The following is a 115,343-nucleotide window of genomic DNA, read 5'->3' as shown; positions in this document are numbered from 1 at the left end:
TCTTAGGCCTGTCGATAAAGTATTTCGTAGTAATATTAGCGATAACTCTGGTGTCTACTACAATCGTAATGGTAATTGACAGTGGTTTTGACCAAATTGGTCTGATACTCCTGTCGTCCCTTCTAGGGTCCCTAACTATAATTATGTTACTACACAGGTTTTTCGTCTACCCTGAAACTGAGATAAGTATTTTCGATACTGATACGGAGATAGAGGAGAAGCTATTTGAGTTAATTAAAGACCCGGCTTACTGTGTTTGCGTAATAGATAACTCGGGGAACGAGTACTGTGGTAACTTAGAGGGCATCTCGTACGGGGTTTCTATAAAGCAGGGTGACGGGACTACGGTTAACGTCCCTTACGAGTCGGTCTCTAGGGCAAAAAGCTGTCCTAAATCCCGTAATACCTCCTCCATTCCTCAACCTTATCAATGATTTTACTCTTTACGGTATATTGCGGGTACTTAGAGTAGACATAAGCGAGGATGTAAGTTAAAGGCGCATCCTTGAACTTGTTTACGACAGCCCTTATTTTCTCTAGGTCGTCTTTACTTATCCCTTCCTTTAATTTTTCGAGTTTTTCTTTCCCTTTCTGGGTCAGGACATAGTGTACGACACCGTCATCGTCTACTTCATACCTCAACAATTTCTCTTTATTGAGTTCTTTGACCGCGTCGGCTAACTCCTTTGAAAAGGGGCCGAAGTCCATCGGTTCGAACTTGACGCCGAATTTGGTCAACTCGTTGACTACAAACGCCGTCTTCTGGAACCTCGTCTCAGATGTGAGGTTACCGCCAGCTAGACCTATTACCAGGATGGCTAACTCCTTAGCTTTTTCACTTACCATACGGAAACCTTCTACTCAAGAAATAAAAACTTACTCACATATTACCAGTATAAGTGTACCCACTCCTCGGTTGGGGGCCGAAACACCCTTGACCGGGTCGGTATAACTTTCTACAATGACTAAACGCGCGTTAAGCGCCCTATTCGGTTAGGTAGCGGTTATCCTACTTGGTAATACGAAATACCTCGTAATTTTTGACTTTATTATATACGATATCTATATAAAATTCACCGGGACAAAAACAAGAAGACCTTGTCTCCCCTTCACTTCTATCGTAATTATCGGGGCCTTCACTCTCTCTATAGCGTCTGAAAGTGCTCGTGGGCTTAACCCCTTAGACTCTAGGACCTCAGCGTGCTCCCCTAACCTCCTTGAAGCGTGAGTAGTCACCTCACAGTCTGGAACACTACCCAAGAGGCTATCACACACGGGCTACCGCTTTGGTCCCTCAAGTCGGGAAAAACGGTTATGTTAGTCACCTCCAAGGTAGCCCCAATCACTCTGTCGCCCACCCTGATTTCCAGCTTTGGTTTCCTCACGACTTCGACTGACTCCGGGGGACGCCGTTATGGCCCGTCGTCTTTTGAGGGGAGCAGACCTCCCCGAACCTGGGCTTGTCCGTATCGACTGCCGTTACCGCGGTCACTTGGACGCTGAACTTCCCGTCACTCTCAAAGACGTGCAACGGGACCAAGAATACCCTTATACTCAGGCTTTCTCCATTAACTTTAGACTTTATAACACCGGGAGAGACCGATACTACCTCGTACTCACTTAGGAGCCTCATCTCCGCCATCCAGGTAAACTATGTCTATGGCGACTATCCTCCCTCTCTCGTCCCTCCAGACCTGAACTGTAGCGTCGTGGTCTTCTACGTCACGCGGGGCCCCGCCGAACCTTATAAAAACGCCGTCATCGAACTCCTCGACTTCAATTCTCGGACAGTTAGAATTGATTGAATAGCTCTGAACCGGGGTGTTAATTGAAGTGTTAGGGGGTAACGAGCCGTTATCGTAAAATTCTTGATTGTACGAGATCATTTGCCTCTCCGAATAACTTTCTCCTCAGGGTCTTAAAACTTTACTCGCCGTGACTTGGCTGTTCCCCGTGTTGCTATTTAGTCCACCGGTACCACATGCCTTAGCCTTTTGTCCCCATCCACAAATAAGACGTCTTTTAGGCCTATTACCTCTTACTGACCCCCGAGCCGTATGAGGGGTAAACCCTTTTTTACGTCAGGGTGCTCGGCGAGTTTCTTAAACCAGCAGTCCTTCTACTTTGACTCACCTTAAAGGTTTTCAACAAAACTTGTGCACCTCCTGAACGATTTACAGCAAAGCTGGGGAGTCCTCCCCCTTGCCCGTCAGGTCGGCGAGCCCCACGAGTCATGTATCGCCCTTAACAGTACATACCCCTTTTCCGGCTTCATATTTTTTCAAGAAATTGGGCGTGAAGTTAAAAACTTTATCAGTATTGCCGGTGCTTGGTGTTACCAAGGGAAAGTAGAATAACTATTGGTTTGGCTTTAGTACGAGGGAAGCGGTGGGAGAAGCCCCGGTTAAGCTGAAACATACCTATAAGGGACGATAAACTCGGTAACGCATTAAAGCACATAGGGTCTGGTGATGAAGCGGGGATATCCGTGGGGTTATACGACTTAAAGATAAAGGCGGTTGTTCAGACGAGGGTATGTGTAAGGACGAGTGACTAAAGCTGTTGTGAAATAATTCCGTCGGCAATCAAGGAACTCTATTAGGTCATTTTGACAAGGCACCGTACCGGGTCGGTTGAGGGCCTTTAAGTACTGCTTACCTAAAAGTTTAGAGCGATTTGTCTTATAACTCACCTGTTATCACAATGGGTGTCCCCTGCAGTCTCCCTTTCGGGCTGTAAAACTGTGGGCTTTTAACGGGCCCTTTACCGTCCACATTTGTCCGGATAGAATGAGGCTATCACATTAAACATCTAATATTATTTTAGACATAGACTGACCGATACCAGTCCGTGACACCTTGTAAAAAGCGTATTTCAAGGGGGATATGACCAGCGTACCTTTCTAGGGTCTTAACCCACGACGGGACATCAGTTACCTTACCTCGCTGACACGGCTGTGAAAATCCCTCAAATTTCGCCAGACCACATCTTTGACCACCCTACCTCACAGAAACACCCGGCACTGCCGAGGTCGCGTATACACAGTTTAGCTACCTTACCCCACCGCCACAATACTTATTAATGTTGTTCTGTGAAATACCTTTATGTCAAACGGTATTAAGCCGATACCTCTTCTGGTCTATGTAATATCTCCTTTACACGTAGGAACGGGGAGGTCTAGCGGTGTTGTAGACTTGCCTATACAAAGGGACCCCTTCAACTACCCTATAGTATACTCTTCGTCATTTAAAGGCGCGCTGAAGTCCCACTGCAGTTCCCTCTACGACCAAGCTATAAATGACGGGAGGATAAACTGTAACAAAGCCCCCCTGTGCTGCTGCCTTTTCGGCCCCGAGAGCGGGGACGACACCGGGAGCGGCGTGGTCACCGTTACCGACCTAATACCGCTTTTCGTGCCCGTCCCCAGTATAACCCACGGGTATATATACGTGACGTCCAAGTACCTGATTAACAGGGCGTTAGACGTGTTGGGGCTGAGCGATAAAGACGACCTCACTGCCCTGCTCACTGGTATGGCGGGTGTAGAAGGGGGGAAAGTCGACGTGGCGGGTATGACAAAGCCGTTAATGGGGCCGAAGTCTGACACCGCGAAAAAAGCCTTGGGGGCAGTGGCCGGGTTGGGCAAGTTGACGGAAAAGCTCAACGAAGGTATAGTAATACTTGACGACGCTGAGGGCAGTGAGGTGTTAGAACGTTCGTATATCAGGGTAACGAGGAACAAGATCGACATAAGTAAGAAGGTAGTAGAGGACCGGGCACTGTGGACTGAGGAGTACCTCCCGCAGGGCACGGTGATGTTCTCCATGATAATACCCTCCGTACCTAAGGAGAACAAGTATTGTGGCGAGAAGACCTGCGAGGGAGGATGCTTTAACGAGAAGTTAAAGGAGTATAGAGGGAAGGTCGGGAAGGGCAATAACTGGTTTTACATCAACTTGGGCGGGAAGGAGACCATAGGGAAGGGTATCGTAAAAGTCGCGTTCTTTTAGGGAGGTGCACTGCATGGAAAAAAAGGTCACTGACCAAAGTGGGGGACAAGTAACGGGTCAGGACGCGCGTCATATGGAGATAGAGGTCATAAGGAAGCTCAACGAGCTAAAGGGGTTGTGTGACGGGGGCGTAGACGGCTATAAGAGGAGGGCAGTGGACTTCCCTTCCCTGATGCTCCAAGGGGGACTGGAAATGGCTCTCATATTCTACCTATCAAAGAGTAATGAAGACGACTTACTAACCTTCTTCAAGTACTGGAAAACGGGGGGAGCGGGGAGAAAAGAGGACATGTGCAGGGAAGTGGGGAAAGGGAGTAAGTCCGGTTACTCGTCTTTTACCGCGACGGTACTTTACATACTCTCTAAGGACATACCCGAGTGCGACCTAGAGAGGGGTAAAGTCACGGACGCGGTCGTGTCTTGTTTGGACAAGGTGAGTAAAGACGAGATAAGGGTAGAGAAGAGGCTCACCCCTACGTTAGTAAAGATAAAGGGGCTGAGCGAGATGATAGCACCGGGTGACAACAATGAGTAGTGCTGGAGGACTGAACCAAGAGCGTGTCAAGGAGCTCTTGTCAAAGGCAAAGGAGCTGTCCGATAAATACGTAGTCTTCAGGGGGGAGTTCGTAAACTCTACCCCTTGGTGGGGAGGAAACTACGAGGGCAAAGCACTGGAGGTAATACACGGGGACAAGGCGTACGTGACGGCACCGGACGCTAAGGGGATAACGGGGAAGACGCTCTGGTTTTTAAGGACTGTGAGGGGTGACGGCGTGTTAGCCGACTTCGGTATAACGGGTAGTGAAGACAAGGTGAAGTCGAAGGTAGAAGTGGTAGTAAAGGCGAGGACAGTAAAGGTGGACTTAAAGACTGGTAAGGCTGAAGGGTCTAACGACCAAGTGCTTTACCTCTATATGGATAACTTTAACCAGAGGCTGGGGAAACTCCCACAACTGTGCAGGGGGGCGAAAGGCGACCCGTTAGTCGACATACTTTGTACCCCGCGCGTCCTGTTGAGGGTTAGGAAGAAGTGGAACCGCTTGGTGTTGGGAGGTGGGGGTAAAGGCGAGCCTAACACCGCTCAGGGGGGCAAGGATGAACCGCTTAAAGAACTGATATCGCTCTTACCGGTGAGACCTAATTCCGTGTCCTTTGAGGTAGAAGTGAGGGCTAAGGATGAAGGCGGGACGGTGAAGGACTTCGTACAGGCGTTAGTCTTCACCCTGCGTTACCTCGGTATAGGTAGCGGGGCTAACCGCGGGTTCGGCAGGTTTAAGTTAAAGGGGTATAAGACGGGGCTAGACTTAGGTGAGGTCAGCTTAGCAAAGCCGTTTACCACCTATAGCAGGGGGGACACTTTCCCGTCATATAAGGGGTTTAAGGGACTGTGTAAGAAGGGCGGCCTCAGCGTCGAGGGGGCGCTCAGGTTATTGGGGGAGTCCACACTGAAAGCCAGCTGGAAAATTGTTAACGGGAGGAAGCCGATGAGCCCAGGGAAGGACTTACACACGTGGGTGCTGGGGTTACCGAGAAAAGCCTCAGATGAACAATCGAAAAGCTCTGATAAACAGTCTGAAAAGCCAGATGTTAAGTCAAAAGCCTCAGATGAACAGCCCAAGGTGAATTGTAACGGCTTGGCCGTGTCTGACACGGGTTACCACTTCATAAAGTACATACCTGAGGTCAGGGAGGTGAGCAGGAGGCAGTCGTATGTAGTGCTCGGTGCAGACGTGGGGGAGGACAAAACGTATACCTTCTACGCACTAAAGTTCATACCAGATAAGTTAGAGGGAGTAAAGGGCTGTCTCGTGAGCCAAACTACCGAAAAACGGGGCAGTCAATATGAAAAGAGTCATGGGGGAGGAGGGAATAAAAAGCTAGACATGGTAACGGTCACCGACGGGCTGACCTTAGATAAGCTGGTCTCCCTGATCGACACTGCACTGGACAACGTGTCCAAGTATATATGTCAGGGGGCAGTTGTCAAGAACCAAGTCGGGGGTGTACGTAATTATGGTAGGAAGTAAGAACACCGGAGATGGTAAGAACTTTATGTTAACGGTAATGAAAAAGGTAAAGGAAGAGTACATGTCGACGGTAATGAAAAAGAGAGACGAAGAGTACAAGGCGAAAAAGAGAGACGAAAAACACGAGGCTGAACGCGATGAGGACATCACGGAGGCCGTGAAGAAGGAGGTAATGAAAACCGCGTTAGAATACGATTTCACAAGTAAGGTGAGACTGGCTAACGCTTACATGGACGAAGTGGTGACCGCGTTGAAGTCTATGGGGCTCAGCGGTGTAGACGTCAGGGGCGAGGTCTCTACTAAGTTACTCTCAGGTTCCGCCGCGGGGTTCCTGAAACTGATCTACGAAGTCGGTATGCACTGGGACCCGGTGATGGACTTACCCTTCATCCCGGGGTCTTCGATTAAGGGCGTGATGAGGAGCAACGCGTTGGACCTCTGTATGGGCAAGGGACAAGGCGTGGAGGAATGCATTAAGGTAGTGCTCGACGTCTTCGGCTCAGGGGAAGGTCTAGGCGGGCTCAACACGGAGGCTAAAGCCGGTGAGGTAATAGTCACTAACGCTTACCCGGTCGAGCTCAGCGACAACATGCTATTTACCGGGGACATAGTCAACCCGCACTACTTCAAGGACGGTAGGCCCGTGACGGACGAGTACGACGTGGAGCCCGTCCCTATAAGCAGCCTCGCAATACGGAAGGGGGTGAAGTTCAGGTTCGTCATAGGGGTGAAGGAGGTGAAGGGGCTTAAAGAGGTCGCTAAGTCGCTATTCGGTTACGAATTGGACAAACCTTCGGAGTTCATTTTCCTATTGCTCACTTACTCGCTGTCCATGGGGTTGGGGGCTAGGACAAGTAGGGGTTACGGTGTCATGGACGTGCCTGTAAGTAGTATAAACTTGTGGTGACGGGTATGGAAGACATAACTACAGTTAAGACCCTTTCAATGTTCCACGACCCGGCGTGGAAGCCGTGGGCTATAACGAATAAGGTCGGCCCCGTGGTGAAGGGCGTACTAGAGGCCCTAGGTATGGGAGGCTATTACGAACAGTCCGGGGAAGCCCACGAGAGGGAGTCCGTGTCTATGGCTAAAGCCATAATGGGTCTGAGGGAGGTCCCCGAGGGGGTGAGGAGGGCCGTCCACAGTGCGGACGTGTTCGCGGCGAGTGCGGACAGGTTTTTGACACCTAGGACCAAAAACGTAGTGGGGGTACCGGGGTATAAAGTCAACATACTTAACCCTTACCTCTGTTACGAAATAAAGGAGCCTCCTAAAGGCGGCGTGGAGGAGTTCGTGAGGGGCTCCATCTCCCTCTACTCTAAGGTCAAGGACGAGAAGCTGAGGTATAACGTGGTGTACACGTCACTGGAGTTAATGTGGTATAAGTACAACCCTAAGTCCCTACCCGTAGCCGATACCAGGGTGCTCACGCACTCGGTCTTCGACCACTTATACGCTGTGGCTTCGCTCTCCAACTGGTTCCTGGACGGCACGGGACCTTCAGGTAAGTTCGTCAAGGTCGACATACCCGGTATACAGAGCGTGATCAGCAAGGCGAGGAAGGCAAAAGACTTGTGGGCGGGTAGCTGGGTAGTGTCCTTTTTAGCTTATAAGGTGACGGAACCGCTGATCAGGGAATACGGTGCCGACGTGGTCATATCACCTTTTATGGGGCTCAACCCGTTCCTCATATCTTCCTTAATTAAGGGACTGCAGGAAGGAGTCAGGGAAGGTAAGGTGGACAAAGAGGTAGTGGAGCAGTACAAGGCCCTGTTCCCCGAAGACCTGCTCACCCCTTACCAGCCCGTGATGCCCGCCACGGTATACTTAGCCCTGCCCAACAAGGTAGGGGACGTGAAGCAACTCATATCTAAGAACTACTTGGAGGCGTGGGGCGAACTGGTAGACAACATCGACACCCCCCAGCTAAAAGCCATAAGGGACTACCCGGTAATGCCCCTGAGGGTCAGGGTACTGGACGTCAACGAAGTCTACAAGGAGTTCACGGGTAAAATAAAGGGACACGGTGACCCGGAGCTAATTGAAGTGGCAAAGTCCCTGTTCTTGGACTATATGTTCAGGAAGGTGGGGGAGCCGGATAAGGTGAAAGTGTTCTTCGGGGTCACCTATTACGCCGAGGCGAACAGTTCCACCACGAGCACGTTCAGGGAAAAGAGGGGTTACTCCATGTGCACCATGTGCGGGGTCTTACCCGCGGTAGTGTCGGGCGGTAAAAAAGGAGAGGGGGACACGACGTACCCCGGGTTAGACGAGGGCGAAAACTTATGCGGTTACTGTTACACAAAGAGGGCCATAGGGGATAGGGGTAGCGTGAGGGAACTGTTAGAGGCTTTAGGCTTCTATACCGAAAAGGACTTCGAACTCCTCCCCTCTACTATCGACATAGCCAACATGGAGCTGTGGAAGGAGGTATTGGATAAGGCCAAACAGTACGGGGCGGAGAAGAAGGGGGTATTACCCGCACCGCTGAAGGGCCACGAGGACGTAGGGGGCTTATTTAACATAACGCGGGACGAGAGGCCCCTGATGAAGCTGTTAGACCCTGAAAAACGTGAGGAAGTGGTAGACAAGCTGAAAGAGTACATAAAGGACGAACGCTTCCTGTCAAACCTGCACAAAAAGGTAAAGACGTATTACGCGATAGTGAGGGGGGACGGTGACATGGTAGGGAGTAAGGTGTTGAAGGGTAAAATAAAAGTGGACTTGAAGGAGTACTTGAGCAGGGCGAGGAACGCAGCCGCGGAAGAGGGGCCCGCGAAAAATGAAGACAGAGCGAAAAACGGAGACAGAGTAAGCAAAATGCTAGACCTCTTAAAGGAACTAGGCCTTTCCGACGGGGACGAGAACGTAGTCCCGGTCACCCCGGTCTACCTGATCGCGGTATCAAGGGCTTTAGCCGTGACCGCGATAAAGGACGCTGAGTCGGTCAGGGACAAGGGCGTGTTAGTCTTCGCCGGAGGGGACGACGTGATGTTCCTGACGTCTGTGGAAAAGGCTATGGAGCTGGTGAAGGAGACGAGGTCTAATTACTGGGGGTTCCCGGTGGGGTTCCACGTCATAAACGGTGCCGTGTTCGACTCGCTCGCCCTTTACGGGAGGAGCTACGGGGTACTGGTCGCCCATTACAGGGACGCGGTGTTCAACCTGTGGGAGATAGCGAGGGAGCTGGAGGAGCTCAAAGACCGCGTAGCCCTAGAGGGGGAGAAGGTAAAGGACGTGACGTCCGTACTCAAGACTAGGGGACAATACGGTGTGAAAGACGTCGCTGTCCTATACAACAAGCCCCGTATAGACGGCTACACGCTAACTTTGGAGACGTTTGAGGTGTACGAGGCGTTAAAGGCCAACGTAGGGGTAAAAGGCGGGCTGTCTTCCGGGTTCATTAAGGACTGGTTGGGGACGGACAGGGAGGTATTGAGGGAGTTCCCAAGGGAAGCTATAGCCTACCTTTTCAGCAGGAACTCACAGAAGTGGAAGGGCACCAAGCTCGAAGACCTCTACCGCAAACTGGTGGGGCTTGACGTCGTCATTAAGGTGGAGGGTGGAGTACACGACGAGCAAAGTGATGAAGGGGCTGAAGAGGGAGACCTAAGGGACGAGAGGACCGAACTGATAAAGGCATACGACCACTTGGGGGTGTGAGACATGGGACTGTTAGTCAAACCTCTGGAACCCGTACTCTTCAGGTGGCACGGGGAGTACTCGCCCAGCCTCAGTGGGCCCATGAACAAAGGGGTCTCGGAGCCTTTACCGCTGATAAGTACTATCACGGGGGCACTCTATAGGTCTTTAAAGGGCGGTAGTTATGTCAGGGACGAAGAGAAGCTCGCGGAAGAGTTTAAGGCAGTCCTCGGGGACGTCTGGGGCCCGGTGGTCTTTGTGGAGGGTAAGAGGAGGGGGTGCCGTAGCGCTGCTGGGAAGTTCGTACTGTTCCACGACTACCCAGGCAGGTTGGGCGTGTTGAGGCTCGACGGTGACACGTTAGTGACAGTGTATAGGGAAAAAGAAAAGGACTACATAGTCCCTGAGCAGGTGAACAGGACGGGTATAGGTAGGGACTTAGCTAAGAGGAACGCTAAGGAACACCTGCTTTACAGCGTCAAGCTAGTGGACTTGGGGTCTACTGTCCTCAAGAACTTTGAAGACGTGAAGGAGTGGGGGATATACGTAAAGACAGACGCCAAGTATAGGGGGGTAGTGAGGCTGGGCGGACGCGGGAGGACGGCAGCGGTCAAGGAATTAGACCTCGACTTGCCTAATAAGGGGGAGAAGTCCGTAGTGGCCTCACCTGTCTTACTGGACAGCGATAAGCGTAGCATAGTCACCGTGGACGACTTGATGGAGATGAGAGTGGAGGGCGTTGCACTGGCTAACGTGTTAGAGTATGGGAAAATAGGGGTAGTCGGTAGGGGGTACAGCTTGTCCTATAACTCGAGGAGGCCGTTATACCCTGCCCTATTACCCGGCTCGGTGTTGAACCGGACGGACAGGGAGAAAGTAGGGCTGTTCAAAGAGCTGGGCTGGGGGTCACTACTGAGGTTTAGCTCTCCACCGCAGGGTTAGCACACGGAAAAAGTGTTAACATGTTTACCGTTCACGGTAAGGAGGTTTCGCTCTCTGCTACAAGTTTACTACAGCGACCTCACCCGCCCACCCGGTCTAGCCCTCCGCTGCAAGTCGGCTTCGCTAGTCTTGCCCTATACAAGTCTACAATGCACACGTGGAAGTCACCGCGGGGTCAGCCCTCCTACTCCCCACTACCCACCCTCCCCGAGCTTTCCCTAATTAACGACGCTTGGCATCGACGTCGTGAGGGCTTCTCGGTAGGTGGACGTGAAATAGAAAACCATGTGAGTTTTTTTCCTTTCCCTTTCCTTTTTTCCGTGAACCCTTTATGTAATTTGAGAGGTAATAGCTGTGAACTCTATATGTCATACGACGTCCTTTTTTTATGGATTACTTTTTTGGGAAGGGCATATGTAAGGGCCTCCATGACGTGAAACACCGCTATCGGATTAGTATACGCCTTCTTATAAATAACCCAAATGTCCGCTAAAACCTAAATTAACCGGAGCTATAATACTCCCCACCTCCACCCCCCAAGTCGCTCACGTCCCCGTTGCAAATCGAAATGCTACCTGTCAAATTAATATAATCAGCGTACAAATAATCCTAATGAGCACTCATCAGTAATGGTAATAACAGTGACATTAGAGTATTATAGTCGTAAAAAAAGTGAACAGGTTACACCAAGGGCCTTTCACGGCCCCTTTACGATTTCTATTTGTCTAAAGTACTGTGAGGTTATAACATCAAATATACATTGAACAATATTAATACGTGATACCGTGTAAAACCGTAAGGTGACAAGTTTATAATTTAGTCTATGCAGAATGATCTTTGTATACTGTATTATATTAATTTAACTTTAACAGAGAATATTACAATTCACAATGGAGCCGTGAAACTCCCCGGCTTAATGTCTCTCTCATTGAATTTTACTTATTATTATTTCTAATGAGATAATATACAAAAATAGAAAGATTTTCGATTTTTCTTTTACATCTTTTATCGTGGCTTGAGAGAAGTGGAAAGCAAGGTTTATGTTCAATAAGAAAATAAACAGTTTAGAAGAATTAGCGGAATATTTGATGGATGAGTTTGAAAGTGATTGGTTATGCTTATTCTGGAAAAGGTATTACTCATACTCAATAGCCCTTTCAAATATGCCAGAGAGAGCCGGGAAAGGATAAGTACGGGAACCCTATGTTCTCAATAGAGGTTACGGGAGATATAAGGATACTTTACAGTGTGGGCTCAAAAAACTGTATTGTATTTATTTGGGAGATGGGGTCTCATAAGAAGGTTTACGGTCCTTAGCCTTTTTCTCAACAATTTCCTTAAGCTTAATTATCTCCTCTCTGTCTAATTCAACGTAATAATATCCCTCGTCTTTTCCGCTCTTCATAATTATATGTTTGTTGAGGACATTAAAAAAGGACATGGTAATTATTCTCGTTGAGTTTTGAAAAATTATAAGGAAAACTAGGGGTCTTTCACGGTCCTATGCGGTTTCTATTTGCCTAACGATAATGAGATTATTGCCATTAAATATACACTTAAACAATATTAATACATAGTACGTGTAAAAACGTGAAGTGACGAGTTTATAATTTAGTTTATTTAGAATGACCTTAAGTATACTGTATTATTTATATACTAAATTATACCAATTCAACGGAAGATCAGTTAGTACTCATTTAGGTTATTTGTACATTAGGACTATTACAATTCGCAAAGGAGCCGTGAAATCCCATTACGTCCGACCCGCATATTTATTCTAATTCTATATATATTTATTCATTTTATATGGCAGGGAGTGAGATCGGCAGTGAAAGGTAAAACAAAAATATTACAACTAAAACATATTTATTTTTACGTAAAACTCCCTCGGCAGTGAAAGGTAGCTTTAAGGAGCGGTAACGCTGCCGGAAAACAGCAAAACTTTTATCAACCTAGAAAACATATAATACAAGAGGAGTTTGTAGCACTCCCTTGGGGGCTTGAAACTATCTGGTAGGGGTTGTTTTCCAGTTGCACTTGTGGGGAGTTTGTAGCACTCCCTTGGGGGCTTGAAACTGGGGAAAAGGCTGACATAAGTGAGGCGTTAAAAATAGTTTGTAGCACTCCCTTGGGGGCTTGAAACCATTCATTTCCGGTTTGTCGTATTTTTTCACACATTTGTTTGTAGCACTCCCTTGGGGGCTTGAAACTAGTTTTCACCACCCCCTGTACCTATTTTAATATTTGAGTTTGTAGCACTCCCTTGGGGGCTTGAAACACAAACTCATGAGGATTCCAAAAGGTTTCGCGGGCTATATTCAGCGTTTGTAGCACTCCCTTGGGGGCTTGAAACTCTTCTCTTTTGTTTTCTCTCTTGATTTGTTTTTTTGTTTGTAGCACTCCCTTGGGGGCTTGAAACTTTCCACTCAGACAGATTTTATATATTTTTAGGACTTTTGTTTGTAGCACTCCCTTGGGGGCTTGAAACTGTCGTGAATTTGCTAAGTATAATTCTCAAGATAATTGTTTGTAGCACTCCCTTGGGGGCTTGAAACATATATAAATCTGTTAATCGTCTCAACTGATAAACAAATACAAGAGGAGTTTGTAGCACTCCCTTGGGGGCTTGAAACGTTCTATAAAGTAAGTCTTTCCAGATTGTGTCCATGGTTTGTAGCACTCCCTTGGGGGCTTGAAACTCCATAATTTCACGCTTAGAATAATAGAATCTTACAAAGTTTGTAGCACTCCCTTGGGGGCTTGAAACCTCCATTTCAAAAGATAAAGTACAATCTCAAACTTCGTTTGTAGCACTCCCTTGGGGGCTTGAAACTTTATTATGTCTATCCTCAACACCATGACGTTTCTTTGTTTGTAGCACTCCCTTGGGGGCTTGAAACTTTCACCTCCACTATTGGGGTTTTTAAAAACCCCTAGTTTGTAGCACTCCCTTGGGGGCTTGAAACCTACAAACTAACACTTCTGAGGAGTTAGCCTTTAGCGGGGCAAGTTTGTAGCACTCCCTTGGGGGCTTGAAACCATTGAACCTATTTGTTTTCCTCCGAACCCGTCCTATGGTTTGTAGCACTCCCTTGGGGGCTTGAAACATCCTCTACAGTGAGAAATAAAAGAGCGTATAAGGGTTTGTAGCACTCCCTTGGGGGCTTGAAACTTGACTGTAAACCAGAAAATGTGACTTTGAGAACATGTTTGTAGCACTCCCTTGGGGGCTTGAAACTTGTAGAAGTTTTATGATATGTATTAAGGTAATTTGGTTTGTAGCACTCCCTTGGGGGCTTGAAACTAATATGCTTTATATTTTTCACAAAGCCCTTCGTCCGTTTGTAGCACTCCCTTGGGGACTTGAAACCACCGTTAGGCGGAGCGTTTCTAACTCTGATATATTGGGTTTGTAGCACTCCCTTGGGGACTTGAAACATGAACTCAGTAATGTCATGGTCTACTTGGTTCGCCTTGGTTTGTAGCACTCCCTTGGGGACTTGAAACGCCGTAAGGCAAATGTCGATAGCTTGCTCCAGGCTGAGGTTTGTAGCACTCCCTTGGGGACTTGAAACCCCTATCATACTAAAATATATAAGTCTTTCTCTCTTCAAAGTTTGTAGCACTCCCTTGGGGACTTGAAACGCTCGTCATTTTCAGCCTGTCAATCCTTCATCATCGCGTTTGTAGCACTCCCTTGGGGACTTGAAACGTCAAGAATTACCATTGATTATTAACCTTAATATTGTGTTTGTAGCACTCCCTTGGGGACTTGAAACTACCGGGTTTTCTTTTCTATTTTCAATTCCTAATTGACGTTTGTAGCACTCCCTTGGGGACTTGAAACGGTTTTCAATTGTAGAATAATCATTTAAAGTAATAGTGTTTGTAGCACTCCCTTGGGGACTTGAAACATTGAAGATGAGAACATCAGTTCAGCCGAAAAATTCGGTTTGTAGCACTCCCTTGGGGACTTGAAACAAAATTGTGATGCTCCTAGAAGAAAATATACATCTCCAGTTTGTAGCACTCCCTTGGGGACTTGAAACGGGGGTATGGACAATTTTTCTCACCACTGTAAAATTATGTTTGTAGCACTCCCTTGGGGACTTGAAACCAAGATTTCTATCATTTTTTTAGAATCTAGAAAGTAGTTTGTAGCACTCCCTTGGGGACTTGAAACAGATGAATTCTTGAAGTTTGATTTGCCACCATTTAGTTTGTAGCACTCCCTTGGGGACTTGAAACTAAAGAAACCGTATCTTGTTTTTGACGAAGAATCTAAGTTTGTAGCACTCCCTTGGGGACTTGAAACAAATGTGTAAATATCTAATCGTTTAACTAAAAGGAGTTTGTAGCACTCCCTTGGGGACTTGAAACTAACCATGAGAAAAATAGTTGATAATGATAGATAATGTTTGTAGCACTCCCTTGGGGACTTGAAACCAGAAGCGGACGGTCCTAATATCGCAAGGCATATGGCGTTTGTAGCACTCCCTTGGGGACTTGAAACCAGAAGCGGACGGTCCTAATATCGCAAGGCATATGGCGTTTGTAGCACTCCCTTGGGGACTTGAAACTTCACCCTTTCCATCTCAGCATGGTCAAGTAGAAACAGTTTGTAGCACTCCCTTGGGGACTTGAAACTAGAAATGGTAAACCCCATGTTCGTTATGCTGACTAGGTTTGTAGCACTCCCTTGGGGACTTGAAACATTTTTCTTCTTGAATGCATTCATTAGGTGTTCTCCAGGGTTTGTAGCACTCCCTTGGGGACTTGAAACGTAGTACTCTTCCCAGAGCCCGTAGCTCCTACTATGGTTTGTAGCACTCCCTTGGGGACTTGAAACCAAATTATACGGCGGTTGCTAGTTATCTTGATGAAAAGTTTGTAGCACTCCCTTGGGGACTTGAAACGGATCCTGAGGGAAGTAGCAGAAGAGGGGGGTTACAAGGTTTGTAGCACTCCCTTGGGGACTTGAAACTATAACTAACATTTATTTTTCCGATTTTATGACGTATGTTTGTAGCACTCCCTTGGGGACTTGAAACAAAGCTTTTGAGGCTGGTAGGAATTCTCAATATTTTGTTTGTAGCACTCCCTTGGGGACTTGAAACTCAAATAAATTACTATTTCGATCAGTGAGCCGAATGTGTTTGTAGCACTCCCTTGGGGACTTGAAACCTTCTAACGTATTGCTCTTTCCAGACCTTGATGCCCGTTTGTAGCACTCCCTTGGGGACTTGAAACCCTCACCCGTGGCCGGGTCGACGAGGAAGCCCTCCCGTTTGTAGCACTCCCTTGGGGACTTGAAACCCTCACCCGTGGCCGGGTCGACGAGGAAGCCCTCCCGTTTGTAGCACTCCCTTGGGGACTTGAAACTTTATGTAAGACGTCATGTACCTTGGCTACATGGGGTTTGTAGCACTCCCTTGGGGACTTGAAACTTCTTTTGAACTCTTCTTCTGAAATTGATACCATCAGTTTGTAGCACTCCCTTGGGGACTTGAAACACGGTGAGCTATACGATTTAGTCATGTACTATGATCCGTTTGTAGCACTCCCTTGGGGACTTGAAACAGGTGCCGGTGAAGTGTGAGTTTGGGTATGATGTTTGTTTGTAGCACTCCCTTGGGGACTTGAAACTATTGTATAAATATAAAATTGCAAATATTATAATTTGAGAGTTTGTAGCACTCCCTTGGGGACTTGAAACTCAAGAAGAACCCACGGTTCAAACCCGTTTCCAGTCGTTTGTAGCACTCCCTTGGGGACTTGAAACGGTGACGAGGAGTTCACCGCCCTTTCCGCACACCAAGGTTTGTAGCACTCCCTTGGGGACTTGAAACCTAATTTTTATAAGTGCATATCTTTGATTTTCTTCAGTTTGTAGCACTCCCTTGGGGACTTGAAACTAATCTATAGTCATTTCACATCACCTTCGCGTTTTGGTTTGTAGCACTCCCTTGGGGACTTGAAACTATGATAGCACTACTTCCGGCTCACCGTAGATATTCGTTTGTAGCACTCCCTTGGGGACTTGAAACAGAGTCAGGGAAACTGATGAAGGTAGTGTTATAGAATGTTTGTAGCACTCCCTTGGGGACTTGAAACTCAGCTGATACGCTATAGCACCTCCGCTACCTACCGGTTTGTAGCATTCCCTTGGGGACTTGAAACAGGATACTATACTCAGTCTCTGCCGCACCGAGCATCGAGTTTGTAGCATTCCCTTGGGGACTTGAAACTATGGTCATACGTGATAATATCTGGTGAAGTATAATGTTTGTAGCATTCCCTTGGGGACTTGAAACCTTTTTCAAATTTGTACAGAGTGTAACCGCAGTTCCTAGTTTGTAGCATTCCCTTGGGGACTTGAAACTTGCAGCTTGTGAAACAAATCCCGAATTTAGATCGGAAGTTTGTAGCATTCCCTTGGGGACTTGAAACGCAATACATCACACCCCTCAATTTTTGCCCTCTCGATGTTTGTAGCATTCCCTTGGGGACTTGAAACGATAAGACAGTATTTAAAAAAGAAAACGGTGTACTATGTTTGTAGCATTCCCTTGGGGACTTGAAACCGAACTCCTCATCAACTTAACCCTTGATTATTCTAGAGTTTGTAGCATTCCCTTGGGGACTTGAAACAGTAAGCAGTAAAAGCGCAAGTGTTGGATCCCAAGCTAGTTTGTAGCATTCCCTTGGGGACTTGAAACTAGTGCACTCCTCCGCCATCGGGGATATATCGCTTTGTTTGTAGCATTCCCTTGGGGACTTGAAACGACATACAGTTCATATATGTGTGGGCTGAAAACGAGGACGTTTGTAGCATTCCCTTGGGGACTTGAAACTTTCGTCCTTTCTTTTTATGAAGTCCTCTAAGTCCTTCTGTTTGTAGCATTCCCTTGGGGACTTGAAACACACTCCATTTACCTTAGCCCTAAAACACCTTCTCGTTTGTAGCATTCCCTTGGGGACTTGAAACTTTTGAACGCTGCTAAGATACCTCCTACTCCTAGTCGTTTGTAGCATTCCCTTGGGGACTTGAAACCTCTTGCCATCCTAATTCCCTCTTAATGCTTTTCTGTTTGTAGCATTCCCTTGGGGACTTGAAACGTATATATCGTTCTGTGATAGGGTCATAATACATTGTTTGTAGCATTCCCTTGGGGACTTGAAACGATGGGATATCAGCGATAATAATTCTAGTACGATTGTTTGTAGCAATCCCTTGGGGACTTGAAACAATAATATTAGAGCTTATAAAAAATACCAAAAATTCGTGTTTGTAGCATTCCCTTGGGGACTTGAAACTGGGAGACAGTAGCGGGGCAAAGAAGTTCTAGGGAGGTTTATAGCACTGCCTTAGGGACTTAGAACTCAAATATAGGAAAAAAGGTAACTTCGGTTGGGAGTGTTCTCAAATGCCGATTAGATTCTACAAAGAATTAGTACTAAAAAACAAGATTATTCTTAAGGGCTATTCTATCTAATACTATCTTGGGAGAGGTTTAGAAGGAGGGACAAACATACTTTAGTAACGTTTACTAGAAGGGGTTACGAGGTTTTATGTGGTTCCGTAAGATGGGTCTTACGACCCTTGCAAAATTAATACTCTTAATTTCGAGGAAATGGTAGTTACCCTGTTTTCCTTAACAATACGAACTGACTGATAACACTTATAAGGTCTTTAGGCTTTACTTCAGGTCAGCTTAAAATTCTGGTGCCAAAAGGGAACGGACACTGCAAAGTGAAGGCTAAGCTTCACGGGGTTAACTGGCCGGTAGATCAAGGAGGGCTCCTCTAACCCGTTGAAACGCGTGTGTGAACTTAGGTGTTCACTAACTGGCTTCCCTCCTCGCCGCTCCTCTGACCCGTTGAAACGAGTTTGGGGGTCACCGACCTCGGTTAAGACCCTTAAGTACGTCAAAGTATGATGACCGCGACATCGTGTCTTAAAAAAATTGTGCCTCGTTCTCGTACAGGACTTTTAATTATTTAGAAGTAAACGGTTTGCGGTTTCTAAAATTATTCTGATTTGGCTATGGCGTATTTTAGGGAAAAGAGTTTTGTTCCCTTGGCATCTAGAAATGACTTCCACGCCGTACCTTTCCGCGGGTCTCGATAGTCGTTTGTCAAACGTAGCTAGGGAGTGTCTTTCGCGTACCGCGTGGGAGAGTATGACCATGTCCTTATAATCCGAAACGGGGAGTTTTTTCTTTCTTTAAGACCTCTATGGCTCCAGTTATGTGGTCACCGCAGTCGTAAACCACCTCCGCTCTTCGGTGCTGTGAGTATGCTGTAATGTCGCCGAGCCTGTCCTCCAGTCCCATGCCTTCTAAAAACCAGACCAGTTCGTGGGCAACGATTACTGGGACCACCCATTTGTCCGAGGAGTACAGGGTTGCCTCGGCTTCTTTGTGGTGTGCTGAGTCCTCTACATAGTCTTATACGACCGCGTTAGTGTCGACTATAGCTCTCTCCCTCTCCGCGCCTTATCGCTCCCTCGATATCTTCTAGTGATAATTCCCTACCGAGCTTTACTCTGGGCCTCTGCGTCCTGGCTTTCCTCAGTACGATCTCGTCGCCGTTTAAGTAGACCTCAAATACGTCGCCTTCCCTTATGTCGATCTTGCTCCTTATTGAGGCGGGGATAGTCACTTGGTAGCCCCTCGTTACCTTTACCCTCTCCATAGGTCCACTTTACTATTTACTAGTATATAAAGCTCTTTACAACTACCTCCCCGAAGGACGGTCAACCCGTGGCGAGCAATTTTAACTTACTTCCATACCCGGTCGGTCTTTAAAGGGCAATACTCCTGAGGCTATCTAGGTTTATCTGTGGGGAGGTGAGGTGCCTTTCACGTGTCCTTTGCAGGTCATAATTTCCCTTAGCCTAGTATAGTTCGCCGACGGACAACACATACGTAATAATAATTATTTTGTAAAACGGGGTTTGGGCTTCATAGGATTTCATAATATTTCATATCAACCCTCAGCCCTTGGGCTTCACCAGAGTCATGGAGCATTGCCCCATTCATCCTCCTCCGCCCCTTTAGCGGGATAACCCCAACCCACACCCGCGGAATATCGCGGATGCGGGGGAACCCGCACATCTTGAGGTAGATGTTCAGAGATGCGTTTAATTGCCTATCTAACGTGAACCCACACCTCTCACACCTAAAAGTCCTGCCGACCTTTCGGGAAACCCATCCACATCTGGGGCAGGACTTAGAGGTGAGGTGCGGGTTCACTTCCTTAACGAATGAACCGTAAAGCGGAGCCTTGTATTTAAGCACACGGTGTATTGTCCTCCACACAGTCCTCGATATCTTCCTTGAGAGGGAGTCAGTGGCGTCCTCGAACATCGCTTGTTTGTCTAGCTTCTCTACTGCAAACATGGTCAGCGGGTACATTTCCAAGAGTTTGTTGACGAACTTGTGAACGTAGTCGAGCACCCTGTTCCTCTCACGGTGGGAGTACTTTCTCGTAAGTTCCTTACCCTTCTTAGGGTGCTTTGAGGCGAAGGACTGAACCCTAGCCCTCTTCAACTGCATACCGTACTTCAGACTGTACAGCTCCTTGATGGAGAACGTTATGAATTTCCCCCCGTCGTAAGCGTCTAATGTGTAAAGGTTGCTATCAATTGCTAGGAAGTTGAGCGGAGTACTCCAAGGTAATTTATAGCGGAACGGTAGGTACACTTTTTCCTCCTTAATTATAGGCTCGCCGAGTTCCAGCCCTTTAACCCTTTTAGAGAACCATGCATGTGACCACGAAAACGTGATGTATTCGTAAGGTTTAACAGTTACCCTAACTGACTCACCCTCAACCTTCCTCAGCGTTGATTTTACCCTAACATAAACCTTCTTTAGCTTGGGTTTCCTAAGTGATGCTTGTCCCTTCTCAGCTCTCCTCTTCCAACTCTTCAGGAGTGAGTAAGCATCGTTTATTGCCTTATCCACGTAGTGTGAAGCTAGGACGTTAATCTTCTCTAGTTCATCCCTGAGCTCCTTGTATACCTCCTTCTTCTTAGGTAAGGTTATTTTTACCTTTGTAAGCACTTTCTTACCTTTCCTCACTTCCTTCCTCTCTACCTTAGTCCTCTCCCACAACCAGTCTAATGCTTTTTGTAGTAGGATTTTGTAGTTCTCTAGTAATATCCTGCTCTCCTCCTTCTTATCGTTCTTCAGGGAGTAGGTTAGGTAAATATACTCCTCTTCTGGTTGAAATGTTTTAAGCCTTAAGCTCCTCGACACATTTCTTCACCTTTTCATATTTATGGCTCCTCATGCCGTACAGCTTCCCACTGAATGATACTAGGATTGAGATCAGATCCTCTATCAACTCTTGTTCTGGTGTTTTATCTTCCTCGTTTAACACTACTATTTCGCAGTTGTGTGCTTTGCATACTTCTTCAATTATCTCGAATCCGAACCTGACAAGCCTGTCTGGGTATGCGACGACCACCCTTGCGACCTCGTTGTTCAGTATCATCCTCAATAATTTGAGGAATCCTTTTCTCTTCATGTTTAGTCCAGATCCTATATCAGTTATTACCTGGTCATAGTCCTTGACCTGTTCCTCTAGGTATTTCACTTGATTCGCCAAGTCGTCTTTCTGTGTGTTCGATGACACTCTTGCGTATAATATCACTTTCCTCTTTTTAACAATCCCCATTAATTTCTCTACATCTTCTTCCCTAAACCTCCACTTCCCGCTCTGTAATACTACTGGCTTAATGTAACCCTTCTTAACGTATTCTCTAAGTGTTGCATAGGAAATCCCTAGACGTTGACAGACTTCTTTGGGTCTTAGCATTGTATAAGAGTTTGTGATGAAATAATATAAACTTTACGATTTATTAGAAACTGCTGTCAACGGCCTTTAGCTTACCGTCGGCGGGAAAAGCCAGGTCAGAAACGGGCTATGGTATAACTACTGCTCCTACAGGACCTATAACATAAGTAGATAAAATATACAGAGGATAACATATAAACTTCATAGACTCCCTCTCTTCGCAAATCTTCCTAAGTCACCCTCTCCTCCCTCATAGGACACTTGCTTTGAAATTACTTGGACACTACCTACGCTGAGCGAGATGTAAACGTCACCCGCTTGCTTCGCCAATCCGGTTTCTGTCGTCCTCACCTTATCTGTGCCTTGTATGACTGAGTGTAAACGGGGGAGAAGGGAAGGTAATTACTACCCCTTTAACGGGAGGGTAACTGGGCTTAACGGTAACAAGGTGAAAACCCCTCGGAGGTCACCTAGGTGAGGTCAAACAGTAAGGGTAGTGGACCTAACAGCGGGACTACCCCTTAACCACGCTAGACCGGAGAACAAAGAGGCCCAAAAACCGCGTTAAAGGTTTTAACAGATAGGGAAAAGCCCTTACCCTTTCTGTCCTGACCGCGATGATGAAAATACTCCGTAACACGGGATTAACTCATATACACTAAGACCCTCTTTTCCAAGTAGTCCAATACCCTTTTCTCGTGCTCTACCATCAGACGTTCTGCCTCCTCCGGCTCCCTCTCCTTAATAGCGGTAAACACCGAGTAGTGTTCATCATATTCTTCCGCCCTCCTTTCAAAACTGGTAAAGAGTGAAGTCCTCACTATTTTTAACTTGACCCTTGTGCTTGTGAGGTAAGAACGTAAGTAAGTGTTCCTCGCGGCGTTTGCAATAGCCTCATGAAATGCACCGTTAAGTTGGGCCAACGTCAGGGGGTCGGGGTCACCTTTTTCTAACTCTTCTTTGACTTTAAACAGTGTCCTCTCCATATTTATTATGTCCTCTTCACTAGCCCTCAATGAGGCCAGCCTAGCGGCGAGCCCCTCCAACGGGATCCTCACCTCGTATAACATCCTCACCTCCTCCGCGGTGATGTAAACTACCGAATAGGACTTGTTCTCTTTCTTTATTACCCCTTCAGACAATAACATCCTCAGTGCCTCCCTCACAGGTGTCCTGCTCATATTGAGGTCTTTACATAACTGGTCTTCCGTCAGCCTCTGCCCTTGTCTGTACTTACCGTTAACTATATTACTAAGTATCTTGTTATAGGCGGTCTCCGTTAGGTTGCTCATCAGGGATTATTATCGTACCAGGATTTTATTAATTTACCTTCTAAATCACTAAAATGTAGGATCCTGACCTTGCTCGTGTACGGGTATTTAGCTATCGCTTCCTCCCTCACTTCTACGTTTTCCGGTGGGACTACATACCCCCCTTTGAAGACCGGGACCGAAGGGAAGAGGTCTGTAGGGAAATCGGTTATAGGGTATTCCACGACCTCTATTTCCCCCCTAGCCGAGGCTAAGTTAAGAGTGTAGATAAGCGAGACCGGGGATCTATCGGGCCTGTCGTGGGGTGCCACCTTAACGTGGTATGACGAGGCCAGTTCCAGGACTTTCAGGAACTTACTCACCCCTCCGATCTTCGCTATGTCGGGTTGGAGGTACGACACACCGGACTCCAAGAGGGCCCTGAACCCGTGGAGTGTGTACTCGTTTTCTCCCGCGGCTATCGGGACGGGGGAAGCCCTGGTCAGCTTTTCCAGTGCGTAGTAGTCGTTAGGCGGGTACAAAGGTTCTTCTACCCACTCTATTTCATACCTTGACACTTTATTCACGAATTCCTTAGCACCGTTTAAGTCGAAAGGCGAGTTGAGGTCTACAGCTACCTTCATTTCTCTGTACTTCTCCCGGATTGCCTTTATCGTCTCCAAAACCGTGGAAGGGGGTTGGTGGAGTTTTATGAAGTTGAGTCCCCTTTCCCTTACCGCTTCCGTAACTCTAAGGACGTCTTCGATCCTTGAAAACCTGGGGAAGCTCCCGTAAACTTTCACAGAACCCCTACTCCTACCCCCGAAGAGGTCCGCCAACGGTACTCCCATTTTCTTAGCCCTCAGCCCCCAAATCGCCATCTCCACAGAACTTATGGCCCCTGTTACCACCCCGCAGTTACCGGCACTGAACATTATCTTCTCCAAGAGGCTTTCGAGCTCGTAAGGTGAGCTCACGGTGTCCCCCTCGAGGAAAGGCTTTATGAGTTCTGTTATTACGGAAGAATAGGCCCCTATAATACCGCTGCCCGCTACTAAAGTCTCCCCCCAACCCCGCTCCCCCCACTCTTCAACTTTTACGTATAGTTGTACTGCCCACTGTTCTGTCCAGTCTGAAGGGGGGTCGGTGAGGAACGGTATTGATAGGTGGAAGACACTGACTTTCATTCTCACGCACTTATGTACAGTTTAATCGGGGAGAACTCGTCGTGTTGGAGGACTTCAGCCCTAGTCAACCTCCCGTTCAGGACCCTGAGCATGTACTTATATACCCTCTCACCCGCCTCCTCTAATGAAATCTTCAGGTCTAGTAAGTCGGAGACGTCTACGTCTATGTGTTCGCTCATCTGGGCGGCGGTCTTGGGGTTAGCTGTTATCTTTATCACCGGGATAAGGGGGTGCCCTACTACGTTACCCTGACCGGTGGTGAACAAGTGGACTACCGACCCTTTAGCGGCGAACAGTGTCACGGCTTCAGCTGCAGCTGAGGACGTGTTTACGAAGCACAGAGTCCCACCTTTCCCCCTTTCCAGCTGGTCTAGGTAGTCCAAGACGCAGTTGACTTTCCTGTGCCCCAGCTTCTGGATGTTCCCCAAAGCCTTTTCTTCGATGGTTGACAGCCCGCCCTTTATGTTCCCCTGAGTGGGCTGGGACCCTAAGAGGTCTACTCCTTCCCTCTCTATGACCTCCGTGTACTCTCTGAAGACCTTCATGAACTTCTCCCTGAGTTCCGGTGTGGCCATTTTGTCCGCGACTATGTCTTCCGCACCGGTGAGTTCTGAAGTCTCGCCGAACATGACCGTAGCCCCTTGGTCTACCATCCTGTCGACTACTACACCTACAGCCGGGTTGGAGGCGAGGCCCGAAGTGGTATCGGATTCCCCGCACTTAATACTCATAACGACCGAAGATATGTCTACTTCCGTCCTCTGTTTTTCACTGGCTTCTTGTACCATTTCCAGTGCCTTTCTCGACGCTTTTTCTATCGTCCTTAAGTCGCCGTTTCCCTCTATCGGGAAGACCTCTACGGGCTTCCCGGTCTTCGCTATTTCGTCCGCTACTTTGTTTGCCCAGTTTTCTTCAATGCCAATGACTATCACCCCCGCTACGTTGGGGTTAGCCCCTGTCCCTGAGAGTATGTGGAACAGTAAGTCGAGGTCTCGGCCGAACTGTAGCCTGCCGTAAGGGTGGGGGATCACTGTAGTCCCCCTTATTAACTTAGCTACCCCCGTGGCCGCGGTGTTGGATAGGTCGTCTAAAGGTAAGACGAGGACGTGGTTTCTTACCCCTACTGCCCCGTTTTCCCTTACATAAGCCTTTATGGTAGAGGTCATTTCCCCCACCTCAATGACTTGATGTTGTGGACGTGCACGTGTTCTCCTTTCCTTATGTCTTGTGTCGCTACCCCTATTACTCTGTCGTATTTGAGGACTTTTTCTCCTTTTCTAATATCCCTTAGGGCTATCTTGTGGCCTAAGGGTATGTCGGACTCGCTTTTAACTATGACATAAGACGAGGGGTTTTCCAAATATGCGCAGATAACTTCTTCCCCCTTTCTTATGTCTGTGGTGGCTACGCATACGTCGTCGTTTTTGGAGTGGACTAGGCCTTTCGGCATAAATATAAATTATATTGCAAATTAATATATCTTCATTATATACGTAATAGTATACAACATGACTTATGATCAAGTATTTCGTTCAAAATAATTTATATATTAAAGTGAATAGGTGAGTTACGCTTGTGTTGTTCGAGGCCCGCTGGGGGATTCATTGTAAATTGAAATATTTTCCCTCGAATTAGTGCAATTCGTGGACGAACACTTAAGGGCCTTTCACGGCCCTTTTGTGAATCCCGTGTGACTTAGTAGGGTGTGGCCATCACAAGATACATATTGCGGTACTAATACATGAAACCGTGTAAAAGCGTAAGATGATGATCGGTTTATAATTTTAATAATACAGGATATTTTAGTATAAATTGCATTATTTGTGTACTGAATTATATTAATAGAGAGAATTACAATTAGCAAAGGACAAGTTAGAGACCCCCACTTAACGTCGTTATTAAGCTATAAACCGAGCAGAAAGACCTCAACTTGGAGCTGTGGCGCGGGACAAGGACTTAATATGCCTTAAGTACTGTGAGGAGTCTTTATAGCTCAGTCACTACATTACGATCCCCGACTCTTAATAATGGAGTATGTAATAGCCCCGACCTAATTGGTGAAAAGGTATCGACGCAAGGGTTTTACGTAAAGTGATACACGGTCATAAGCTAAAGTGCTAAACTGTTTCTGACCCCCATGCCGAGAGGTTACGTCACCCTTTAAAGGGTTAGCCGTTTTTATCGGCCCCTCACTTCATTTCAACCTCTCTGAGGGGGTCGTCTAAAATAATCATTGTGCCTTTCTTTAGGTCACTCTTGAGGGTCGAGGGCGGTAAGAGGTACCCTTTAAAGCCTATGGGTGTGCCCCTTTCCGCTATCACCACTACCTCACCTTCCATTTCACCGAGCTCCAGAGTGAGGTCATTAGCGTCACCGTACTCCTGCCTTAAGACCTTATAGTACATTAAGTCCTCACCCTCTATCGGGAAGGGGAAGTCGCTCAAGTCCACCCTGTCCTTTATGACTTTCCCCCCTTCGTTAACGTTAATCGCCCCCAAGACGGGGATACCGTTAGACTTAGACGCGATTTTGAGCAGTTTTTCCTCTTTGTAGGGGTTGCGGAAGAGTAAGTCCCTTGTGACCACACCGGGGAAATCTACAGTCGAGACCCCGTCACCCACCATCACCTTACGTAACAGCCCTACATCGGTCTTTTCCGCATCCCTATCTGTGATGTAGATAGGCCCCCCGCTGAACACCCTCGCTATTAAGTGGGCTAGGGCATAGGGGTCGTAAGACGAGAACATGTCGTAGTCCGGGTACACTATGTTACTGAAAAAGAGGGAGTTATACGCGTTAAACAGTATGTGTAGCTTCCCCGCTTCTTTCCACATGGGTATGTAGTCTGTGGAAGTCCTCATTATGTTACTCAAAAAATAGTGCGAATAACACTCGGGCACCATAGACATGCAGTTGAGCACCTCGAGGCCGTTCCCGTAAGCTGAGAGCTGTAAAGCCAGCTGGATGTTTTCAGGAGATTCTTTTAACCTGACCGACCACTGGTTGTCTACCTTGACAAAAGAGAAACCCCACCCCTTTATCCTCCTGAAGAGGTTATGGTAGAGGGTCAAAGCCCTGTTTAAGTCGTCGGGGACTCCGTTACGTGTGTTAGCCTCTCCTTCACCTAACTCCTCCTTCACTTTTTCGGAAAACCCCTTCCAATAAAGGTTTATGGTGAGCCATAGGCCGAAACCCTCCGTCCCCACTTCCTCCCTTAGTTTAGGAAAGCCCCTAGGGAACTTACGCTTATCCGGGTCTAAGGATAACAATACCAAGTCTTCACCCCTCTCCTGCCACCCGTCGTCTATGAGGACGTACCCTAACTTTACCCCGCGGTCTTTTAACCCCCTGACCGTTTTAACCACCTCCTCTTCACTGACATTTGTCAGGAAGGCGTTCCACGAGCACCAACCTAACTTCCCTAAGACCTTAGGCCTCGGCTTTTCTTCCCTTAACTTCACCGTAGAGTACTTGCTCATCTCCACAAATGCCTCCCTTATAGCCGAGTAAGGGTCTTCGTTTTCGCCCCTAAACAACACCCACGTTAGAGTCCCGGGGGTCGAGTGCCCTTCAATGAGGAGGCCGTTATCGGTCAGTGACGGGTGGAGGCCATGAGCACTGTTTACGACATACGCCTCGTATTTCTCCTTTTTCAGGAGGACTGCGACTGTGGGATAAATTACCTTATGCAGTTCTCTGGAGGTATATGCGTATGTCCAGCAAGGTGTCGCCTTTTCGTTTATATCGTTGTAGCTGCTGAACTCCACGTAATCCGGGTAGACCACGTTAGCGGGACTTTGGGCACTGGTCTTACCGTAGGTGTAAAGTTCATTATAATACTTATACCCCGTCCCGTATTTTACTATGGGCGCTAAGGTCAGGGCTAGGAACTCCTCGGCCCTAACGTCGAACCGGACTTCAGCCTTTGTGAAGGCTGAAGGTGACCTTACCCCTAACTTAGACCCGTCCCTGAGGAGGAGCACGTTGTTACCACAAGCGTCATAAAGGGAATAGAGCGTAGATTCGCTTACTAACTTGGGTATACATTCTCGGTCTTGAAAAACTATTTTTGAGAGGGAAGGGTTGAAACTCATTATACCTCTCTATAGTACACGCCTCTTTATAAATAATGAGCCCTAATTCTTTTTCTTCTTTTTCTTTTTCTTTCTCCCTCTCTCTATCTCCGACGGTCACAAACTTAGGTTTACCCGCGGCGTAACTCTGTAGAGGCTTTAGCGTGTAGTGCGTCTCGTACCCCAATTTTTAGGCCCCACATACTTCGCCTTTAGCAGAGCCGGGTTTGCAACCGTAGGAGGTTTATTACCCCGACGTTAACTGTCCTGCATCTTCCCTAGACTTTTCCAGAAGTTATCTCGTCAGGGTCGGGCCTCCTGCTTATCAGCCTCCCCCCGTCGATTATTATTTCGCTACCGGTTATGAAGGTGTTGAGGTCGGACGACAGAAACGCCAGCAACCGGGCTACCTCTTGGGGCCTGCCCATCCTCCTCAACAGTGTCGCCGCCCTCCTATCTAGGTCTTCCGGGACCTCTTCTCCCTTAGTGTAAACGGGGCCCGGTAGCACCGTTATCACTTGTATACCGTATTTCCCCAGGTCGACGGCGAGGCTCCTCGACATGGAAATTAATGCGCCCTTCACGGTGGAATAAGCTAAGGAACTCTCTAACGGCTTATAAGCTTGGATCGCCGACACGTTTATTATCTTTCCCTTCACCTTATTCTTTATCATGAGCTCGGCGGCCATCCTCGACAGGAGGATAGGGGAGACTACCTCGAGCTCTATCATTCTGTCCAGCTCTTCGAGGGTAATGTCGAGTACGGAGTACCTTGAATTAACGGAGGCGTTGTTTATAAGTACGTCGATTACGCCGACCTCCCTCTTATACCTCTCGATAAAGGACAGTACGTCAGCCCTTGAAGTCAGGTCCAGCTTTACGAACTCGACCCCCTTATTCACTTCGGGGACGTTCCTCCCTATACCTATCACTCTGGCGCCTAGTTCCGAAAAGAGTTTAGCCGTGGTTAGCCCTATACCGTGTGTAGCCCCGGTTATAAGGCACGTCTTACCCCTGAGCGAGACCTCCATCTCACTGTCCCTCCGCGAAAAGTATTTGGACCTCGTCCCCTTCTTTGGCGATGACTTCTCTTTCAAGCTCAACTGCTCCCGACACTTTGAAGCCGACTTTCTCGCCGTTAAACCTGACCTCAACAGGGTCTTTTTTAAGCCTGAGCCTTTTGACCCCGACCTCACCTTTAATGACTTCTAACTTTACCCCTTTTCCACTGTACTCTAACTTCCCCCACCCTGAAGGGAGTAGGAGGGCCCATGTTATTTCGTCTACCGGCGGGGTTATGGTAATTGTCTTAGAGAAACCGTCGTAGGTCAGCCCCTCGAAAGCCGGGACCAGTGTAAGGGCGGAAAGCGGTCTCATATAGTGGGAACCCCATTCCAAGTGGTCCCAGAAGTTACCGGCAACAGCGTACCTGTCGTACACCTCCCTCAATACCCTCTTAGCGTCTTCCACTTTCCCTTCCATGACCAAGTGGGAAGCTACGTAAAATTCCACACCCGACCAAGGGGTATCAAATTGGGGACTGGAAGGCAGGTTAAGGGGGTTCCGGTAAGCCCTCCCTAACGGCCTGTAGCCGTCGGGGTAAGCCCCGTTAATAACCCCTTCTTCTTCCTTGAGGTTGTACTTTATTATTGACTCCAAGGCCTTTTTGACTATCTCGTCCTCTAGGAACTTAGCCCCCAGTAAGGTGGAGTACCAGTGCCCCAGTAGTTGGGACGCACAAGACGCCTTATCTCTAAAGCCGGACAAGGGGTCGAACCATAAGTCGAAGTATTCCCCGTTCCACAAGTACTCCTCTAGTTTTTGTACCAGCTTTTCGTACTCATAACCGGCGTGTTTACCTAAGACCTCCGACGCCTCATTAAAAGCCTGGAGGGAAGCGATCCAGAGTATCGAAGTAAATGACGATATACCAAGCATAGTCCAGTCGTCGTAAGTCTGGATCGAAAGGGGCAATAAGTCCCTCGCCAAGAGGCCGTACGCGTTACTGCTATCAGGTCTGGGTAACCTCCCCAGCACCGAATAGACGTACCTTATCCACTCAAGTCCTGCAGGTAGTGAGTGGTAGATGAGCCCGTCCAAGGTCTGGGTCTTAAAGGTAGTCTCGATAGCTAGGGAAGCCTTTTCGTAAAGCCCTCTTAAGAACTCCGTGTCCCCGGTCATCTTGCTTATGAGGTACCACATTAAGACGAATTCCGGGTTGAGGTCGACCCTCTGGTACCCGTCGACGTATAACCCGTCGGTGACGTAGTGGGCTACCCGTCCCTTAGGGTCTTTCCCGGTCTCCTTGACTATCTCGTTAACCGTTTCCTTTAGCTTTCCGAAGTCGGTAGGGATTGACGGGTCTTTTTCCAGCCTATCTAAGAACCTAGACCTGTTCTCGTTGAACGCTAGGGAGTAAATTACGTGTTCCGGGGTGCCCTCTGTGATGCTGTTGGTCTGTAACATGACCCTCTTAGCTAGGTCAGGGAAGAGGACTAGGAGCGAATAGATAGCGTAAGTTAAGACGTCGATAGTGTTTAACGCAGTGTGTACGGGCCCCCCGGTGTAAGGGTAAATACCGTTTTTCCTCTCGTCGGCGGTATTGTAATACCCCTCCCAGATGCCGAACCAGCCGTCCTTACCGAACCATGTGGACTTAACCAATGTGGTGAGCTGTGACCCTACGAGGTCGGCTACCCACTCTTCTACCCCTTTAGGTCTGTAAAGCAGGTCGTGGAACTGTACGGTCTTGTCCCTAAGGTACGCTAAGTTCGACCTGACGTAGTCGTTTACCCCTTTACAGCCGGTGAAAAAGTTCTCGTAGTAGTGCCCCAGCACCCTCCCGTCGGACAGTACGTGGTTCGGGAAGTACCATGAGAGGAGGAACGTGACCTCCCTACCTTTGGCCCTTAGGAGGCCGTAAGAATGGCCTTCGCTGGCGTTGATTTCCCCCTCACTCTTATACCTACCCCAAAAGTACTGGTCTGGTTGTTTCCCTGTGGTGTAACCCGAAACTTCGTCGGCGATCGCGCTCAGGCATAACTCACCCCTATACCGCGGGTCTCCCGGTGTCACGTTACCCGAAAAGGTCAAGGTGTCGCCCTCGGGCTTTATTGACCCCCCTTCAAAGGGGTTTTTTATACCGAAGACGAACTCCGTAGGAGAGGTGGAAGACAGAGTGAAGACAGCTACCGGTAGGGAGGAGTTTTTGGTATCAAGGGGGATAAAGGGAGAAAAAGCCCTCATGTCGACCGTAAAGTCGTCTATGAATTTGGCCGTTGCTAACGGGGGTTCACCTACAAATTCTACCTGCCTTACGGGCCTAAGCCAGGGGAGGGCATAAGGGCTACTGCCGTGGTAGTAGTTATACCCTTGGAGTAACCTCACCTTTGACTGTTTAGCAACTATAAAGCTGTCCATCTCTGTGATATAGTAGGTATTCCTGAACTCTTGCCTTTCAGCGTACCCGCCGTTATTAAATATAGTCCACTCATAGAGCCTGCCGTCTGCCCTGAGCTCAAGGGAACCGGTGCCCAGCCCCCCTAAAGGGACCCCTGAGCCCAGGACGTATGAGTGAATGTACTTCATAAAGATAAACTACATTAATTAGGTATTTAAACTAAATTAGACCTTTTCATAGAAAAATAGTAGGCGGGGTAACAATTTAACACCAGCTCTGACCAGGCACAGCGGCACCTCTTTATAGTCGGCGTGAAAGGGAAGCCTAACAGCGGTAAAGCGGATGAGCTAAGCCGTGATATTAGACCGGGCTCCGACAAACACGATACTGCACCGCGTTTAACGCGAAAAGGCTTACCCGTCTTTGACGTAGATAAGCTTAAGCCGCCTTTCATAAGTGTTTCTGCGGGCATGGTCAAGGTTTAACCTCCACTACCACGGCTTTTAAGCAAGCGTCAGTGCTGAAATGTCCCCGTTTGTCCCTACACCTTAATTTCAACCGTTTACCGGTCTTGACCGGTGTGGGGCTTAGCCCTCGACCACACAGCTGTAACGGGTCATGGAGCACCTCTGGGCCCGACGAGGTTACCTACGTCCCTGCGACCGCCCTTTTTTGGACACAGAGTAGGGGTCCGCTGAGAGGCCCTAACTTAACGGACATAAAAAGCCTTATTAGCGTGAAAAAGTGTTCAGCCCCGCCGTCAGTGGGGCTTAGTGCTTAAAATATAATATGCTGGGGAGATCATTATCATTATGGAATTTCCCAACTCTTGCGGAGTCCCGATAGGTTCCATAGGGACAGGTAAAATAGACTTTTTTAAAGGCCTCACAATAGGCAATATTACGATCCTGAATAACTGGAGTAGGCCCCTGAAGACGGTCAGGGGGTTTCACATAGTAGACCTTTCCACCCGTACGTTCCTGCAGTTGGACCCGGCAAAGTCTTCCGAGGTAAAGCCCACGGTCAGGACCCCCAAGGAAGTTCGTGCAGACGCCTTCTTTCCCGAGGTGGAATACAAGATCAAGGACCCTGACTTCACCATCAAAGTATATTCGCCCTTTGTCCCGGGCGACCTGAAGGACTCCTCCCTACCCGTAATAGTGTTCGAGGTAAGGGGTAACGGGGTGATAGCTATCTCCTTCCCCAATATAACGGGGAGCAGACGTTGGGGGAGGGTAAATTACAGAGTTAGGGGAAAAGTAAGCGGGGTACTGATGAAGAATTTAAGGGCTTTACAGTCCGACCCCGCGTACGGTGAAGTCTTTCTCGGGTGTGAAGGATGTAATTCTTTCATAAGTTATAGGCATTGGGTACCGGCCTCGACGGAGGGGATGATAGAAGACTTGGGCGTCTTCGACTTAGAGAGACTGCAAAATGAAGGGGAGATAGAAAAATACAGAATAGAGCCCTATGCGAGGGAGGAAATATCGGGGGTGGTGTGGAAAGAAGTCCGAGGGGAGGAGAAGTTTTACCTCTCTTGGTACTTTAACGGGAGACCGCACCACTACCCCTATGGGCACTACTACGAGAACTGGTTTGGAGGAGCGGTAGAAGTCGCTGAATACGTACACGCTAAGGGCCTCCGCGTCGAGTTGGACGACAGCAGGGACTGGTTGAACGAAGCCTTCAGGAACAGCCTGTACGTCATAACCCACAGCTGGCTCACAAAGGACGGTAGGCTAGCGATTTACGAAGACCCAGAGATCTCGCTGTTGATGAACACCATAGGTTCGATGACGTGGGACGGTGCTTCGTTTACGCTCCTCGAGTTCTTTCCCGAACTCGTCAAGAGGATGGACGAGTACATGGGGGAGTTCATAAGGGGTGGGGAAGTCCCCCACGATTTGGGAGAGGAGAGTATCGAAGACCCCATATACGGTGCGTCTTACCCTTATGCGTGGAACGACTTAGGCCCTACGTGGGTGCTCATGGTCTATAGGGACTACGTGTTCACCGGTGATATGGCGTTCCTGAAGAGGAATTACGGGAAGATGAAAGCCGTTATAGACTGGCTCATAAGGAGGGATGAGGACAACGACGGGGTACCGGACTCAAAGGGGGGTTTCGACAACTCTTACGACGGGACTTATATGTACGGTGCTTCATCCTACGTGGGCTCACTCTTCGTGTGTGCCTTAAAGGCGTTCATAAAGGCCTCTGAGCTGTTGGGTTACGACTACTCCGGTTATGTAGAGGTCTTACGGAAGGCGAAGGAAACCATGGAGTCGTTGTGGAACGGCAGGTATTTCATATCATGGAAACACGGCGAAAGGCGGAAAGACACGTGTATGAACTCGCAAATATTGGGCGAATTTTGGTGCGACATATTGGGACTGGGGAACGTAATAGGGGAAGACAAAGTGGTAAGGGCGTTAAAGAGTATTTACGAACTTAACGGTAAGGCCTCACCTTATTGCCTCGTTAACTCGGTAAACCCCGACGGCAGTATCGACACTACCACCGACCAGATGATGTCCTCCTGGCCCAGGGTAGCTTTTGCCGTCTCGGCACACATGATCCTCAAAGGGATGGTCAAAGAGGGTTTGGAAATAGCGGAGAAAGAGTGGAAGACAATTTCTGCCAGGTACCCTTGGAACCAGCCTTCAAAAATAAACGCCTTTAACGGTGAACACTTCGGCCTGCCGTACTATATAGGGAGTACGTCCGTATACTTGGTGAAGTACGCGTTAAAGAAGAAAGGGATAAATATGACGGACAATGTATAGACGTAGGTGACATAGTGGGTAGGGCCCTTCACGGCTTTTTCACTCTATGGTATAGGTAGAGTTTATGTAGATGAAGTGAGGTTATGATAACAATCATAAAAAATATACACGATGCAGTACTAATACGTGGTACAAAAAAGGTGACGGGTCAATAACTTAATTTAGATCCACGAGTTTATTGGCACTGAATTGTACTAATTATGAAGAAAATACAACAATTACCAAAGGACGCGTGAAGTATCCACGGCTCCACACACGCTTTACCATTTACTTACTAACTAATTCGACGGCAAATATTTCAATTTGCGGCAAGCACATTAGCCGCCCTAATGTCCTTACTGCCGTCCTATTAGCTCCCTCGTTTTTTTAGCTCATAGCACTAACTTTTAACATACAGTCCCGTTAAGGCAAAGGGGTCTCCCGAAAGTCGCTTAAACTACCCCACTCGCGGTTATTTCTTACTCTTCTCTAACACCTTCTTTAAGGCGTATTTATATGTAAACGACCACGGTGCCGCACTGCCTATGTAGTGGTCTAAGAAGGGCCTGTCGGGCTCCCCGTCGTGTCCGTGTATTAATGAAGGCTGGTTCCACATTAGCCCTTTACTTACCAAGTTGTCCCACTCCTTTTTAGCTATCTCCAACCACTCCTCCTTACCCAACCAGAGCCCTAACGCGGAGTTAGAGAAGACCAGCCTGGGCCAAGAAGAAGTTAGCTGGGAGTCCAAGTCGTCCAGTTTTTCGCCCTCCTTAGCTATATTGGGAGTGCAGTACTTAGAAGCGTGACCGTTCACCCTATATATCTCGTCCAAAGCACTGCTCACCTTCTCCCTATCTACTATGTCCTCTAGACCTAGCAGGTGGGCCCACCACTCTCCGAATACCTGCGGGGAAAATACCGCGTTATGGTGGTCCGGCTTACCTGTCCAAGGGACGAATTTTTTACCGTCATATAGTTTCAGGAAAGACTCCCTCGCTTTTTCCAACTTACCGGAGTAATAGGAGAGCGACTCTTTGTCCCCTAAAATCTCGCTCACCTTTACCATGGCTTCCAGTGATGCTATGTAAACTGACGAGATATAGCTACATACGCCCTCTATAGGTACACAGTCAAACCCCTGGTCTGTCGACCCCTCGTCTTCCGGTAGACCGTCCCCGTCCCTGTCCTTAGATATTATCCACTCCATCGCCTTTCGCAGGTAAGGGTAAACGGTCCTCAAAAAGTCGAGGTCCCCGGTCCTCAAATAATACCTATACACGAGGAGTACGAAAGTGGTGTTAGTGTCCTTCCACTTAGGCGGTGCCGTGGTGCCGTCTGAAGGCATATCGAGGGAGTAAGTACCCAAGTCGTGGGGGATATATCCGTCATCCCTCATGTTAGCTATGAACTGCTTTATTGTAGACCTCTCCAGTTCCGGGAACATGATGACCACAGGCAACGACCCGGTCTCATAACACACACCGCCTATGGTAGAGAGCATGGGCCCAACTTGTGTCCCCTCCAGTATACCGAACCTGCCTTTCTCGTCCAGCCACGTACTGGAGGACAGTATATAAGTACTGTTTATTACTGCGTCCCTTAACCAGTGAGGGAGCGACGGGTCTATGAGGTCTTCCTGCCACCTCCTAGTCCCATCCCTCAGCCTGTCGAAGTTGTCGAGGAAGAAATCGGCTACTTCCTTCGCGCTCGAGAAATAGTTGGAGTAGTAGTGTTTATAGGGGTAATATACCCAAGGCTTGTTAAAGTACCACGCGAAGACGAAACGGGTTTCCGTGTTTTCGGAGTACTCGCTCACCAACATCCCCGCAGGCCAATAGTACGTCCCGGAGGACTCCCCTTCGTCTGAGTCCGGGACTTTACGTTCTATTAATTCCCTCCAAGGTGCCTCGTTTTCAATTAGCCTGTGTAAGTTCAGGGTCTTCTCCAAGCCCCTGTTCACGTGGAAGTTATACTGTTTTACGATAATTTTAGGGGAAGGGGAAATTAACACGGTTTCCCCGTTATAGGGGTCTAAGTCGTTGGCTTTGGAGTTCCTCATCCTGATACCGTTCTTGAGCGCCTCATTATACCTGCCTATTTTACTTATACCGGTTATGTTGGACACGGACAAGGCTATCAGCCCCGACTTACTCCCGCTGACCCTGACCGAGACCCCTATCGCTGGGAGGGCGGAGTCGGTCAGGTCCCCCGGTATTAGTGCGGAAAAAGCTTCTAGTTCCGCTTTAACGTTATTTTTAGACCCCTTGATGAAGGCGAAAGGGTATAAGCCCTCATACTCCAGCGGTATAGCTAACTTGTTCAAGTCGAGGAAGATCAGTTCGCTCTGGAGGAAGAAAGGCTCAGAGTCGTCGGGTAATATGAAGACGTGGTAACCCATCATTTCCTTTATGGGGGACGACCAGTTATTAGCCACAGTCAGGTTGATCATTTTACCTTTATTGCTTATCTCTACCTTCCCTGCACCTATACCGCCCAAAGGGACACCTACTTCTACCCCTTCCGATTTCAGTGAGACCATAGCGTATAATTTATTTTTGTTAGAGTCTATATTTAAAATTTGGGATAGTCGGTGAGGGTACTCTACGTCTCGCCCCACCCGGACGACGAGTGTGATAACGCGGGGGGCACCTTGGCAAGTCTCGCCAGACGGCATGAGGTGTTTATAGTCTATTTGACAGACGGTAGTGCGGGTTCGCCCTACCCCGAGGAGAGGGGGAAAAAGTTAGCTGAGGTCAGGAAAAGTGAAGCGTTGGCCGGTCTGGAAGTCCTGGGGGTAAATAGGGAGAGGGCGTTTTTCTTCGGTTACCCCGACGGCAATTTGAAGTCGTTCTTATGGGAAGCTTCGAGAAAGCTATTGACTCTGTTGGACGAGGTGAGGCCTGAGGTCGTGATCTACCCCTCAGTGTTAGACGCCCACCCGGATCACTGGTCCGGGGGGTATATAACCAAGTCAGCCCTCAGGGAGAGCGGGCTTGCAGCTACCGAGCTCAGTTACCTCAACTGGGTACCTGAGCCGTCGAGGGGCCTCATAGACCTAATAAAGTATACAATGATTTTACTTTACCCTAAGGATAAGGTAGTTAAGGTGGACGTGAGGGAGTACAAGCAGGTGAAGCTCGAAGCAATGAGGAGACACGCGTCCCAGTTTAAATACCTCACCCCCGATTATATTAAGCGGTTCTTTGAGACCGACTACGAGACGTTCTTCATAGAGAGGGAGCCCCACAGAGGAGCGGTAAGCTCAGTGTTCGGGCTTACACGTTTCGTGCCCCGGACTTTTTAAAAATGACATTTTACGTAAAGGCCCTTACGTCGACGTGTTTTTACTAAATAGTTAGGGCTGTTATACTCTCTACGACAAGGGGATTGGGCTCAACCCTTTTTCTAATAAGGCTTTTTATGTCTGTTAAGTTAGGCCTCTCAGCGAACCCCTCACTCCGTTTCAAAAAAGGGCTGTCGTGGGATGTAGGTAACCTCGTCGGGCTCAGGGGAGCCCCGTGACCCGTTACAGCTGTGTGGTCGAGGGCTAAGCCCCACACCGGTCAAGACCGGTAAACGGTTGAGATGAAGGTGTAGGGACAAAAGAGCCCTTGGGCACCTGACGTAATTAAGGAGAATAAGCGTTCACGTAAATGTCTAGGGGTAACCCAGAGTATTACGTTTTTTCTGTAAATGCTGTTTTTGGCGTAAGCCCGTTCGGTCTAGCCCTTAAGAGAAGGCCGACTTAGGTACACCACCTCCCTACCCTTTTGTATGCCGTAATTCTCGAAGGCGCGGTCAACCGACGCTCAAATACTCCCGCGTATTTAGTAAAAATTTCCATAACGGTATAAATTTTATCCCCCTCACTTCGTCCTCATAGTCCCAGGTTATGACTACTTTTTTACCCGCCTTGACCTTTTCCAACCCCTCGACCTCCCTCTTAGGTATTTCGTCCTTCCCTGAAGCGTAAGTCACCTGGATCGCCTTACCGTTTACCATGAAGTCTATTTCGTAATTGTCCCCTTTCAAGTAAAACAGTTTCTCCCCCACCCTGGACAACTGTAACGCGACCAAGTTTTCCATTACCCTGCCTTTAGAGCTGTCTAAGGCGATCGAAGTTATGAAGCCCGGGTCTATCACGTAAACTTTTTTCTGTGACGTCATCCCCTCTCTCGGCTTACTCGTGAACCTTTCAGAGGTTATTATCACGTAAGCGTTTATGAGGCCGTTGAACCACTCTTCGACAGTGTTGTTGCTTAGCTTAAGCGTTTTTGACAACTTGGACAGAGAGACTTCGTTAGAGAAGTATTTTAAAACGTTGACGGTAAACGACTTGAACGACTCGACCCTCTTTATTTTTAACCTCTGTACGACGTCCTTATAAACTATGTCCGAAAATATCGTGAAAATGAAGTCTTCGGAGATCTTCAACACTTCCGGGAAACCCCCTTCCCTGATATAGTTTTCCAGTTCCCTTTTGACCACACCTTCCGACGGGGTAGTGTACGTGTCCTTTACTTTTTCGACCCTGACCCCCTTAAACCTGAGGTATTCTGAAAAAGAGAAGGGGAATAACGTGAAGTCGGTGTGCCTCCCGGTCAACGCAGTGGCAAGCTCGCCGGAAAGCATTTTAGAATTACTCCCAGTTATGACTACTTTTTTACCCTCTTCCCTTAACCTGCTTACGAAAAGTTCCCAGCCGTTCACGTTGTGGATTTCGTCAAAGAGGAAGTACTCCACTTCGCCGAACAACTCGTAGACGGCCTTTTCCAACTTGTGTAAGTCCTCGACTTTTACCCACGCTAACCTATCGTCGTCAAAGTTTATGTACCCGAAGTTTTCTCCCCTTAATAGGGTTTCCGCTAATGTGGATTTACCGCTCCTCCTCACCCCCAATATTGCTAAGACGTTAGGTCGCGAAAGGTACTTTTTTAAGTCCGGGACGTCCCTCTCTATAACCCTCTCTTTTTCCAATTTTCTCTCTAACCTCACTTTCTGGTCCAGTAGCACCTGTTTTATTTCATTCATATTGTATAATTCCCGTCGTTTTTTATAAGCTTATGCAGTATAGTGCATAACTTTACCGTAAAACTTATGCAGTATAGTGAACAAGATAAATTGAATAAAAAATACTTAAGGTATAATTAATCGACGACGAGAAAATGAGCGTATAGGGGCTATTAAGGCACTTTTGTGACTGTACTCTCTACCTCGACGTGGTTTACTGATGACGGGTATCAGGGGCCTTTTAAGGTACTTTTGTGTCCTCAGCTAGCCATGGTGAGGTCACCGCATTAAATGTGTACTGATAGTACGTGAGGCTTAAGGGTTTTAGGTAAAACAAGGTAATAAGCGGTTTCCCCGTCTCCGGCCCGGTCTAGTGTAGCGTGAGACCATACGGTGCACGCTAGCCCTGCCCGGTAAATTCTACGTAATTTTCCGCGTCGGGGTCGGGGTGGGCAGTGACCAAGACCAGTTCGCCTCCTCTCCTCGCTATTACGAACCTTATCTTCGCACAAGGGGTAAAGTGCAGTATCACCCTCCACCTCTCTACCTCTCCTAGCAATTTGTTCGGTACTTGAGGGGTACCCTTCAGGTTCTCTAGGAACGACATTACTTCCCTACTAAACGGGTCTACGTCACAGTTAAGCTTGTTTAAGTATTTCTTTATGTCACCCTTATGCTTCTCGACGTGGGGGGAGAAGACCAGCATCTCGTAGCACTTTTTCGCTGTCCATTGTGTCTTTTACCTCTATTTCGACTTTTAGCGGTTTGTAGTATTTGTCGAAAGTTATTACTACTTCGCCTTCAAAGTGTGCCCAGTGCTCAGGCTCGCCGTCTTTTACTAAATCTATTTCAATAAAGGGGGTGTCGGAAGTAAAATAACCCTTTATGTCTGGCAAGGCTTTTTCGCTGTCCATTGTGTCTTTTACCTCTATTTCGACTTTTAGCGGTTTGTAGTATTTGTCGAAAGTTATTACTACTTCGCCTTCAAAGTGTGCCCAGTGCTCAGGCTCCCCCTCGTTTAGTCTGAGTATTATAAACTCACCTCGTCCCTCTACCTTCAGGGGCAATCCAGCTCTGGTAGCTTCCCCATCACTCTCCTCACTGCCCTTAAGGGGCTTGAAAACCCTCTCGCCCATATACCTTTATTTGACGTCGGGGCTTATATGCGTTGAGGCCCATTCGGTGACCCTTGACCACTTCGCAGTTTTACTTTTCGCTCGATCAACGATTTCATCTTCAGTGCCAAATGTATGTGGTTATAACGTCTGACTATACGAGGAAAGCAAATAAAAGTCAAAACTGTAACACTCCTTATCAGTGGTTAATAGACCTGAAGATAAACAAGGCTAAATTTAACACTTTTTCATAATTTCACATCAGATAATCCGTCGTCCGCTCTCTCACAGCTTAGAAACGTACACGCTCTCACGGGATATGAAGTAATCCGTGTAACGTTTTACGTACTCCCGAGTCAACGAGATTTCACCAATTAGGTCAATATTACATAAACCCGCTATTGAAACCCGGGTTTTCAGGCGTTTAAAATAAAGTACAAAATTAATACGGACACAAGGTAATACCCGCTAGCACGCGTCCTTGTCACGCTAAACGTCATTCACCCGTCAACCGGTATATAGTGACTGAAAATGTCCCGACCCACTATACCTTGTTGTAGGACTAACACGCGGTGTCTACCCTTCTAAGGCCACCTGCTTTTTAGAGTTAGCCTTAGCGAAGATCAAGGAAGCGATCAAGACTAAGGGCAATAGCCATATCACCCCCTCGTTAGGGGAGAGCCCAGTGATAAAGGCCTCCGATAACGATGACAATATCCTCCCCGTGTTCAGGAGTATTTGCCTGTTCACTAAGTAGTCCATCAGGAACCTCTTGTCCATATTGTTCCAGTTGACCACGTCAATAACGGGGTAAATTAACGGGCTCGTTACGTTAAATACCAACAAGTATATTATCGGTTCCCCCAGCAGTACAGAGGGGCCCGAGAGGACGAGTATTACCGACGAGACGAGTACCAGTTTGTAGTGCTTTACCTTGTCCACCAGCCTGTCCCTGAGCACGTACACGGAGAGTATCGAGGCGGACGTCAACACGTAATTTAATAAGGTAAAGTCGAAATAGGACTTGGAAACGCTGTATAGCAGGACCACGTTCAGGCTTCCCATAACGTAGTTGACCCCGCTTATTACCGCCAGTGCTACCATGGTCTCCTTATACGCCCTGTTGTCGTTAAGGACCTTTACGGCGTTCCTCAGGCTGAGCCTGACCGAGTCAATGGGTATGTCCTCCACAAAGGCCATACTCAATAACAGTAATAAGGTGGTGAGTAGGAATAACACCCCGTACCCGGAGTCGTGTAAGACCGAGAGTATCCCACCGTAAACGCCCGGTGACACTAGCCCCGTTATGAACCCCAAATAAGAGGACTTGTTGAAAAAGTTGAGCTTCTTAGGTGTGTTGTAAAACACCACGTCCCACCCGGACCAGTAGAACCCTTGCGCGATACCGTAAAGGGGGCCTATGAGGGCTAGGTACTCGGGGGCCGACTTACCCAGGGAGAACAAGGTCAAGTAGAAGACGATATAAAGTGCCGCCCCGGTGACGTAGTAGGTCGTAGACCTCTTCCACACCGACGACAAGTACCCGACGACGATGTAGCCCGTCAGGATAAACACGGAACTGACCAGGAGGAAATCGATGGTGTATACTATGGATGAGTTTATGTATATGTAAAGCCCGAGTAAGGGGGCAGAAAAGCTGTTCCCGAGGCCGAAAAGCCATGATGCCAACAGGAAGTTTTTCTTCATCGGTATTTTGGTAAGCCGGTGTAAAATTAAGCTTTTCCGCTCATTGGGGAAGGGGGGACTGTTCTCATGCAGTCATGAAATTCGAAAATTATTTGTAATATTATATCAAATTAACGCAGTGTGTTTAATCGTCTTCAAATGAACTCATTTAAGGGTGTAGCCTCTCTCAAGGAAACACAAGGGTAAATAACTTGTGCTTTTTAGACCTACCTACGAGGACATCACAACCTTTATACATATAATGTTTTAAAAAACAATATTTTCCCTTTACAATTCTAGGTCTTTTCAATAGTTCAAGATAGTAAAAATAATTTTTATAAATACTCTAATATTTTTACAAATACTTTTCGAATTTGATGACTGTTTGAGAACACCCCCCTTCAGCAGTATTACGACGGCGGTATCGTAACACTGCTATAAAGTCCCCTTTGTGGTGCTTAAGCCGTGATAAGGGGTCTCTCTTTAAAATCGCTAGAGGGATGGGGGCCTTTCTCGCCTCCTTTGTGAACCGTAATTTTTCTCTGTTCAATAAGTATATTTGTGGACAGATAATACATTTAACATAGAACGGTTCTTGTTGACTCCCCTCCACGACCTGAAAGGGCTCCTCCAGAGGGTTCACTGTCCCCGCCACTTGTTCGGGGCTATATTTGGCAGGCAGTCGGTGGCTCAGAGGATCGCCCCAAAAAGAGAGGGGCTCTCTCTCACAACGTCTAGTACCTCAGGATAGAAGAAGAGTAATGGTTCCTCTCCTCCTGCAGCCTGATTAAGCCCTCAACCGAGATATGGGGTAGCGTCATTAGCATCAGCGAAAGGCACCTCGGCAAAGTAGTGTACAAACTCTCTATAAGGGGACTGTACATCTCCACCCTCAAGAGTGGGGCTTTTCGCCCCCTTAACCCCCAATTTTATAAATTAAGCTATTTATTTATCACCTCACGTTTTTGCACGTAGCACGTATTAATATCGCTAAATGTACTTAATAGTTATAAGCTCAACATGGTTAGGCAAATAGGAGTATAAAAGAGCCGTAAGGTACTTCAAGTCCCAAAAGTTAAATGTCCTTAAATTTTTCATATAAATAACTCAAGTTGTCCAATGTCTCGTCATTTTTTAATAAATTCTTTATTAAATTTATTTTGGGTTCTAAGAAATTCATGATTTTATCTTGGTTCTCTATAGCGTCGTCTAGTAACTCCTTTCTATTCTGTTGCAGTCCTGAAGAGGCACCGTATCTTGTTATAGTACTTAAAGGTTCTAGGTAAGAAGTCACGAGGATAAGGTCAAAAACCTCCTTTATCAGTATATCTGACAACTTGATAGAAAAACTAGTTATGTAAGGGTTTTCTGTGAGCCTCCTGAACCTCTCGTCATTAAGGCCTAATTGATTACATGCCTCTAGTTCTCCGTTTAGACATTTATTGAAAATTTGTAGTATTTCACTGTTAAATTTGCTTAAGTTAGACTTTTCGCATTCTATTACAATTTTCCATAATTCGTACCACCTTTTATATTTAAGCCCGCTAGTTATAAAATTCTCCATCTGCTTATAACACTTAGCTAAATCTGTTTCTCGCAAATATTTCCTAAAAATATGCTGAATAAGCTCTAGCAATTTCTTTAAACTAGACCCAGATATGGGCGTGTGTCCCAGTCCTTCTACCTCCTTTAGTATACTACTTTTCCGAAAGAACTCTTTAGCCTCGTTTATGACCATTTCCATCTCTCTTGGGTGCCTTATGTCGAAGTCCCGCAACCCAGCTACTATTAAGAACGGGAGCAAGGCTATCCCGCCGTATATTAAAAGTAGTCCTTTGCTTATCTTTTCAGTAGCCTGTTGTAGGTCTCCGATTTTCCTACTCTCAAACCTATATAAATCCTCCTTATCCCTTTTGTCCTCTGCTACTTCTCTTTTTATTTTGTCGTCTATATAATTTTTAGTCTCTATAGCCCTTTCCCAGTCCACCAAACCGTCCTCTATATACTCTAGAGAAAAAATCTTTTCACTTGGCATCTATGTCACTAAAATACCTCGTCTTTAATTAACGATAGTGCAGTATACTCTTGGTACTTTACGTAGACATACCTTAACAAGTCGTTTAAAGGCATCCTCAGTTTCTCCGTTACAAAACTCTTTAGCTCTTCATCGAGCTCTACGACAGGGGCCTTATCGGTGACCTTATACGCTTTCTTAAAGCCCACTAAAGCCCCCGTAACTAAGTCCTCTACGGCCACCTTTTCGACGTTTACAAACCCTTGCCTCTCCAGCTTATATACATCGTCCTGCAGCTCCTTGCTGAAAGGGCCGAAATAGTAAGGGATGAACTTATACCCCAAGTCCCTCCCCAATTCTTTCTGTACTAAAAAAAACGTCTTCTGAAACCTGGTCGCAGTCACCTCAACGTTTAAGTCCTTCGCTAACCGTAAAATCCCTAGGACGTAGTCAAGCCTGTCCATACTCAATATTAGTTAATCAAACCTAAAAAGCGTTTACCCACGGCGTAACTCGTGCTTAAGGCCCCCTACAAACCCACTCCTCTAACTCCATAACAGACACTGCGATAAGTAAAAGGGGGCTCTAAGTCTGTAACAAGTTTAACGTAACTCTTAGCTTTTTTAATTCTCCTAATCCTCGTGGCTACACTGGGTGAGCTGGAGCCATATTGCTCATCGAAATTTAATTAAGTATTTTTTTTTGAGTCGATTAGCGCGGGGGATGGGGTACCACAATGGACTCCGTGAGCAGTCCCCAGCGGGAAAGAGACGCTCGATGAAGCTCCCCCATGTCGTGGCTGGGAATACGCTCCATACCTAAGAACAGTGAAGTACTTGAGTTTAGAAACGACATGAGCCACGTGGAAGTGGTCGCCATTAAACTCCGTTTCCTTAAGCTCAAGTAAGGCCTTCTCGAGCCCCGCTTAAGCCCCTCTTCCCCAGCACCCCTCAGGAAAAGGTGTTCCTCATGCGTCGTTCTTCAAAATTTCCTTACCTACTTCAGGTTTAAGACCCTCCTTGTCATACTCGTTAACTACCTCGTACGGGACCTCCTTCAACCCGCCCGTTAGGGCCGCCCTCATAGTTTCACCCTTACTAACGGCTGTATCCCAGACGAAGTCGAACCGAAGTTCTCGCATTTAGCTTTCGGTACTGAGCGGAGGCCCCTTAGGTATTGACTGGGCTTACTTAACGAGTTTTCTTTCATCTTTTACCCGTTACTGAGCAGTTCAAATAAGCGGTGTAGGCTTTCATCATGTGATAATAGTTGCTCTTTGTACGTTTTCCCAACAAAATAGAGGAATGAAGAGATATCAGTCCAATTTTCTCCGGGGGCTTCATATTTTTTGATGAGATACATCAGTAAGTAAGCTTTTAGTTTCGAATCAGCATTGTCCTTTTCCTTTTCTAGTAGATGTAAGGCATAATCATGTGTAGAAAGGACCTTGAACGCAGATAAAAACACGAGTTCTTCTAAGTTTCTACTGTTCAGGTGGAACGTATCCCCTACATCACATTCAATTTCTTTGGCGTCTCCGTCAAGGAGTACATAAACCTCAAAGTTGTATTTCTTCTCAGTTAATAGCTTGTCTAACTCTATAGCTCTTTTACAAACGTTATACTTCCCTCCCCCTTCACAAATTAATACGTCTTTGTGGCTATAACATCTATACCCACTCACTATTTTTTGAGCTACCATACTAGCCGTATTTAAGTCGTTAATGCCCAATAGGCCCGCTAGGAATTTAGCGTCGGTAGGCCCTTCTACTAATAGTACTCTCACTAACAGAGCCCTCTTAAGTCTTCATATAACTCATCAATAAGTTCCTTAGCTTTTTTACCTTCTATCTGTCTGACGTGTACCTTGTCCCTCTTAAGGAATTCGTAAATCATCACACCTTCAGGGTATGCTGTAAGTAAATAGTTAAGGAATTCTATACTTTGTGTAGTTATAAACCACTGGGAGCTACTCTGCCTCATTAGGTCTATAGCCTTTAACATTAACTGGGGGTGTAAATGGTTCTCTATGTTGTCATGAATCACGACGTCGTTACTCGATGCCAAAATAAGTAACAGAAGAGAGGCGAAACCACTACCTAAGAGTTGTATTTCTACATCCCTATCACCTTCAGCTACTACAAAGTTCATCCTGTTTAATTCGTCGACCTTTACGCCTATTAGGTCGAAGCCTAACACCTTCTTCAGGAGTTCCTTAACCTTTGAAAAGTTTATTAAGGGAGAGAAGTTATTCACGAAGTCAGGAGTTATCGGGTTTGGCATAGAGAAAGAGATGAAAGTGAAATTAGGCAAAGGTTTCCTTGTCTCACTACGAAGGGTAATCCCGACGGATTGAGGTAAAACCGAAGTTAGGTCCACCCGTAATATCCTTGTGTCACCATCCTTAGATAGTTTAAAACCGACGGGGTTAACAATTGCAACGACCGGGCCTACTTGTTTAAGGTCATCTAAAGACGCCGATGTAACCCTATACCCGTTTACGGACATGTCGACCCCGTCCCTAGCCAATAAGTAATACCACAGGGGGTCCATCCTTAAAGTCGATGCAAGCCCTAAAACCGTCCTGGGGATGTTGGCAGAGGTCATAAAAAGCGAGACAGTGAGGGCCTCGAGGAAAGTCGTCTTAAAGGAGCCGTTACAGCCCGTAATCACGTTAATTTTCTTGGGTAAAAGCCTAGGAGGGTCCAGCGTCTCGTGGTCTGCAACACTTATGCCTCTGAGGCTATAGACCTCTACGGCTTGGACGACCTCTTTATACTTCCCTATTTCTTCCATGTGTAAAATTTACCCTTCTAAGGTTAAAAATAGTTCTAAGGTTAAAAATAGTCTTGCCCTTAAAAGGAGGCTAAAGCCCCCGCTGCCTGCGACGCCGAACCGCAGAAGTAACTACCACAGTCACCTTCCCCAATAAACTAGTCCTTTATCTGGTCAAATTTCTTTAACACCTCCCAACGTTGTTTTTCAACCCCTTTGATTAACAGTCGAATTTGAAGAGCAAAGACGATTACCAGGGGAATATCTTTCAAAACGTTTTGGGGTTTTAACTTTTTGCATTTAATCTTCCCTAAGACATTAACCCAAGTACCTTTCAACCCCTTTTGGGGGTTTAACGACAAATTGGGTTTAGCCATAGTAAAATGTGTAATATAAAACGCGGCTATAACAGTACGTTAGATTTAGGGTTACACGCAAATCAGTACCGCCGTCACTAGGTACGTTAGGCATAGAGAAGTGTAGTCTGACGGTAGCCCGTCCCTGCCACCTCAGGGTTTCCCTTTTAAGCAGTTTATCGCGGATAAGTCGCACTTTAAGGCTTTCGTCTCCGGTTAGGAGCTCTGGCACCGCGCTCTGGAAGGGCACATCAAGGCCTTAAAACCCGTCCTCCCGTTTTACGTTAGGCGTTTTAGTGCAAGTGCCCTAACCGTGGGCGGGGACGGTAGCTGTCCGGTAAACAGTGGGAGGCTGTAGTTAGTCCCGTCAATTTGCCTAGGGTCACTTCTGACACGTCCCCAAACCCCCTGTTGTACAACAAAAACCTCAAACAGAATTGGAACTGTGACGCCCCGGTCTACCAGCTGATGAGTTAAATGACGATTTTTCACAACCCTTTTATGGTCGTCTAAGTGAGGTGAGGCCACCACAATAGACACCCGAGAGACGGATTATTATTTTGTTGAGTCCTAAAGGGCAAGGCCCCGCCCTCCGGCCCAACGCATGTGCAGGCTTTACACGAGGGCTTTATCGGGCTGTCCTCGCCCTCCATTAAACGACCGGACATAACACACGTAAATGTGCTGGACGACGGGATAATGACCCGGCCCGTATGAAACCTTTCGTATACTGTATTGTCCGCCCGCTAGCTGGGCTGACCCGAGCGGAAACCACATTTCCCAAAGGCGGCTTAAAAGACCCCAACGTGGACACACCGGTGAGCGAGTAAGGAATTCGAACTTTTTACGGTGTAATAAATCAAAATTTAGTCCATGTAATTTATTTTGTTTACTAAAATTATTTTCTTTTTCCTATTTTACAGTCAACTTTGCTGAGTTTTTCACGCGGTCTAATCCGATACCTTGAACACTGGTCAGTTTCCTACAATCAACGACTAAAAACCGTCCATTCATGAAGATAGAACCCCTAACACTGGACAAGTTTATAAGGGTGGAAAAGCGAGTATTTTTTATGAGAAGGTTAATAGTACTAATACTAGTCCTATCTAGCCTTTTTTCTCTATTTACGACCATAAACAGTCTGAGTTACGTGATATCGTGCCACATAGTAGACCTACCCCCGGGTTACTTCGAGTGTATTTACCAGTACGTAAATAACGGCCTTTACGTAGTCTACTACTCCACAGCACCGGTGTACTTTGCAGTACAGACCGTTAGCGGGTATACGGCTTTCTCTACGCAAGGGACTTCGTATTACGGGTACATCAGCCTACCGGAGGGCGAATATAAAGTCCTTTTCGTGAACAACATGACGGACAGCAACGTGACGATACAAGTTTACCTGGGGGACGGCAGGCCTTACCCCACCGGTATAGCCGATTACGGTATAGATGCGAGTAACGGGGTAGCCCGCCCCTACGTCGAAAAGTTTAACGGAGTGGTAGGTGTAGCTCAGGTATACTCTATTTCAGCCTATAACGCCTCCATAAACAGTTACGGTGCGTCACTACAGCTCAACACAGTCCTCCAAGTAAACACCGTGCAGGGGAGCCAAGAGTACTGGTTACAAAACGTGGTCCAGTTCAGTACGAACACCAGCCAGTACAGAGTCGTCGACAACGTCTGGAATTACACGTCCTACCCCAGCGTGTTAAACAGCAGTGCCATTACCGGGGAGGGGACCGTCGCGTCTACACTTGAGGGCACACACTTGAACTACTACTACGTCTACTCCACTAACTGGTTCAACACGACATACCCCTTATATACGGCCCTGCTCATTAAGGTGGCCACTGTACCGCAAGGTGTAAGAGTGGTCTTCAGCTACCTCAACGGTACGTCTTTCACTGACTACGACAACGTTACCATCAAGGTAGGGGGTGTTACATCAGCTTACCTCCTAGTCGACGGGTATAACACGACGGGCAGCGGGAACGCTTACGATACGGAACTCGTGTTCGGCGGCGAGTGTAATGGTGAAATTACACAATTCGACCAAATCAACGCTACAATCTACATGTTTTACCTAAATAACACCGGCGTACTTACCCCTAAGTCCTTGTCCCCCTTCGGACTGGACACGGCAGAGGCTTCTGATAACTTGTTTACTGTCCCCTACCAAGGTGCATATAACGTCGAAGTAGGTAACGGGAACGAGTTAGTGATAGCTAATAAGAGTTTCCCATTTGATGTAGGGCTCGTCAACGGGTCTAAGGTAATAGACCTAGGGCAGAGGGCTGACGTGGAGCTAGACGTCCGAGGAGGCGTACCGCCTTACTTAGTGGAGATAGGGAACGAGACCTTTATCGACTTATTTGTAGGAAACACTTACTACTCCTTCTTACCTAACGGGACCGGGGACTTGACTTACCCAATTACGGTAGAAGACTTATACGGCAATACTAAGAGTTTAGACTACTCGCTGAGGGTCAACCCCGACCCTACCGTAAGTTTATCGGTCCCGCGGAACGACACCGACGTGGGTTTACCCATAACCCTCACCCCTAATGTGCGGGGAGGGACCCCTCCCTATAACGAGACTTGGTACGTAAACGGAGTTCAAGTTCCCGCTAACGGGGCCTTTAACTTCTCTTCACCGGGGACGTACAACTTGACACTGAAGGTCGTCGACTCCGTAGGCTACGCGGTAGAGAAGTCGGTAACGGTCGAGGTGTATAAAGACCCCTCATTGACAGTAAGCACTAACCAGACCGTGACTGACCAAGGCGTACCTATAGGGCTAAACATAACGGGGTATTACGGTGTTCCCCCCTACACGGTAAAGGTCTACGTAAACGGGACGTTGGAGAACGCGTCAGTTACACAGACGGGAGTCCGGGTACCGCTCGACTTGGCACCGGGCGTTTACTCGGTCGAAGTAAAGTTGACAGACTCAGCGGGTTACCAAGTGGACAAGACTGTTATACTGAGGTTTAACCAAGACCCCACCTTGGCGGTAAACGAAGTGGCCCAAGGTAGCTTCTTCGTGACGGCGACCTCTGTGACCATATCGGGTGGGGCATACCAAGGTACTCCACCTTACACATATACGGTATACGTAAACGGAAACAAGTACTACAACGGGAACGATTTATCGTTAAGTGTCCCCCTCAGTCTGGGCAAAAACAACATCACCGTAGTGGTGAAGGACTCATCGGGCGTATCCATTACAAGGACTATCCTAGTGTATAGCGGTTACGACTGGGCCGACATCGCGGCACTCATCGCAGTAGTCATCATCGCCTCTTTAGTCTTAATCTTCTTGAAGAAGAGGAGGAGATAAGGAGGGGTCACAAGTCATATTTTATGTCTTTTTTCCCTTCTCACCCCCCACCCCCGGCTCAAACAGAGCTATAAACCCGCCTTAATGTCCACAAATACTTTATGGTAGCAGTTGCTTCTGGACCCAAAAAACCATTTCACAAAAATAATTTCAAAGAATAACCACATAGTCAACCTAAAAATTTTGTAGTAAAAGAAAAACTTAAGGTAGGGGGAGTGGTAATACAACATGAGGGAGTTCACTTGGTTACACAAGACTCCCCCCGCCCAACAATAAACAAGCAAATAGGACTAAAACTACTCCCTATCGCACCCTTTAAGAGGAGAAAAGCAGGAGAGGTCTTGAGAACGCTCGCGACACCAGACTACCAAGCGACTCAATAGAAAACAAGTGGGGTACTTCATTAAGATATGAGTAATTCGAGTAAGAGTAGTTTATAAAACACCGTTTAGTTTGCCCCCAGCATATAGTTTTTTAGGTGCAGAATCACTAAGTTTAACCCGTGTACGAGGTAATAGATTATAAGTCAGACCCCAGAGCTTACGTTTATGTAAAAATGCTAGAAGCACTCAATGAGGCTAAGTTGTCTTTAGAAATGCTCAAAAGGGGGATGTTGACAAACGCTTCGGCAAAGGCTTTCATGGCTGTAAAGGCTATAGTCAGTGCGTTAGTCGTGAAAAACCTTGATAAGGTATTACAGTCAAAGCCCGAAAAAGAAAAAGAATGGTACGAGAGAGTAGGTTACTCAGCCCCCACTACGGGCCTAATAGGGATCTCTTATGACCTAGAGAAACTAGGGTATGACGTACAGTTAGCAGTTAAAACCGCGTTATTACTTCACTCCTTCTCCTATAACGGGTTCGACCCAAACTTCGTGAATTATAGGGATAGACGGGAAGTGGAAAGGGACATAGTCACAGTTATACAGTTTATCAAATCGAGTAAGAAGTACTTTGAGGACATATGGGACGAGAAACTGGAAAAGGAGCTAAAGGAGTTAGAGCAGTAAAAGCTTAATAGTAACTATAACGGTTATCCTACTTTTCCTTGGTATACCTGATTACTGGTTTGCTGATAAAGTTTTCAGATCCACGCACTGTTTATCGGGAAAAGTATAAGCCCGATAATAGGCGGGCACTGCTGGAGGTGACCCCATCGTTCAGGTAGTTCACCGGCTTGGGGCGTGTAGGAGTCCTTCAGGCTTGTTAAACACTATTTAGGAAATGCACTGACCCTGATGAAGACATTTAAGACGTGTTAAAGTAGAATAACTACTACATGTATGAAAGAGAGCCCTATGATAAGTCACTGTATTATAGAGAGGGCCTAAGACTCGTAAGGTTACACCAAGGGCGTGAGGGGGTTAAAGGTAGAGCGATACTCCTTTTCCTAGTAAATTTACGAGGAGTTAGGCGTTAGTAGGTACCAGAGCTCTTTCACGGGTAGGGGACGGCCCTTATGGGACGTATCTGTGCACAGCGCGTTTTTCTAGGCCGAACTAGAAGGGGAATAATAGATATAAATGTGTAGATAAAGTACTGAGTGAAATGAGGGGGTTTAGCCGTAATGAACTGGTAATATTAAACCCTATGCAGAGGAAGAGCGACCTAATTACTGCTAGGGTGTTCACCCCGCTGTATGCTGCTGCAGACGACGGGATATATGTGGTAAACAGAAAGGGGCTGTTGACTAGGTACGGCCCAAAGGCTATATTGACTTATTTGGTAGGAGGCTTCGGGGCCCTCATACTCTTTTCGGGGCTAATGACGGCTTTAAACCCGTATACGTCGATGACGGGGCTTACCAGTGAGGACGGGTTATTAGCAGCGGTAATAGGCGGGCTCATGGTGTATTTCGCTAGGAGATACGCTAGGAAATTGGACGTGAAGCTGGACGCGGAAAAAGGTGTTGAAGGGAGGCTCGTAGTGCCGTGGAGCGCAGTGAAGACGATAAGCGTAATGAACGTTAGGCAAGAAATCGTCACAAACCGCCCCGGCGCGTATTGGCCCGTTTATAAGGAAATAGGGGACTGGCACGTACTGACTACATACGGAGGGGAGATAGTAATCCCAGGTGTGGACGACCCTTTTAATAAACTGAACTACGTGAAGAGCAGGTTTAACTTAAGCTTCTAAGTCGTCACGTGTGGGGTTACTGCCCGTCCTTTTTCTAATGTTAGCCTGGGGGCTTCAAGTCCCCCATTAATCCTGCCGGAGCGTTTTAGGTAAGGCCCCTGTCGACGTATGTTTACGGATAGGCGTGTCCTCGCTTACTCTACAGTTAAGGGTCGGTGTCCTTAATCATTTAACGTAAAACGTATTATGAGTCAGCAGTTTATTCTACTCTAACGTGTCTTAAAGATTTTCATTATAACTAGCGTATTTACTAAACAATTTTTAACAAAGCAGAAGACTTTGTCCAGTTCCCTAAGATTTAGGGAGCTAATAAGCCTTCTGATTGCTGAGCTCGCCCTTTGTATTGCCCTGCCTTTTTTGGTCTTCATATTTTTCAATAAACCGGACGTAGACCTAAAAACTTTATCAGTAATAATAGTTGTCTGGTATTGTTGAGGTAGAGCGGAACGAAAGCTGGATTTTATTTCAATACTTTTCTTTAGTAATTCTGCATCTTTCCTAAGGGAAAAATTCTTGTCCTAAGAAGTACGGTGGTACATGGGTGCAAAGACTTAAACTTAAATAAAAAACACTATTTCCTTTTCCTCATCATCACTAAGACTATGACTAAGCACACCATGAGGACTATAAGTAGGATCACCGGTATATAATTAGGCTGTTCTGTATTAGGCGGAGGCGGGGCTATTTCACCAATCCCTCCCGGTGCTATCTCGCCACCCGTGTATACCGGTTGCGGATAGGTGTTGGTCACGTTCTGTACTACTACCGTTTCCGTTATCTTCGTATTAGTTATGTTATATTTACCCGGCGGGAGGCCTACTACGGGTAATTCACCGTTAGAGATCCATAAGAACGAAATGTTATTTGCCCCTCGGACTTCTGATATACCGGTCTCGTTAATTTCAATACTGCTATTGAATTTGAGCAGGCTCAGGTTCGACAATTTGAACACCTCTGCGGTATACGGCTGTAAATTGACCGACGCTATGCTCTTTTTCCCGTACGTTATTCCTATCACTATGCTCTCGTTTGACTCGAAGCCTAAATAAGTCTCGTTACCGGCTGGGACGAGGACTCGTAAAGTGTTATTGACTTCCGAAATGAAAGTGAACGGGGTTGTCAGTCAATATATTAGTCCCGTTGACTATTATTTTTGTGTAATTTACGTTTAACACCACTAATGGTGGGTCGCCTTCTATTTGGAGTGATAAGAGACCGTTATTGGCTAACTCGTGGGCGAGTGAATAAATGGGGTTTAAAAGTGAATAGGAAAGTAAAAACTGGATAAGGGAGTGTTCTCAAACAGTCATGAAATTCGATAAGTGTTTGTAATATTATATCAGTTTACTCCTAATATAGTGTATCCCCTTCAAGTAAGCCTCGTTCAACGGAGTTTTCTCCCTCGAGTAAACTACCGGGTACATCACGTTCAACAAGGCAAGGCTATACTCAACTATCCCCACGTCCCTGTTAACAGCCCTCGTGTCCCTTGCCAACCTAGCCAAGTGGGCCCTACAGTAAGAATGATAACTCTCCACAGTGTACCTCTTACCCACAACGTGTTTGTCGAGTACTTGGTAAACTGAGTAACCATCAGTGTAGTACACCCTACTCTCGGGTAGGGGGTCCTGGAGGAAGCTGAAAGTCATGTAATCCCTATCACCCGTGATAAAGAAGGGTACACCATCTGCCAACGCGTTCCATATCCACAAGTCTTCCCTCTTTTGCCCATGTCTGGCCCACACGTAAGTCCAACTCTCGTCAAGCACTGTAGCTTTTGCCGTGAAACCCTCTAGTCGTCCTTGCAAGAGTAGTAGGTAAGCATACGCTTCTACCCCTTTCCTCCTTATAAAGCTGTATATTGTCGTCAACGGTTTCCCTTCGACCCTCGCTATCCCCCTCATGCTCATCCTATTCGTGTATTCTTTCAGTACTCTCTCCTTTTGTTCTTTACCCATCTTGTGGTTTGTCGCTTGGTAGGACGTCTTCCCGCAAGTTTTGCACTTGTATTTTGTTTTTCCTCTAGCTGATCGTCCTTTACTACTCTGTTTGATTTGCACGAGGGGCACGGTGGTCTTTCTTCTCTCCTCCTCTTTACCCCGAGTTTTTTAGTGTAGTAGTATAGTGTTGATGGCGGTATCCCTAACTTGGTGACCTGTACTCCTAGTAAGTATGCTGCTATTGTGTAAGCGAGGTCTTCCGGCTCGTGTTTTCTCGGCTTAAAATTTTATCTTAAAACCAAGAGTATTAGGTGTGCAAGGGTTACGAGGTTCATCTCGTAGACCCCCTTAAAATCTCGTGACCCTTGCACATAAGTGTTTCTGAAGTAATGTTTGCCTTTATACTTCTAGCTCTTTCCAGCAAGTAGTGATAGAAAGGATAGTTTTTATAAATACTCTATTATTTTTACAACTGTTTATCGAATTTGGTGACTGTTTGAGAACACTCCCTGAGGAGTTCAAGCCCGCTTCGTCGTCCAGTTAGATAACAGATGATGGAAAAGTAGTCGATTAAAAACATTGCTTTATATTAGGTTTTAATATCTACGGTTCATGACTACGTAATACCCCAGTGACGTAAGTTTTAAGGTATCGTCAAGCAGGGCCATCGCCTTGAGCCTATTTATCTCCCACATTATGTTCTGTTCGCTCACGCCCGTTTGCATCGCCAGTTGCCGTATATTGATCCCCCATGTAGCAGCCTCTAATATCCGTATTTCGAGCTGGTTCAATGGCAACCTTACGAGGCCCCTGTCCATTAGGTCCATGAGGACGTTTTGGACGTCATAGATACTAAGTCCGGTGTCGTTAGCGATCTGCACCAGGGTCTGGCCCGCCCTATACCTCTCAAGTACTATCCTGTCTATACTAGAGAGACCTTTTCCGCCTCTCTGCCCTGAATAACCCCCTTTAGCAATTTTCTGCCCCGGGACCTTTTTGTTACCCCCCTTGGCTTTTTCGTATGCACTGGCCCCGTAACTTGTACCCATCGCGACGAAAATGAAGTTTATAAAGGCGTCAAGTAGGGCCAGGCTACCGGCCGCTGCACCTAGCAACCCCAAGGCACCGTTCGCCAGTGGCGCGATCCCGGGTGCATTTGAGTCTATAACACTCGACGTATAACTTAGCAGCACTTCTATGATTATATAAGATGCTAGAGGGGTGAACAGCGCGAGTATCATCCCTGCGGCCCACCCTCCTAGCCTACCCGCTACATAACCTGCTACTACGGCAGAGATTATCCACCCCAAAATAGGAATCGGTGATAAGATAAAGTCCAATATGACCCACATAATCCCACCTACTATAACTCCAGTTATAACATCCCCAGCTCTTACCATAATTAATTGTATTTTAGTCATAAGTCATTTATAAACTTTGTGTTAGAGACGGGAGTCCTTCACGATTTTCCCCATCTTCATGAACTGTATTTTTCTCTACTTAAATAAGTACTGTTGATAGACAAATATTAGTGAGGTCACCGAGCTATCCCCCCACTCGAGTGTATAAGCCCTAGCACCGTATCCGCTCAATACAAGTTTCCTTTCATGCCGGTCGATGGCTCATTTGCCTCACTATGGACAAATAACTCAGCACACATAAGACCACATATGTAAACTTAGTAAGTTACTAACACTTAGTTTACTCTTTTATGCGTGATATGTATAAATATTACTTTGACCAATATTATTATAGTTATTATCTAAACTATAGCGTGAGTAAAAACCTCGAAAACGCATAAAGAACATGGGCAAGAGTCCGTTAGGTGTTTATAATGCGTTGGCATAATTATTCATAAGGTTAATATGACTCGTGGGGTTATCCACGGTGTAATTAATGTGAATGACTAAAAAAGTAAGGGTTTTTAAAAACTTTAGTTCGGAATTAGAATTCGCTTAATTACTAATAGCGAATTAATGGGTCGCTCACGCTCCCGTTACAAATTGAAATATCCTCTATTGAATTAGTGTTATCCTATGTAAAAATAACCAAACTTCTGTTGGACGTCCTATTTAATTAAAGTCATAGCACCCTTTTTACCCCCATTATCTTTTTAGTATTAATTTTACTTGATATGTAATTAACAGTTAAAATACCACTTAAATGAGACAAATAGAAATTGCAATGAGTCCGTGAATGACCCAGGTAATCTAAAACAATGTTTTATTAAATATTCCGCAACTAACTACTGTAATTTTCAGTGATCGAGGCACAGATAGAACTCACCTAGTTAAGAGTACAGCACGCCGTGTCATCTAAGTGTAACCCTGCCTAAACGTCGACTTACCAGGCTAATATTTATTATATTTAAAAAATGTTAAAAAGTAAATTACATTAATCACACGTGTGGCATTGCCACTCGGGAAATAGCCGAAAATACGTAAAACAGTCCTTGGGTAAATCGTGGGCACGTCACATTCTTACATGAACCGCGTTTCTATACTTCGTAAAGTATCGGGCATTGAGGATCCTCTGGTTAATATACTGGACAGTTTAATGTGTCCCCTTTTGGCCTTGACGTGGCTTAGTGTTTCTTGCAGTATACATTGTAGTCGTGGCCCTGATCCTAAAGTAATGACGCCCTTTCGAGACCCGCCGATATAATTCCTCCAGTACTGAGCTGACTCCTCTTCCGCTTAACGCACATCTCCTAGCCTTGTCCTACAGAGGCAACGATATGACCATAACCTCACGTCGTGTGATTAGGGGTGGCTCGTGTGGGCTCAACAAATAGTAGGGTCTATCCTCCTTATCATGTCCACTACGTCTTTAGCAGTAGGCCTTTTTAACGGGTCGGCCGTGAGCATATGCCTTAGTAACTGGTCTACCTTAGGGTCTATACTTATAGTCCACGTAGCTAGCTTGTTCTTGCTGTTGTTTATTAGATCCCTTACGCAGACCATGTCGTTTTTCACATAGCAGTCGATCGCGTCGATCATCTCCTGTAAGTCAGGCCTATCGACTTTCCTCGTCAAAAGCACATAAGCGGTCATCCCTAACGCGAAGACGTCAAAGTACGGTTTTGCGGTGGTCTCAAACACTTCCGGTGGGGAGTATTCGGGGGTCACTTGCTTTATCTTACCGTTAATCCTCACTGCACTACCCAAGTCACCAAGCTTAAAGCCCAAAGTTTCGAGTTCTGTTGAGTCTCTAGGCTTAACAGTAAGGAATATGTTATGCGGTTTAACGTCCATGTGAACGAAGCCTTGAGAGTGTATATAGTCTAAGGCTTGTGCGACCTCGCACGTGGCCTTCAAGGCGACCCTCTGCCATTTGGAACTATAATAAAACATGTCGTTTTCCAATAAGTCCTTCAAGGTTCCGCCTTCCATGAACTCCATAACTATCATGGGCGGGTTAACTACATATGTCTCCACTTTACCTTTTAATATCTCGTCTATTACGAATGAGTCGACGTTGACAGCGTAGACCTTCACTATGTTCTTGTGGTTCGACAAGTTCACTAAATTTGACGCCTCAGTGGCTAAGTCCTTAAAATACTCTTCTGGGCTACCGCCGTAAAGTTTCAGGACTTTGACGGCAAAGTATTTACCGGAATAGCTACCCTTTAATACGTAACCGTTACCCCCCTCCCCGATGACTTTTTCTATCTTGTATACCGAAAGGTTACGGTTTACCCAGACGTTGGGGTCCCAGTCCGTCAGGCTCCTCTTCATGAGGGCTACTGAAGGGGCTTGTAACGGGGCTTGGCCCGTGCCCTGTTGTAGGGGTATTACGGGCCTGAAATTTATAACCGTGACCCTGCCGACCTTAACGCTCACCCTCATCTCGTCCGGTATGTATATCATGTTCTGACATTTTATATTCCCCACGATCAGCACAATGTCTGTCGGTAACTCGAAGATATAGTCCCCTTGGTAATATACACGCGGTACGTACAAGTTCCCCTTAATGGATATCCTCGGTCGGCAGTTCGGGGGTAGCCCCCTGTATATGAGGACAGCTGCCCGCGGATTGGGCCTATAAGGTGGTTGTGTTGGTACCTGAGGGGGGTATTGCTGGGGAGCTGGGTATTGTTGTGTAACTGGTTGCTGTACATTAGGTGGGTAGTACTGTTGTGTAACTGGCTGTTGTTGGGTAGGTGGGTAATAATACGCTTGGTCCTTCCGTTTGACCATAGGTAGGACCCTAATAGTGCTGAACACGGCCACGAGGAATAAGGGGCTTAACGCGGCCATGACTTCAAACGAAACATACGTACTATAATAAAAGCCAGGTATATTGGAGGCTTCATATTCTAAGTTGAAAAATGCCTCAATTAGTGTAAATAAGATACCAATCCCGTTAACGACCTTACTTTTAGAGCCCTTACCTCTATACAAGATCATAAAACCGGGTATGAGACCGAAAACGGAAAAGACAAGCTCCAATACTAATACGTTAAATACGATGGTAGGATCTGTAAATGTTAAGAACCCGTAAATAAATGGATAGAAGTAGGTAAGAGAGAGAACGTAGATCGTAGCCTTACTTTTTACTATATACAAGGGTAAGACTAAGAAGAGGAGCGTAAAAGTATAAAATAAGAATAAGGTGAATAAATTATAAAATACAGCTACAAAAAACGCCCACGTATACAATAATATGATAAAAAGGAAATTTAAACCATATATAGTTTTATTTTCCATGACTATACTGAATACTAAAAAAGAATAAAAACTTTCATGAACAAATAGGGCACGGGCAGATTGATCCTTACTCGTCGATAAGCACCTCAAGTAACTTGAGAGTATTTTAAAACAGTTATTAAATTTAATAAACATTTATAAAAATATTAGAGTATTTATAAAAATTATTTTTCCCTTGTGTAATCCACAAAAAGACATAGGAGTATAAAGAGCCAAAAATAAGTTTAAGGAAAATGCAATAATATCATTATCACTTTGACAAATCATAAAAGAGCTGTAAGAGACAAGTGACTTATTTCATCTTTCACATTCATTTTTTATTATTGTTGTATATTAAACAGAAGTATCATTAAATTTCATTTTATATAAAGGAATTATCATTTATCTTGGTAGGTGAATCCAGTCACGATCAAATATGACTAATTTAGTGTTAGAAAAATGTTAAAGGCCGAAAAATTAATATTATTACTGATAAATAAATAATTATAGTCCCAGATGCTGACTCTAGGTCAGAGGAGGTCATTAACGCGATTAATGATCTAGTTACAGTAATAGTTTCCTCTGCGTCTCCTTCTCGAATATAAGGGAAATGGAGACTTCACTAGTAAGCACTGACTAACTTATTGAGGAGGAGAGAAGTTAATCTAATAGTTGAGCGTGGTGAGTTGGTCCTTTATAACAGTGGGTGCTTGGTATTGTCAAACTAGATGGTTTATTTAGAATACGCCTTCATGAATAAGACCGTTGACGTCTTAGACATCATTATCGTTATGAGGCATTTGATAATTTTTAGTAATTAATACGTTCTCCACTTCGATGAGGACATTGAGATTAAGCCTTAGAATACTTAAGAGCACGAATACGAGTTTTATTTAGAATATTTTCTCGGTTGACACCCTTATTTCGAAGTCCATAAGCTCTGCGGTCCTTTTAAAGCTAAAACGTATTTGACTAAGGGCGATAGGAGGTCGTAAAGGCAGTTAGAGTTAAATACCTGCCAAACGCTATAACTATGAGAAGGAGAGAAAAACGCACTACGAAATAAAGGTCTTGAAATTAGCAGTAAGACTAGTAAAGTTTAATTTCCATTTATGCACAATGCAAACACTACGCAAGTATCATTTTACATTAGACCTTATTCGTATCATACTTCATTATTACCAGAATACGTATAATATTACACGCTTTAAGGTCAGGAGTATTCAACCTAATGTAAAAAATTGAGCGATATGGAGCATGAGTATTCAGGTAAATGTTTTTTAAGGTAATAATCACTCACATAATTTTCTATGAATTCAACATAAATTTAGATAGAAAGTCTGATAGAATTAATGGTTACTCACACAAGTGGATGGTACCTTGTGCTCAGGGAGTGTTCTCAAACAGTCACCAAATTCGATAAGGATTTGTAAAAATAATAGAGTATTTATAAAAACTATCCTTTCTATTACTACTTGCTGGAAAGAGCTAGAAGTAATGAGAGCAAACATTACTGTAGAAACACTTATGTGCAAGGGTCACGAGATTTTAAGGGGGTCTACGAGATGGACCTCGTAACCCTACACAGCTAATACCCTTAGTTTTAAGGGATTTAAATTTTAAGCCGAGAAAACACGAGCCGGAAGACCTCGCTTACACAATAGCAGCATACTTACTAGGAGTACAAGTCACCAAGTTAGGGATACCGCCATCAACACTATACTACTACACTAAAAAACTCGGGGTAAAGAGGAGGAGAGAAGAAAGGCCACCTTGCCCCTCGTGCAAATCAAACAGAGTAGTAAAGGACGATCAGCTAGAGGAAAAACAAAATACAAGTGCAAAACTTGCGGGAAGACGTCCTACCAAGCGACAAACCACAAGATGGGTAAAGAACAAAAGGAGAGAGTACTGAAAGAATACACGAATAGGATGAGCATGAGGGGGATAGCGAGGGTCGAAGGGAAACCGTTAACTACAATATACAGCTTTATAAGGAGGAAAGGGGTAGAAGCGTATGCTTACCTACTACTCTTGCAAGGACGGCTGGAGGGTTTCACGGCAAAAGCTACAGTGCTCGACGAGAGTTGGACTTACGTGTGGGCCAGACATGGGCAAAAGAGGGAAGACTTGTGGATATGGAACGCGTTGGCAGATGGTGTACCCTTCTTTATCACGGGTGATAGGGATTACATGACTTTCAGCTTCCTCCAGGACCCCCTACCCGAGAGTAGGGTGTACTACACTGATGGTTACTCAGTTTACCAAGTACTCGACAAACACGTTGTGGGTAAGGAGTATACTTACACTGTGGAGAGTTATCATTCTTACTGTAGGGCCCACCTGGCTAGGTTGGCAAGGGACACGAGGGCTGTTAACAGGGACGTGGGGATAGTTGAGTATAGCCTTGCCTTGTTGAACGTGATGTACCCGGTAGTTTACTCGAGGGAGAAAACTCCGTTGAACGAGGCTTACTTGAAGGGGATACACTATATTAGGAGTAAACTGATATAATATTACAAACACTTATCGAATTTCATGACTGTTTGAGAACACTCTCTGTGCTCATATTTGCAGGATCGCTCTAGGACAGCCTGACTAATAAGTAATTCTGCAACAGAGAAGGGAAAAATTTAGAAAAAATTATTTCCTTATTAACCAAAGAACTAACACTACCCCTAGTGCTACTATTAGTATTATCAGAATTATCGCCTTAATGTTTAGAGATCCACTTGGCGACGGGCTTTCAACTTGTTCTACCCCGCCAGATGGAGGTGCCATGAATTGATTAGAGCTCATGAATTGATTAGAGCTGCTGGAGAAACTATTTGACGTGAACACTTGGTTTGGCTGTGTGGTAGTAATTACTTGCTGGAACTGCACGACGACTATTCGGTTACCATTTATGCTAATCGTCCCGCTACCTTGTGATGGTGTGAACATGGCTGAACTGGCCGACACTGAATAGGAGTATGTCCCGCTAGGGACGAGGAAAACGATTTCGTTACTGGTCGACGTCTTGGTCATACCGTTTAGGGTCACTTGCCAAGTAGTACCGTTAGGTAGCCCTTCCTCAATGAACGTCACAGGGTAGAGTTCTTCGAACTGTATGTTTACTACTTGATTCTGGTTCACGGAGATTGTCCCCGTCCCGCTTAACGCTTCGTAGTACGGGGAGCCCGTACTGACTGAATAGGAATAACTCCCGTATGGTAATAAGGCAGTAATGCTGTCATTAGTTGAGGTATAGTTTTGTCCGTTAATGTCCACTGACCAAGGGACGTAATTCCCGATACCTTTCGCTTCAAACTCTACTTTGTAAAGTGGCGCGGAGCTAACTTGCAGAGTAGGGGTAAGAGTACGTGAACCAAAGTCATAGTGACCTATACTGTAAGGGCCATACTTTTGGCCAACTATGGATACTGTTACTGATGCCCCTGCAAAAACGAGGTGTACGGCTACAGGTACGTTCACGGTAAGGTTATTATCCCCGGAAAAACTCGGGTTTACACTCACGCTAAATGTACTGGTGCCTTCCCTTATGATCTGTAAACTTTGGACATTAGCAGTCGCGTCTCCGATAACACTGACATTGGCCGTAGCTGACGTAGTAAAATCTACATCTAAACAGAGCGACAAACCGGGTAAACTAAATCCGGTGACGGGTATGCATATTAGTTGGCCTAAATGCGCGGGTACTGTATCAGAGACTGAGTCCCCGTCAGCAAATACGATGACGTGAAGTTTAGCATTGTCTAAAGTCAGGCTATAATTATAAGTAGAACCAGGTATTACCTCTGAGGGACCGGTTAGCTGTCCATCAATACAATACGTAGCCTCTACACAAATGTTAATATTTCCGATAATAGGTACGGATACGGAGCCCACTTCTACTTTTCCCGTAGAAGTAGTTAACGTCGTTGTCGCTGAACTATTCTGTGTAGGCTGGGCATTAGAGATTAAGGGAGGGTTAATAATTGCAGTAAATGATATTAGAAAGATTATTAATACCGCCGTACCTAGGAAGTTCTTTAGAACCTTATACGGTCTACTACCTATTCTGATCATTGTATATTCATGAAAAATGAGTGGTATTTAAGTTTTCCACCCGCATAAAGGATGTTCACGGACTCTTTGTAATTTTTAGCTATTAAATATAAAAATTATAACATTAAATTTACACCTTAAGATATTAATACATAATACGTGTAAAAGTACAAAGTAACGGTTTAATAATTTGTGATCAATGCAGAATAGTTTATATATACTTAATTATTCATTAACTGAATTATATTGATCCAAGAGATATAATTACAATTTGCATGAGTTACCGTAAAAATTCCTTAAATTTTAGACCGAACCAATTTCAAGTTAAATAATCTGTTTTCGGCCCCTCCTTATGAGCTCTTAATAGAAAGAGGGTACGACACCCCCTACCTTAACAGCAAAAGATATGTGAATGACAACCCTAAGCCCCGACCATCTTCTCCGTCTCCTTCGACTTTTCATATGCTATACGTTAATTAGGAATACCGAAACGTTTGGGTTCCAGCTTGTCTAACGCATCTCGATCAAAGTAAGCGTAAAGGCGTTACGGTACAGCCACTTGTAGGAGGACTAGGGCTGCGTTTTACTGTCACGTCTTTACTTACATTAGCTCCTAGATAATGCATCCTGCTCAGTCAGGCATTAGAGGTGAGTCCCTCTGTCGTGACACAGCGGACGTGCAAACTTTAGCCAGAGCTACTTCTATCATCTATAAACAGACGGGCGTATTTTCACCTTGTAAGGTCGGTAAAAAACACTGATAAAAATTTCTACCTTGTTAGTAAAGCCCTTGGACTATTTGTGCGCTCCCGTCTTGGCTTATATACAGTCTAGAGAACTCGCCGACATTGTTTAAAAATAATAGCCCCGCCCTCTGTTTGTGATAAATGCTCGAAAACACCGTAATCACCCTCCCGTTATGGTCTACCTTAAACCCGTCAGCAGTCTCATGAGCCCTTATCACACCCTTGAAGTTAGTCCTCACTAAGAAGTCTTCTGTCACCTTCCTGCCGAAGTAGAAGACCCCCTCTCCCCTCTTATTTAGCGAGAAGTAGTCTATGGCACTGTTTGGGTCGTTCCACAGAAGTTGAAAAAGTATCGGGTCGTCGGGGATTATGTCGCCTTTAGGCAGTCCATACAAGTCGTCTTCACTGTATATCCCCAACTCCATTTCACCGTTGCTGTTGTAGAGCCCGGGCAGCCCACCGTGGGTGCAGAAATAACCGTTGACTGTCACGCTTACGGGCATCAACGAGAACAGATCTACGAATTTAGGGTAATAACCTTCACCGAGTTTTTCCTTTACTTCCCTATAAAAACCGTAGTAGTAGTTGGTGAGGGGGCTCTCGTGGTTACCCCTCAGGACGATTACCTTTCTACCCCCGTCGTTGACCAAAAGGTTGAGTACCGTGAGCAGGTTCTCGATCCCGTTGGGCGGTTGCCTGTCCACGTAGTCCCCTAAGAACACCATCAGGTCGACTTTGTCATAATAGTATTTAGCGACGTCTGTGACGTTGACCGCACCGTGGGTGTCCCCTATGAAAAGTACCCTTTCAGCGTTAACTTTCCCGATATAGCTCCCTTGTTGCCTGAATATGTCCTTAGCACTTTCTAATATTTTCTCTACCTCGTCTCCCGTCACGCCTCTCACCCCGTCAAGTACGAGTATAACATGTTGGCCACCTCCGACGCCGTAGGCCTCTGAGCAGGGTCGGGGTTCAACATCTTCTTTATAATCCCCATCAAGCCGTCATCAGGTAACGACGCCCACTTCTCCGTCACCCTCTTCAACAACTCATTATAAGTGTTCTGGAAAGCTGGCGTCGAAAGCTCATTAAACGCTTTATTGACCAAGGTCACGTCGTTAAAGTACTTACCCGTGAGCAGGGCATAAGCCATACTCCCCACAGCATAAATGTCCATACTCGGGTGCGCCGGGTTCACCAACTGCTCCGGTGCACAGTACTCCAAAGTCAGCTGTGTCACCGGGTTACCCACCTTAACCGCACTACCCAGGTCACCAAGCTTCACCTGAGTGTTCCCGTTAACTAGGTTGTTATACACCTCATCACCCACGTCACCGGGGTACTTAGTAAAGAACACGTTATGCGGCTTCACGTCTAAGTGTACATACCCTTGGGAGTGGACGAAATACAAGGCCCTTACCACGTCATACACCACCCTGACCACTATCTTCTCCCACACACTAGAGTTCCTGACATTGGGGTTGCCCATTAACTTAGACAAAGTACCCCCGCTCATGTACTCCATGACCAAGTAGGGCGGGGAAGTCAAGTACAACTCCACGTTACCTTTCATTATGTTCATCAGGGTAGGGAAGTCGACCTTACCCCCGACTACCTTAACTACAGCGTCCGTCTTAGTCGACAGTTCAATCAAGTTGTTAAGCTCTTTATACAGCTCCTGGAAGTTCCTCATGCCCATCGTCATCGTGCTCCCCGGTGTAGGGACTACCTTCATGACCTTCATGGCGTACACGTTGTTGTCCGCACCTATGACCTTTAATACGTAGCTGGTCCCCCCTTCACCTATGACACTGTCTACAGTGTAGGAGTCTATCCTCCTCCCTACCCATAGTCCGGGGTCGAACTTGGACAAGTCGAGAGTCCTCTGTTGGAACCCTACCCTCATGGACTTCCCTGCAACGAAGTTCCTCATGACCGGGGTCAACACAGTATTTTCGTGGACGACGTCATCTACTTCCACTTGACTACCCCTCCTGACCCTCAGTGTCCTCCCTTTGAGTACCATCTCGTCCCCATTTACCTTGACCCTGATAGTTGAAGCGAGACCTTCCGGTATGTCGAAGGAGAGTACTACTTCCTTCCTCTTGTTGTACACTAGGTAACCCCCTATGCCTGCAGCCCCGAACGGGACTGCGAGGAGCAGTATGCTCAGGACGTTTATGGCGTATACTGGCCTCTCCGATATGGGCCCGCTGACTTGTATGTATTGCCCGTTAGGGGCGCTGACGTTGCCTTGCCAGTAGACGTTAACGAAGGGGTTGGGGTTGGGCTGGTTTAGTGGTATTTTTGAGCCTTGTGATACCCATTCTTGGCTGTCCCCTATTGTGACTAAGTACTGTACGACGTACGGTGGGGTTATCGTCTCGCTCCCGTACACGGGGCTTAGTGTCGTGTTGAGGTAGTACCTTTCGTCGCTAGATATTTGTATTATCGAGGGTACAGTGGGTATTGAGCCTTGTGTGACCCACTCCGTGACGGTACCGTTGGGTAGGTTAAGTGTAACAAGGTATTGGGTGACGTAGTCGGGTGTTAGGGTTTGTGGGGAGTTTATGGTGTACTCTTGTTGGGAGAGTAGTAGGTACCTTGTGGTGGAGTTTATTTGTATTGTCGTGGATAGGTCGTATGTTGAGCCTTGTGTGACCCATAAGCGGGTCGTGCCGTTGGGGAGTTCTACCGTCACGAGGTATTGTGTGGTGTATTGGGGTGTGATGGTGGTGGGGGCGTTAATCCCTTCGGTGACGCTTTGGGCTAAGGCGTAACGTTCGTTGCTGGATATTTGTATTATCGAGGGTATCGTGGGTATTGAGCCTTGTGTGATCCACTCCGTGACGGTACCGTTGGGTAGGTTAAGTGTGACTAGGTACTGGAGTTGAGTGGAGGCTGTGAGGCTAACGGGGGCTCTTACTGTTATCTGGTATTGGTTGGCGTTTATTTCGTATCTAGCGGATGAGTTGATGTAGTAGTATTTGTAGATTGTGATTGTGGTGCCTTCTTTAAAATACCCGGAGGAGATGGTCTGGTTGAGGCCGTTTACGTTTGCCGGTATTGGCTGTGACACACTGACGTAATAGTAGATTTCAAAGGGTAGCGAGAAGTCCGGTGAGTCCACTACGAAAGTAGTCCCTTGTATTTCATAAAGGGCCCCGTTAACGCTTACGTTCTGTGGGGGGACTTGTATAGTAGTCCCTGCGTCATACCAGCCAGACCCTATGGTCATCAAGGCGTTATTGACGTAGGCCTTGACTTGGAACGGTACGTTTAAGTAGTATTGCAGTACATATTGGGGGGTTATAGTGTAGAACCCCGCAGTAGTCAAATATATCGTCGTATTGGGATAAAACGCCCCGTTTACTTCCACGCCTCGGAGGAAATAACGTTCTGTATTAGACAAGTAATATGTCTCGTTGAATTGGAGTACTGAGGGTACGGGTAAGGATAACGTAGTGTTTACGTTTTCCGGCACCCCGTTAGCACGGTAAGTGGGCACGGGAGAGATAACCCTTACCTCTACTGCATAAGGTAATGAGACGGAGTAAGACGTTGAGTACAAGGTATTACCTTGGACGTTAAGTGATAGGGATAACGAGTAAGAGCCGTCGGGTAAGGACAGTTCTGTAGTAGAGTTTATTAAATTCTTTGAGAAGCTTTCTGGGCCTGAAACGCTCAACACCCAGTCTGCCCCGCCGGGGATTGTAGTTATATAGACGTTATTCCCGAAGGCTTTGATAAACGAAGACACGGTCCATAAAAATTCTGACCGTGTTTGTCCGGCCGTCTGTGCTACTTGTTCACCGCTAAAGGACTCGACTATGCCTTGGGAAGTCGAAACTCCAGATAGTGCTTCGTAGGTAGTGGAATATCCTCCGGGCACGTTGTAGAAGGTACTCCCAGAATTGGATAAATAGGCCATACTCATGGAGGCGCTCCACGAATATATGTCCACCGTAGTCCCTAACTCTGTCCCATATACCGGACCACCTATGACGAATGACAAATAATTACCGCTACCGGTAGGGTTAGTGCCCCCTACTACGATGTACGCACTGGAAGAAGGGACAAACAGTTCAATCGTATCAAATGTACCGCCAGCGACTTCACTGCCATTACTGTTCAACAGTTCGAAGTACTGGAACACTACCGGGTAACCTTGGTAACCCATTATCGCAGCGGTCTCGAGTAGTAACGTGAAGGGTGAACTAACAGTATAAGTGTTATAGGAATAGTAATAGAACTGTATCCCGTTATAGGTCTCCACGCCCCCCGAACCCCTTATCAGTCCTTGGTTTATACTGGAGTAGGGTGCAGAAAAGTTCCACAAGTAGTCCTCTATAGTTATCTGGTAGGTGTTACCCCCTACATTTTTTATCAGGGCGACGTCATTAGACCAGTAGTACTGGCCGTTACTTAGCGCGATTACGGAGTTTAACTGTAGGGAGAACGGCCCGCTGGTCTGTGCTGAGTTGAGAGTAAAAATACCGCCTACGTTAGACGAAGTGTACGAGTACGTTACGATCCCTTGCCCGCTCACCGGGGCTTCCCCTTCGTCTACTATGCCTACCGCGGGAGACGGTGGGGTCACTTGTGAGTACGTCATTAGTTGGGCTATTCCTAGGAGTATAATGGCTAACATAATTAGGGTTATTCTTTTAAATAGTACTCCATTCATCGTTAATCTATGAGTGATATATATTATATAAACTTTTACCTATCTCTTACGCGCGCGCATGACTAACTTTTCCCTCCACGCAGTCCTTACCAGGAAGTTATATAGCGAAGAGGGGTTGAGGTTCGGTATATAAAACTTCCTCTTATTACCTCTACCGTCCTTGACGAAAATTACGCATGAGTTGCTGTCCCCGGAAATCTCTAACTCTGATAGGCTGTCCTTGTATAAGAATTCGCAACCGTTACAATTCCCTAGGGTTTCGTATTTCATTATAAATAACCTTTGCCCTTCTAACTGGAGTTGCCTTATAAAACTGGATAAGTCGCCCGTTTTACTACCTTGAATTGGTAATAGTAGTAGTGCGTCCGCTACGAGGAAACTAACTATTATCCCGGGGGTGAAATTAAAAATAAGCGACACTAGTACGATCGCGGTGAACTCCGCAAGCGAAATACCCAATAACGCGTTAAGCTTTTTTTTGCTAGGGCTAAATGGGACCTTTACGGCATCATTCCTCGATATTATTAAGCTTTTCCCCGTTATTTGGATAGTAAAGGCGTTTTTCCCGTCATCACCTATGGCTATCGGTAGCTCAGCCAAGACGACGTCCGATAGTGGATAACCACATTTTAGGCAAGACGGGGCGTCGTCGCCATTCGAGAAACCGCAACTAGGGCAAACTTTTGCCATGAGTAAATATATGGCAGAAAAAGGCTTATAAATAAAACTCTCGGGGAGACACACCTGATCATTCCCTCGAGACAAGATCTATTTAAAAATTTTACTTAGTCCAAGTGCAGTGTGGTTCTAATTTCAATTTACGATAGGATTGAGCTAGTCATCACCGTTTATATGGTTTTTATCACTATCTCCAAATATGAAAAAACTTTTATACCAACAATTTGTCTACAATATGCTAAAAAATTATTATCTAAGGTTATCCCCCGTCAGGGAGTGTTCTCAAACAGTCATGAAATTCGATAAGTGTTTGTAATATTATATCAGTTTATTTCTAATATAGTGTATCCCCTTCAAGTAAGCCTCGTTCAACGGAGTTTTCTCCCTCGAGTAAACTACCGGGTACATGACATTCAACAAGGCAAGACTATACTCGACTATCCCCACGTCCCTGTTAACAGCCCTCGTGTCCCTTGCCAACCTAGCCAAGTGGGCCCTACAGTAAGAATGATAACTCTCCACAGTGTAAGTATACTCTTTACCCACAACGTGTTTGTCGAGTACTTGATAAACTGAATAACCGTCAGTGTAGTACACCCTACTCTCGGGTAGGGGGTCCTGGAGGGAGCTGAAAGTCATGTAATCCCTATCACCCGTGATAAAGAAGGGCACACCATCTGCCAACGCGTTCCATACCCACAAGTCTTCCCTCTTTCGCCCATGTCTGGCCCACACGTAAGTCCAACTCTCGTCGAGCACTGTAGCTTTTGCCGTGAAACCCTCCAGCCGTCCTTGCAAGAGTAGTAGGTAAGCATACGCTTCTACCCCTTTCCTCCTTATAAAGCTGTATATTGTAGTTAACGGTTTCCCTTCGACCCTCGCTATCCCCCTCATGCTCATCCTATTCGTGTATTCTTTCAGTACTCTCTCCTTTTGTTCTTTACCCATCTTGTGGTTTGTCGCTTGGTAGGACGTCTTCCCGCAAGTTTTGCACTTGTATTTTGTTTTTCCTCTAGCTGATCGTCCTTTACTACTCTGTTTGATTTGCACGAGGGGCAAGGTGGCCTTTCTTCTCTCCTCCTCTTTACCCCGAGTTTTTTAGTGTAGTAGTATAGTGTTGATGGCGGTATCCCTAACTTGGTGACTTGTACTCCTAGTAAGTATGCTGCTATTGTGTAAGCGAGGTCTTCCGGCTCGTGTTTTCTCGGCTTAAAATTTAAATCCCTTAAAACTAAGAGTATTAATTGTGCAAGGGTTACGAGGTTCATCTCGTAGACCCCCTTAAAATCTCGTGACCCTTGCACATAAGTGTTTCTACAGTAATGTTTGCTCTCATTACTTCTAGCTCTTTCCAGCAAGTAGTAATAGAAAGGATAGTTTTTATAAATACTCTATTATTTTTACAAATCCTTATCGAATTTGGTGACTGTTTGAGAACACTCCCAAACAAATCCTATCCGTTGTTAATTTAGCGGTGACCATCTAAGTTATCAGTGAGGGGTCTAGTAAACAAGGTCAATATATAATAAAATTTACGGGTGGTAAAGTAGATGAGGGACATGATAAAATAGCAGTATTGAGGCTGAGAGCCGTGACTGGACGTTGGGCCTGCCTGGGGTGATTAAAACACATATTATCGACTGATATCCTTGAAACATAGACCAACAAACCGGCTTCGAGGTTGAAATAAGAGCTAAATACTATTAACGCACTGCCTAAGGTGATGAGTGTACGTCTTATATGAGCTTAAAGTAAGAGAGTAACTTTGGGGTGGGCTGAGGTAAGTACTCGTACCACCCCGGGTTCTAATCCCCCTAGGTGGGCATTAAGGCACATCGATGTGGTCTTGTCTACATATTTCTAAAACTTTGTTTTTCCCATATATCCACACTCCCTGCAGGGTTTATAGGCTTTTAGGAAAAGGTTTAAATCAGTGTGACCCGTGTAAGAACACGTGAACCGGCTGATCATTGCCTTTATCGTGATGACGACGTCATTATTATTTCTCATTTCGGCCCTCCACTCTTCAGCGTCCGCAATAGGGATAAACGACATAGGGTTAACGAGTCAAGGTCAGAATTACGTTTATAATACAACATCAGTTAAGGGGTACTTCATATTTTACGGGGGGTCTTTCTACTCAGGTAAACCCGTAAACTATAACGTCGCCTCAGTACAACTTAACACGGTCTTGACCAACGGTATTTATTGCTACTTCGTCCAGAACGTTTTGGTAGTAATCGCAAACGGTAACGGGACGTATACGATAAGCTTCGTGGACAATTTATGGAACCTGACACCACCATACACGGTTATACCGTCAGCTGTCGAAGGAAATGGGGAAGTATGTAAAGCACCTAACACCTCGGACACCTACTTCTACTTTTACGCCTTCCCTCAAAACATAACGTTAAGGCCCCCGTTTAACGTAACGTTGATCTCGAACGTTAGTGTAGTGTCCGGGTATATAGAGTTAAGGTTCATCGCAATACTTACCAATAGCGACTTCTCGCAAGAGTTCGTTTACGACGACGTAAGGGTCTTAAACCCCTCTTCTCAAGCGTATTTTATAGTAGGACGTAACATAGACTACCCTACACGGGCGGACGTAGAACTCGTAATCGGAGGCGGGGGGAGTGCTTCAACACTCTATGTTTACAACTGGTCTTCTAAAATGATGCTACTCTATTTATACGACGGTAGGTATTACGAGGTACCTTCTGCTATATCTTATTCCTATATAACCGCTGAGTCAGCTCAAGGTATATATGAGTATTATGATAACGGTTATGTAGTCCAGACGGCTGGGAATAATTATTACGGGGAGTTATGGGACATTTCCGCTAATATCACAGTGGTCAATTATTCGAAAGTGGAGTTCAATTTAGTCCCCGCCTATGGGGAGTGGTCTTATGAGATAAACGGTAAGGTATTCCCCGTAAACTCCAGCGAAATAGGACTGCCTTACGGGGAGTATAATATTACGGTCTTTCTCTCGGTAGGGCAAACCCTACTTTATGAGAAGACTTTTAAAAACATAGTCGTCAAGCCCTACGTCGTAGTGAAGTCTGAAGTGCCTTCATTATATGTTAACGGGGAAAAATTTACTAATTATACTAAGGAAGGGGGCTATTACGTGTTTTATATCCCCTTTAAAGGCCCGCTTAAAATAGAGTTCCCGCAGTGTTATTACTTAAACGACTCGAGGTTAAAACTGGTCGGTGTCTTACTCGATAACGGTAGTGTGGCCCAGAGCGACGTAGTCTGTGCCGAGTCCCCCGGCGTCTATACCGCGACCTACCAACTCCAATACCTCATTAGGTTCCCTTATAACATAACGGTAGAGTATGACGGGAGCGTTTACCACGTAAGTTCCATGTACTTTACAGTGGGAAGTTCAGTATATGTCCCTGAACAGAACATTACGTTCCCTAACGGCACTCTAGTAGAAGTGCTCAACCAGACTGTCAAAGTAAGAGAAGGGGGAGAAGGAGGGGAGATAAATTTGCTTACGAAGGTCTTCTACTACGTGAAATTCCTTTATAATGGCGTTTACGTAAACCAGTTACCCAGACCCGGCTTTTACCCGAAAGGCTACTGCATATCGCTGCCTAAAGAGCTCAGGAACTCTACCACGATAGTCATAATTAATTCAAGTTATTACAAGGTAAAGGTCTTATCACCGTTAAGCTTAAGGGTCAACGTCACAGTTTACTACCGTGTCACGTTTGTTTTAGGGAACTATTCTGTACACGTGTTTTATGAGCGTGGGAGTACTGTTGACCTTACGAGTAATATAACCGTTAATGATTACGTGGTGTTTGTGGTTGAAAAGCCCCTCACCTTAACTGTTAATTCCCCGCAAACCGTGAGCCTCGAAGGGCATTTCATGGTTTATTACCTCGTGGAGGTACATTACCTCAACCGTACTATTAGCGCCTTGTTGCCTGAAGGCGGGCTTTTCACCCCCGGTAATGTGAGTATAGGTAATTACACTTATGTCTTCAGCCCGGTGGACATCACTCACCCCGGGGCTTACTTCCTAAATTACACAGTCTATGATAAAGTTATTGACGAATTACCTACCGGGGAGACTATTGTCTTGTACGTTAAAAACGGTACTTACGCTTCGGTACCGGTATATTATGACGGTAAGGTCGTAAATGAAACGGTCTTAGTGACCTCTTCCCCGCTCGTCGTCTCCCTACCTCAGAGCTTTGCCCTTGGCCCGGGTAATTACGTTAACACGACGAGTAGTAGTGACTCACAGATGTTAAAAATAGTGGTCTTGGTTTCTCTGGTTGCGGGCCTTTTAGTTACAGTCGCCCTTATGAGGAAGAGTAGGTGACTTTATTTTAAGAAGGAGTAAGGAAGAAAAAACCCTTTTGTGAAAGTTACAAAGTTTATATATTAATCACAGTTCATTATATAACGTATGAGGTTAGCACTCCCTGTTAGCGGTAACTACGCTTACTCTAAGACTTTATATAACGTATTGAAAGGTTATTTGACCCCTAATTCGAGGTTAAACATTTTGGCCGGTGTATCGGTCTTCCTTGGGAATAACTTCGAGGTCATAAACGTACTAAAGAAGTTCGACGTAACGGGTTTCCCGCAAGGCGATTACGTCTACATTTCCTTCCCCTTTGGGGTGAACGGCTCCTCATACGTTGTCATGAAGATAAACTCGATTTACTTAGTGGGTGAAAACGGTGCGTACTTAGTCCCTATAGAGGACAAGGTAATAGACGAGGTAAGCGGTGGTCAAATACCCTTTTTTAAGTTCATACAAGACCACGGCCCAATAAGGCAATACCTAGAACTCGTAAAAAACGAAGAGGCTTTCATAATGCCGGCTAACCAGCAGGTCAACGTCCCCCAGGACGTCGTCGCGAGATCCCTTCTGGGAAGGGTCATAGGGATGTACAGGCTCGCGGACTATTTAGGCCAGGGCGGAGTGGCTTATGTGTTTAAGGCAGAGAGTAGGGGTAAGGAGTACGTGGTGAAAATCCCCAAATCGGACTACGAAAATTTAGAGGCTTACTTAATGAGCCTTTTGAGCGAGGCGTCGGCGATAATATCCATGTCCGCAGACCAGAGGATCGTAAAGGTCTACGCGGTCCACGTAGATACTAATATTCTGGAGTACATCAACGACCAGCAGGCCTACTACCTTTACCCGCCTTACATAGTAATGGAGTACTTGAGGGGCGGTGACCTCAAGAAATACATGGAGAACCCCGCCTTTACCTCCTCTAAGTATTGGAAGTATATAGCGTACTACATCCTTTATTACGTTTCCGACGCGTTAAGGGTGATCCACAGTAAGGGTTATGCACACTTAGACGTTAAGCCGGCGAACATCTTGATCGTAAAGCCCTACAGTACACCTGAAGAGCTTTACGCCGACTTGACCCAGTACTTGGTGGTAAAGTTAGGGGACTTAGGGGCTTCTACGAGGATCAGGGAGCAAATAACGTTATTATCACCGGAATACTCCCCGCCCGACGAAGTGGAGTACATGGTGAAGGGGAAAGGCGCAAGGCCTTTAATGGACATATTCTCGTTGGGTATGACTTTCCTTAAAATCTTAGACCCGAAAATCCAGAGGCCCGACTTGCAGTATATAGTAAGTGCTATAAGTGACGTGAGGGGTGACAAGGACCGCGTGATGCAGTTACTCTCTTACTCGTCTTCTGTACTCAGTAACTGGAACCCGCCGGTTTTGGACACGCTCGAGCCGGAAATAAAGGAGTTAGTCCTCAAGATGATAACCCCTTCCTTGTACTCGAGACCTACTGCTAAAGAGGTGAGGGACACTATTGCCAAATACATAAGGTTACCCTACCAATAAGGGGGACTTTGACCCCTTTTGGGGTGAGTAATCTCCGTGATATCTAAAGACAAAGTCCTCGACGTGATAGAGTTTTTCAGGGCTAATAGGTCAGTCAACGAGATAAGGGGCGTGGACAAAAGGGTAATGAAGCTCCTAATTGACTTAGGTGTATTAAAGGTGAGAGGGAGAGTGATAAGTTTAGACACTAACTTCAGGGCTATACACACTTTAGTGGAAGTGGTCGATAATGGGAAGAGACCTAAAATAAGGGTCAGGAGTATAATCTTTGACAAGTTAAAGGATAACGATAAGATCTTCGTGGTCTGGAAGAGTTACCTCACTGACCCTATACCCGTAGTGGAGAGAGGTGAGTTTGAGATTAAGCAGACCAACCCGTTACCCATATTAGCGGTCTATACTACCACTACGGTACAGTTTGTGAACCCGGTCATAAAGTTCAGATTCTCAACGGGCTACGAGCATGAGATTTTGTTTAACCTCATGAACTTACCATACCACTACATCCTCCCACCGTCGGGGAAGCCGTTTAAGAAGTTTATTGAGGTGGAAAACATAGACGCTCCTAAGACCCTTTACTTTTATTACAACACGAACCCAAGGTCAAACTCACCGGTTTAAGGTTTATGGCCCTCCCCATCTTTCCTCTGTACGTCAATGAGACATGCTTTTTGTACAAATAATAAGACGAATAAAATAGAATAAAATAAAAAATGGTAAAAGCAAATATCTTGGAAGTGTTCTCAGACAGTCATGAAATTTGATAAGTATTTGTAAAAACATTAAGGTATTCATAAAGACTATCCTTTCTGATGCTACTCGCGGGAAAGGGCTAGCGGTGTGGAGAGCAAACATCACTATAGAAGTGTTTATCTACAGTGTTTATGGTCTCTTTGTGCGGTCACCTAAAGGAGCACGGTAATTTATCGTCACGTGTCCTCGACCAGAAAACGGCCCTAAATGAGGTTCATTCAAGGGCGGTTAAACATACTGCGCTAATTTGATATAATATTACAAAGATTATTAAATTTCATGACTTTTTAAGAACATACCCAAAATTTTGCACGAAAGCTTGTTTATCGGGGCGTACTAGGGCATATAAAACGGGGCAGATACTCGAAAAGGTACAAAACCGAACTGGCGGAGCGCGTCAGGGACTTCTATCGGATCCCACTAAACGGCTCACTGGCCTCATTTAAAGCTTTTGCCCTGAGGGTATGAGAACGGTTATAATGTCGTTAATGGCCGTAAAACTCGGTCACATTAATTTACACGCTAACTCCTATATCTGCACTGTCGTTATGGGGCAAAGGTCCATTCCACGCACGATTTATGACTTAATGACGTTACCGTCACCACACTCATTGGTAGCGTCCTAAGCGGCCGTGTCCCCGTTTTTGTACAGGGAGGACGAAAGTTACTCATCAGCACAAAAAGTGTCTAGACCGCTATTCTAAGTAGTTTATCAAGACATAAGTCTTGTTAGGGATTAGGCTGCTCCAGTTCGCAGTCACGCTGTCCTCCTCATGTGGCACCTCTTCTGTCGAAATGACGCTCAGGGGCTTCCCAAACATGTCTACCTTGTCCGCAACCACTTTTAGGCTCTTTTTTATTTTAAACCCGGGATAGTTCATATTAACAGCATATTCTAGTATAGGTGTGATGTTTGTAACATATAGCATTGACGCGATGTATGTGTCGCCGTAAATTTCCCTCAATACGTCCAATATCTTTTCTTTACTATTTAGCACCCAGTCCATGAGCTTGAAATGAAAGTATACCTCTACGTCAGAGCCCTTAGGTATAACCTCCTTACAATTAAAGGAAACACCCATTATGTACTGGTATTTAACAGCACTCTTAGTGTAAGAGAAGCCGGGCTCACAGTCCATGCCTTTTACCCTCGCCTCAAAATGTATTAAGTTAACGCTCTCGAAGGGGAAAAATAACGTGCTCAAGAACATTTTATTAGAATCTTTGAAAGTGTGTGCAATTACGCGGTGGTATGCTTCATGGTATCCGTTAGAGTGTAAGTAATAGCTAGCTTCAGAGAATTTAAAATAAGCGTGCATGTTTTTCGTATCGTACCCCAGTTTCTCAAAATCTATCATAAATTCTTAGACGTGTTAAGGATTAATAAATTTTGAGTGAAAACTCTATATGTATTTAAGTTTGGACTTAATCACTCGCTGTAAGGTAAACTCCCGGTCTAGCGGACTTGCCCGCTTAATATAAATACTACTTTTGTCTTCTGTTAGCTCACCGATTACAAGTGTGCGAAAATGACGTCCAGACATAGTAAAGCTTTAATATAACAAGGTAATTAAGCTATAATTAAATGACTAAAAAGTGTCCTAGGTGCGGTTATGAAAACTCCGACTCAGCGGAGTTCTGTGCAAAATGCGGGTACGCACTAGTAGGGTTCGAGCAGACGGTAGTACCGAAAGTCCCAAAACCTTCACAAAGCCAACAGTCTGTTAGCCCTAGTTCTGCACCCCCTAAGTCTCCTCCTCCACCTCCTCCAACTACATCATCGCCTCCTCCACCTCCTCCACCTCCTCCACCGCCAACCACATCTGCCAACCCTAGACCACCCCAGACTACAGCCTCAAGCCAAAACCCTAACCCGCCCGCGACACCTCCTCTACCCCCTCCGACTACCTCTCAAGCCTCAACTAGTAGGGCACCCGTAATAACTTCCTCCTCGTCTAGCTCTTCAAGACCAAAACAGAAGAATTTCCTCAAATACGTCGCTGCGGGGCTCGTAGCTGCAATAGTAGTCGTAGCGGTAGTGTTCTTTGTATTACCTATGATGAGCCCCAGTTCACCGCCCTCCTATGTCCTATTGACCTCCGGGGAAGCCGCGGCGATTTTCGGCGGCCAGTGGAATAACCCCGCCATAACCGTTGTAACATACGGTAACGGGTTATACACCATCAAGAACGTGGGCAGCTCTTCTTCAAACCCCATAGGGGCTTATACTTATTTACCAGCCTTTTTCGGCACTACCACGACTACTGTATTCAACGGCTACCAGGAAGCTATAGTGAATACTCTTACGACCCCAATTACTTCAAGCATATCGATACAGATAGTAGACTTTTACACGGGGTCTTCTAAGTTAGCGGGGCAGATGTACTCGTCTGCAGTAACACAACTGGCATCGCAGGGTATAGCTTACAGCTCCCAAGGTACCTTCCCGGCTAAGACCGGAGTGACCTACTCATATTCCTTTTACACTGTTAAGTCCGACGAGTTACTCGTAGCACAAGGGGGAGACCAAGTAGTAATTATAATAGTTTCCGGAGGTGCAGGTAACCCCGCTTTCAGTGCTTCCAGCGTCCTGCAAGTACTCAACTACGTACCGTCGTAACAGGTGGTACGGGGTGGTAAACGGTAAAAATTTTCTTACACTTATCTTTTTAACTTTGATACTAGTCTCAATTTCCGCCCTGATTTCCTCTTCCTCTTATGTGGCGTACAACCCTTTGATCCGCTCCCCAGAGCCTAAAACCGGGGAGACGTGCTTAAACGCGACTTCTAACACTTTTACTTACTATATTTACAAGTTTACACTAAAGGGCGAGGAACTGGGGATACAGAACCTTGTTACAGGGAAAAAATATACAATACCCGTTAGTTCGGATAAGCTTACGATATATACAGTCTCAAACACCAGTATAGTATATGTTTATTCTGGAAATAGCCTGATAAAAATAACGTTTTCAAACGGAGGCCCGTCTAACGTTAGCTATGAGGTGTCCAAGGGGAGTGAAGTGGGGTATGTTTACGGTTATGAGGTCGTCTCCACAGGCCTAAGAGCGACCCTAATTAACGTGACGACAATACAAGTGAATGAGAGCAGTGACGAGCACATACTATTTACACCTGGCGGGTACCCCGTAGAGTTTAAGGACCCCGCCGCCACCTCGTTTTATGAGTACGGACAAGCCTTATTGATCGATTTGTCCAACAATACTTCACTTTTGTGTACCGACCTCGGCCCAAGCGGACAGTTTAAGGGACAGACACTAAAAGGGGAGCTGGGGTTCCCTTATGAGTTTAACGGGGAGGTAATATTTTACAACTTCACGTCAAATAGCATAGAGGAGGAGGCCTTAAACCAGACCACGAACAAAACAGGCGGGGGCTCTATATCGATCACGCAGACTTCCGCGAGTAGTAACACAGTACGTGTGCTCTATCAACTAAAAGTCAAAGTGACGGACGTGCTCTACCTTAGTAGGTTAATAATAGTCTCGGGTTATAACGGGAATAAGGCTATGACGTGTATCTATGAGTTAAATAACCAGTTAAAGCCTTTGAAGGTGCTTAACGGCCAAATTGCCACTGCGATATATAACGTCACTGGAAAGTTCGTACTCTACGGTAACGGTAACACAACTATACTAGACCAGAGGTTCAACGTCACTGAAGCCATGTCCCATTCCGTAACGTATTATGTAAACGGAGTTGTGGTCGTAGAGTACTTAACCCTTGAAGGGAATGAGTCGTTTACAAATGTTTGCGTCCTTGAAGAAAACAATAGCAAAAGTTTCTCCCCTCCCAGCGGAGTTATAGTTACTGAACAACCTATATTTCTGGGAAACGCCCTATTGGCTTTCCAAACGGGTGTAGAGAGCGGGCTCACTTCTTTCTGCGTTTTAAACCTGAGTAGCGGTAACAAGTTTGAGGCCTTGTCTTACTACAGTAACACTACTTACGAGTTCCAAGGTTTCTATTACTATAAGGGGGTCATATATAACCAAACCAACGGGACTTTAGTGTGTATCGTAAACATTACCGGGCCTATCCACATCACCCGTGGTTTAGTCGACATAACCCTGACCAAGAGTAACGTTTCTTTAATCTTACCGGACGGTGTCTATGACCTTAACGGTAATTATACGCTCACCTACCAAAACGGGTCTGAACTGCTCTCGTCAAGACTAGACCTTACCGGGACTTCCGTCAAGGTCACCTCTTACGTACCGCCTAGCACTACTCCGCCCACCAATAAGACCGCTACTCAGACTTCTATTGCACCTAGTACTACCACCAGTTCCTCTGAGACGTCAACTACTTCTAACAAGGCTGTTACTCAGACCAGCACTACATCCCCCTCAAGTGTCCAGCAGTCGATTCCCTCCGCCCCACCTTCTGGTGGTGTGGCCCCACCACCAAGTACTACCCCAAGTGCCAACATTGAAGAAGTTGTGTTAATAGTGATAGGTTACGCCTCAATAATAGGTATTTACGCATACCGGAGGAAGAAGTAAGGGTTTCAGAAAGGAAACTTGTTTGTCTGAGAGTAAAGCTTTTTTATCCGAATAGTCACAAAAACACTAAATGAAGAGGACAGTCCAGACTCTGGTCTCTATTTTACTCCTCCTTTTAATGTTACTCCCTTCAGTCCCGGTAGTTGCTTCTACCAGCACAAACGCTAACCCTACCTACGACTTAAAGGTCACGGTGACCGGGGGAAAAGCAAAAATTCTGCTCACCATATACAGCGTCAATACTCAGTCCTTAGTGTTTAAGAAAGTCATCGGTCCAACTACGTATTTAAACCTACCGGAGGGAATGTACTACTTTTATGCGTTACCGCTGAACAGTAATGTGAAAATTTTCCCCCAATCAGGCTATGTATTAGTACCTTTAGGGGGTATAAGGCTTTACGAGGTATACGAGCCACAGTTTACTCAACACGTTAAGAGCACCCCTAAGATAGCCTCTTTCCCGATAGATTATGTGACAGCAATAAACGCGTACTACGCGGGACCTTGTGATTACGTAGTCTTAGGCACAAACACTTCAGAGCTAGTTGTAGCTAAATACTTCTACCATAATTCCAGCTTTGTGGTTGCGTGGGGGTATAAGGGCTTTGTCGGGAAAATAACCGCGGTAGCCATCACCAAAGACTACACTGCAGCCGCAGTGTACTTTAACGGTTCTACAAAAATATACGCGTTTTACACCGATAACGGGTCGTTGATAACTGTGGTAAACCAAACCGTGATCGTTCAGCATCACGGTTGTCTCTTGGACTACTATTGCTGGATACCTAGTTCCAACCCCCCACCTATACCTTCCCCTAACGAAAACTCTAGCCCGTATGAGAGCATACCTTACGTGTTCTCCATAGCTGTATCCAGTGATAAGGTTTACGCTACTTTACCTACTTTTCCCTTCGAAATAGTTTACGCCAACATCTCCCCGACCTCACATATAGCTTGCCCCGTACTGTCCGCGTATGTCGGGCTTAACCCCACAGTAGGTATAAGAGGGATATCCCGTAGCTTTGCCGTAACTTATAACGACACTATTTACGCGCTCTACGCTAACTTATCTTATCCCTCTTGCTATTTACAAGTTTTCACGATACCTAACTTAAGCCTGAACCTAAAGTATAACCTTACCGATATAGCCTCGTTACTATCAATCTCCGTACCTAACTCAACGTTTACCGTGGACGAAAAGGGGAACGTGTTCGTAGGGATAAAGAACGTCACCTTTACGTTCTCGCCAAAAAGCTCCACTCCAGCTGCCGCGACCACTTTCCTCATAGGGCTTACGAAGGAAGGCTCTTTTGCGGTGCGGCTACCCTTAAGCACTAGACCTCCCTTAGTCACCCCCTCCTCTAACGGTGTCGTAGCCTACGTTAACGGGACATTATACGATGTAGACCTAACGGGCCAAGTCGTGTGGAGTAAGAGTATAACTGACGTCAGGGCGATAACCAGCTCCTTAAACGGCCAGGTCATAGCGGTGCTCAACGGTAGCGGGACTAACTGGGACTTACTTGAGTTTAACAGTGGGGGGCAACTAGTTGCCGAAGTTAAGGAGATAGGGCAAGGGGTTTACCCGTTAGCACAGTTAGGTGTAGGGATCAACGGGGGGCAAAACTTCCCGTTAATAATGGACCCGTATAACGAGGTAGTCTTCCTGTCTACATCGGAATACCTTTACGGTATACCCGTCGGAGTTAACGCTACAATAAGCAACGGCAGGATAATAACACCGGTCACGGTAAACATAAGTGAGGTACCGCCATATAGCGGGGTAGTCCAAGTGACTTATAAAGGGCAGAGTTACACTACAACTACAAACACGTCTATAAAGGTGTTCCCCGGTACCATTACTTTATACGCGACTCCTTACAGTAACTCGACCTTCCAGTACTGGGCGGTAAACGGTTCTACCTACACTGAAAACCCGCTGACGGTCAACGTAATGGGTAACACGGTGGTGACGGCTGTGTTTAGGACACAAATAAACGTGACCTTTGAGGCTATAGGGTTAACAGACACCTACTGGTTCGTCAACGTTTCGGGACAGACTTACACCACTTCTTCACCGTCTATGACTATAGCCTTAAAGCCGGGAGTGAACTATACTGCAGGGCTCCTGACGTTTAATAACCTGACGGTCACCGTCTTCCGAGGTGAAGTGAACAGCCAACTAATTACGTTGAACTTCACGGACTACTTCAAGCCCATCCTCTCTTGCTTAAACCTCGTGACCCCGGTATTTAACGTCACGGATTACGTCATGACTAAAGGCTACTGGGAAAACTTCACTACTAACTATGCCCAGTCTATCTACTACTACGCGCTTTTAATGAACGACAGTTACAAACTATTTAACGGGTCACCGCAATTCTACTCCTATTTACAGATGGTGGTCAACAACCCGGTATTACCATATTATACCGGGGCGGTCAACGTAGGGCCTTTTATAAACAACATTTCCCCGTTACTCTCCTTTAACACTTCCAAGCTGACGCAGATGTTAGACGAAGAGGACGAGGCACTCTCACAAGGCAATTTCAGGGCTTATACTGAGGTCAAGAGCGCAGTGTCTGCAGACCTCACGGACTTGATGACACTGCTAAACAAGAACAATTACGGCGAAATAGCAGGGCAATCCCTGTTAAGTCCGTCCGATGTACAGACCTTAATACCCTACTTGGCCTTCAGGAACTCCTTAATAGCGGTGTTTAACGCCACTGCGTTTATGCTGAAGAGCCCGGCCGTACTTAACATGACGACCGTCTATTGGTTCCCCACGGTGCTTAACGCGAGCATAAGGGACGAGAGTTTAGTGGCCGAGCTTTACGTACCGCCCTACTATTCCTTTAACGGCGTCGCACAAGTACAGCAGTTCTACTCCATCCCCGTGACTGACTTATACTACAACTTAACGACGCAGAAGACTTACGTCCCGATAGGCAGTGTCCAAGTACCTTTGAACCTTACCGCCCCGTATTCTAGGATAGTCGGGTATAAGGTACTGTTCGTCAACGCTACTGTAGTAGACCCCGTGTTTACTCAGGTCTTAGACCACTATAAGGTCATAAGTTTGTTAAACCTCAGCGACTACGACTACTTCTTCCAGCACTTCGTAGGGGAGGCCCTGACTACGGAAGTCAACTTGACACCCACGGCCGTAAAAATACCTTTCGTCAAGATAACGTTAAATTCTACGCCCCTCAGCATAGCACAACTGTACTTAAATACCAGCCCCTTGGTGGTAATGTATAATTATGTCGCGAGCGAAGTGAAGGGAGCAGAGTACGTAAAGAGCTTAAATAACTTGTACTTTATAATCCCCAACGTCTCAGAGAGTTACCTAGTAGCCGGTTCACCGCAGAGAGTTAACTTATCACTGCTTAAGATACCTTATAACCTGAGCTTCAGCGGCACTCTACAAAGGTCAATAGCGTTCTTAAAGCTTAACGACTCCTATGTGGGGTACGCGACGCAAGCTAAGGTAGAGTTGAACTCCCAGTCAAACATTTCGGAATTAGCTATCAAGTCACCCGTAGCCTCTTACGTGTTCCTACTCAACAACCTGACACAGTTACAAGTAGTAGGAGTACCTACCGGGCAATACACGATACAAGCACAGACACCGCAGGGTGTGATAAACAGTACCGTCAGTGTCAGTAGCTCCGACGAGGTAATAAGCGTGAGATTAACGCCACACCAAATGGTCACTGCCTCGCCTATAATCACCTCTAACCAAGGCCTACCGTTACTGCAGATAGCCGTGATAGTAGTGTTGGTCGTAGCTCTGGTCGTCGTCTTGACACTACTGAAGAGGAGGTAGTTTTTTTAGAGTAAAAAATAAAAGCGAATTACCACAACATCTTTATCAGTGTCGCTATGAAGCGCTGTCCCAGTTGCGGTCACCTGAATAAGGACGACGCTGTCTACTGTGAGATGTGCAGGTACAGGTTTCCCGGTAAGGTCTGCAAGGTGTGCGGCCACTTAAACCCCGTGGACGCTGTCTACTGTGAGATGTGCAGGTACAAGTTCGTTTAACGACTTAACCCCCTATATACTTATATATCCCTTTGTTATAGTTTAGATCAATGCCAGGAAAGTTCAGTACTATGAGGAGGGTATTATCGGTAACAATACTCTCGTTATTTATGATTTCCGCTCCTTTGACCCACTGGACCTTAGTGGTGCTTTCCATGTCCCCGATAGGGAGTGTGGTAAAGTCCGTAAACTTAGGCCAGACTTACCCTGGGTACATGCTTTATAACCCCCAGGACGGCTACGTATACTTCGCAGACTTGGACGGGATCTATGTAATTTCCGGGGAATCCATAGTAGGTGTGATCCCGGTAAATACACCCTTCCCTGGAGAAACGTTACCTATTATGTACTACGACAATTCTACGGGCTACGTATACGTTAATCTGGCTAGTTCTATAGGCGTGATATACGGGACTCAGATAATACATAACATATCGCTCAACGGGTATATTTACAGTATAGTTTACGACCCACAGAACGGTATGATATACGCGGCCACAGCGTCCGATCTCTATGCCGTGAATACTGTTAGTGATACGATAAGCGGGGAGACCAATATAAGTTATGGGGTGACTTATATGCTAGTAGACCCTTCTAACGGGGAAATCTACGTCGCGTCGCTTGACTACATAACCGTACTGACGCCTTCCTTAAACTTAGTAAGTAAGTTAAACGTTAACGGTTCGGTCTACATGCTACTTTACGACCCTTCGGACGGGTATATATACGCGTTGGGGGGTTCTCAAATATACGTCATTAACCCTACAGCGGATTCCGTTATAGCTGAAATTAAAGACAGCCCCAACTTGTTCATGTCCGTAACGTACCCGCAAATGGTTTATGACCAACAGGACGGTTACTTGTACGTTGTCAACGGTAGTTACGTGGGGGTCATATCTTCAACGGACGTCGTGGCAGAAATACCCACAGATAATATCGTATACGGGTTGGCGTTTGACCAAGGGGACAATTACGTTTACGTAGGTGGTAGGAACTTCACATATGCACTAGACCCGGAGTTCAATTCAATAATAGGTAATATTACGACGCCCGGAGTACCCGTATTCATGTTGTACAGTAACGGTTACATTTACGAAGCCGACGTTTTACCTAATTATGACGTGGAGCTTTACGTCATCGGGACTCAAAGGGTACAGAGCTCTACTGCACAACTAATAATTAACGTTTATAATTACAACGGTAACACGGCGTCTTCACTAGGAGGGGAGACTTACGCGTTATTAATTAACGCCTCGACAAACCAGATGGTAAGTAAAGCTTACATGAACGGAAACTCTCAAGTAATATTTAACAATATTACCCCGGGCGAATATGTGGTCGAGGTCTATCATTACCCTGGTTCAGGGTTAAACGTCACCGAGTATTGGGGAAATATAACCGTAAACGTGGCTTCATCGTCTGTGGTCAACTTCTTTAGGGACACTCCGGTGATTGTTAATCTGAACTATACTACCGTTAATAACACGGACAACATCACCTTGGTAGTTTATAACCCGCTGAGCTATTCTGTTGAAGGAACAGTTTATTTCTACGTTTCCTCTTATTCAGTTCCCGCCTCATATCAAGAATACATACACCCCGGTTTTAATTACTTTAACTTAGGAGTACCCACAACTACTTCTTACGTTTATGTCGTGTTATCCGCATATATAAATAACTATTACGGCACTCCTATAACTACAGACGAAGCCGAACTGACCTTTAACAGTGGTAGTCAAGTAGAGGCTACTAATATAATTCCTTATTTCTACAACTCATCAGCTGAGGGATTAATATACGTTAATTACACTAAGGCCGAACTAGGGGTAATGCTACGTGGTGTGATGTTCGGTAACCTTTCTATTCCAGGGGTGTTTGATGCTAATAATCAGAGCTACTTCACATACAAGGTGGCCGGACCCTTCATAGTTAATACTACAATTGACGGTTGGCATATTTACGGTTTCACCTATGTAGCACTACCCACATACGCAAATGGCACCGTGGTTAATTACAGTTATAAATTACAGAAGACGTTAATAATAGCTTATAACGGCAAGCAGATAATTGCGTTAATATATTACCGCAATTTAGCCCCAGTCCCACTTCAACTTAACCAGTACTGGAGCCATATACATAAAGGGAATGACGGAGCGGGCTTCGGTATTTGGCCCAGCGATTACAATCCATATGTTAATTCCTCTCAAGGACTTATTAACCAATCCTATTACCTTGATGGTAATACCTCAGTCTATATTAACGAGAGCTATGTGGGGCAACTGAACTCCTTCGGTTTATACCAAGTACTACCGGTAGGTCCTATATCAATGGTGAACGACCAAGAAGGTTGGAACGTAACGATAGACATAATAAACAACATGTCATCTACACCCCAGATCCAAGTGGTAACAGTAGGGTTGCGGGTCGGTCAGGCTACTGTAGATTATTCCTTCTTGGACATACAGCACGCTGCTATAACTCTGTTCCCTGATCGATCAGCCCAATATGTTTACTCCATAGGTTTGAACGCCAACCCTCCTAATTATGAGGAGATAGAAGGTATTTTACCGGATTTGATAAGCCTCGTAAACACTACCTACGTGACTAACACCACCGATAAGATAGTTATAAACGTGTTTAACGTGAACGGGAAACCGGCCTCCGGTGTTCCCGGAGTGGTGTATGGTTTTCTATTAAATAATGAAGTGCAGATCATTGAGACATCCTATATGAATTCTAAGTCACAGCTGGTCTTTAACAATGTCCCACCCGGTAACTATGTCGTAGACATTTATCATTATCCCAATATAGGTCTAAATGAGACAGAGTACTGGGGTAATGTATCGGTAAGCGTTAATTATGGTCAGACTATAATACTTAACTTTACTAGGGACACACCGTGGATATACGACGTTAACTTACAGCCTTTATATAACGGTTCTTATAAGGTGAACGTAGTAATAGATAACCCTCTGGACCTCACTATAGATGGTAGAGTGTTAGTTGACGTTTACTCGCAGTCCGGTTTAGAAAAGTCCTATTTGATAGGGATTACGTATTTCCTTCAAGGTCTTAACAACTTCTCCTTGACCATATCTCCACAAAGCGAGCCCTCCTATATCTATGTAGTCGCTTACTCGTGGTTATACCAGTACTGGGGAGAACCCGTAGCCACTGACCAGTATAATTATACTGTGTCACCGAGCTACTTCTACATTCCCGTATGTTTTGAAGGTAACACTTATTACGTTTACTGGGAGTCCCCGGGGATATACGGTGAGTTAACTCCTAGCCAATTCATTAGCATCTGGGAATCTCCTCGTTTAATTAAGTTCTATCAGCTAACATTCACTAACGGTACCCCGGTTACGAATATTACAACTGAAGAGACGATTCTTACTTATCTTTACTTATGGATATATTTGCAAGAGAATTTTAAAAACATAGTGCAATATTATAGCTACCAATCTGAGGGATATGAGGGTTTAGAAGGAGCGCTCAACCCTGTTACGCCATACACAATAACATTAGCAAACTGGATAAGCGAGGTGCTTAACTACATACTTTTGGTGTTCAGTATATTAAGCGGTCTTCAGATTCCGTCTTCTACAATAAAACTGATAAAGGATGCGACCCTCCTATCATTCAAAGTCTTTATCCTAGTATATACTGGTAAATTAAGCCAGGTATTCGGACAACAAAAGGCTAGTGAAATTAAAACGCTGTTTGGGCAATATGGGCTAACCACTTCGAATTTTATAGCAACTGTGGAAAAATTTGAAGAACTCTCCCCGGTACAACAGCAAAGCTTTATAAAAGAGTTATATGCGATCATATACGGCTCTGAATTACCTAACGAAGATGCTAAAATCACGCAAATAGTCATAGATTCGTTAGGCGAGAAATTAGCCTCTATTTTCGTAGTTAGCTTTAGTGAAAGTTTGTATGAGAGCATTACTGAAGTAGGGTTAAATCGGGCTTTAGGTTCAGCCATATTGGATAATTTTGAGTCAGGCCTAGCTGATACTCTTGTAGACTCACTGCTATCTCCTGAAGCATTAGCTGGATTCTTCCTAATTTCACTGGCTAACATAATTGAAAAAGCATGGAATTTACCAAATAGTATTTTATATTCTGAACTCTTGAGCTTTATGTACTTAGCTAATGAAAGTTACTCTGGGCTGAACACGTTAATCACAGAATTTCAGACTTCTAGTAATATAAATCTCACGCTTGCGAGTGAATTATATTCGAGTATTACATTAAATAAATATATCTGGTTTAATATATGGTATCAGATATATTTAATAGAAAAATTCACATATACTAACATAATAGGCGAGGTGTTTATTACATTTTTAGGTGTCTCGAATCCTAAATCAGTTCAAATAGCGTATGAAGCATCACAAATAGACTTTGAAGAAGTAAATACGAGTTTAGGTATGTTGGTTTCTCTTGCTGAAAGTGCTAATTCGACTATAAGTGAAGATTCTAGACCAATAAGTCTAGGAAATATCACACCTCCCGTAACGTTTAGTAACTCCACATATGAAGATATTAAGAATTACGCTATCCACACCCTTATTTACCTTCTGCTTACTAATTCATATTTAAACCCCCTTTTACTACCTACTACTGGTCTCTTAATACTTCAAATAGCAAGCGACCCACCATTAGCGGTATTAAATATAAACTCCACAAAGATAATAATAAACGGAACTCACGTATTAACGAATAACCCGTACATTCTCGTTTCAAGGACTAATAATAGTATAGAAGTTTTAGTACCCGCTGGTAACGTGACGTACTTGGGCTTCGAGTCGAACGAGACCTTAACAATAGATGTAACATATGATAATGAAAGCATAGCCCCTATTGTTCTACAGCCATATACTGCTGAAGTGCTCAAATTATCGAATCTGAGTTTACTCGAGTTTAACAGCAGTGTCGAAATTAACGAGAGCGGTCTATTAGAAGTTAAAGGAGCAAATAACTTTTCATTCTTGTGGATTTCCAACGGTAGGTTACCGGTAGTAGGCCTTCTGCCGGGCGAATACACTATAACCAATACCAACGTGACAGAGACAGTAGTAGTACAGAATGTAACCGAGACATTTCCGCAACCGGCTAACGCGGGAGGAGTTGGTGGGATAGTTCCAGCTAATACTCAACAGCCCACCAATTATATTCCAATAGTCATACTTACGGTTCTTGTTGTAGCTTTAGTTATAGTCCTAGCGATGATGAGGAAAAGGAAATAAGTTTTTTAAGAGTATGAGCTCTACACGTAACCATTTTTAGAACATACATAAATCGTCACTCTGTCTACGATAAGCTCGTAAGGGAAAATTTGGAAGTTTCAACTTAACGCCTTTTTTGTTATCACTTAACGCACTGGCTCTAAAGCAAAATTTATTATAAGGAATTACTTGCCCCAACGCCTACTTGTTCTTTGCCTCCCACACCTCAGTGTTTTTTAATCTCGAGGTATATTCTTTTAGTCCTAAAAAGTAAGGGATCAGCATTAAGTTCCTTTGTAAATAAAAGACGGTGTAGTTTTTGACTAGACTTGGGATATTGAAGTTTTTGAAATACCCTCTGCGTTTATAATAACTTATTAAGGTGATAAAAAAATAGACGGTGTAGTCTATGACAGGCCATATAAGGGAGTATATGTCATGAGTTAACAGCCCGAAAATTAAAGAAGCGTCTACGAGGGTTATGTAATACGGTAAAGTGAATAACGACCCTATCTGTAGCTTATACAGCCTCGTTAAGTTATTGTTTATCTCTTTATTCTTGAATATTACGTCGAATATTACGTACCAAGTACCCTTGAACCACCTAACACTCTGCTTCAGAAAACCCTTAAAGTCGACCTCTTCTTTGGGGAAAGCTATCGATTCCGGGACGAAAATTATCTTATACCCCTTGGACAGTAGTATTACGGCGTGTAGCATGTCTTCCGCAGCGTTCTCCTTCATATGTTCTGGGATGGGGTATTTCTTAAGTATACTGGTTTTATACAAGACGTTAGAACCGCATATAGTCCAGTTAGACCTAGGATTTGATAAACTCCTATATACGGGCAAAAAGAAATTATAATCGAACCTCCTTATGTTTATGAAGTTACCATAACTCTTCTCCTCCCAGAGCTGTGTCCACCCGTATGTTGCTACAACGTTAGGGTTCCTGTGGTACTTCAAACTGTTCCTTATCCAGTCCTTGTCTAACTTCGTGTCAGCATCTATAGTGGCGGTCAACTCGTATTCGCCCTCATCGACCATACTTATCATTTGGTTTAATGACCTCTGTTTGCCCAAGTTCTCCTTAGTGTGCTTAATGAGTATAAAATCCGGGTCACCATCTTTCTTGTTATTAGCTGTGCATATCTCTTTGTTTTCAGACACCTTTTCACAAGTCACTCCTCCAAAGTAGTCTTTAGCGAACCTCAATATCTCGTCCAGAGACCCGTCAGTGCTGTAATCGTCAGTGACGATTATTTTAGACGGCTTATAACTCTGGTTCAACACGGACTCCAAGACCTCATATACTGTGTCCCTCTTGTTCCTGCAAGGTATGACTACTGCTACCCTTGGTTTATAGTTAGGGTCATCAACATAATTCCTCCTGTCCCTCTTAGACTGTAAGTAACCTAGCGGGAAAAATAACCAATATGCAAACAAATAGGGTACAGTAACTTTCAGAACCTCCATGGCTAAAGAAAACTTGCTCTTAATACTCTCTCTCATTAACCATTCTCTAACTAAATTAACGCTTAACTCATATATATTTATCCTCAATTTAGCCCCCTAAGGACAAGATACGTTTTCTCCACAGTCCTTCGTATTTCCCACTACTAGGCTTTCTCAGCAGTTCATATTACTGGTAAGGGAGTGGTTTACACTTAGCCCCTACCAGAAACAGATTTAAAGACAAATTAGTGATTTAAAACTGTGAGGATACTAGTTACTGGTGCGGGTGGACCGGCTGGGATAAACGTAATAAAGTTGCTGAAGGAGTACGGGTACTACATAGTTTCTACAGACATTAACGAATATTCCGAGGGGTTCGTCCTATCGGACAGTTACTATGTCATACCGCCCGCTTATGAAATGGAAAAATTTATTCAGACGTTGGAGGAGGTTATAGAGAAAGAAAACATAGACTTTGTCATCCCTACTGTCGACGAGGAGATCGAAGTCATGGCGGAGAGGGGTTTAAAGTATAGGGAGAAGTTTATCCTGCACCCGAAAGAGACAGTAAAAGTCTGTTTGGACAAGTTAAAGACTTACAAGCATTTTGAGGATAAAGTACCGGAATTGGTCCCGGAATACTCTGAAGACCCGAGGGCAATGAGGTCGGAAAAGGTCGTAAAAAAGCCTGTAAAAGGTAGGGGGAGTAGGGGGGTGTACACGGGTGACAGGGAGGAGTTTAAAAGGGAAGAGGGGTATTTTTACGTAGAGTACCTCCCCGGGACTGAGTGGACTGTGGACGCAGTAGCTGATAAGGATGGTAAACTGGTCGTAGCAGTCCCCAGGGTGAGGTTAAAGACTAGATCCGGGGTAACTGTGGTGGGGAGGGTGAAGGTGGACGAAAAGATATTAGGGTATGTCAAAAAGGTCACGTCTTACTTAAAGTTCACCGGGGGGTTTAACGTCCAGTTCAGGGAAGACCTCTACGGTAACCCGAAATTACAAGAGATAAACATAAGGTTCTCAGGCGGGTTAGACATAACGGACGCCGCGGGGGTAAATTTACCGAAGTTAGTAATAGACATATGGGAGGGCAATAAAGTAGGTGGGTTTAAGGTTAACGAAGGTATATATGTGAGGGTACCCCAAGTTTATTATTGGAAATGATATTCATAGACTTAGACAACACGTTATACAACCAAGAACAGTATTTAAAGCCCGTGTTCAGGAAGATAGCGAAAGCCGTCCAAAGGAAATGCGGGACAAACTCACGTGTAGTATACGAGTATTTGGTGAGGACAGTGAGGGCGAAGACCATGCACTACCCGGTCTTTGACTCGCTGGTAGAGGACATGAGGCTAGATATAGACCCGAAAGACCTCGTTAAGTCATACAGGGAATTGTCAATAGAATACTTCAAAAATAAGGGGGTCACCTTGTACAAAAACGCCGTGGATCTGTTAAAGAGGGGTGACGTGGTCGTTTACACCGAGGGGAGGAAGGAGTTCCAGGGGGTTAAGATAAAGAGTATTGAGGAAAAATACGGCCTAAAGTTGAATTACATAGTCGTGGAGGACAAATTGAATGAGGAAAACGTGAGGATATTTAAAGAGTATTCGCCCGCCGTGTATATAGGGGACGACGTGTTCAGGGACTTCTTTATCCCTAACAAGCTGAAAATTGTGACAATAAGGGTCTTGACCGGCCTATATAGGGGTATACCGAATACTGTTGTGGAGGAGAGTTACAGACCAAAAATCACAGTAAGGAATTTAAATTGCTTAATACTCTAAAAATTTATAATGAGAGTGATGTTTATAGGTGCTCACCCCGACGATATAGAACTCGGGGCCGGGGGGACTTTGCTAAAACATGTCAGGAAGGGGGATCAGGTACTTTATGTGATCCTGTCTAAGGGGGAAAAGGGAGGGGAACCGAAAGAAAGAGAAAAGGAGGTATTAGAGATAATAAGCTATCTAGGTATAAAGGACTATAAACTATTCAGTTTCCACGACACGCTACTAAATACTAAATTCAATGAAATAAAGGACGAGTTAGAAACTATTATAAAGGACTTCGACCCCGACAGGTTATATACGCACAGCCTAAACGACTCCCACCAAGACCACAGGACTGTAGCGGAAGCGGTAAAAATAGCGGGGAGGAGGGTACCACAGGTACTGTCTTTTTGGGCACCGTTGTTATATAACAACTTCAGCCCAAACTATTTTATAGATATATCCGACGTATTCGAAGAGAAATTAAAAGTATTGGAAAAATATAAATCACAAGGACATAGGGACTATTTGAAAAGAGAAGTTATAGCAGGGATAAATAAATACTTTGGATATATAAATAATGTTGACTACGCTGAAGGCTTTGAAATAATAAAATATAGGGAGGTATTTTAAATTATAGTGAAAGTGGGATTATGACGAGAGTATTAATTACTGGAGGTACTGGGTTTATAGGAGGACATCTGACAGAGTATATACTAGAAAACGAGAAAAATAGTAAAGTAGTGTTATTATCTAGACCGGATGGGAGCACGACGAAAGAAACCATTTATTACTTATTTAAAAAATATGGGGGGAGAATTAGATTTGCAAAGGTGGATATAAGGGATTATAAAGAAGTAAGGGCGATCGTCAAAGACATAGATATCGTATATCATTTAGCAGCACAGCCAAATCCGGATATGTCAATAATAGACCCGAGGGAAACATTTGACATAAATATAAGAAACATTTGACATAAATATAAATGGTACAATTAATGTTTTAGAAGCTTGTTTAGAATCTCCCTCAGTAGAGAAAGTAATAATACAGTCCTCCTCGGAAGTGTATGGAGACCCAGTTTATACGCCAATAGATGAAAACATCCGTTAAATCCTACGCACCCGTACTCTGTAAGTAAACTAGCCGCAGATAGACTAGCGTATTCTTATTTCAAAACTTATAGACTACCGATTATAATTGCTAGGCCATTTAACGCGTTCGGTCCTAAGTAGTACGGACGGCCGAGAAACTTCGTAACGGAAAGTGTTGAGAAAACTTATCTTATTCATCGGCTTACGATGAGAGGGCTAAATTGAGGATAAATATATATGAGTTAAGCGTTAATTTAGTTAGAGAATGGTTAATGAGAGAGAGTATTAAGAGCAAGTTTTCTTTAGCCATGGAGGTTCTGAAAGTTACTGTACCCTATTTGTTTGCATATTGGTTATTTTTCCCGCTAGGTTACTTACAGTCTAAGAGAGACCGAAAAAACTACGTTGATGACCCTAACTATAAACCAAGGGTAGCAGTAGTCATACCTTGCAGGAACAAGAGGGACACAGTATATGAGGTCTTGGAGTCCGTGTTGAACCAGAGTTATAAGCCGTCTAAAATAATCGTCACTGACGATTACAGCACTGACGGGTCTCTGGACGAGATATTGAGGTTCGCTAAAGACTACTTTGGAGGAGTGACTTGTGAAAAGGTGTCTGAAAACAAAGAGATATGCACAGCCAATAACAAGAAAGATGGTGACCCGGATTTTATACTCATTAAGCACACTGAGGAGAACTTGGGCAAACAGAGGTCGTTAAACCAAATGGTAAGTATGGTCGATGAGGGCGAATACGAGTTGACCGCCACTATAGATGCTGACACGAAGTTAGACAAGGACTGGATAAAAAACAGTTTGAAGTACCACAGGAACCCTAACGTTGTAGCAACATACGGTTGGGTTCAAATATGGGAAGAGAAGAGTTACGGTAGCTTTGTTGATATAAGGAGGTTTGAATATAATTTTTTATTACCTATATATAGAAATGTGATGAATCCCAGGTCTCACTGGACTATGTCCGGTTCCAACATCTTGTACAAGACCAGTGTACTTAAGAAATACCCCGTCCCGGAGGACATGAAAGAGAACGCTGCGGAAGACATGCTACACACAGTGATATTACAATCTAAAGGGTACAAAATTATTTTCGTACCCGAAGCAATGGCATATTCTCAAGAAGAAGTAGATTTTAAAGGATTTCTAAAACAAAGTGGTAGATGGTTTAAGGGTGCTTGGTACGTATTATTAGACTATGCATTAAAAGATAAGAATATAGAAAAGAACATGACAACGTTACATAAGTTACAGATCGGTGCATATTTTACTTTACCTTATTATGAAGCGGTATTGAACTATGCCTTGGCAGAGGGGATAATAACTAAACAGATGAGTTATTTGATGTGGCCAATATTAGATTTTAGCGCTTATTTAATCCTTACCTCGATTGGCTATAGAAATTATAAAAAATATTTTAATAATAAAAGGCTTTATTTCATTAAAAATTTCCCGAGGTATTACATAGAGCGTCACCTCTCATTAATACCGTATTTTGTTGGGCTGAGAGAATATTTTAAACTAAGAAGTAAAGCTGGAAAGGTAGTTAAGTACCCATTATAAATTAAAATACCCCCTATCAGCATCTGTTTATCAAATAATGTGACCGCGTGGGAACCAGAGAGGTGACGATAAGTAAGACCTGCAAGGAAGATGTCACTTCGACCTTTATACGGGGTTTGTACTCAACAACTTAGTGGCTGTCACGAAAGGGGCAGCCCGATCCCGGACCCTCACCTATAAATAATACGTAACGGCTGCACACTCGTAGGTGAGCAAGTAAATTTTATTTAGAGAGAAAACAAACAGTTGTGAACGTCCGGATGGCCTATACGGGTTTCGTAATCCCCGTACATAATACGAGGCAAGGGGTCTTAGAAAGGACTGTAAAGGGTCTGTACGGGCAGACCTCTTTACCGATTTACATAGTGGACGACGGCTCTAAGAGGACAGAGACCGTTGAATACCTAAGAAAACTGGAAAGTCATAAACAGATTGAAGTCATCCACCTCGAGGGGAACAAGGGTAAGATTGAGGCCCTCGCGACTGGGGTGAGGGAGGGGGACATAACCTACCCGTTTTTTATAGACGACGACGTGACAATAAAAGTAAACCCGCTAATAGGCGATGAGTGGGGGAGCCTTGACACTATAATAGAAAAAAGGGAAATAAACTTGCTTAGTGATGGTTCGTGTATAGTATACCCGGTAGGGGCTAGGAACAGAGGCGAAAACGTTTTGACAAAACTCCAAGATTTAGAGCACATAGTCTCCACATACTACGTCAGGAGGCTGTTAAATCACGGCTTGTTCATAAACGGTACGGGGTCTTTGTGGAGGTCTAAAGATTTCCTAGAAATATATGACTTACACTCCAAGGTACACGAGGGGGACGATCTGGAGACCAGTTTAATTAGTTACGGGCTCGGTAAGGAGGTCGTTTTCTCAGACGGGCTGTTTTTATTAGCGGAGATGGAAAAGGGCTTTAAGGGGTGGTTCAGGCAGAGACTAAAATGGGAATACGGGAAGTGGAGGCTATTAAAGAGGTATTGGAAAGAGGTACTGAAAAACCCGAATAACTTTTCCTATTATTTTGCTTCTGAATTTTTATTGCTGTCTTTTATCAGTGACAAACTGGGGTTCCTCTTCTCTCTCCTCTTATTATCTTCTATATTTTCTAAAAGGTCTTACAGTTGGCCGAAAACTAACAGGGTAAAAGAGGCAATGATTTACGTGCCTTTCATAGGCTTACTCGCTTATATAAACCCGCTTATTTTGGCGGTCACCCCGGTTTATTATTACTCGTTATTGAAATTGATGAAGAAGAAGTATGACATATACGACGACCGGACTATCAAGGACGTCCTAGGGTTATTCGCTTATTCCACGTTTTACTTGTCCGTACTACAACCCGCGGGACTTGTGTACAGTGTTTATAGGGCAGTGACAGCGAAACCCACTCTCCCACGGTAGTAAAGCCTTCAGGGTCGCCTACGGGGGCGCTAGCACGGCCTGCAGAAAAACGCTGCGTGTGAGAGAGATTAAATATCGCGGGGCGGGGCTGTAACCCCTTCAACCTCCCAGTCGGAATACAGAGGGCAGAGGGGCTGAGTATGAAGGTGACACAAAGTTTAGTGCTCACGGCTAGAGTCGGAGGGAAAGCCAGGGTCAGGGGACGGCCACTGGGTCGGACTGCGGGCTCGTTAAGGGCCTTAACCCGGGCGGTGCATAAAAGGACATTTGAACTCTACGTAGAGTAATAGTCGGGCAGAAGCGGTCGCGGTAGACGACATATTTAACCTCAGACCCTATTCAAGGGTAAAGGGAAAAGCTGGTAGGTAAGGGGACTGCTCCGATTTATACTCAGTTAGCGTTTATTGAAAAACCGTGGGCGGGGTATTACGAGGCCTTAAAAACCTTTTAAACTATGCACTATAAAATCCGGCACTAACAAAAACCACCTCAGTGACACCGAAAAAGATAGGGGCACACGACTGACAATAGAGACCGTCACCAAGAACGGGTTACCTAGGATAAGGGAAGATACCTTGAAAAACTGCTCGTAGGCCCGATAATAGGTGGGACGAGGGCACGAGGCATAGCAGACGCTACTGGCACCTCATACGTGACAGCATTTGGGAATGCTCTTAACCAGCCATAAAATTTGGTGAGAGTTTGTAAAAATATCGCGGTATTTATAAAAACCGTCCTTTCTATTACTACGCGCGGGAAAGAGCTAGAAGTATAAAGGCAAACATTACTTTAGAAACACTTATGTGCAAGGGTTTATAACTTATTTATTCGGTCACCCAAAGGAGCACTGTCATTAATCGTCGCGTGTCCTCGATCAGAAGACATCCCTTAATTAGGTCCGTTTAAGGGCGGTTAAACATATCGATGTTTATTTGACATAATGTACAAACACTTATCGAATTGATGACTGTTTTAGAGCACACTCCACAAGAACAATTATGTTACGGCACAGGACTTGTCCCCTCCGACACCCGGCTCACTATCCTTACTAGCTAACTCTTCAGTGTGGTAACTTTTCAACACTAACCGTATTTACCCCTATATATTACAGCCAGTAGGGGGAAGGAGGACGTTGTATGTCTACTCTTAATAATTAGGGCGTAACTTCGTCAGCAGAGGTCACGTTAATTTTACCCCTAACTTTTTCCTTGAGCTTCTTATCTTCTGTAACTAAAGGCAGTGATAAGCCTATTGCGAGTTGGACATATGAGGCGTCATAAAAGGATAATTTATAAGTTAACGCTACCTTTTCCACCTCGACTTCGTCTACGTCAATGACGTCCATAGTCGTTAGGACTTCCGATATTATGTTTATCAGTCTTAACCCCTCGTCTTCCGAAAGTGTCTTGTGTAATATTACATACTTCCAGACCGTATTCCCCAGTTCAAACTTAGCTAAGGGGACTGTATAATTACCTCCTAATACTCCTACTCTTTTCTCGCTAATTAGTCTAATTATTGAGGAAGCGTCAAAGACGTAACTCATCTGCTGTCTCTGTCCTCTCTTATACTCTTTACTACGTCGTCCACACTTATCTTCTTTACTACGTCGTCTAAACGTTTTTCCAACTCTCTAGCCTTTGCCTTTTTTACCTCGTTTATTAAAGCCTTCCTTACCACTTCAGCTTCGTCTATGTTATACTTTTCGAGCTCCCTTTTTAACTCCTCGGGGACCCTTACTGAGATTATTACAGTTTTACCCATAAGTTATACTATCCCCGAGGGAATAAATAGTTTACTTATTGTAAACAGGGCTTCGGTGAGTACTAGTAAGACTTTCATACTCTAAGTTAAGTCGAATTTAGGTTACCTAAACGAAGTAAAACGGTATGTTCTGACCCCGTGAAAAAGAGGGTCTCAGCGTCATGCTACTTGACATGTCAATGACACGTGGGGCCACTTAAAGGGGTATAACACGGACACGACAAAGACTCCTGAGGGGGAGCGACGACATGCCGGAAGGGAAGGTAACAGACATGAGGTATATCGCACCTACTTACATTATTCATAATAAACATAACATATGCCGAACTATACTAGAAATCTTAACAGGGAGGAGGCGACGTTACTTAATTTCTCAATAGACCATACGAGGACGTCAGCTCCAGGATCACCATATACTATGTACGCTGCCTCAACTGGTGGTGTTTACAAGGTGGTTAACAGCGATGAGGTCATATCGGTACAAGGTGATAATTATTAAGTTAATAAAATACGTTAGTGTCTTCGTATTAGCCATAAATTATTGGTACGCTTGTATTTAGTTACTACAAAACTTCTACTAGACACTCCATAGTCCCGTTTCTCTCGTTCCGCGAGTCCCCCTTAATAATGGTGTTGGTATTTTTTCTTTTATCTAGCCTTAGCGTTGTCGGTGGTATTGCGGGACATGTCGTCCTTTAACCTTTTGGGAAGAACCAGTAGCCTACCGGGATGAAATAAGTAGGACAGACGTCATTAACGTTAAACGAGAAGTAATGGGTACAAACACCGACTCGGGCCCCGTCACTTTCGGGGGACTGGCGTGTTATAACTTATGACGGTAGAGAAATTATAATACCGAGGGTCATAGACCCCTATGTCCGAGTTAACGTTAGTAAAGAAAAAATTCAACTCAAGTTTTTGACGCTAGTAAATAAGGCATATCTTTAAGGTCACGGACGTATAATCCCATTTTTATTTCCCGATAGTTAGTGCAAATTGACGTTTCTTAAAACCCTCTCAGACCTGGAGGACCCCTTAAGGACAGTAAAGGGAGACCGTTGACCAATATCCCACCCTTGGGTAATTCCTTACGTCTCCCCATTGGCGTTAACTCCTCTAAGAGCCCCTCCCACACTTATGTGTTCCTTCTGGAGGTATTATACGTATTATGACGGAAAAGCTCATGGATAAAGGCCCCAAATACCTGGGTAAGTACGTTGTAGTAAATACTGAAAATCGTGGCTGCTGGGTAATTATCCTAAACATTTATAGTAATACTTATACATATACTTATGTAAATGGCCAAAAACTACTGGTTTTTGATTGAGAAGTATGTAATAGTACTCATGTAATTAGTAAAAATATATCATACACAAGGGTTTTACGTAAAACGTTACACTAAACTCCGTCTCAGGTCGAGCGCTCTAGGGCCTATACTATGACCGCAAAAACGTAAAGGCCGTGACCAATTAGGGGGAAGTGAATGCATGCTTAACGCAAAACGTTACTCCATAGACGACATAAGGTGGAGAACAAGCACTTTTACATCTAAAAACCTTAGCGTCGTGGGCTGAAACTAGCCCTCTGCTCCTTAACAGCCACGCTTTACGCACCCCGACGGGTCGCTTTACCGGCTAAACCCCCGACGGGGTGAAACCTGTCAGTTTGTCTTAACGTTTTCCCTAAACCCCCCTCAGAACTCCTCGTAAACGTCGATAAACCTCTTATACCACCCCTCAAACTCTTTTCTAGTCACTATGTGGAACTCAAAGGGGCTACCTATGTTTAACTCACCCTCTATCACTACTTGGATGTTCACCTTGTCCCACACAGTAACGGCCTTGTCCGTGACCACCAACACGTCGATGTCGCTGTCGTCCCTGTAATCGCCCCTAGCCACAGAGCCGAAGAGGATCACCCTACACTCCGGGTCGACTTTCTCGACACAGACTTCCTTAATAAGCCTTACATAACGCCTTGCGTCCTTTAAGTACCCCTTCCTCTCCTCCCATTTCTTCTTAAGGTATTCCCAGCTCACCTAACACCGCCTCGACCAGTTTCAAAGCCCTTTCTACGGCCCCCTTATCGTAATCGACGGGGAGGTACCTAGACGCGATGTACGCTTGTTTTAAGAGGTCTAGTGTAGGGATCTCTGAAGAAAGGACTTGGGAGAGCTTAGCGTTATTCGTGAGCTCCACCACCTTTTTCAACAGTTCTACGACGTCATGGGTCTTAGGGAACGAGCCGGTAAGGCTAGACAAGTAGTACTTCAGGCCCAGCTGCAAAGCTTGCTCTAACGAAAACATAGCTAAGTTGTATTTCCCGTCATTCAGGAGTAGCTTGGCATAGTCCAAAAAGTCTAAGGCGTTTCTCTTAAGGAACTCCACGTAATTATGATCCCCCCACGAGTTAATAAGGTTAGGCTGTACGATTTTCAGGGCCGTTCACGTCTCCTTTGTAGCCATAACAGTGATGAGGTGTCCCATCAAATATACTCCGCGGTATTAATACCTAGTAAGTGTAAGGGCGTAAAGCGACGTGTTAATGAGCTGGTTTATACAGAATGATCCTTGTACACGTATTATTTGTCCGCGAATCGTAATAATTTAAGGGAGACAATTAAAATTCATAGGGCGTAGAACTCCATTACCCCACCCCACTCGTCACCTAGTCCCACTTCCACACTTTCCCCACCCTCTTAAACCTCTTCCTCACTTGGCTGAAGGTCTCCCTCACCTCTTCGATAAAATGTCCGTCACCGCACAGTATTTTCCCGTCCTCTATGGCTTCGAGGACGAAAGTAGAGCCCTCCCTCAGTTTCTTCAGGAACACTTCGGTGTTCATGGCTACGGGCATGACCTTAGGGTCATTCGGGTCGAAAGCCATCGCGAAGCCCTCCCTCGGGTCTTTAGGGAAGGCGTCCGACACCACCAGTACGTCAATGTCGCTCTCATTAGTGTAGTCACCGTTTGTCCCTACACTCTCATTTCAATCATTTTATCTTCATTCATGATCGAGTGTAGGGGCTTAGCCCTCAGCCACCTACCTAATTTTACGGTAGGCGGGTCATGGGGCTCCTTCGAGCCCAACGGCACGGGGCTCACATGTCCAGCTCTCTTCAAGAGGTTATACAGAGCTACTACGTCCCTGTGCCACAGCTCACCTCCTTTCTCACACCTACCCACCCTTAGAGCAGTGCTCCCATTGGGTGGGTAGAGAACATTACAGCCGTGTACTGGGCATGTGGAAGAAGTATATGCTGGGTTGACCAAAATCACTGGAACACCGAACTCCCTAGCCTTCTCGATAATAGCGTTCTTCATGGAAGAAAATGCGGAACGGTAAATTCTCAACCTAAGTTGAGAGTCCCTCACGTCCTTAACCATGTGCTCTGGAGCTCTCTTAGGTAAGTCCTCCAAGATTATAACACTCCTGCTTTCAAAAGCCTCCATAACGACCAGCCTAGCCAACTTCCTCCTGACGTCCACCTTCTTATCCCTCTCCCTTAACTTCCTTAACTTCCTCCTAGTTTCCCTGTCCTTAGTAGACTTACCAGTAGTAATTTTCCTCCTCCTATACTCATAACCGAGAGTGGTCTTCTTCGTCATAGTCTCTAAAAGTACTGGTTTCCCGTGAACTAGGAGTGATATAGCGTTTTCATTTAAGTCCACTGGAATGTAGCCCTGAGGAGTGTATGGCTTTGGTTCATCCTTCTTAAAGACGATGTAGAGTTCTATTACGTTACCCTTTAAGAGCTTAAACCTAGCCTCACTTGCAACACTCCAACCACTATTGTAGTACCTCCAGAATATTTTAGGGAAGAGCGGGGATAGGGAAACCCTACCGTGTTTTGTAACTATCGTTATTTTATCAAGGCTGAACTTCCACACGTGGTCATCTAAGTGTACTGTGACCCTCCTTATCGTCGGCTTATCGGTATAAGCCCTACCCCTCTTTTTCATTTTCTCAAAGCTGTCCAACCTTTCACTGGCGTCTTCACAAGCCGTGTAGATGTAATGTGACGGTAAGCCCTTATGTCTCTCCCTCTCCGCTTTGTATATACCCGCTTTGATCTTAGTGAACGAGGTAGTGTTGTTCCACAACCCGTACTCTATCGCATCACCTAATATCTCCGTGTACTCCTCCTCAACCTCTTTCAGCTTCTTGTAGGTCTCGTAACTCACTTTAACCCTCAGCTTTACCGTCCTCTGCATTTAACTCACCGATGACCTTTTTTACGCCCTGAATAAACAGTGTCTTCTTATGGCTTCTCATTCCGTAAATTTTTCCTGCAAATGAGGTTATGATAGAGATCAGGTCTTCTACGAGTTCCTGTGTTGCGTCCTTAGGCTCTTCACCAAAAACTACCTCAATTCTTACCCCCATTGCTGAGAAGAACTCCTCCAAGTATTCGAACCCGAACCTAGTAAGTCTGTCCTTGTATGTTATTAACACGACGTCTATACTTCTGCTCTCTACCAATTTGAACAGCTTTAGCAGTCCCTTCCTCTGCGTATTTAACCCACTAGCAATGTCCTTCAACACTTCAACTACCTTATATCCCTTTGCCGTTGCGTAGTTTGTTAAGTAGTTTATTTGCCTCTCCAAGTCCTCCTTTTGGTCAGCTGATGACACCCTAGCATAAATTACTGCCCTACTCTCCTCCCTCCTCTCTAGGTATTTCTTAACCTCGCTGTAAGGTATCCTATACTTCCCACCCTCAGTTGTTACCACCCTTATCTTGCCTTCCCTTATCCACCTCAAGAGTGTTGAGTATGAAATTCCTAACAGTTGGCAAGCCTCCTTAGGTCTCAGTAGTCTCTCCACAAATTTAGTTAGAAATAAATGAACATAAAAAGATTTCTATTAACATAAAAAAGGATTCAGCCCTCGCGTAAGACCCGAAGAGTATGACCACCTTCGGGTCAAACTTTGAGTACTTTTTACACAGTCCCTCTAACAACGCCCTCCACCCACCCGAGGACCTTTTTACCGCAATCAAAACACCTCTTCGCCGTATTTTCGTTATAATAATCGGCGGGGGCACCCGCGTCATAGACGTCCGGGTACCTGGAGGGGAGGTAATGCTTATCCAGCTCCTGCCCGCACTCCTCTATTTCTTTAGGTACCTGGACGTCCACGTCTCGGAGGAGTATGGTGACGGAGTAACGCCTAACCTAGAGGTGGTAAAAGTTTAACAGTGCTTTTACTGCCTTCTCTGCAGCTTGTTGCGACTCATAACACGCCTCTTCGTAAAGCCCGTATTGCATGTTGACCTCGGCGGACTTTAAGTTCCTCTCAGCCTGCCTCAGCCAGTCGTTGTACCTCTGCATTATGACTAATATCACTTATTATTGATAAATATTTATGCTTAGGACGAGGGGCCGACCTACACCCAGGCTTGGAGACTCACTGACGCTATCTTGCACGGCGCGGAATATAAACCTTACATGGCGAAATGACGTGCTCCACATAGTCTTCCACGATATAACAGACGACGGACTGAAGGGACAAGGTCGCAGACCTACTCGAGAAGAAAGGCTTAATGAGGGTTTAGAACAGCGTGTTCATTGGTGACCTGAACTCGGCGAGGCTTAAAGGCGTGGTGGCAGGTATAAGGACTGTCCGGAGGTTAGACAAGGGGGTCCTTCGTACTTGTCCTACCGGCAACAGAAGCTGTGTTTAACCAGAGGAATAGCCATAAGCGGTGAGGTGGAGGACAAAGACGACCAGTTAGTATGGTAGACACTGCAGTCATTCCAACAGTTGGGACTTGGAGGGGGTCAACGGAGGTCGAGGTCGTTAGTACTCCCACTATTTCCTGCTCTCCATCCCCGGAATTTCTCTCGCTTTTTTCACTGGATCGTTAAGGTACCTATCTTTCAATCCCTTTTGGGATTTAACCTGGACGAGAAGACTGTCATCGGGAAGTATCATTTTACCTTTCAATCCCTTTTGGGATTTAACGGTGCGGGGAAAAACCCTTCTTCGTGTTTGACGACTTTCAATCCTTTTTAGGATTTAACACGTGACTACGGAAAACTTCCCGATTAGCATACCTACTACCTTTCAATCCCTTTGATAATTTAACCTGATTGGTTTAAATACTACTTGATTTGTGAATTCGCTTTTCCTACTCATAACATTATAAGTCCCTCTTCATCCTCTCACGGAGGGTAAGAGTAAAACGTAAATCGAGGTGGGGGTTGGGACAATACCGTTGTGGCACAAGGGACTTGCCGCTTGGCAGGAGGACTAGGCTTTGCCCTACAATGTTTATCACGAATGGCTTGCGACACGGTCTACTGTATTTATTTAAGGAAATCAACTGCTATTTCAAAGACATGTGGGAAGGCGTCATAATGGGCCTCAGCGGAGTTAGGGCTGTGCCACTTAAACGGCGTATCGTCACGTAACCTTTTGTTGCGGTACAAGACGCGACTGTATCGTCTACCTCTTTTGCGGTTAGTAGTACGCGTTTAGGAGGGTACTATATAACACATTTATATCCCCTTAACCCCCTTTATATTATGAGGTGCGTCGTAGTCCCTATAAACAGGTCGGACTTTGTGTTTGAGAGTTCCTTCTCGTCGATAGTCAGGAGTTACGAAATCTTCAGGCCCCATAAGTTGGTAATACTCTACGCCAATTTCAACAAGGTTCACCTACAGAGGCTGTCAGACTTATTGAGTGAATTACGTAAAAAAGGGGTGAACGTGGTGACTAAGGAGATACACGACCAGAGTTTTGACGAATTTAAGGGGATGATAAAGGAGGAGGTCAAGGGATGTGAAAAGGTCTACCTGGTACCCACCTCAGGGGCTAATATAATAGCCGTCTATTTAGCCCTCCTCCACGCTCAGGAGAAGTACCCGCTTGTGAATTTCATATTCCGCTTTGGCCCTTGGACTTCGTTCTATTACCCGTTCGTGCCGAGGAGTATGGAAAAGGTAATGGTCTTAGGAGACAGTACACCCACCAACGTGAAACTGGACTTAAACTTGGACGGTTACCTAAGTGACACCCTTTTTACCAAGACAGTACAAGCTATGGCTATAAAGCTAAACAAGGCACTAGACAAGGAGGGTGAAGAAGACTTAGTGCTTAAAATTAACGAAGAACCGGTGCTAAGCACTGCTTCGTCCAGTTACCGTGATGTTAAAAATATATTGAGCGAGCTAACGGCAAAAGACTCTTCGCTGATCAGTACTGAAAAATACAGAGACCCGTCGAAAACGATCCTCTCCTTGGCGGGGGCATACGAAATTGAAGTAGACCTCCGGGGCGAGCTCCACGAGAGTAGACAAAAAGAAGAGGACAAAGGCTCCCCCACCGGCAGTAATGCCCCACCACATATCAGTACCGTAGAGGAAGTATCTTACGGGAGGAACGTGATAATAGACACGAACTTGGTGTATTTCGGCATCCACACCCACGAAGTGAGGAACTTGGTAATACCGTACTGTGTACACAACGAGGTCTTATGGAACGTCAACACTAAGACAAAGTTCAGTAACGCAGTGTTCTACGTATACGAGGCGTTGAGGGAAAGGGCGAGAATGATACCAAGCGAGTCTACAATATGCGACGTGGCAATCCCCAAAATAGAACCTGACTTAATAAAGGGGTCAGTAATACTTACGGGGGACAACTTTACCTTTAACAGATGGAAAAAGTTAGCTGTAAACTCATATACTGACATATTCAGGGTGAGGGTAGGAGAAAAAGAGAGGAGTGGCAAGGTGAACGTCAGTGCCGTGATCTTTAACCTAGCCGCGATATTGGGCTTAATGGGCGTTGAAGGTGTAGAAGTGTGCTGGAAGGGAGGTACATGTGTCTCGCCTCACGAGAGAGACCCGACTGCAAAAAATTCAAAAAATACAGTATGATAGAAACAACACTATTTTAATACTAAATAAATGTGAATTAAACTTCTCGGAGTGACGAGAGATTATTATTTTATTGCAACATAAAATAGCTAGGCTAAGAAAAACCGGGTTTTAACCACACTTATTACTGCCCTGACTTGTCAGTTAGGGTTAGGTAACTAGTCTTTTCCCAGGCTGGCAAAGAAGTGTAGCAGTGAGTGCCCCTACTTGAGTTACTGCAGATGAGTCAGCGAAGGGGGGCCAGTAATGTTGGGGGAGGGCGGTAAGTAAAATAGGACTCGATCTTGACGTCGACCTAGTGTTAGGTGGTTTTACCGGCTAAGCTCCGTGTCACGGTACCGGGCCAGAAACTGGTGTGTAATGCCCACCGCTCTTCCCTCGCCAGTACACTAGCTTCGGACTTGTTAGTCCGACGTTTGTTGAAAAACGTACCAGTAGAGTATTTTACCCTGAATCTCACTCCTACTTAAGCATGTACTTTATTTAGGTTACGTACCCTTTGGGTTCTGGACAACGACACACCCGGCTAGGTGTCCTGAGAGGAACGCTGACCAAACAGATAAAGTCGACGACTCGTCGGGCCTTTTCCCGAAAACATTACGTGAGGTTAACCCTAAAGCCTAGGTGTAAACATTGTTTAGTTTAACGACGTAGTGTCTTTTAGGGAGTTGTCGTGGGTTAAAAGAGGAGTAATAAGGGTTTCTGTCCCGTGTAGTTTAACGACGTAGTGTCTTTTAGGGAAAGAGTCGTATAATTTATATGGAGACGGTACTAATCTACGTAAGGTAAAATACGACTTTACGACAGGGGAAATACGACTCCCTAGTCAAGCTTAAAAACGTAAAATTAGCCAAACCGGTGCGACCGGTACGGAGTTTGTAACGATGGGCAAACGTTCATAAATAAAAAAATCCTTTAAATTTTACGCGTAGACCATGCGACCGAAAAACGACAAGAAAAATACTAGGAAAAACGGTCACGTGAGAGGATGACGAGGGACTTATAAAGTTATAAGTAGGAAAAGCGAATTCACACATCAAGTAGTATATAAACCAATCAGTTAAATCCCCAAAGGGATTGAAAGTTAAGAAAAGACAATAATGAATAACCCTCGAGAAATTCGAGGATTAAATCCCCTCACGGATTGAAAGACATGCTTAAACGTGTTAGCAGGTACATTATGAATTTCGTGTAGAATACCAAAAGGGATAAAAGTCATATTTTCTCTACAACCACTGAGCTAGCTACGATTCCATTTTACTGAAAAAGATAGTTTAAGGGACGATGTCCTAACCAACTGCACCGAGGCGTTGGTTGCAATAAGTAACTTGATAATGTCCTTAGTCGGGGACTAAAGGGCAAGGCCTTATTCCCTCGTTCAGTATAATTTTTACGCCCCGTACTAAGGGTACTGTTACCCTTTATTAACCGGGCGGTTGTTTTATCGGTCAACGCTTAAGGGTTACTTTGAAGAGTTTAACCCTACGTTATCGTGAGGGTAGGTAAGGTATAACACGCTGTGACGGGCTCATTAAGTCGGGTCAGGTAAGAGGTGGTGACAGCTATGGCAACCCTATTAGTGGGTAAGGTAACACTCGTGGAGTCAAGGTCGGTGAATATACCCTTACCAAAGTATTCGGCCTGCGACGTGAGCGACAATAGTGTAATGACTAGTGTGGAAAAGAGCGACAGAAAAAGAGGTAATTAAGGTTTACCCTCTATACTCGTATGGACTTTAACCAAGAGGAGTTAAAATGTGTAGTTATGTATGCCGTTTACTGTTAATTTTACTGTTAATCTTGTCTGACAAGCACCTTGGAATGAGGCCTATTAAAGACCGCTAAATATGTCAGTGATATCTTAATATAATTTCACGGATATTCCTCAATTTAATGAGTATATAGTAACCCTCCTATAACCCCTTCTTTATTAAGTGCAATACTAGCGATAAATGTAAGAGAAAATTTTAAATATAAGCTTATTTACTATTTAATGAGACGATTAAGAACCGGACTACTTTACGACGAATTTATGTAGTAATATAGCGGCACGGTACGACTAAACGCCATAATCGGTAATACTCGTACTTTACTTACAACAACATTAACGAGGACGAAACTACAGAACTCTCTAACGACTTTCAATATCTCAAAAAAGGAGGTGATATAATATGATAATATCGTCAGTAACATTATGCCGTGAAATATGTAGAATAAATGTGTATAAAGTCGTAAAGTTCGAAACTAAGGAGCTAAAGCCGCTGCCACCTACTGCGGTAACTGCCCAGTTAGGTATTGCTTCAAATATACATAGATCTAGTAAAACATTAGAGAAGTCGATATTCAATATAATGGTTAGCGAACTGGGTAATGTCATCAGCAAAGGTAGGAAGATTTACGGTAACGGTGGGATCGGAGTCCCAGATTTCATGATTAACAGTGTCTATCCGGGTGAAATAAAAAGTGTAGGGAATAAGAGGAGGTGGCAACAGAACCTGTACCTCGCTGAAAGGCAGGCTTTGAAATACGCTGAAATATTGGGATGCGATAGAGCATATGTAGCGCTAGGGAAATATGCTAAGGTCAATGAGGACTTTGCGTTCTTAGAATTTATTAAGTTGTATGAAATACTCATATTTTCCTCGAGTAATAGTAGTTAAGTCAAGCTTGTTTTTTTAAAAAAAGAAAAGAAATTTATTGTTCATAATTTAGCAAGTTAGTGGTTTCACCATAGAAAAATTTAGGTATAGGTCTTTTAAAGGTTAGTTTTACACTTGGTTAAGCCTTAAACGTCAAGGTACTATAACGACGTTGTCTGGGCTTTCGGTTTATGCTGTTTTACAGAGTTAGACGTGTCATATCTGCCCTGAGGTCTGTACTTGACCTCCGGTGCCTGAAAGTGTATTCCACCTGAATAAGGCTGGGGTAATTGTTTATACGGTGTTAATCAAGGTCAAGAGAGGGCTGAATCCTTTTTCACGCTAATAGTAATCTTTTATATCTGTTTATGTTAGATTTCTATAACGAGGATGACCCCTCATGCGGGTGTGGGCAATGCCCAAAAGGGTGACCGCGGAAATGTGGGCAATGCCGTTGGGCTCAAAGGAGTCCCGTGACCCGCCTACAGCTAGGTATTTGAGAGTTTAAGCCCCTACATTGATGTTGAAGCTAAAATAAAATGGAGGTGTAGGGGCGAACTGGAGAGACAGTGGGGAGAAAAAGAAAGGAAGGACTTTTCCAGGCTTTCATGAGAAGGGCTTTACTTCCTCCTCCTAAGTGCTATTAAAGCGACGGCTATGATCACGATAACTACTACGACTATCCCTGCGACCTCTAACGGGCTTACCGAGGTGGTCGTACTCGTGGTCACGGGTGGTGCGGTGCTCGTCGACGTGGTGGTAACTATGCTAACCGGCTGCAGGTAATCGGAAGATAACCCTAACTGGTTTATCGCTGTCCCTCCGATCCCGTAGAAGTATTCCTGCCAGAACCAAGAGCTGGGCGGAGGTGCTACTAAGTCGTGGGTGTTTATGATTACCTGTTGGGCTTCATATACTAATGGTAGTGCGGGTAAGTAATAGTTGAGCGCGTAAGCCATCTCGTCATTTGCGGAAGTTAGTTCTGCGGAGGAGTTAGGTGCCACTGTAGCACTGTACAGCTTGATCACGTTCACCTGAGTACCGTTGGGGAGCGTCACTACCCCGTCCCACTGGGTCACGTTATAGGGTATCCCGGCGAAATACTGGGTCTCCAAATACCAGTCCACCGTTACCGGGTAATACCCTCCCCACCCTTGTACGGCCAAGTCGTAGTTTTGGCCCGTCTGCCAGTCCTTTATTAAAACACTACTTACCGTCTCTATGTAGTAAGACGTAGGTATGCCGAAAGACGTCAGCTCGTCCTTTATGACGTTCAGCATATTCGTTAAGCCTGGGCCGGGTGAAGTAGGGACGATAATGGTTAACGTAAACGGAGTCCCGTTGGGGGTATACCACTGTCCGTTCTTCATGGTAAACCCTGCACTCTCAAGTAACTGCGTGGCCTTCTGTAAGTTGGTACTATAGGGGTTGAGGTTCTGGACTGCCGGGGTGATATACTGCTTATAGTAGGTGAAGTTGGGGATCCCGTTAGGTATGGGGACGGGGGAATACTTTGACCCACCTGCAAGTGCTATTGACGTCCTGTTGAGGACATAGGCTATGGCTTGCCTAACCGGGAGTTGCGCCAGCCACGGGTTCTTGAAGTTAAAGTATAAGGCATAACCGCCGGGATCGGGTATGTTTACTACCTCATAATACGACGGTAGGCTGGAGATTAAGGTCGAAGGCAGTGACATGAACGCGCTGTATTCGATGGACACCTGCCCCTTAAGCACTGCGGCTTCGGCTGAAGATATAGAGGAGAACTGGTAGATGACTACTTGGTTAAACTTTATGTTATTAGCCGCGAAATAGTAGGGGTTCTTGTCCAAGACGATCTCGTTCGGGGTTATCTGGGCTACGTAATACGGCCCGTTATAATTAGCGGGTAAAGGCCCCGGCGGTAAGTAACTGTGGAGTTCGCTCCTCAGCTTCTTTATTAATGTTGTGTTGTCGTGTTGTAACTGGGTCCAGTCAGCATGGATCTGCTGTACTAGGGGCTTATACTGTGAGTAACTGGAAATTAACGCTACCTCCCCCAGCCCTATCGCACATATTTCGGTAAACGCCAGTAGGTAAGGTGAAAGTGTATCCGGAGGGTGTGAAATTATTATAGTGTAGTTGTTCACTACGGTGTAGTTGGGGTAAGGAGGTGCGCCAAGTATATCTAAAATGAGGCAAGTAGCCTCTATGTCGTAAGCCGTGACAGGTGCACCGTTAGCCCAGCCGGAGTGCCTTAAAGTTATTGTGACGTTTACCGTCTCGTTCTGCCACACCTGCTCCCAGTTAGAAGGAGAAAAGCTCCAGTTCTCTATTAGACACGGTATTATACCGTTATTCGAGACGTTAAGTAGGGCCGTATAGGCGTAGACCAAGCCGTAAAATGACCCGCCTAACCCCCCGTCGAACAAGTTGGGGTTATAAGTGGACAAGCTCTGGTATGGGTGTGACGTCACCCACCCTATGTATAACGTTGAAGAGTTCATTTGTGCCGACACCATTAGAGAAGACGCTAAAGGTATTAGGAGTACCATTACTATTCCTAAAGTTAAATACTTTGACAGTTTATGTGTATTCATACCATTTCTGATCAAAATCTTACCTCTATTATATTTAAACTTTTAACTTTTTTCAAATCTCTCAGTTAATTTATTTCAAATGTTTTAACCCTCATGTCTCGATTTAAAAGTTTGAGCAATATTCTAAACAACTAGTTAGCAGGCTACAAGTTACCCTTCACCTTCCACGGTTAAAGACCAGTTCGTTAGAGGCGTTAGTACCTCGTAGTATTTTAGCCTTTATGAGTAGGGGCTCGATATAGACTAAGTAATAAAGAGGTCATGTATTACACGGTTCTAAACAGACACCGAAGGGGAAATGATGAAATAAGTCCGTTAGTTTTGGGGTGGGTCGCTCACGTCTCCATTGTAGGTTGAAATTATCTCGTTAAATTAGTATAATGTATGTGTAAATAACCGGAGGTGTGCTAAACGTCCTATCTAATTAGATTCATGACCTCGGGTCTTTCAACTCTCCTTTGCGATTTCTATTTATCTAAGTAGAGTGTGGTTATAACCATTATATATATACACTGACTAATACTAACACATGATACCAAACAAAAGCGTAAAGTGACAGGTTTATAATTAAGTTTATGCAGAATTATATTACGTATATTGAATTACATGTAATTGAATCGTATGTAATTGAATTATACTAATTCAAGGAGGGATATTACAATTCACATAGGACACGTGAGAGGCTCTAACCCCCTCGTTATCCGTCCTACCAGCGTTTTAATATTATTTTTACTTGACGTGTAATTAACAGTTAAAACACCACTCCAAATAAGACAAATGGAAAACGCGATGGGTCAGCTAATGACCCTGGGTTTAAGGTAATTTTTAATAAACTGCAAATTAGTGAAACCGTTGTCAGCTCTCAGAAGGCTGTATATGTAGGGAGGTAATTGAGGGTTAAGCCCCCATACTCGATCATAGACGGGAAGATAAAAAAAGAAAGATCGAACTGAGAGTCTGTACAAACGGGACAAAACCCGGCACTAGCACTTTAAATTCCCCAGCACCACTAAAACATAATGAGGTCTATTGGAATACTTTCACAAGCGTGGAGGAAGGAAAAGATAAACCAATTAAAGGAGGTCGCAGAAAAGGCCGGGAGGCTTGGGTATACCGAGGTTTGGTCAGGGGTAGACCCCCAATACGTTGAGGGGGTAAGGGAGATCGCTAACGTAGCGGAGAAATATAATATGTATTTTTTTGTGGACATAAACCCTGACATATTGAAGGGTTTTGGCGCGTCTCCCTCTAACCTCCAGGTCTTTAAAGACCTAAAAGTTAAGGGGCTTAGGGCTGATTACGGCTTCAGCGTGGAAGAGATAATAAAGATGGCTAATAACGATTTAGGGCTTGTAATAGAACTTAACGCCAGTATATTCCCCACGGATAAGTTGGACTACGTGATAAGCAAGGTAAGGGATATTGAACTCTTAAAAGCCAGCCACGACTTTTACCCCATTAAGTATACTGCACTATCGTTAGAGGACACGGTGAAAAAGTCAAAGGAGTTTAAAGAGAGGGGCATCCCCGTAGCCTTATTTATACCTTCACCGAGGGAAGTGGAAGGTCGCACTACGGTAGAGGTCTTCAGGGGGAAGGACGTAGGAAAGTCCGCTTCCATCGCGTTTAACACCGGGGTCATTGATAGGGTGATACTAGGAGACCCCTTTCCGACCGACGAGGAACTATCGGAATTAGTGGAAGCTAGAGAATACACTAAGGTCAGGGTATTAGTTTACCCGGGCCTAACGGAGGAGGAGAACAAAGTCTTTAGTGTGAAGTTTTACGATGTAAGGATTAAGGAGTATTCCGTTGCTCTAAATACGCTTGCTAAGAACGACATTAAGCCCAGGAATATAACGAGGAGGTTTAGGGGGGCGGTCACGGTGATGAACGGGAGACCGGACGTAATTGAAGTGTGGATATTTAAGAGAGAGGTAGAAGCTGATAGGAGGTTTAACGTAATAGGGGAGGTATTACCGGAGGACATGGACCTTTTGGAGTACTTAGGAGAGAGGATGCCGATAAAGCTTGTCCCCGTAGAGATGAAATGAAGCCCATCGCCCTCTCCCTGCCCCCTTTCCCTGTACAAAGTCCCACGGTATACTATTTGCGTATAACCGTGGGGGGCACGGTCGCCTTTTACGTGATGGCTGAGTATAAACAGTTTATAGTGACGAGGGTTGTATTAATGCCGTTATTCTGAACAAATGATAACTCTTATATGAATAAATAACATCAAGTCATCACAGACGGTGTTTACAATTTGTGTAGTGTTAAACGTCTATTTTGCGAATGATTCTAAACTTTAATAGAAATTTTTAATAAATAAATCTTAACAAATTTATTAATATAATGCAAATTATCCGCCTAACCTGCCGAGCCCGTATGACCGGAGGGTAAATCTCTTTACTACCCTAACCCAACCGGGTGTAGTCCTTTTTTCCTCCCCATCAGGTATCAGGGCCCCCATACCGGGTCGGTTTACAAGGGCCTTTTAAAGGTATGTATTCGCCGTGGATATGATGCGGGACATGACACGGGACTTGTCCTTCAGGGCCCGAAGGAGTACGATAGTCTCGTAATATCGTCGAAAGGCCCGACCTTGTGGAGGCGAACGAGTTAAGGCCGTATGACTCCCACGGTTACAAGCCCGAGTTTCAAGAGGCGCGTATTGCTCACTCCGCCGGTATAACGTAGTCCCCATAAGCACTTATTATGAATTGGCACTTATTATGGAAAAAGGAGTTGACTTACCCGATTATTTACCCACTCCGAGTATATGTATACAGTAATAAACCTGAAAAGCTTAAAAAGTATTAAGAGGTGAAGTGAATTATGAACAAAGCTTGGCTTATAAGAAGAGTTGCCATGGCATTTCTCACAATTATTATTACCATTATAATAAGTTGGGTCTTGATAGAGTATTCCCCGAACAGCCCGGCTAATGCGCTCCTCACAAACTTGAGGGTAACGGAGGCGAGTAACCCTAAGTTTGCCCAAATATACGCGTCCGAGTTACAGTTTTATAACGACTTAGTGCCCCACGGTAACCCCGTGATAGAGGCTTTCAACTATATTTGGCAAGTACTGCACGGGAATTTGGGGCTGGACGTGATCTCTGAAGAGCCCGTAACTACGATCATAGCTACGTCTTTACCGTGGACGATCTTCATAGTGTCCACTTCTTTGCTCATAAGCTTCTTCTTGGGTATAAGGGTAGGCCAGAAGATGGGCTATAAGAGGGGTAGCAAAGTCGATTCTTCCCTGACCACCTTTTTCACCTTGTTACGCTCTATACCCCTATACATAAGCGGGGCACTATTCCTGTTTATTTTAGGGTTTGAGTTACATTGGTTCCCCACCGGTGGGGCTTACTCTGCCAGCATAACACCGGGCCTGAGCTTGCCCTTTATAGTGAG

At 45.2% G+C, this 115,343-nt stretch carries 80 protein-coding genes, 6 pseudogenes and 1 CRISPR repeat array (2 of these 87 running past the window's edge); of the genes and pseudogenes, 36 read left to right on the top strand and 50 right to left on the bottom strand.

Features of this window, described 5'->3' with window-relative positions; translation table 11 throughout:
• On the top strand, nucleotides 1-434 hold the 3' portion of the coding sequence (locus tag KN1_RS06575) for a hypothetical protein (RefSeq protein WP_221290275.1). The gene continues 424 nt to the left of window position 1, outside the view; only the last 434 of its 858 coding nucleotides appear in the window; the start codon falls outside the window, past its left edge; it ends in the stop codon at nucleotides 432-434.
• Here KN1_RS06575 and KN1_RS06570 read toward each other — a convergent pair.
• The 5 genes from KN1_RS06570 to KN1_RS06550 all read right to left on the bottom strand — a co-directional run bounded on the left by KN1_RS06570 (nucleotide 391) and on the right by KN1_RS06550 (nucleotide 1,886).
• Nucleotides 391-846, bottom strand: a complete 456-nt coding sequence (locus KN1_RS06570; protein WP_221290274.1) for a DUF4364 family protein — start codon at nucleotides 844-846, stop codon at nucleotides 391-393. The genes KN1_RS06575 and KN1_RS06570 overlap by 44 nt on opposite strands.
• Nucleotides 847-1,062: 216 nt before the next feature.
• Nucleotides 1,063-1,260, bottom strand: coding sequence for a hypothetical protein (locus KN1_RS06565; RefSeq protein ID WP_221290272.1), 198 nt, complete (start codon nucleotides 1,258-1,260; stop codon nucleotides 1,063-1,065).
• Nucleotides 1,233-1,385 (bottom strand): hypothetical protein, encoded by a 153-nt coding sequence (locus KN1_RS06560; RefSeq protein WP_221290270.1) that lies wholly within the window; start codon nucleotides 1,383-1,385, stop codon nucleotides 1,233-1,235. The genes KN1_RS06565 and KN1_RS06560 overlap by 28 nt, the downstream gene beginning before the upstream one ends.
• Nucleotides 1,382-1,633, bottom strand: coding sequence for a hypothetical protein (locus KN1_RS06555; protein ID WP_221290267.1), 252 nt, complete (start codon nucleotides 1,631-1,633; stop codon nucleotides 1,382-1,384). Before KN1_RS06555 ends, KN1_RS06560 begins: the two co-directional genes overlap by 4 nt.
• Complete coding sequence (locus KN1_RS06550; RefSeq protein WP_221290264.1) at nucleotides 1,617-1,886, bottom strand: hypothetical protein; 270 nt, start codon at nucleotides 1,884-1,886, stop codon at nucleotides 1,617-1,619. Before KN1_RS06550 ends, KN1_RS06555 begins: the two co-directional genes overlap by 17 nt.
• A 1,218-nt stretch (nucleotides 1,887-3,104) precedes the next feature.
• Here KN1_RS06550 and cmr4 point away from each other — a divergent pair.
• From cmr4 to KN1_RS14725, 7 genes and pseudogenes are all read left to right on the top strand, one after another.
• Nucleotides 3,105-4,010, top strand: a complete 906-nt coding sequence (gene cmr4, locus KN1_RS06545; protein WP_221290261.1) for a type III-B CRISPR module RAMP protein Cmr4 — start codon at nucleotides 3,105-3,107, stop codon at nucleotides 4,008-4,010.
• Between the two features lie 13 nt (nucleotides 4,011-4,023).
• Nucleotides 4,024-4,545, top strand: a complete 522-nt coding sequence (locus tag KN1_RS06540; protein ID WP_221290258.1) for a hypothetical protein — start codon at nucleotides 4,024-4,026, stop codon at nucleotides 4,543-4,545.
• Entirely contained in the window at nucleotides 4,538-6,037 is a 1,500-nt protein-coding gene (locus KN1_RS06535) for a hypothetical protein (protein ID WP_221290256.1), read from the top strand. Before KN1_RS06540 ends, KN1_RS06535 begins: the two co-directional genes overlap by 8 nt.
• Nucleotides 6,024-6,944: a type III-B CRISPR module RAMP protein Cmr6 gene (cmr6, locus tag KN1_RS06530; RefSeq protein WP_221290253.1), complete on the top strand. Its 921-nt coding sequence runs from the start codon at nucleotides 6,024-6,026 to the stop codon at nucleotides 6,942-6,944. Before KN1_RS06535 ends, cmr6 begins: the two co-directional genes overlap by 14 nt.
• A complete protein-coding gene (gene cas10 / locus KN1_RS06525) occupies nucleotides 6,938-9,700 on the top strand; it encodes a type III-B CRISPR-associated protein Cas10/Cmr2 (protein ID WP_221290250.1) in 2,763 nt (920 codons plus the stop codon). Before cmr6 ends, cas10 begins: the two co-directional genes overlap by 7 nt.
• Before the next feature lie 3 nt (nucleotides 9,701-9,703).
• The gene (locus KN1_RS06520) at nucleotides 9,704-10,621 is read left to right on the top strand and encodes a type III-B CRISPR module-associated Cmr3 family protein (RefSeq protein ID WP_221290248.1); all 918 of its coding nucleotides are present in this window, start codon (nucleotides 9,704-9,706) and stop codon (nucleotides 10,619-10,621) included.
• A gap of 1,040 nt (nucleotides 10,622-11,661) precedes the next feature.
• Nucleotides 11,662-11,938 (top strand): annotated as a pseudogene (locus tag KN1_RS14725) (type II toxin-antitoxin system RelE family toxin).
• On the opposite strand, the gene KN1_RS14955 reads toward KN1_RS14725, so the two are convergent.
• The 13 genes from KN1_RS14955 to KN1_RS06460 all read right to left on the bottom strand — a co-directional run bounded on the left by KN1_RS14955 (nucleotide 11,895) and on the right by KN1_RS06460 (nucleotide 31,522).
• A complete protein-coding gene (locus KN1_RS14955; protein ID WP_258712636.1) occupies nucleotides 11,895-12,026 on the bottom strand; it encodes a hypothetical protein in 132 nt (43 codons plus the stop codon). The pseudogene KN1_RS14725 and the gene KN1_RS14955 overlap by 44 nt on opposite strands.
• 572 nt (nucleotides 12,027-12,598) lie before the next feature.
• Nucleotides 12,599-18,004: direct repeats of the CRISPR family, unit length 30 nt; unit sequence GTTTGTAGCATTCCCTTGGGGACTTGAAAC.
• Between the two features lie 812 nt (nucleotides 18,005-18,816).
• Nucleotides 18,817-19,026, bottom strand: a complete 210-nt coding sequence (locus KN1_RS14720; RefSeq protein WP_338057086.1) for a PIN domain-containing protein — start codon at nucleotides 19,024-19,026, stop codon at nucleotides 18,817-18,819.
• 58 nt (nucleotides 19,027-19,084) lie between these two features.
• Entirely contained in the window at nucleotides 19,085-19,318 is a 234-nt protein-coding gene (locus KN1_RS06510; protein WP_221290245.1) for an AbrB/MazE/SpoVT family DNA-binding domain-containing protein, read from the bottom strand.
• A gap of 269 nt (nucleotides 19,319-19,587) precedes the next feature.
• Nucleotides 19,588-20,883, bottom strand: coding sequence for an RNA-guided endonuclease InsQ/TnpB family protein (locus KN1_RS06505; protein WP_221290242.1), 1,296 nt, complete (start codon nucleotides 20,881-20,883; stop codon nucleotides 19,588-19,590).
• Nucleotides 20,861-21,445 (bottom strand): IS607 family transposase, encoded by a 585-nt coding sequence (locus KN1_RS06500; RefSeq protein ID WP_221290239.1) that lies wholly within the window; start codon nucleotides 21,443-21,445, stop codon nucleotides 20,861-20,863. The genes KN1_RS06505 and KN1_RS06500 overlap by 23 nt, the downstream gene beginning before the upstream one ends.
• Before the next feature lie 180 nt (nucleotides 21,446-21,625).
• Complete coding sequence (locus tag KN1_RS06495) at nucleotides 21,626-21,775, bottom strand: hypothetical protein (protein ID WP_221290236.1); 150 nt, start codon at nucleotides 21,773-21,775, stop codon at nucleotides 21,626-21,628.
• A 293-nt stretch (nucleotides 21,776-22,068) separates the two neighbouring features.
• Entirely contained in the window at nucleotides 22,069-22,716 is a 648-nt protein-coding gene (locus tag KN1_RS06490) for a GntR family transcriptional regulator (protein WP_221290232.1), read from the bottom strand.
• Entirely contained in the window at nucleotides 22,716-23,861 is a 1,146-nt protein-coding gene (locus KN1_RS06485; protein ID WP_221290229.1) for a mandelate racemase/muconate lactonizing enzyme family protein, read from the bottom strand. The genes KN1_RS06490 and KN1_RS06485 overlap by 1 nt, the downstream gene beginning before the upstream one ends.
• A gap of 2 nt (nucleotides 23,862-23,863) precedes the next feature.
• The gene (locus tag KN1_RS06480) at nucleotides 23,864-25,027 is read right to left on the bottom strand and encodes a UxaA family hydrolase (RefSeq protein ID WP_221290227.1); all 1,164 of its coding nucleotides are present in this window, start codon (nucleotides 25,025-25,027) and stop codon (nucleotides 23,864-23,866) included.
• A complete protein-coding gene (locus tag KN1_RS06475; RefSeq protein WP_221290225.1) occupies nucleotides 25,024-25,311 on the bottom strand; it encodes a UxaA family hydrolase in 288 nt (95 codons plus the stop codon). Before KN1_RS06475 ends, KN1_RS06480 begins: the two co-directional genes overlap by 4 nt.
• A gap of 739 nt (nucleotides 25,312-26,050) precedes the next feature.
• Nucleotides 26,051-27,955 (bottom strand): Sip1-related alpha-galactosidase, encoded by a 1,905-nt coding sequence (locus KN1_RS06470; RefSeq protein ID WP_221290224.1) that lies wholly within the window; start codon nucleotides 27,953-27,955, stop codon nucleotides 26,051-26,053.
• A gap of 257 nt (nucleotides 27,956-28,212) precedes the next feature.
• A complete protein-coding gene (locus KN1_RS06465; RefSeq protein WP_221290223.1) occupies nucleotides 28,213-28,965 on the bottom strand; it encodes an SDR family NAD(P)-dependent oxidoreductase in 753 nt (250 codons plus the stop codon).
• A 1-nt stretch (nucleotide 28,966) separates the two neighbouring features.
• Nucleotides 28,967-31,522, bottom strand: coding sequence for a GH116 family glycosyl hydrolase (locus tag KN1_RS06460; RefSeq protein WP_221290221.1), 2,556 nt, complete (start codon nucleotides 31,520-31,522; stop codon nucleotides 28,967-28,969).
• 624 nt (nucleotides 31,523-32,146) lie between these two features.
• Here KN1_RS06460 and KN1_RS06455 point away from each other — a divergent pair.
• Nucleotides 32,147-34,120 (top strand): GH116 family glycosyl hydrolase, encoded by a 1,974-nt coding sequence (locus KN1_RS06455; protein ID WP_221290220.1) that lies wholly within the window; start codon nucleotides 32,147-32,149, stop codon nucleotides 34,118-34,120.
• 451 nt (nucleotides 34,121-34,571) lie between these two features.
• Here KN1_RS06455 and KN1_RS06450 read toward each other — a convergent pair whose 3' ends face one another.
• Nucleotides 34,572-36,638: a GH116 family glycosyl hydrolase gene (locus tag KN1_RS06450; RefSeq protein ID WP_221290218.1), complete on the bottom strand. Its 2,067-nt coding sequence runs from the start codon at nucleotides 36,636-36,638 to the stop codon at nucleotides 34,572-34,574.
• Nucleotides 36,639-36,689: 51 nt separating this feature from the next.
• Between KN1_RS06450 and KN1_RS06445 the strand changes: the two genes are divergently transcribed.
• On the top strand, nucleotides 36,690-37,403 hold the full coding sequence (locus tag KN1_RS06445; RefSeq protein ID WP_221290216.1) for a PIG-L deacetylase family protein: 714 nt from the start codon (nucleotides 36,690-36,692) through the stop codon (nucleotides 37,401-37,403).
• A gap of 494 nt (nucleotides 37,404-37,897) precedes the next feature.
• Here KN1_RS06445 and KN1_RS06440 read toward each other — a convergent pair whose 3' ends face one another.
• The 11 genes from KN1_RS06440 to KN1_RS06395 form a co-directional block, all read right to left on the bottom strand.
• The gene (locus tag KN1_RS06440; RefSeq protein ID WP_221290214.1) at nucleotides 37,898-39,130 is read right to left on the bottom strand and encodes an ATP-binding protein; all 1,233 of its coding nucleotides are present in this window, start codon (nucleotides 39,128-39,130) and stop codon (nucleotides 37,898-37,900) included.
• A gap of 379 nt (nucleotides 39,131-39,509) precedes the next feature.
• The gene (locus KN1_RS06435; RefSeq protein WP_221290212.1) at nucleotides 39,510-39,815 is read right to left on the bottom strand and encodes a hypothetical protein; all 306 of its coding nucleotides are present in this window, start codon (nucleotides 39,813-39,815) and stop codon (nucleotides 39,510-39,512) included.
• Nucleotides 39,781-40,245: a hypothetical protein gene (locus KN1_RS06430; protein WP_221290838.1), complete on the bottom strand. Its 465-nt coding sequence runs from the start codon at nucleotides 40,243-40,245 to the stop codon at nucleotides 39,781-39,783. The genes KN1_RS06435 and KN1_RS06430 overlap by 35 nt, the downstream gene beginning before the upstream one ends.
• Nucleotides 40,246-40,800: 555 nt before the next feature.
• Entirely contained in the window at nucleotides 40,801-41,931 is a 1,131-nt protein-coding gene (locus KN1_RS06425; RefSeq protein WP_221290210.1) for a hypothetical protein, read from the bottom strand.
• A gap of 713 nt (nucleotides 41,932-42,644) precedes the next feature.
• Complete coding sequence (locus KN1_RS06420; RefSeq protein ID WP_221290208.1) at nucleotides 42,645-42,794, bottom strand: hypothetical protein; 150 nt, start codon at nucleotides 42,792-42,794, stop codon at nucleotides 42,645-42,647.
• A gap of 191 nt (nucleotides 42,795-42,985) precedes the next feature.
• A complete protein-coding gene (locus tag KN1_RS06415) occupies nucleotides 42,986-43,945 on the bottom strand; it encodes a hypothetical protein (RefSeq protein ID WP_221290204.1) in 960 nt (319 codons plus the stop codon).
• Between the two features lie 8 nt (nucleotides 43,946-43,953).
• On the bottom strand, nucleotides 43,954-44,388 hold the full coding sequence (locus tag KN1_RS06410; protein ID WP_221290202.1) for a conjugal transfer protein: 435 nt from the start codon (nucleotides 44,386-44,388) through the stop codon (nucleotides 43,954-43,956).
• 616 nt (nucleotides 44,389-45,004) lie between these two features.
• On the bottom strand, nucleotides 45,005-45,133 hold the full coding sequence (locus KN1_RS14950; RefSeq protein ID WP_258712632.1) for a hypothetical protein: 129 nt from the start codon (nucleotides 45,131-45,133) through the stop codon (nucleotides 45,005-45,007).
• 3 nt (nucleotides 45,134-45,136) lie between these two features.
• Nucleotides 45,137-45,709: a hypothetical protein gene (locus tag KN1_RS06405; RefSeq protein WP_221290199.1), complete on the bottom strand. Its 573-nt coding sequence runs from the start codon at nucleotides 45,707-45,709 to the stop codon at nucleotides 45,137-45,139.
• Complete coding sequence (locus KN1_RS06400; RefSeq protein ID WP_221290197.1) at nucleotides 45,709-46,719, bottom strand: AAA family ATPase; 1,011 nt, start codon at nucleotides 46,717-46,719, stop codon at nucleotides 45,709-45,711. Before KN1_RS06400 ends, KN1_RS06405 begins: the two co-directional genes overlap by 1 nt.
• Before the next feature lie 137 nt (nucleotides 46,720-46,856).
• On the bottom strand, nucleotides 46,857-47,075 hold the full coding sequence (locus tag KN1_RS06395; RefSeq protein WP_221290195.1) for a hypothetical protein: 219 nt from the start codon (nucleotides 47,073-47,075) through the stop codon (nucleotides 46,857-46,859).
• Between the two features lie 1,051 nt (nucleotides 47,076-48,126).
• Here KN1_RS06395 and KN1_RS06390 point away from each other — a divergent pair.
• The 4 genes from KN1_RS06390 to KN1_RS06375 all read left to right on the top strand — a co-directional run bounded on the left by KN1_RS06390 (nucleotide 48,127) and on the right by KN1_RS06375 (nucleotide 52,532).
• Nucleotides 48,127-50,397, top strand: a complete 2,271-nt coding sequence (locus KN1_RS06390) for a thermopsin family protease (RefSeq protein ID WP_221290193.1) — start codon at nucleotides 48,127-48,129, stop codon at nucleotides 50,395-50,397.
• 215 nt (nucleotides 50,398-50,612) lie between these two features.
• On the top strand, nucleotides 50,613-50,780 hold the full coding sequence (locus KN1_RS06385; RefSeq protein ID WP_221290190.1) for a hypothetical protein: 168 nt from the start codon (nucleotides 50,613-50,615) through the stop codon (nucleotides 50,778-50,780).
• Nucleotides 50,781-50,899: 119 nt separating this feature from the next.
• Nucleotides 50,900-51,406: a PaREP1 family protein gene (locus KN1_RS06380; protein WP_221290188.1), complete on the top strand. Its 507-nt coding sequence runs from the start codon at nucleotides 50,900-50,902 to the stop codon at nucleotides 51,404-51,406.
• 538 nt (nucleotides 51,407-51,944) lie between these two features.
• Nucleotides 51,945-52,532: a conjugative plasmid protein (pARN3) gene (locus KN1_RS06375; RefSeq protein ID WP_221290186.1), complete on the top strand. Its 588-nt coding sequence runs from the start codon at nucleotides 51,945-51,947 to the stop codon at nucleotides 52,530-52,532.
• A gap of 571 nt (nucleotides 52,533-53,103) precedes the next feature.
• Here KN1_RS06375 and KN1_RS06370 read toward each other — a convergent pair.
• The 4 genes and pseudogenes from KN1_RS06370 to KN1_RS06355 form a co-directional block, all read right to left on the bottom strand.
• Nucleotides 53,104-53,550: a hypothetical protein gene (locus tag KN1_RS06370; protein ID WP_221290182.1), complete on the bottom strand. Its 447-nt coding sequence runs from the start codon at nucleotides 53,548-53,550 to the stop codon at nucleotides 53,104-53,106.
• Between the two features lie 316 nt (nucleotides 53,551-53,866).
• Nucleotides 53,867-54,807: pseudogene (locus tag KN1_RS06365) on the bottom strand (IS1 family transposase).
• A gap of 261 nt (nucleotides 54,808-55,068) precedes the next feature.
• Nucleotides 55,069-55,872 carry a hypothetical protein gene (locus KN1_RS06360; RefSeq protein ID WP_221290180.1) on the bottom strand — a complete coding sequence of 268 codons (804 nt, stop codon included), beginning with the start codon at nucleotides 55,870-55,872 and terminating at the stop codon, nucleotides 55,069-55,071.
• Nucleotides 55,873-57,255: 1,383 nt separating this feature from the next.
• Nucleotides 57,256-59,181: a serine/threonine-protein kinase gene (locus KN1_RS06355; protein ID WP_221290178.1), complete on the bottom strand. Its 1,926-nt coding sequence runs from the start codon at nucleotides 59,179-59,181 to the stop codon at nucleotides 57,256-57,258.
• 1,508 nt (nucleotides 59,182-60,689) lie between these two features.
• Between KN1_RS06355 and KN1_RS06350 the strand changes: the two are divergent.
• Nucleotides 60,690-61,674 (top strand): annotated as a pseudogene (locus KN1_RS06350) (IS1 family transposase).
• 129 nt (nucleotides 61,675-61,803) lie between these two features.
• Here KN1_RS06350 and KN1_RS06345 read toward each other — a convergent pair.
• The 5 genes and pseudogenes from KN1_RS06345 to KN1_RS06325 all read right to left on the bottom strand — a co-directional run bounded on the left by KN1_RS06345 (nucleotide 61,804) and on the right by KN1_RS06325 (nucleotide 70,586).
• A complete protein-coding gene (locus KN1_RS06345) occupies nucleotides 61,804-63,228 on the bottom strand; it encodes a hypothetical protein (RefSeq protein WP_221290176.1) in 1,425 nt (474 codons plus the stop codon).
• 757 nt (nucleotides 63,229-63,985) lie between these two features.
• Nucleotides 63,986-64,849 carry a metallophosphoesterase gene (locus KN1_RS06340; protein WP_221290175.1) on the bottom strand — a complete coding sequence of 288 codons (864 nt, stop codon included), beginning with the start codon at nucleotides 64,847-64,849 and terminating at the stop codon, nucleotides 63,986-63,988.
• A 5-nt stretch (nucleotides 64,850-64,854) separates the two neighbouring features.
• Nucleotides 64,855-68,640 carry a thermopsin family protease gene (locus KN1_RS06335; protein WP_221290173.1) on the bottom strand — a complete coding sequence of 1,262 codons (3,786 nt, stop codon included), beginning with the start codon at nucleotides 68,638-68,640 and terminating at the stop codon, nucleotides 64,855-64,857.
• Between the two features lie 39 nt (nucleotides 68,641-68,679).
• A complete protein-coding gene (locus KN1_RS06330; RefSeq protein WP_221290171.1) occupies nucleotides 68,680-69,330 on the bottom strand; it encodes a hypothetical protein in 651 nt (216 codons plus the stop codon).
• A gap of 306 nt (nucleotides 69,331-69,636) precedes the next feature.
• Nucleotides 69,637-70,586, bottom strand: a pseudogene (locus KN1_RS06325) (IS1 family transposase).
• A 686-nt stretch (nucleotides 70,587-71,272) separates the two neighbouring features.
• Here KN1_RS06325 and KN1_RS06320 point away from each other — a divergent pair.
• The 3 genes from KN1_RS06320 to KN1_RS06310 all read left to right on the top strand — a co-directional run bounded on the left by KN1_RS06320 (nucleotide 71,273) and on the right by KN1_RS06310 (nucleotide 75,793).
• Entirely contained in the window at nucleotides 71,273-73,666 is a 2,394-nt protein-coding gene (locus KN1_RS06320) for a thermopsin family protease (RefSeq protein ID WP_221290168.1), read from the top strand.
• Nucleotides 73,667-73,753: 87 nt separating this feature from the next.
• Entirely contained in the window at nucleotides 73,754-75,172 is a 1,419-nt protein-coding gene (locus KN1_RS06315) for a protein kinase domain-containing protein (protein ID WP_221290166.1), read from the top strand.
• Nucleotides 75,173-75,208: 36 nt separating this feature from the next.
• On the top strand, nucleotides 75,209-75,793 hold the full coding sequence (locus KN1_RS06310) for a hypothetical protein (RefSeq protein ID WP_221290163.1): 585 nt from the start codon (nucleotides 75,209-75,211) through the stop codon (nucleotides 75,791-75,793).
• An 827-nt stretch (nucleotides 75,794-76,620) separates the two neighbouring features.
• Here KN1_RS06310 and KN1_RS06305 read toward each other — a convergent pair.
• A complete protein-coding gene (locus tag KN1_RS06305; protein ID WP_221290162.1) occupies nucleotides 76,621-77,283 on the bottom strand; it encodes a hypothetical protein in 663 nt (220 codons plus the stop codon).
• 227 nt (nucleotides 77,284-77,510) lie between these two features.
• Between KN1_RS06305 and KN1_RS06300 the strand changes: the two genes are divergently transcribed.
• The 5 genes from KN1_RS06300 (at nucleotide 77,511) to KN1_RS06280 (ending at nucleotide 89,759) form a co-directional block, all read left to right on the top strand.
• On the top strand, nucleotides 77,511-78,545 hold the full coding sequence (locus KN1_RS06300; protein ID WP_221290161.1) for a zinc ribbon domain-containing protein: 1,035 nt from the start codon (nucleotides 77,511-77,513) through the stop codon (nucleotides 78,543-78,545).
• A 13-nt stretch (nucleotides 78,546-78,558) separates the two neighbouring features.
• Entirely contained in the window at nucleotides 78,559-80,451 is a 1,893-nt protein-coding gene (locus KN1_RS06295) for a hypothetical protein (RefSeq protein ID WP_221290159.1), read from the top strand.
• Nucleotides 80,452-80,521: 70 nt separating this feature from the next.
• On the top strand, nucleotides 80,522-84,283 hold the full coding sequence (locus KN1_RS06290) for a hypothetical protein (RefSeq protein ID WP_221290158.1): 3,762 nt from the start codon (nucleotides 80,522-80,524) through the stop codon (nucleotides 84,281-84,283).
• Nucleotides 84,284-84,339: 56 nt separating this feature from the next.
• Nucleotides 84,340-84,498: a double zinc ribbon domain-containing protein gene (locus KN1_RS15105; protein WP_221290156.1), complete on the top strand. Its 159-nt coding sequence runs from the start codon at nucleotides 84,340-84,342 to the stop codon at nucleotides 84,496-84,498.
• Between the two features lie 50 nt (nucleotides 84,499-84,548).
• Nucleotides 84,549-89,759 carry a YncE family protein gene (locus KN1_RS06280; RefSeq protein WP_221290155.1) on the top strand — a complete coding sequence of 1,737 codons (5,211 nt, stop codon included), beginning with the start codon at nucleotides 84,549-84,551 and terminating at the stop codon, nucleotides 89,757-89,759.
• A gap of 180 nt (nucleotides 89,760-89,939) precedes the next feature.
• Here KN1_RS06280 and KN1_RS06275 read toward each other — a convergent pair whose 3' ends face one another.
• The gene (locus tag KN1_RS06275; RefSeq protein ID WP_221290153.1) at nucleotides 89,940-91,301 is read right to left on the bottom strand and encodes a glycosyltransferase family 2 protein; all 1,362 of its coding nucleotides are present in this window, start codon (nucleotides 91,299-91,301) and stop codon (nucleotides 89,940-89,942) included.
• A 153-nt stretch (nucleotides 91,302-91,454) separates the two neighbouring features.
• On the opposite strand from KN1_RS06275, the gene KN1_RS06270 reads away from it, so the two are divergent.
• The 7 genes and pseudogenes from KN1_RS06270 (at nucleotide 91,455) to KN1_RS06235 (ending at nucleotide 97,051) form a co-directional block, all read left to right on the top strand.
• The gene (locus KN1_RS06270) at nucleotides 91,455-92,360 is read left to right on the top strand and encodes an ATP-grasp domain-containing protein (RefSeq protein ID WP_221290152.1); all 906 of its coding nucleotides are present in this window, start codon (nucleotides 91,455-91,457) and stop codon (nucleotides 92,358-92,360) included.
• Nucleotides 92,357-92,986 carry an HAD family hydrolase gene (locus tag KN1_RS06265; RefSeq protein ID WP_221290149.1) on the top strand — a complete coding sequence of 210 codons (630 nt, stop codon included), beginning with the start codon at nucleotides 92,357-92,359 and terminating at the stop codon, nucleotides 92,984-92,986. The genes KN1_RS06270 and KN1_RS06265 overlap by 4 nt, the downstream gene beginning before the upstream one ends.
• Nucleotides 92,987-92,995: 9 nt before the next feature.
• The gene (locus KN1_RS06260; protein ID WP_221290146.1) at nucleotides 92,996-93,604 is read left to right on the top strand and encodes a PIG-L deacetylase family protein; all 609 of its coding nucleotides are present in this window, start codon (nucleotides 92,996-92,998) and stop codon (nucleotides 93,602-93,604) included.
• Between the two features lie 20 nt (nucleotides 93,605-93,624).
• A complete protein-coding gene (locus tag KN1_RS15100; RefSeq protein ID WP_221290144.1) occupies nucleotides 93,625-93,945 on the top strand; it encodes a GDP-mannose 4,6-dehydratase in 321 nt (106 codons plus the stop codon).
• Nucleotide 93,946: 1 nt separating this feature from the next.
• A pseudogene (locus tag KN1_RS15095) lies at nucleotides 93,947-94,203 on the top strand (NAD-dependent epimerase/dehydratase family protein).
• Between the two features lie 80 nt (nucleotides 94,204-94,283).
• Complete coding sequence (locus KN1_RS06240) at nucleotides 94,284-95,642, top strand: glycosyltransferase family 2 protein (RefSeq protein WP_221290142.1); 1,359 nt, start codon at nucleotides 94,284-94,286, stop codon at nucleotides 95,640-95,642.
• 248 nt (nucleotides 95,643-95,890) lie between these two features.
• Nucleotides 95,891-97,051, top strand: coding sequence for a glycosyltransferase family 2 protein (locus KN1_RS06235; protein ID WP_221290139.1), 1,161 nt, complete (start codon nucleotides 95,891-95,893; stop codon nucleotides 97,049-97,051).
• Nucleotides 97,052-98,204: 1,153 nt separating this feature from the next.
• Here the strand turns inward: KN1_RS06235 and KN1_RS06230 are convergent.
• Together KN1_RS06230 and KN1_RS06225 are read right to left on the bottom strand one after the other, a co-directional pair.
• Entirely contained in the window at nucleotides 98,205-98,597 is a 393-nt protein-coding gene (locus tag KN1_RS06230) for a type II toxin-antitoxin system VapC family toxin (protein WP_221290131.1), read from the bottom strand.
• The gene (locus KN1_RS06225; protein ID WP_221290129.1) at nucleotides 98,594-98,815 is read right to left on the bottom strand and encodes a CopG family transcriptional regulator; all 222 of its coding nucleotides are present in this window, start codon (nucleotides 98,813-98,815) and stop codon (nucleotides 98,594-98,596) included. Before KN1_RS06225 ends, KN1_RS06230 begins: the two co-directional genes overlap by 4 nt.
• A gap of 319 nt (nucleotides 98,816-99,134) precedes the next feature.
• Here KN1_RS06225 and KN1_RS06220 point away from each other — a divergent pair, with 319 nt between their 5' ends.
• A complete protein-coding gene (locus KN1_RS06220; protein ID WP_221290127.1) occupies nucleotides 99,135-99,314 on the top strand; it encodes a hypothetical protein in 180 nt (59 codons plus the stop codon).
• A 1,194-nt stretch (nucleotides 99,315-100,508) separates the two neighbouring features.
• Here the strand turns inward: KN1_RS06220 and KN1_RS06215 are convergent.
• From KN1_RS06215 to KN1_RS06190, 6 genes and pseudogenes are all read right to left on the bottom strand, one after another.
• Nucleotides 100,509-100,853, bottom strand: a complete 345-nt coding sequence (locus KN1_RS06215; protein ID WP_221290125.1) for a nucleotidyltransferase domain-containing protein — start codon at nucleotides 100,851-100,853, stop codon at nucleotides 100,509-100,511.
• Entirely contained in the window at nucleotides 100,834-101,202 is a 369-nt protein-coding gene (locus KN1_RS06210; protein ID WP_221290122.1) for a HEPN domain-containing protein, read from the bottom strand. Before KN1_RS06210 ends, KN1_RS06215 begins: the two co-directional genes overlap by 20 nt.
• A 280-nt stretch (nucleotides 101,203-101,482) precedes the next feature.
• Nucleotides 101,483-101,758 carry a hypothetical protein gene (locus KN1_RS06205; protein ID WP_221290582.1) on the bottom strand — a complete coding sequence of 92 codons (276 nt, stop codon included), beginning with the start codon at nucleotides 101,756-101,758 and terminating at the stop codon, nucleotides 101,483-101,485.
• A gap of 32 nt (nucleotides 101,759-101,790) precedes the next feature.
• Nucleotides 101,791-103,029 carry an RNA-guided endonuclease InsQ/TnpB family protein gene (locus KN1_RS06200; protein WP_221289676.1) on the bottom strand — a complete coding sequence of 413 codons (1,239 nt, stop codon included), beginning with the start codon at nucleotides 103,027-103,029 and terminating at the stop codon, nucleotides 101,791-101,793.
• Entirely contained in the window at nucleotides 103,001-103,642 is a 642-nt protein-coding gene (locus KN1_RS06195) for an IS607 family transposase (RefSeq protein WP_221289677.1), read from the bottom strand. Before KN1_RS06195 ends, KN1_RS06200 begins: the two co-directional genes overlap by 29 nt.
• Nucleotides 103,643-103,758: 116 nt before the next feature.
• Nucleotides 103,759-104,085: pseudogene (locus KN1_RS06190) on the bottom strand (HEPN domain-containing protein).
• A 1,260-nt stretch (nucleotides 104,086-105,345) separates the two neighbouring features.
• Here KN1_RS06190 and KN1_RS06185 point away from each other — a divergent pair.
• The 3 genes from KN1_RS06185 (at nucleotide 105,346) to KN1_RS06175 (ending at nucleotide 109,363) form a co-directional block, all read left to right on the top strand.
• On the top strand, nucleotides 105,346-106,704 hold the full coding sequence (locus KN1_RS06185) for a hypothetical protein (RefSeq protein ID WP_221290119.1): 1,359 nt from the start codon (nucleotides 105,346-105,348) through the stop codon (nucleotides 106,702-106,704).
• 1,564 nt (nucleotides 106,705-108,268) lie between these two features.
• Nucleotides 108,269-108,412 (top strand): hypothetical protein, encoded by a 144-nt coding sequence (locus tag KN1_RS06180; RefSeq protein WP_221290105.1) that lies wholly within the window; start codon nucleotides 108,269-108,271, stop codon nucleotides 108,410-108,412.
• Between the two features lie 462 nt (nucleotides 108,413-108,874).
• Complete coding sequence (locus KN1_RS06175) at nucleotides 108,875-109,363, top strand: hypothetical protein (RefSeq protein WP_221290103.1); 489 nt, start codon at nucleotides 108,875-108,877, stop codon at nucleotides 109,361-109,363.
• Nucleotides 109,364-109,962: 599 nt separating this feature from the next.
• Here KN1_RS06175 and KN1_RS06170 read toward each other — a convergent pair.
• Nucleotides 109,963-111,936 (bottom strand): ABC transporter substrate-binding protein, encoded by a 1,974-nt coding sequence (locus KN1_RS06170; protein ID WP_225905802.1) that lies wholly within the window; start codon nucleotides 111,934-111,936, stop codon nucleotides 109,963-109,965.
• A 1,004-nt stretch (nucleotides 111,937-112,940) separates the two neighbouring features.
• Between KN1_RS06170 and KN1_RS06165 the strand changes: the two genes are divergently transcribed.
• Together KN1_RS06165 and KN1_RS06160 are read left to right on the top strand one after the other, a co-directional pair.
• Nucleotides 112,941-113,975: a MupG family TIM beta-alpha barrel fold protein gene (locus KN1_RS06165; RefSeq protein ID WP_221290101.1), complete on the top strand. Its 1,035-nt coding sequence runs from the start codon at nucleotides 112,941-112,943 to the stop codon at nucleotides 113,973-113,975.
• A gap of 784 nt (nucleotides 113,976-114,759) precedes the next feature.
• Nucleotides 114,760-115,343, top strand: the 5' portion of a protein-coding gene (locus KN1_RS06160) for an ABC transporter permease (protein WP_221290099.1). The gene runs 418 nt beyond the window's last position; the window shows 584 of its 1,002 coding nt (coding positions 1-584); its start codon is at nucleotides 114,760-114,762; its stop codon lies off the right edge, out of view.

Origin of the sequence: Stygiolobus caldivivus (assembly GCF_019704315.1) — an archaeon.
In the GTDB taxonomy this organism is placed as follows: domain Archaea; phylum Thermoproteota; class Thermoprotei_A; order Sulfolobales; family Sulfolobaceae; genus Stygiolobus; species Stygiolobus caldivivus.
Note: the sequence above shows the minus strand (reverse complement) of the source record. Positions and strands in the feature narration are given on the sequence as shown.

Coding starts and splice junctions, on each gene's coding strand:
- KN1_RS06570 (WP_221290274.1), bottom strand. CDS start 846: ATGGTAAGTGAAAAAGCTAAGGAGTTAGCCATCCTGGTAATAGGTCTA.
- KN1_RS06555 (WP_221290267.1), bottom strand. CDS start 1,633: ATGAGGCTCCTAAGTGAGTACGAGGTAGTATCGGTCTCTCCCGGTGTT.
- KN1_RS06550 (WP_221290264.1), bottom strand. CDS start 1,886: ATGATCTCGTACAATCAAGAATTTTACGATAACGGCTCGTTACCCCCT.
- cmr4 (WP_221290261.1), top strand. CDS start 3,105: ATGTCAAACGGTATTAAGCCGATACCTCTTCTGGTCTATGTAATATCT.
- KN1_RS06540 (WP_221290258.1), top strand. CDS start 4,024: ATGGAAAAAAAGGTCACTGACCAAAGTGGGGGACAAGTAACGGGTCAG.
- KN1_RS06535 (WP_221290256.1), top strand. CDS start 4,538: ATGAGTAGTGCTGGAGGACTGAACCAAGAGCGTGTCAAGGAGCTCTTG.
- cmr6 (WP_221290253.1), top strand. CDS start 6,024: ATGGTAGGAAGTAAGAACACCGGAGATGGTAAGAACTTTATGTTAACG.
- KN1_RS06520 (WP_221290248.1), top strand. CDS start 9,704: ATGGGACTGTTAGTCAAACCTCTGGAACCCGTACTCTTCAGGTGGCAC.
- KN1_RS14955 (WP_258712636.1), bottom strand. CDS start 12,026: ATGAAGAGCGGAAAAGACGAGGGATATTATTACGTTGAATTAGACAGA.
- KN1_RS06510 (WP_221290245.1), bottom strand. CDS start 19,318: ATGGAGAGGGTAAAGGTAACGAGGGGCTACCAAGTGACTATCCCCGCC.
- KN1_RS06500 (WP_221290239.1), bottom strand. CDS start 21,445: ATGCTAAGACCCAAAGAAGTCTGTCAACGTCTAGGGATTTCCTATGCA.
- KN1_RS06490 (WP_221290232.1), bottom strand. CDS start 22,716: ATGAGCAACCTAACGGAGACCGCCTATAACAAGATACTTAGTAATATA.
- KN1_RS06485 (WP_221290229.1), bottom strand. CDS start 23,861: ATGAAAGTCAGTGTCTTCCACCTATCAATACCGTTCCTCACCGACCCC.
- KN1_RS06480 (WP_221290227.1), bottom strand. CDS start 25,027: ATGACCTCTACCATAAAGGCTTATGTAAGGGAAAACGGGGCAGTAGGG.
- KN1_RS06475 (WP_221290225.1), bottom strand. CDS start 25,311: ATGCCGAAAGGCCTAGTCCACTCCAAAAACGACGACGTATGCGTAGCC.
- KN1_RS06470 (WP_221290224.1), bottom strand. CDS start 27,955: ATGAGTTTCAACCCTTCCCTCTCAAAAATAGTTTTTCAAGACCGAGAA.
- KN1_RS06465 (WP_221290223.1), bottom strand. CDS start 28,965: ATGGAGGTCTCGCTCAGGGGTAAGACGTGCCTTATAACCGGGGCTACA.
- KN1_RS06460 (WP_221290221.1), bottom strand. CDS start 31,522: ATGAAGTACATTCACTCATACGTCCTGGGCTCAGGGGTCCCTTTAGGG.
- KN1_RS06455 (WP_221290220.1), top strand. CDS start 32,147: ATGGAATTTCCCAACTCTTGCGGAGTCCCGATAGGTTCCATAGGGACA.
- KN1_RS06450 (WP_221290218.1), bottom strand. CDS start 36,638: ATGGTCTCACTGAAATCGGAAGGGGTAGAAGTAGGTGTCCCTTTGGGC.
- KN1_RS06440 (WP_221290214.1), bottom strand. CDS start 39,130: ATGAATGAAATAAAACAGGTGCTACTGGACCAGAAAGTGAGGTTAGAG.
- KN1_RS06435 (WP_221290212.1), bottom strand. CDS start 39,815: ATGCTGGTCTTCTCCCCCCACGTCGAGAAGCATAAGGGTGACATAAAG.
- KN1_RS06430 (WP_221290838.1), bottom strand. CDS start 40,245: ATGGGCGAGAGGGTTTTCAAGCCCCTTAAGGGCAGTGAGGAGAGTGAT.
- KN1_RS06425 (WP_221290210.1), bottom strand. CDS start 41,931: ATGAAGAAAAACTTCCTGTTGGCATCATGGCTTTTCGGCCTCGGGAAC.
- KN1_RS06420 (WP_221290208.1), bottom strand. CDS start 42,794: ATGTACAGTCCCCTTATAGAGAGTTTGTACACTACTTTGCCGAGGTGC.
- KN1_RS06415 (WP_221290204.1), bottom strand. CDS start 43,945: ATGCCAAGTGAAAAGATTTTTTCTCTAGAGTATATAGAGGACGGTTTG.
- KN1_RS06410 (WP_221290202.1), bottom strand. CDS start 44,388: ATGGACAGGCTTGACTACGTCCTAGGGATTTTACGGTTAGCGAAGGAC.
- KN1_RS14950 (WP_258712632.1), bottom strand. CDS start 45,133: ATGAAAGAAAACTCGTTAAGTAAGCCCAGTCAATACCTAAGGGGCCTC.
- KN1_RS06400 (WP_221290197.1), bottom strand. CDS start 46,719: ATGGAAGAAATAGGGAAGTATAAAGAGGTCGTCCAAGCCGTAGAGGTC.
- KN1_RS06395 (WP_221290195.1), bottom strand. CDS start 47,075: ATGGCTAAACCCAATTTGTCGTTAAACCCCCAAAAGGGGTTGAAAGGT.
- KN1_RS06390 (WP_221290193.1), top strand. CDS start 48,127: ATGAGAAGGTTAATAGTACTAATACTAGTCCTATCTAGCCTTTTTTCT.
- KN1_RS06375 (WP_221290186.1), top strand. CDS start 51,945: ATGAGGGGGTTTAGCCGTAATGAACTGGTAATATTAAACCCTATGCAG.
- KN1_RS06360 (WP_221290180.1), bottom strand. CDS start 55,872: ATGGTAAGAGCTGGGGATGTTATAACTGGAGTTATAGTAGGTGGGATT.
- KN1_RS06355 (WP_221290178.1), bottom strand. CDS start 59,181: ATGGAAAATAAAACTATATATGGTTTAAATTTCCTTTTTATCATATTA.
- KN1_RS06345 (WP_221290176.1), bottom strand. CDS start 63,228: ATGATCAGAATAGGTAGTAGACCGTATAAGGTTCTAAAGAACTTCCTA.
- KN1_RS06335 (WP_221290173.1), bottom strand. CDS start 68,640: ATGAATGGAGTACTATTTAAAAGAATAACCCTAATTATGTTAGCCATT.
- KN1_RS06330 (WP_221290171.1), bottom strand. CDS start 69,330: ATGGCAAAAGTTTGCCCTAGTTGCGGTTTCTCGAATGGCGACGACGCC.
- KN1_RS06315 (WP_221290166.1), top strand. CDS start 73,754: ATGAGGTTAGCACTCCCTGTTAGCGGTAACTACGCTTACTCTAAGACT.
- KN1_RS06305 (WP_221290162.1), bottom strand. CDS start 77,283: ATGATAGATTTTGAGAAACTGGGGTACGATACGAAAAACATGCACGCT.
- KN1_RS06300 (WP_221290161.1), top strand. CDS start 77,511: ATGACTAAAAAGTGTCCTAGGTGCGGTTATGAAAACTCCGACTCAGCG.
- KN1_RS06290 (WP_221290158.1), top strand. CDS start 80,522: ATGAAGAGGACAGTCCAGACTCTGGTCTCTATTTTACTCCTCCTTTTA.
- KN1_RS15105 (WP_221290156.1), top strand. CDS start 84,340: ATGAAGCGCTGTCCCAGTTGCGGTCACCTGAATAAGGACGACGCTGTC.
- KN1_RS06280 (WP_221290155.1), top strand. CDS start 84,549: ATGCCAGGAAAGTTCAGTACTATGAGGAGGGTATTATCGGTAACAATA.
- KN1_RS06265 (WP_221290149.1), top strand. CDS start 92,357: ATGATATTCATAGACTTAGACAACACGTTATACAACCAAGAACAGTAT.
- KN1_RS06260 (WP_221290146.1), top strand. CDS start 92,996: ATGAGAGTGATGTTTATAGGTGCTCACCCCGACGATATAGAACTCGGG.
- KN1_RS15100 (WP_221290144.1), top strand. CDS start 93,625: ATGACGAGAGTATTAATTACTGGAGGTACTGGGTTTATAGGAGGACAT.
- KN1_RS06230 (WP_221290131.1), bottom strand. CDS start 98,597: ATGAGTTACGTCTTTGACGCTTCCTCAATAATTAGACTAATTAGCGAG.
- KN1_RS06225 (WP_221290129.1), bottom strand. CDS start 98,815: ATGGGTAAAACTGTAATAATCTCAGTAAGGGTCCCCGAGGAGTTAAAA.
- KN1_RS06220 (WP_221290127.1), top strand. CDS start 99,135: ATGCCGAACTATACTAGAAATCTTAACAGGGAGGAGGCGACGTTACTT.
- KN1_RS06200 (WP_221289676.1), bottom strand. CDS start 103,029: ATGCAGAGGACGGTAAAGCTGAGGGTTAAAGTGAGTTACGAGACCTAC.
- KN1_RS06185 (WP_221290119.1), top strand. CDS start 105,346: ATGAGGTGCGTCGTAGTCCCTATAAACAGGTCGGACTTTGTGTTTGAG.
- KN1_RS06180 (WP_221290105.1), top strand. CDS start 108,269: ATGGCAACCCTATTAGTGGGTAAGGTAACACTCGTGGAGTCAAGGTCG.
- KN1_RS06175 (WP_221290103.1), top strand. CDS start 108,875: ATGATAATATCGTCAGTAACATTATGCCGTGAAATATGTAGAATAAAT.
- KN1_RS06165 (WP_221290101.1), top strand. CDS start 112,941: ATGAGGTCTATTGGAATACTTTCACAAGCGTGGAGGAAGGAAAAGATA.